Origin of the sequence: Methylibium sp. Pch-M (genome assembly GCF_004136295.1) — a bacterium.
GTDB classification, from domain to species: domain Bacteria; phylum Pseudomonadota; class Gammaproteobacteria; order Burkholderiales; family Burkholderiaceae_C; genus Methylibium; species Methylibium petroleiphilum.
In genome coordinates this window covers 502,040-611,332 of sequence record NZ_CP029606.1, presented here as the reverse complement: position 1 = coordinate 611,332, position 109,293 = coordinate 502,040, and the positions used below count along the sequence as shown (strand labels likewise).

The 109,293-nt window shown below is 69.4% G+C and carries 109 protein-coding genes and 1 tRNA gene (2 of these 110 only partly in view); 71 read left to right on the top strand and 39 right to left on the bottom strand.

Going from position 1 to position 109,293, the window contains the following annotated elements:
* The 25 genes from C1M51_RS02890 to C1M51_RS02775 all read left to right on the top strand — a co-directional run.
* On the top strand, positions 1-214 hold the final stretch of the coding sequence (locus C1M51_RS02890; RefSeq protein WP_129448140.1) for an AAA family ATPase. Its footprint begins 1,271 nt before the window's first position; 214 of the gene's 1,485 nt are visible here — the last part of the coding sequence; its start codon lies off the left edge, out of view; the stop codon is at positions 212-214.
* Positions 215-409: 195 nt separating this feature from the next.
* The gene (locus C1M51_RS02885) at positions 410-718 is read left to right on the top strand and encodes a hypothetical protein (RefSeq protein ID WP_129448139.1); all 309 of its coding nucleotides are present in this window, start codon (positions 410-412) and stop codon (positions 716-718) included.
* On the top strand, positions 715-891 hold the full coding sequence (locus C1M51_RS18965) for a hypothetical protein (RefSeq protein WP_165349633.1): 177 nt from the start codon (positions 715-717) through the stop codon (positions 889-891). Before C1M51_RS02885 ends, C1M51_RS18965 begins: the two co-directional genes overlap by 4 nt.
* Complete coding sequence (locus C1M51_RS02880; protein WP_129448138.1) at positions 888-1,337, top strand: RusA family crossover junction endodeoxyribonuclease; 450 nt, start codon at positions 888-890, stop codon at positions 1,335-1,337. The genes C1M51_RS18965 and C1M51_RS02880 overlap by 4 nt, the downstream gene beginning before the upstream one ends.
* The gene (locus C1M51_RS02875) at positions 1,334-1,564 is read left to right on the top strand and encodes a hypothetical protein (RefSeq protein ID WP_129448137.1); all 231 of its coding nucleotides are present in this window, start codon (positions 1,334-1,336) and stop codon (positions 1,562-1,564) included. The genes C1M51_RS02880 and C1M51_RS02875 overlap by 4 nt, the downstream gene beginning before the upstream one ends.
* Complete coding sequence (locus C1M51_RS02870; RefSeq protein WP_129448136.1) at positions 1,561-1,824, top strand: hypothetical protein; 264 nt, start codon at positions 1,561-1,563, stop codon at positions 1,822-1,824. The genes C1M51_RS02875 and C1M51_RS02870 overlap by 4 nt, the downstream gene beginning before the upstream one ends.
* Positions 1,824-2,276 carry a terminase small subunit protein gene (locus C1M51_RS02865; protein ID WP_129448135.1) on the top strand — a complete coding sequence of 151 codons (453 nt, stop codon included), beginning with the start codon at positions 1,824-1,826 and terminating at the stop codon, positions 2,274-2,276. Before C1M51_RS02870 ends, C1M51_RS02865 begins: the two co-directional genes overlap by 1 nt.
* The gene (locus C1M51_RS02860) at positions 2,273-3,676 is read left to right on the top strand and encodes a TerL (protein ID WP_129448134.1); all 1,404 of its coding nucleotides are present in this window, start codon (positions 2,273-2,275) and stop codon (positions 3,674-3,676) included. The genes C1M51_RS02865 and C1M51_RS02860 overlap by 4 nt, the downstream gene beginning before the upstream one ends.
* Positions 3,677-3,736: 60 nt before the next feature.
* A complete protein-coding gene (locus C1M51_RS02855) occupies positions 3,737-3,919 on the top strand; it encodes a hypothetical protein (RefSeq protein ID WP_129448133.1) in 183 nt (60 codons plus the stop codon).
* Positions 3,919-5,538: a portal protein gene (locus C1M51_RS02850; protein ID WP_129448132.1), complete on the top strand. Its 1,620-nt coding sequence runs from the start codon at positions 3,919-3,921 to the stop codon at positions 5,536-5,538. Before C1M51_RS02855 ends, C1M51_RS02850 begins: the two co-directional genes overlap by 1 nt.
* Positions 5,535-5,846: a hypothetical protein gene (locus tag C1M51_RS02845; RefSeq protein ID WP_129448131.1), complete on the top strand. Its 312-nt coding sequence runs from the start codon at positions 5,535-5,537 to the stop codon at positions 5,844-5,846. The genes C1M51_RS02850 and C1M51_RS02845 overlap by 4 nt, the downstream gene beginning before the upstream one ends.
* Positions 5,843-6,742, top strand: a complete 900-nt coding sequence (locus tag C1M51_RS19050; protein ID WP_207207789.1) for a hypothetical protein — start codon at positions 5,843-5,845, stop codon at positions 6,740-6,742. Before C1M51_RS02845 ends, C1M51_RS19050 begins: the two co-directional genes overlap by 4 nt.
* Positions 6,743-6,891: 149 nt before the next feature.
* Complete coding sequence (locus C1M51_RS02835) at positions 6,892-7,785, top strand: phage capsid protein (protein WP_129448130.1); 894 nt, start codon at positions 6,892-6,894, stop codon at positions 7,783-7,785.
* Positions 7,786-7,810: 25 nt separating this feature from the next.
* On the top strand, positions 7,811-8,329 hold the full coding sequence (locus C1M51_RS02830) for a hypothetical protein (protein WP_129448129.1): 519 nt from the start codon (positions 7,811-7,813) through the stop codon (positions 8,327-8,329).
* Between the two features lie 39 nt (positions 8,330-8,368).
* Positions 8,369-8,563, top strand: a complete 195-nt coding sequence (locus C1M51_RS02825; RefSeq protein WP_129448128.1) for a hypothetical protein — start codon at positions 8,369-8,371, stop codon at positions 8,561-8,563.
* 1 nt (position 8,564) lies between these two features.
* A complete protein-coding gene (locus tag C1M51_RS02820; RefSeq protein WP_129448127.1) occupies positions 8,565-8,927 on the top strand; it encodes a hypothetical protein in 363 nt (120 codons plus the stop codon).
* A gap of 1 nt (position 8,928) precedes the next feature.
* Positions 8,929-9,204, top strand: a complete 276-nt coding sequence (locus tag C1M51_RS02815; RefSeq protein WP_129448126.1) for a hypothetical protein — start codon at positions 8,929-8,931, stop codon at positions 9,202-9,204.
* The gene (locus tag C1M51_RS02810; protein WP_129448125.1) at positions 9,204-9,854 is read left to right on the top strand and encodes a hypothetical protein; all 651 of its coding nucleotides are present in this window, start codon (positions 9,204-9,206) and stop codon (positions 9,852-9,854) included. Before C1M51_RS02815 ends, C1M51_RS02810 begins: the two co-directional genes overlap by 1 nt.
* Position 9,855: 1 nt before the next feature.
* Positions 9,856-11,769 (top strand): heparin lyase I family protein, encoded by a 1,914-nt coding sequence (locus tag C1M51_RS02805; protein WP_129448124.1) that lies wholly within the window; start codon positions 9,856-9,858, stop codon positions 11,767-11,769.
* A gap of 62 nt (positions 11,770-11,831) precedes the next feature.
* On the top strand, positions 11,832-12,413 hold the full coding sequence (locus C1M51_RS02800) for a hypothetical protein (protein WP_129448123.1): 582 nt from the start codon (positions 11,832-11,834) through the stop codon (positions 12,411-12,413).
* Complete coding sequence (locus C1M51_RS02795) at positions 12,410-14,605, top strand: hypothetical protein (RefSeq protein ID WP_129448122.1); 2,196 nt, start codon at positions 12,410-12,412, stop codon at positions 14,603-14,605. The genes C1M51_RS02800 and C1M51_RS02795 overlap by 4 nt, the downstream gene beginning before the upstream one ends.
* The gene (locus tag C1M51_RS02790) at positions 14,602-15,018 is read left to right on the top strand and encodes a hypothetical protein (RefSeq protein WP_129448121.1); all 417 of its coding nucleotides are present in this window, start codon (positions 14,602-14,604) and stop codon (positions 15,016-15,018) included. The genes C1M51_RS02795 and C1M51_RS02790 overlap by 4 nt, the downstream gene beginning before the upstream one ends.
* The gene (locus tag C1M51_RS02785) at positions 15,018-15,524 is read left to right on the top strand and encodes a hypothetical protein (RefSeq protein ID WP_129448120.1); all 507 of its coding nucleotides are present in this window, start codon (positions 15,018-15,020) and stop codon (positions 15,522-15,524) included. Before C1M51_RS02790 ends, C1M51_RS02785 begins: the two co-directional genes overlap by 1 nt.
* Complete coding sequence (locus tag C1M51_RS02780; protein WP_129448119.1) at positions 15,524-17,746, top strand: hypothetical protein; 2,223 nt, start codon at positions 15,524-15,526, stop codon at positions 17,744-17,746. The genes C1M51_RS02785 and C1M51_RS02780 overlap by 1 nt, the downstream gene beginning before the upstream one ends.
* Entirely contained in the window at positions 17,746-19,698 is a 1,953-nt protein-coding gene (locus C1M51_RS02775) for a hypothetical protein (RefSeq protein WP_129448118.1), read from the top strand. Before C1M51_RS02780 ends, C1M51_RS02775 begins: the two co-directional genes overlap by 1 nt.
* Here C1M51_RS02775 and C1M51_RS02770 read toward each other — a convergent pair.
* Positions 19,688-19,885, bottom strand: a complete 198-nt coding sequence (locus tag C1M51_RS02770) for a hypothetical protein (RefSeq protein ID WP_129448117.1) — start codon at positions 19,883-19,885, stop codon at positions 19,688-19,690. The two genes, C1M51_RS02775 and C1M51_RS02770, sit on opposite strands and share 11 nt — an antisense overlap.
* On the opposite strand from C1M51_RS02770, the gene C1M51_RS02765 reads away from it, so the two are divergent.
* Genes C1M51_RS02765 through C1M51_RS02745 form a run of 5 tightly spaced genes read left to right on the top strand, consistent with a single transcriptional unit; the run spans position 19,886 to position 26,338 of the window.
* Positions 19,886-22,393, top strand: coding sequence for a hypothetical protein (locus tag C1M51_RS02765; protein ID WP_129448116.1), 2,508 nt, complete (start codon positions 19,886-19,888; stop codon positions 22,391-22,393).
* A 30-nt stretch (positions 22,394-22,423) separates the two neighbouring features.
* Positions 22,424-25,102 (top strand): hypothetical protein, encoded by a 2,679-nt coding sequence (locus tag C1M51_RS02760; protein ID WP_165349632.1) that lies wholly within the window; start codon positions 22,424-22,426, stop codon positions 25,100-25,102.
* On the top strand, positions 25,099-25,506 hold the full coding sequence (locus C1M51_RS02755; RefSeq protein ID WP_129448114.1) for a phage holin family protein: 408 nt from the start codon (positions 25,099-25,101) through the stop codon (positions 25,504-25,506). The genes C1M51_RS02760 and C1M51_RS02755 overlap by 4 nt, the downstream gene beginning before the upstream one ends.
* Positions 25,506-25,937: a lysozyme gene (locus C1M51_RS02750; RefSeq protein ID WP_129448113.1), complete on the top strand. Its 432-nt coding sequence runs from the start codon at positions 25,506-25,508 to the stop codon at positions 25,935-25,937. The genes C1M51_RS02755 and C1M51_RS02750 overlap by 1 nt, the downstream gene beginning before the upstream one ends.
* The gene (locus C1M51_RS02745; RefSeq protein WP_129448112.1) at positions 25,934-26,338 is read left to right on the top strand and encodes a hypothetical protein; all 405 of its coding nucleotides are present in this window, start codon (positions 25,934-25,936) and stop codon (positions 26,336-26,338) included. Before C1M51_RS02750 ends, C1M51_RS02745 begins: the two co-directional genes overlap by 4 nt.
* 132 nt (positions 26,339-26,470) lie before the next feature.
* Here C1M51_RS02745 and C1M51_RS02740 read toward each other — a convergent pair whose 3' ends face one another.
* The 7 genes from C1M51_RS02740 to C1M51_RS02710 all read right to left on the bottom strand — a co-directional run bounded on the left by C1M51_RS02740 (position 26,471) and on the right by C1M51_RS02710 (position 36,107).
* The gene (locus C1M51_RS02740) at positions 26,471-26,701 is read right to left on the bottom strand and encodes a hypothetical protein (protein WP_129448111.1); all 231 of its coding nucleotides are present in this window, start codon (positions 26,699-26,701) and stop codon (positions 26,471-26,473) included.
* 125 nt (positions 26,702-26,826) lie between these two features.
* The gene (locus C1M51_RS02735) at positions 26,827-31,131 is read right to left on the bottom strand and encodes a translocation/assembly module TamB domain-containing protein (protein WP_129448110.1); all 4,305 of its coding nucleotides are present in this window, start codon (positions 31,129-31,131) and stop codon (positions 26,827-26,829) included.
* Positions 31,131-33,077 (bottom strand): autotransporter assembly complex family protein, encoded by a 1,947-nt coding sequence (locus C1M51_RS02730; protein ID WP_129448109.1) that lies wholly within the window; start codon positions 33,075-33,077, stop codon positions 31,131-31,133. Before C1M51_RS02730 ends, C1M51_RS02735 begins: the two co-directional genes overlap by 1 nt.
* A gap of 14 nt (positions 33,078-33,091) precedes the next feature.
* A complete protein-coding gene (locus C1M51_RS02725; protein WP_129448108.1) occupies positions 33,092-34,273 on the bottom strand; it encodes a VWA domain-containing protein in 1,182 nt (393 codons plus the stop codon).
* 138 nt (positions 34,274-34,411) lie between these two features.
* Positions 34,412-35,011: a GNAT family N-acetyltransferase gene (locus C1M51_RS02720; RefSeq protein ID WP_207207788.1), complete on the bottom strand. Its 600-nt coding sequence runs from the start codon at positions 35,009-35,011 to the stop codon at positions 34,412-34,414.
* Positions 35,008-35,241: a hypothetical protein gene (locus C1M51_RS02715; RefSeq protein WP_129448107.1), complete on the bottom strand. Its 234-nt coding sequence runs from the start codon at positions 35,239-35,241 to the stop codon at positions 35,008-35,010. The genes C1M51_RS02720 and C1M51_RS02715 overlap by 4 nt, the downstream gene beginning before the upstream one ends.
* Positions 35,242-35,252: 11 nt before the next feature.
* Positions 35,253-36,107: a MoxR family ATPase gene (locus C1M51_RS02710; RefSeq protein ID WP_011828692.1), complete on the bottom strand. Its 855-nt coding sequence runs from the start codon at positions 36,105-36,107 to the stop codon at positions 35,253-35,255.
* Positions 36,108-36,190: 83 nt separating this feature from the next.
* Between C1M51_RS02710 and C1M51_RS02705 the strand changes: the two genes are divergently transcribed.
* The 3 genes from C1M51_RS02705 (at position 36,191) to C1M51_RS02695 (ending at position 39,888) form a co-directional block, all read left to right on the top strand.
* Entirely contained in the window at positions 36,191-36,853 is a 663-nt protein-coding gene (locus C1M51_RS02705) for a cytochrome c (protein WP_129448106.1), read from the top strand.
* A gap of 159 nt (positions 36,854-37,012) precedes the next feature.
* A complete protein-coding gene (locus C1M51_RS02700; protein WP_129448105.1) occupies positions 37,013-38,242 on the top strand; it encodes an HD-GYP domain-containing protein in 1,230 nt (409 codons plus the stop codon).
* Between the two features lie 59 nt (positions 38,243-38,301).
* Complete coding sequence (locus C1M51_RS02695) at positions 38,302-39,888, top strand: ABC transporter substrate-binding protein (protein WP_129448104.1); 1,587 nt, start codon at positions 38,302-38,304, stop codon at positions 39,886-39,888.
* A gap of 29 nt (positions 39,889-39,917) precedes the next feature.
* On the opposite strand, the gene C1M51_RS02690 is transcribed toward C1M51_RS02695, so the two are convergent.
* A complete protein-coding gene (locus tag C1M51_RS02690; RefSeq protein ID WP_036231019.1) occupies positions 39,918-40,349 on the bottom strand; it encodes a DUF1841 family protein in 432 nt (143 codons plus the stop codon).
* A gap of 47 nt (positions 40,350-40,396) precedes the next feature.
* A complete protein-coding gene (locus C1M51_RS02685; RefSeq protein ID WP_011828696.1) occupies positions 40,397-41,038 on the bottom strand; it encodes a trimeric intracellular cation channel family protein in 642 nt (213 codons plus the stop codon).
* A gap of 15 nt (positions 41,039-41,053) precedes the next feature.
* Between C1M51_RS02685 and C1M51_RS02680 the strand changes: the two genes are divergently transcribed.
* The 3 genes from C1M51_RS02680 to C1M51_RS02670 all read left to right on the top strand — a co-directional run bounded on the left by C1M51_RS02680 (position 41,054) and on the right by C1M51_RS02670 (position 44,320).
* The gene (locus tag C1M51_RS02680; RefSeq protein WP_129448103.1) at positions 41,054-41,821 is read left to right on the top strand and encodes a sulfite exporter TauE/SafE family protein; all 768 of its coding nucleotides are present in this window, start codon (positions 41,054-41,056) and stop codon (positions 41,819-41,821) included.
* 120 nt (positions 41,822-41,941) lie between these two features.
* A complete protein-coding gene (locus C1M51_RS02675; RefSeq protein WP_129448102.1) occupies positions 41,942-42,730 on the top strand; it encodes an enoyl-CoA hydratase/isomerase family protein in 789 nt (262 codons plus the stop codon).
* A 54-nt stretch (positions 42,731-42,784) separates the two neighbouring features.
* The gene (locus tag C1M51_RS02670) at positions 42,785-44,320 is read left to right on the top strand and encodes a malonyl-CoA synthase (RefSeq protein ID WP_129448101.1); all 1,536 of its coding nucleotides are present in this window, start codon (positions 42,785-42,787) and stop codon (positions 44,318-44,320) included.
* 9 nt (positions 44,321-44,329) lie between these two features.
* Here the strand turns inward: C1M51_RS02670 and C1M51_RS02665 are convergent, their stop codons facing one another.
* Entirely contained in the window at positions 44,330-44,770 is a 441-nt protein-coding gene (locus C1M51_RS02665; protein ID WP_129448100.1) for a TM2 domain-containing protein, read from the bottom strand.
* Positions 44,767-45,339: a GNAT family N-acetyltransferase gene (locus C1M51_RS02660; RefSeq protein ID WP_129448099.1), complete on the bottom strand. Its 573-nt coding sequence runs from the start codon at positions 45,337-45,339 to the stop codon at positions 44,767-44,769. The genes C1M51_RS02665 and C1M51_RS02660 overlap by 4 nt, the downstream gene beginning before the upstream one ends.
* 187 nt (positions 45,340-45,526) lie before the next feature.
* Between C1M51_RS02660 and rpsP the strand changes: the two genes are divergently transcribed.
* The 6 genes from rpsP (at position 45,527) to C1M51_RS02630 (ending at position 49,521) form a co-directional block, all read left to right on the top strand.
* Positions 45,527-45,787, top strand: coding sequence for a 30S ribosomal protein S16 (rpsP, locus tag C1M51_RS02655; RefSeq protein ID WP_129448098.1), 261 nt, complete (start codon positions 45,527-45,529; stop codon positions 45,785-45,787).
* A gap of 46 nt (positions 45,788-45,833) precedes the next feature.
* Positions 45,834-46,415, top strand: coding sequence for a ribosome maturation factor RimM (rimM, locus tag C1M51_RS02650; RefSeq protein ID WP_129452069.1), 582 nt, complete (start codon positions 45,834-45,836; stop codon positions 46,413-46,415).
* A 22-nt stretch (positions 46,416-46,437) separates the two neighbouring features.
* Complete coding sequence (gene trmD, locus C1M51_RS02645; protein ID WP_129448097.1) at positions 46,438-47,208, top strand: tRNA (guanosine(37)-N1)-methyltransferase TrmD; 771 nt, start codon at positions 46,438-46,440, stop codon at positions 47,206-47,208.
* 87 nt (positions 47,209-47,295) lie between these two features.
* Positions 47,296-47,649: a 50S ribosomal protein L19 gene (gene rplS / locus C1M51_RS02640; protein ID WP_011828705.1), complete on the top strand. Its 354-nt coding sequence runs from the start codon at positions 47,296-47,298 to the stop codon at positions 47,647-47,649.
* Positions 47,650-47,786: 137 nt separating this feature from the next.
* Entirely contained in the window at positions 47,787-48,470 is a 684-nt protein-coding gene (locus C1M51_RS02635; protein ID WP_129448096.1) for a CoA pyrophosphatase, read from the top strand.
* Positions 48,471-48,531: 61 nt separating this feature from the next.
* The gene (locus tag C1M51_RS02630) at positions 48,532-49,521 is read left to right on the top strand and encodes a CobD/CbiB family protein (RefSeq protein WP_129448095.1); all 990 of its coding nucleotides are present in this window, start codon (positions 48,532-48,534) and stop codon (positions 49,519-49,521) included.
* A gap of 22 nt (positions 49,522-49,543) precedes the next feature.
* On the opposite strand, the gene C1M51_RS02625 is transcribed toward C1M51_RS02630, so the two are convergent.
* Positions 49,544-50,422: an alpha/beta hydrolase gene (locus C1M51_RS02625; protein ID WP_129448094.1), complete on the bottom strand. Its 879-nt coding sequence runs from the start codon at positions 50,420-50,422 to the stop codon at positions 49,544-49,546.
* A gap of 43 nt (positions 50,423-50,465) precedes the next feature.
* The gene (gene argH / locus C1M51_RS02620; RefSeq protein ID WP_129448093.1) at positions 50,466-51,869 is read right to left on the bottom strand and encodes an argininosuccinate lyase; all 1,404 of its coding nucleotides are present in this window, start codon (positions 51,867-51,869) and stop codon (positions 50,466-50,468) included.
* A gap of 74 nt (positions 51,870-51,943) precedes the next feature.
* On the opposite strand from argH, the gene C1M51_RS02615 reads away from it, so the two are divergent.
* From C1M51_RS02615 to C1M51_RS02600, 4 genes are all read left to right on the top strand, one after another.
* The gene (locus tag C1M51_RS02615) at positions 51,944-53,083 is read left to right on the top strand and encodes a sensor histidine kinase (protein ID WP_242499951.1); all 1,140 of its coding nucleotides are present in this window, start codon (positions 51,944-51,946) and stop codon (positions 53,081-53,083) included.
* Entirely contained in the window at positions 53,080-53,850 is a 771-nt protein-coding gene (locus tag C1M51_RS02610; protein ID WP_129448092.1) for a LytTR family DNA-binding domain-containing protein, read from the top strand. Before C1M51_RS02615 ends, C1M51_RS02610 begins: the two co-directional genes overlap by 4 nt.
* Before the next feature lie 51 nt (positions 53,851-53,901).
* Complete coding sequence (locus C1M51_RS02605; protein WP_129448091.1) at positions 53,902-55,161, top strand: RsmB/NOP family class I SAM-dependent RNA methyltransferase; 1,260 nt, start codon at positions 53,902-53,904, stop codon at positions 55,159-55,161.
* A 127-nt stretch (positions 55,162-55,288) separates the two neighbouring features.
* On the top strand, positions 55,289-56,512 hold the full coding sequence (locus C1M51_RS02600) for an acyl-CoA desaturase (RefSeq protein ID WP_129448090.1): 1,224 nt from the start codon (positions 55,289-55,291) through the stop codon (positions 56,510-56,512).
* 149 nt (positions 56,513-56,661) lie between these two features.
* On the opposite strand, the gene rpmG is transcribed toward C1M51_RS02600, so the two are convergent.
* The 3 genes from rpmG to trxB all read right to left on the bottom strand — a co-directional run bounded on the left by rpmG (position 56,662) and on the right by trxB (position 58,225).
* The gene (rpmG, locus tag C1M51_RS02595; protein ID WP_011828714.1) at positions 56,662-56,829 is read right to left on the bottom strand and encodes a 50S ribosomal protein L33; all 168 of its coding nucleotides are present in this window, start codon (positions 56,827-56,829) and stop codon (positions 56,662-56,664) included.
* 16 nt (positions 56,830-56,845) lie between these two features.
* Positions 56,846-57,079 (bottom strand): 50S ribosomal protein L28, encoded by a 234-nt coding sequence (gene rpmB, locus C1M51_RS02590; protein WP_011828715.1) that lies wholly within the window; start codon positions 57,077-57,079, stop codon positions 56,846-56,848.
* A 195-nt stretch (positions 57,080-57,274) separates the two neighbouring features.
* A complete protein-coding gene (gene trxB, locus C1M51_RS02585) occupies positions 57,275-58,225 on the bottom strand; it encodes a thioredoxin-disulfide reductase (RefSeq protein WP_129448089.1) in 951 nt (316 codons plus the stop codon).
* 219 nt (positions 58,226-58,444) lie between these two features.
* Between trxB and C1M51_RS02580 the strand changes: the two genes are divergently transcribed.
* The 8 genes from C1M51_RS02580 (at position 58,445) to C1M51_RS02545 (ending at position 67,284) form a co-directional block, all read left to right on the top strand.
* Positions 58,445-59,113 (top strand): Crp/Fnr family transcriptional regulator, encoded by a 669-nt coding sequence (locus C1M51_RS02580; RefSeq protein ID WP_011828717.1) that lies wholly within the window; start codon positions 58,445-58,447, stop codon positions 59,111-59,113.
* A gap of 96 nt (positions 59,114-59,209) precedes the next feature.
* A complete protein-coding gene (locus C1M51_RS02575; protein WP_129448088.1) occupies positions 59,210-61,543 on the top strand; it encodes a DNA translocase FtsK in 2,334 nt (777 codons plus the stop codon).
* Positions 61,540-62,151 carry an outer membrane lipoprotein chaperone LolA gene (lolA, locus tag C1M51_RS02570; RefSeq protein ID WP_129448087.1) on the top strand — a complete coding sequence of 204 codons (612 nt, stop codon included), beginning with the start codon at positions 61,540-61,542 and terminating at the stop codon, positions 62,149-62,151. The genes C1M51_RS02575 and lolA overlap by 4 nt, the downstream gene beginning before the upstream one ends.
* A 45-nt stretch (positions 62,152-62,196) precedes the next feature.
* On the top strand, positions 62,197-63,528 hold the full coding sequence (locus C1M51_RS02565) for a replication-associated recombination protein A (RefSeq protein ID WP_129448086.1): 1,332 nt from the start codon (positions 62,197-62,199) through the stop codon (positions 63,526-63,528).
* A gap of 197 nt (positions 63,529-63,725) precedes the next feature.
* Complete coding sequence (locus C1M51_RS02560) at positions 63,726-64,649, top strand: branched-chain amino acid ABC transporter permease (protein ID WP_129448085.1); 924 nt, start codon at positions 63,726-63,728, stop codon at positions 64,647-64,649.
* A 16-nt stretch (positions 64,650-64,665) separates the two neighbouring features.
* Positions 64,666-65,769: a branched-chain amino acid ABC transporter permease gene (locus tag C1M51_RS02555; protein WP_129452067.1), complete on the top strand. Its 1,104-nt coding sequence runs from the start codon at positions 64,666-64,668 to the stop codon at positions 65,767-65,769.
* A gap of 10 nt (positions 65,770-65,779) precedes the next feature.
* The gene (locus tag C1M51_RS02550; protein WP_129448084.1) at positions 65,780-66,556 is read left to right on the top strand and encodes an ABC transporter ATP-binding protein; all 777 of its coding nucleotides are present in this window, start codon (positions 65,780-65,782) and stop codon (positions 66,554-66,556) included.
* 14 nt (positions 66,557-66,570) lie between these two features.
* Positions 66,571-67,284 carry an ABC transporter ATP-binding protein gene (locus C1M51_RS02545; protein WP_165349631.1) on the top strand — a complete coding sequence of 238 codons (714 nt, stop codon included), beginning with the start codon at positions 66,571-66,573 and terminating at the stop codon, positions 67,282-67,284.
* A 13-nt stretch (positions 67,285-67,297) separates the two neighbouring features.
* On the opposite strand, the gene C1M51_RS02540 is transcribed toward C1M51_RS02545, so the two are convergent.
* Complete coding sequence (locus C1M51_RS02540; protein ID WP_129448083.1) at positions 67,298-68,323, bottom strand: CDP-6-deoxy-delta-3,4-glucoseen reductase; 1,026 nt, start codon at positions 68,321-68,323, stop codon at positions 67,298-67,300.
* Positions 68,324-68,398: 75 nt separating this feature from the next.
* Between C1M51_RS02540 and C1M51_RS02535 the strand changes: the two genes are divergently transcribed.
* The gene (locus C1M51_RS02535; protein WP_129448082.1) at positions 68,399-69,307 is read left to right on the top strand and encodes an NAD-dependent epimerase/dehydratase family protein; all 909 of its coding nucleotides are present in this window, start codon (positions 68,399-68,401) and stop codon (positions 69,305-69,307) included.
* A 9-nt stretch (positions 69,308-69,316) separates the two neighbouring features.
* Here C1M51_RS02535 and C1M51_RS02530 read toward each other — a convergent pair whose 3' ends face one another.
* The 3 genes from C1M51_RS02530 to C1M51_RS02520 form a co-directional block, all read right to left on the bottom strand.
* Positions 69,317-70,354, bottom strand: a complete 1,038-nt coding sequence (locus tag C1M51_RS02530; RefSeq protein ID WP_242499950.1) for a S1C family serine protease — start codon at positions 70,352-70,354, stop codon at positions 69,317-69,319.
* 116 nt (positions 70,355-70,470) lie between these two features.
* Positions 70,471-71,061 carry a rhomboid family intramembrane serine protease gene (locus C1M51_RS02525; RefSeq protein ID WP_129448080.1) on the bottom strand — a complete coding sequence of 197 codons (591 nt, stop codon included), beginning with the start codon at positions 71,059-71,061 and terminating at the stop codon, positions 70,471-70,473.
* Between the two features lie 44 nt (positions 71,062-71,105).
* Positions 71,106-71,190 (bottom strand) — tRNA-Leu (locus C1M51_RS02520).
* Between the two features lie 72 nt (positions 71,191-71,262).
* Between C1M51_RS02520 and cysM the strand changes: the two genes are divergently transcribed.
* From cysM to C1M51_RS02505, 3 genes are read left to right on the top strand one after another with little or no spacing between them, the layout of a single operon-like run.
* Entirely contained in the window at positions 71,263-72,168 is a 906-nt protein-coding gene (gene cysM, locus C1M51_RS02515) for a cysteine synthase CysM (RefSeq protein WP_129448079.1), read from the top strand.
* A gap of 9 nt (positions 72,169-72,177) precedes the next feature.
* The gene (locus tag C1M51_RS02510; RefSeq protein WP_129448078.1) at positions 72,178-72,720 is read left to right on the top strand and encodes an NUDIX domain-containing protein; all 543 of its coding nucleotides are present in this window, start codon (positions 72,178-72,180) and stop codon (positions 72,718-72,720) included.
* A gap of 23 nt (positions 72,721-72,743) precedes the next feature.
* Positions 72,744-72,971, top strand: a complete 228-nt coding sequence (locus C1M51_RS02505) for a sulfurtransferase TusA family protein (RefSeq protein WP_011828732.1) — start codon at positions 72,744-72,746, stop codon at positions 72,969-72,971.
* Positions 72,972-73,034: 63 nt separating this feature from the next.
* Here C1M51_RS02505 and galU read toward each other — a convergent pair whose 3' ends face one another.
* Positions 73,035-73,901 (bottom strand): UTP--glucose-1-phosphate uridylyltransferase GalU, encoded by an 867-nt coding sequence (galU, locus tag C1M51_RS02500; RefSeq protein WP_011828733.1) that lies wholly within the window; start codon positions 73,899-73,901, stop codon positions 73,035-73,037.
* Positions 73,902-74,022: 121 nt separating this feature from the next.
* On the opposite strand from galU, the gene C1M51_RS02495 reads away from it, so the two are divergent.
* Complete coding sequence (locus C1M51_RS02495) at positions 74,023-75,147, top strand: D-isomer specific 2-hydroxyacid dehydrogenase family protein (RefSeq protein ID WP_129448077.1); 1,125 nt, start codon at positions 74,023-74,025, stop codon at positions 75,145-75,147.
* Here C1M51_RS02495 and C1M51_RS02490 read toward each other — a convergent pair.
* Complete coding sequence (locus C1M51_RS02490; protein WP_129448076.1) at positions 75,098-77,923, bottom strand: valine--tRNA ligase; 2,826 nt, start codon at positions 77,921-77,923, stop codon at positions 75,098-75,100. The genes C1M51_RS02495 and C1M51_RS02490 overlap by 50 nt on opposite strands.
* 102 nt (positions 77,924-78,025) lie before the next feature.
* A complete protein-coding gene (locus C1M51_RS02485; RefSeq protein WP_165349630.1) occupies positions 78,026-78,592 on the bottom strand; it encodes a PepSY domain-containing protein in 567 nt (188 codons plus the stop codon).
* Between the two features lie 198 nt (positions 78,593-78,790).
* Here C1M51_RS02485 and C1M51_RS02480 point away from each other — a divergent pair, with 198 nt between their 5' ends.
* Positions 78,791-79,453 carry a TetR/AcrR family transcriptional regulator gene (locus C1M51_RS02480; protein WP_129448074.1) on the top strand — a complete coding sequence of 221 codons (663 nt, stop codon included), beginning with the start codon at positions 78,791-78,793 and terminating at the stop codon, positions 79,451-79,453.
* Positions 79,454-79,469: 16 nt separating this feature from the next.
* Here the strand turns inward: C1M51_RS02480 and C1M51_RS02475 are convergent, their stop codons facing one another.
* Positions 79,470-80,129: a hypothetical protein gene (locus C1M51_RS02475; RefSeq protein WP_129448073.1), complete on the bottom strand. Its 660-nt coding sequence runs from the start codon at positions 80,127-80,129 to the stop codon at positions 79,470-79,472.
* A gap of 3 nt (positions 80,130-80,132) precedes the next feature.
* Positions 80,133-80,933 (bottom strand): gamma-glutamyl-gamma-aminobutyrate hydrolase family protein, encoded by an 801-nt coding sequence (locus C1M51_RS02470; RefSeq protein ID WP_011828739.1) that lies wholly within the window; start codon positions 80,931-80,933, stop codon positions 80,133-80,135.
* Between the two features lie 73 nt (positions 80,934-81,006).
* Here C1M51_RS02470 and C1M51_RS02465 point away from each other — a divergent pair, with 73 nt between their 5' ends.
* The 3 genes from C1M51_RS02465 (at position 81,007) to C1M51_RS02455 (ending at position 86,575) form a co-directional block, all read left to right on the top strand.
* Complete coding sequence (locus C1M51_RS02465; RefSeq protein ID WP_129448072.1) at positions 81,007-83,373, top strand: UvrD-helicase domain-containing protein; 2,367 nt, start codon at positions 81,007-81,009, stop codon at positions 83,371-83,373.
* Positions 83,374-83,628: 255 nt separating this feature from the next.
* The gene (locus C1M51_RS02460; RefSeq protein ID WP_129448071.1) at positions 83,629-84,129 is read left to right on the top strand and encodes a DUF1097 domain-containing protein; all 501 of its coding nucleotides are present in this window, start codon (positions 83,629-83,631) and stop codon (positions 84,127-84,129) included.
* A 184-nt stretch (positions 84,130-84,313) separates the two neighbouring features.
* A complete protein-coding gene (locus C1M51_RS02455; RefSeq protein WP_129448070.1) occupies positions 84,314-86,575 on the top strand; it encodes a PhoX family phosphatase in 2,262 nt (753 codons plus the stop codon).
* Positions 86,576-86,644: 69 nt separating this feature from the next.
* Here C1M51_RS02455 and C1M51_RS02450 read toward each other — a convergent pair whose 3' ends face one another.
* Genes C1M51_RS02450 through C1M51_RS02440 form a run of 3 tightly spaced genes read right to left on the bottom strand, consistent with a single transcriptional unit; the run spans position 86,645 to position 88,810 of the window.
* Positions 86,645-87,454 (bottom strand): BPSS1780 family membrane protein, encoded by an 810-nt coding sequence (locus tag C1M51_RS02450; RefSeq protein WP_129448069.1) that lies wholly within the window; start codon positions 87,452-87,454, stop codon positions 86,645-86,647.
* A gap of 12 nt (positions 87,455-87,466) precedes the next feature.
* Entirely contained in the window at positions 87,467-88,441 is a 975-nt protein-coding gene (locus C1M51_RS02445) for a homoserine kinase (RefSeq protein WP_129448068.1), read from the bottom strand.
* A 6-nt stretch (positions 88,442-88,447) separates the two neighbouring features.
* A complete protein-coding gene (locus C1M51_RS02440; protein ID WP_129448067.1) occupies positions 88,448-88,810 on the bottom strand; it encodes a hypothetical protein in 363 nt (120 codons plus the stop codon).
* A 77-nt stretch (positions 88,811-88,887) separates the two neighbouring features.
* On the opposite strand from C1M51_RS02440, the gene polA reads away from it, so the two are divergent.
* Together polA and C1M51_RS02430 are read left to right on the top strand one after the other, a co-directional pair.
* Positions 88,888-91,701, top strand: a complete 2,814-nt coding sequence (polA, locus tag C1M51_RS02435; protein WP_129448066.1) for a DNA polymerase I — start codon at positions 88,888-88,890, stop codon at positions 91,699-91,701.
* A 68-nt stretch (positions 91,702-91,769) separates the two neighbouring features.
* Positions 91,770-92,327 (top strand): hypothetical protein, encoded by a 558-nt coding sequence (locus C1M51_RS02430; RefSeq protein WP_129448065.1) that lies wholly within the window; start codon positions 91,770-91,772, stop codon positions 92,325-92,327.
* A gap of 36 nt (positions 92,328-92,363) precedes the next feature.
* On the opposite strand, the gene C1M51_RS02425 is transcribed toward C1M51_RS02430, so the two are convergent.
* From C1M51_RS02425 to C1M51_RS02410, 4 genes are all read right to left on the bottom strand, one after another.
* Positions 92,364-94,202 (bottom strand): hybrid sensor histidine kinase/response regulator, encoded by a 1,839-nt coding sequence (locus tag C1M51_RS02425; protein ID WP_129448064.1) that lies wholly within the window; start codon positions 94,200-94,202, stop codon positions 92,364-92,366.
* 49 nt (positions 94,203-94,251) lie between these two features.
* Positions 94,252-94,998 (bottom strand): response regulator transcription factor, encoded by a 747-nt coding sequence (locus tag C1M51_RS02420; RefSeq protein ID WP_129448063.1) that lies wholly within the window; start codon positions 94,996-94,998, stop codon positions 94,252-94,254.
* Between the two features lie 116 nt (positions 94,999-95,114).
* A complete protein-coding gene (locus C1M51_RS02415; protein WP_129448062.1) occupies positions 95,115-95,567 on the bottom strand; it encodes a MaoC family dehydratase in 453 nt (150 codons plus the stop codon).
* Between the two features lie 4 nt (positions 95,568-95,571).
* Positions 95,572-96,192 carry a ParA family protein gene (locus C1M51_RS02410; RefSeq protein WP_129448061.1) on the bottom strand — a complete coding sequence of 207 codons (621 nt, stop codon included), beginning with the start codon at positions 96,190-96,192 and terminating at the stop codon, positions 95,572-95,574.
* A gap of 228 nt (positions 96,193-96,420) precedes the next feature.
* Here C1M51_RS02410 and C1M51_RS02405 point away from each other — a divergent pair, with 228 nt between their 5' ends.
* Complete coding sequence (locus C1M51_RS02405) at positions 96,421-96,633, top strand: hypothetical protein (protein WP_129448060.1); 213 nt, start codon at positions 96,421-96,423, stop codon at positions 96,631-96,633.
* Between the two features lie 18 nt (positions 96,634-96,651).
* On the opposite strand, the gene panC is transcribed toward C1M51_RS02405, so the two are convergent.
* From panC to C1M51_RS02385, 4 genes are all read right to left on the bottom strand, one after another.
* The gene (panC, locus tag C1M51_RS02400) at positions 96,652-97,497 is read right to left on the bottom strand and encodes a pantoate--beta-alanine ligase (RefSeq protein WP_129448059.1); all 846 of its coding nucleotides are present in this window, start codon (positions 97,495-97,497) and stop codon (positions 96,652-96,654) included.
* A gap of 161 nt (positions 97,498-97,658) precedes the next feature.
* Positions 97,659-98,498, bottom strand: a complete 840-nt coding sequence (gene panB, locus C1M51_RS02395) for a 3-methyl-2-oxobutanoate hydroxymethyltransferase (RefSeq protein WP_129448058.1) — start codon at positions 98,496-98,498, stop codon at positions 97,659-97,661.
* Between the two features lie 73 nt (positions 98,499-98,571).
* Positions 98,572-99,423: a ScpA family protein gene (locus tag C1M51_RS02390; RefSeq protein ID WP_129448057.1), complete on the bottom strand. Its 852-nt coding sequence runs from the start codon at positions 99,421-99,423 to the stop codon at positions 98,572-98,574.
* 13 nt (positions 99,424-99,436) lie between these two features.
* Complete coding sequence (locus tag C1M51_RS02385; RefSeq protein ID WP_129448056.1) at positions 99,437-99,637, bottom strand: DUF3460 family protein; 201 nt, start codon at positions 99,635-99,637, stop codon at positions 99,437-99,439.
* Between the two features lie 108 nt (positions 99,638-99,745).
* Here C1M51_RS02385 and C1M51_RS02380 point away from each other — a divergent pair, with 108 nt between their 5' ends.
* Positions 99,746-101,284, top strand: a complete 1,539-nt coding sequence (locus C1M51_RS02380; protein ID WP_129448055.1) for a CYTH and CHAD domain-containing protein — start codon at positions 99,746-99,748, stop codon at positions 101,282-101,284.
* Between the two features lie 7 nt (positions 101,285-101,291).
* Here C1M51_RS02380 and C1M51_RS02375 read toward each other — a convergent pair whose 3' ends face one another.
* Both C1M51_RS02375 and metG read right to left on the bottom strand, forming a co-directional pair.
* Positions 101,292-102,950 carry a SulP family inorganic anion transporter gene (locus tag C1M51_RS02375; RefSeq protein WP_129448054.1) on the bottom strand — a complete coding sequence of 553 codons (1,659 nt, stop codon included), beginning with the start codon at positions 102,948-102,950 and terminating at the stop codon, positions 101,292-101,294.
* Positions 102,951-103,139: 189 nt separating this feature from the next.
* Complete coding sequence (gene metG / locus C1M51_RS02370; protein ID WP_129448053.1) at positions 103,140-105,245, bottom strand: methionine--tRNA ligase; 2,106 nt, start codon at positions 105,243-105,245, stop codon at positions 103,140-103,142.
* Between the two features lie 194 nt (positions 105,246-105,439).
* Here metG and C1M51_RS02365 point away from each other — a divergent pair, with 194 nt between their 5' ends.
* The 4 genes from C1M51_RS02365 to C1M51_RS02350 all read left to right on the top strand — a co-directional run.
* The gene (locus C1M51_RS02365; RefSeq protein ID WP_129448052.1) at positions 105,440-107,230 is read left to right on the top strand and encodes a PAS domain-containing sensor histidine kinase; all 1,791 of its coding nucleotides are present in this window, start codon (positions 105,440-105,442) and stop codon (positions 107,228-107,230) included.
* 72 nt (positions 107,231-107,302) lie between these two features.
* Positions 107,303-108,400: an iron-sulfur cluster carrier protein ApbC gene (apbC, locus tag C1M51_RS02360; protein ID WP_036236502.1), complete on the top strand. Its 1,098-nt coding sequence runs from the start codon at positions 107,303-107,305 to the stop codon at positions 108,398-108,400.
* 17 nt (positions 108,401-108,417) lie between these two features.
* Positions 108,418-108,918 carry a DUF3305 domain-containing protein gene (locus C1M51_RS02355; RefSeq protein ID WP_129448051.1) on the top strand — a complete coding sequence of 167 codons (501 nt, stop codon included), beginning with the start codon at positions 108,418-108,420 and terminating at the stop codon, positions 108,916-108,918.
* Positions 108,915-109,293 carry the 5' portion of a DUF3306 domain-containing protein gene (locus C1M51_RS02350; RefSeq protein ID WP_129448050.1) on the top strand. The gene runs 308 nt beyond the window's last position, so only the first 379 of its 687 coding nucleotides appear in the window; it begins with the start codon at positions 108,915-108,917; its stop codon lies off the right edge, out of view. Before C1M51_RS02355 ends, C1M51_RS02350 begins: the two co-directional genes overlap by 4 nt.

The window sequence follows — 109,293 nt, the reverse complement described above, 5'->3', positions numbered from 1 at the left end:
CGCCGGCCGGGGCGGGAACAACCAGCTGCTGCTGTCGCTGATGCAGAACGGCATGCGCGAGACGGAACTGCGATCGGCCTTCTACGGTGAGGTGGGGCTCGATACCCCCGACGCACGCCGTCAGGCGTACACACGCGCCCGCATCTGGGCCACGAAATCCGGGTTCATGGAGGTCGCGCAGGGGGTCGTCATCACGCTCAAGGGTGGCGGGTAGCGAAAACCGAGCGTGACAGAAAAACAGGCCAGCGTGACAAAACAGCGTGACAGATCGGAGCAGCGTGACAAGCGTGACAAAGGGGGGTAGGGGGGTTCTCTCCGAACGTCAGTGAGGAGAGAGAGATAGAGAGAAAAGCTCTGTGAAGCGTGACAAATCGAGCGTGACAGTCGAGCGTGACAAAAGGGGTGCAGCGTGACAGAACAGCGTGACAAAGAGGATTTGATGGGGTGGCTGGCTGCGGCTCCGCTTCGCTGCGCCGGCCCCGCCACCGCTACGCGCGCGCACGCGGTTTTGCCGAAGCGCACCCCCGGCCCCCGATCCAAGCGCGGCCGCCCGCAGAAGATCCTCGACTGGTTCGAGGCAAACCCCGGCGGCCAGCTGACGCAGCGCGAGTTCTTCGAGCTGTTCAACGTCAAGACCAAGACCTACGCGACGGAGATCCTGCGCAGTCTGGCTGCGGACGGGATCGAGCGGGTGATGGTCATCAGGAGAAAGCCGTGACCCCGCAAAACCTCCGCAACGAACGCGAAGCCAACATGGAGGGCTTCGAGGGGACGCCGCTGGAGCTGGAGAGCCTGGACGCCGAGGACCGTCGGTTCATCCGGCGCGTGGCGATCGGCATCGCGCTGGTGCTGGCTGCTGGGCTGGTGATGGTGGTGAGGGGGTGCGCATGATCACGTTCACCATTCCCGGCCAGCCGCAGGGCAAGGGCCGCCCGCGCATCGGCAAGGTCGGCCAGCACGCGCGCATGTTCACTCCGGGCAAGACGGTCGCCTACGAGGGCCTGATCGCGCACTCTGCGCAGCAGGCGATGGCTGGGCGTCCTATGTTCGATGGCCCCGTGGCCTGCAATCTGTTCATCGACTGCCAGGTGCCAGCAAGCTGGTCGCAGAAGAAGCAGCGCATGGCCCTGGCCGGCGAGATCCTGCCGACGACGAAGCCCGATGCTGACAACGTGGTCAAGGCGGTGTACGACGGATGCAATGGCGTGCTGTGGCGCGACGACGTGCAGGTCATCGAGGGCCGGCAGCGCAAGCGCTACAGCGCCACGCCATGCGTGCGGGTCGAGGTGTGGTCGCTGCTGGAGCCGGTGACGCAGGCGGTGCTGGAGGCCGCATGACCTGCCCCGACTGCACCCGCTCCGCCGCTGAGCTGTGGCACGGCTTCCGCGGCCAGTGCCCCGGCTGCGCTGCCCGCGCTGTCGCTCGCGGGCCGAACTACCGCGAGTCGCATGGCGCTGGCCGGCTGACTTCGAAGTACCGCGCCGAACTGGAGCTGCTCGGCGTCACGCACGACCAGGTCAAGGCAGCGGCGGCTGGGGATGCGTTGGGGAGGGAGATCGCTTGAGCACCCTCCAGTCCCCCGACTGGTTCGCGATCATCACGGACCTGATCTATGCCGGCGTGCCGATGAAGGAGATCGCGCGCCGGCTTGACATGGGCATGTCGGGGCAGCTGCTGCGGCACTACAGGGCGGGGGGGCAGCCGCTCTACGTGCGCGGTGAAGCGCTCATCAAGTTCTGGTCCGAGAAGATGGAGAAATCCGTGCTCGAACTGCCGCGCAAGCCATTCGTCCGCGGTCATCGCGTGGCCCGAAAGAAGCTCTGATGTCCGAGCGCAAAGTAACCCAAGCCATCTTCGACGCCATCTGCGACCAGATCGCCGACGGCTTGAGCATGCGTCAGGCGTGCGCGCTGCCCGGCATGCCGCACCGGCGCAACGTGCTGCGCGCTCTCGCACAGAACGAGCAGTGGCAGGTGCAGTACGCGATCGCCAGCAAGATGGGCCGCGAGGCGTGGGCTGACGACATCGTCGCTGTGGCCACGACACCGCGCCTGGGCAAGAAGACCAAGACCATCACCGTCGCCGGCAAGAAGGTGACCGAGACCACCGAGGGCGACATGGTCGACCGATCGCGGCTGGAGGTCGACGCCAAGAAGTGGATTCTGTCGAAGCTGGAGCCGAAGAAGTACGGCGACCGGATCGAGATGCAGGTCGACGCCAGCGTGCAGGGGACCGTCAACTACCAGGCCAACATCCCGCCACGGGGCAAGCCATGAGAACGATCGCCTACAACCCGAGCCCGACGCTCGCGGAGTTCCACGCGAGCAACAAGTTCGTGCGCGGCATCCGCGGGCCGATCGGCTCCGGCAAGTCGGTCGGCTGCTGCTGGGAGATCTGGACGCGGGCGATGGAGCAGGCGCCGTGCCAGGGCGTGCGCCGCTCGCGCTGGGTGGCGACGCGGAACACCTACGGCGAACTCACCACCACGACGCTGCAGACCTGGCTCGACTGGTTCCCGGAGGATCGCTTCGGCAAGGTCGTGCACGGCGCGCCGATCACGCACACGCTGCGCTGGCCGCATGCCGACGGGACGATGGTGGAGCTCGAGATGTGGTTCCTGGCGCTGGACCGGCCGGAGCACGTCAAGAAGCTGCTGTCCCTGGAGGTGACGGGCGGCTGGATGAACGAGGCGCGCGAACAGCCCAAAGCCATCCTCGATGCGCTGACCGGCCGGGTGGGGCGCTACCCGTCCAAGCGCGACGGCGGGGCATCGTGGTTCGGCGTCATCATGGACACCAACCCGCCGGACTCGGATCACTGGTGGTACGACCTGGCCGAGGAACAGCACCCGGCGGACTTCGAGTTCTTCTCCCAGCCTTCTGGCGATGGGCCAAATGCCGAGAACGTCGAGAACCTGCCGGAGCGCTACTACGAGCGGCTCAAGGCCGGCAAGACAGCCGAGTGGATCAAGGTCTATGTGAAGGGCGACTACGGCTATGTGACCGACGGCCGGCCGGTCTATCCGGAGTTCGTCGACAGCCTGCACGTCGCGGAGTTCGACCTCGACCCGAAGCTGCCGCTGTACGGTGGCATGGACTTCGGCCTCACGCCGGCCGGGCTGTTCGCGCAGCGGCGGCCGAACGGGCAGATCCTCATCCACTCCGAGCTGGTGACCGATGACATGGGCATCGTGCGATTCGCAGAGCTGTGGCACGTCGCGGCCCAGGCGCGGTATCCCGGCATGGAGTTCGCCCGCATCACCGGCGACCCGGCCGGCATGAGCCGCAACGACGACGAGCGCACCACCTTCGACATCCTGCGTGCGAACCGCGTGCCGGCCGTGCCTGCGAGCACGAACGACTTCACCCTGCGCCGCGAAGCCTTCGCGCTGCCGATGACGCGCCTGGTCGACGGGAAGCCACGCATCCTCGTGCACCCGCAGTGCCGGCGCCTGCGCAAGGCACTGGCTGGCGGCTACCAGTACAAGCGCGTTGCGGTCTCCGGTGCCGAACGCTTCCACGACAAGCCGGACAAGAACCTGCACAGCCACGTGGCCGAGGCCGGTCAGTACCTCGTGCTCGGGATGGGAGAGGGCCAGGCCGTCAAGCGCGCGCCGGACTTCAACGCGGCGAACAGGCAGCGCGTCGCCAACGGCGACTACAACGTGCTGGGCTGAAGCAAAAAACGCTTCCTCCCCCCAGCGGAAACATCCGCGCACCTCCACCCAGGGTGCGCCATGTCATTCAGCCGGCCGAAGGCCCCTCCCGCTCCGCCGCCCACTGTCGTCGAAGACACGCAGGCCGCCCAGCAGGACTACAACGACGTGCTGCGTCGCCGCCGTGGCCGCGCTGCCTCCATCCTCGCCGGCCAGCGCGCCGAGGCCCCGCAGACCGCGGCCAAGGCCCTGCTGGGCTCCTGATGGACATCGAGGCACTGCTGCGCCGGTTCGACCGCGCGAAGTCGCTGCGCAGCAACTGGGAAGGCATCTGGCAGGAGATCGGCGACCGGGTGCTCCCGCAGTCGGCTGACTTCAACGCGATCCGCACGAACGGGGACCGCCGCACCGAGCTGATGTTCGATGCGACGCCGGCCCTGGCGCTGCAGAAGTTCGGCGCCGCGATCGAGTCGTTCCTGACCCCGCGCAATCAGCGCTGGCACGGCCTGACGGTCTCCGACAAGAGCCTGCAGAAGAACCACCGCGTTCGGCAGTACCTGGACGACGTGACCGAAACGCTGTTCCGCGTGCGGTACTCGGCGCGCGCTGCATTCGCCGGCCAGACAAACGAGGTCTATCTCTCGCTCGGCGCGTTCGGCACCGGCGGGCTGTTCATCGACGACGACGTGCAGTCGCGTGTCATCCGCTACAAGTCGATGCACCTCGCGGGCACGCACTTCCTCGAGAACCAGCACGGGCGCATCGACACCGTGTTCCGCTGCTTCAACCGCACCCTGCGGCAAATCCAGCAGCGCTGGCCCGACAAGCTGCCGCAGAAGCTGGCCGAGCGACTCAAGACCCACCCGGAGGAGCAGGTCGAGGTCATGCACTACGTCGGGCCGCGCACCGACTATGAGCCGCGCCGCATCGGGTATCCCGGCATGCCGTGGCAGTCGTGCTACTGCATTCCGAGCGAGAAGCACGAGCTGGAGGAGGGCGGATTCCGGTCGTGGCCGTTCGCGGTGTCGCGCTACATGACCAGCGCGAACGAGGTCTATGGCCGCTCGCCGGCCTGGCTGGCGCTGTCGAACATCAAGGTGCTCAACGAGATGAAGAAGACTCATCTCAAGGCCGGGCACCGCGTGGTCGATCCGCCGTTTCTGGTGTCGGAGGACGGCGTGCTGCAGGCGTTCTCCACGGCGCCGGGCTACATGAACTACGGCGGCCTGACATCGAGCGGCGAACCGCTGGTGAAGCCGCTGGTGACCGGCGGCAAGGTGGAGCTCGGCCTCGACATGATGGAGCGCGAGCGCGAGATCATCAACGACAGCTTCCTTGTGACGCTGTTCCAGATCCTCGTCGAGACGCCGAGCATGACGGCGACCGAGGTGATGGAGCGGGCACAGGAGAAGGCTGCGCTGCTGGCCCCGGTCATCGGCCGCCAGCAATCCGAGTTCCTCGGGTCGATCATCGACCGCGAGATCGACATCTTGGCCAACGCTGGCCAGCTGCCCGAGATGCCGCCCGAGCTGATCGAGGCTCAGGGCGAGTACGCCATCGAGTACACGTCGCCGATGACGCGCGCGATGCGCGCCAGCGACGGGGTAGCCATCGTGCGCACGGTCGAAGCGCTGCTGCCGATAGCGCAGGTCAACCCCGGCGTGCTCGACGTGCTCGATATGGAAGCGGCAGCGCGCGAGCTGTGCGACATCAACGGCGTGCCCACCAACGTCGTCCGCAGCCCCGAGGACGTGCAGGCCCTCAAGGAAGGCCGCGCCGAGCAGGAGCAAGCCGCAGCCGCGCTGCAGGCCGCCCCGGTCGTCACCGCCGCAGCCGCGAACCTCGTGAAGCTGCAGGCCAACAGCGGAGTGCCCGCCCTATGAGCTGGAACGAAAGCGTCGAGCGGCTCAAGCAGCGGCTGCACCGCCGCGCGCACGCCTACCGCTCGCTGTTCCTCACGCCTGGCGCCGACATCGCGCCGGCCGCAGCGATCGTGCTGAAGGACCTGGCGCGCTACTGCTACGCCAGCAAACCCACGCTCAAGGTCTCGCCGATCACCGGCAGTTCCGACCCTCTCGCCATGGCATTCGCGGAAGGCCGCCGCGACGTTTTCAACCGCATCACGGCCCTATGTGAACTCACCGACGACCAGATCCAACGGATTGCCAACTCGAAAGGGAACGACGAATGACCGAAGCCACCACCGCACCGGCTGCTGCGCCTGCAGCCTCCGCTCCTGCAGCGCCTGCAGCCGCCCCAGTCGCGGCGCCCGCGCCCACGCCTGCCGCCGCACCGGTGGCTGCTCCTGCGCCTGCTGCGCAGTGGTTCGACAACTTCCAGAACGCCGACCTCAAGGGCTGGGTGCAGGCCGCCGGCGTGACCGGGCCCGAGTCCGCTGCAGCGAAGGCGCACAGCCTGGAGAAGATGCTCGGCGCCGACCGCGCGGGCCGCACCGTCGTGCTGCCGGCGGACATGAACGACGCCGAGGCCATGGGCGCGGTGTTCGACAAGCTCGGCCGCCCGGCCAACGCGGACGCCTACGTGCTGGATGTGCCCGAGGGCACTGACCCCGCCTTCTCGAAGGTCGCTGCCGGCTGGTTCCACAAGGCCGGGCTCTCGCAGGCGCAAGCAAAAAACATTTCCCAAGCCTGGAATGAGCATGTCGCCCAGGAAGTCCAGCGCCAAGAGGCAGCCGAGCAGACCGCGCTCCAGGAGGAGCACAAGAAGCTCGATGTCGACTGGGGCACTGGCGAGGCAGCAGCGATGCAGCGCGAGATCGCGCGCCGGGCGGCAGTGAAGCTCGGGCTCGACGAGGCGTCCATCGCAGCCCTCGAAAAGGTCGTGGGCTTCAGCAAGGTGATGAAGGCGTTCGCCAAGGTGGGCGAGCTGACGGGTGAGGCGAAGGCCATCGGGTTCGGAGAGACGACAACGTCCTTCCACATGACCCCGGAAGCCGCGATCGCACGTCGGACGCAACTGACCGCGGACAAGGAGTGGGCGAAGCGGGCCATGGTGGCGAACAGCGCCGAGTGGGCCGAGTTGACCAAGCTCAACCAAGTCATCGCGGCGAACCAGCTGAAGGGCTGATTCGGAATCCGGGCACGGGCCACCAACGGCCCTCCGGGGGAGGCAGGGGAAGACCTGACGTTCTGGCGCTCGTAAAGCGCAAGTGGGGCACCCGCAAGGGACACGCCAGGCGAGACAGCTCATCCCTTTGAACTCTCTCGGAGACCGTCATGTCCGCAAATTCCCCTGCCTTCTACAGCGTCCAGTACGCCTCGGCAGTCGAGCTGCTCGCCCAGCAGCTGCAGCCGAAAGTCGCCAGCCTGTTCACCCCGATGACTGGTGAGGGCAAGTCCGCCACGGTGGTGAACCAGATCGGTTCCGTCGAGGCCGACGAGCGCACCACGCGCTACGACGACATCACCCCCGGTGACCCGCTGCACACCCGCCCCTGGGTGTACCCGCGTCACTTCGACAAGGCGGTGTTCTTCGACACGCTCGACCAGATGCAGATGAACGCCAACCCGCAGTCGGAGTACGTGCAGGCGATCGTGGCGGCCATCCACCGCAAGATGGACGACGAGGCGATCCGCGCCTTCTTCGCCGCACGCAACGTCGGCGAGACCGGTGGTTCCAGCGAGAACTTCAACGCGAACAGCAACCGCCAGGTCGGCGTGTCGGTCGGCGGCACCACCTCGGGCCTGAACGTCGAGAAGCTGCAGACCGCGATCCGCATCTTCGAAGAAGCCGAGGTCGACCCGGAAGTCGAGCAGATCTATTGCGCGATCTCGCCGAAGCAAAAGGTCAACCTGATGAACGAGATCGAGATCACCTCGGGCGACTTCTTCAAGGCCGAGGTCATGCGCACGCGCAACGTCAACGGCTTCCTGTCGATCAACTTCGTCGTCTCCAACCGCCTGCCGGTCGATGGCTCCGGCTATCGCCGCGTCCCGTTCTGGACGCGCAAGGGCATGACCTTCTGCAGCTGGGGCGGCGGCATGAAGACCGACGTTTCGCAGCGCAAGGACAAGCGCGGCATGCCGTGGCAAGCCTACGCCGAAGGTCACTTCGGTGCGGTGCGCCGCGACAGCGACCGGGTGCTCGAAATCCTGTGCTCCGAAGCCTGATCCCCTGACCTTCTAGGAGAACACCATGGGTGTTGTTGCTCTCAAGTCCACGGCGATCACCAACGCGACCGCCACGCCCCGAGTCCTGAACTCGGCCAACATCGAACACGGCAACCTGCGCGAGTCGCAGGGCTTCGCCGTGATCACCTCCGGCGACTCGACCGGCTCGACCTACCGCCTGATGCGCATCAAGTCGAGCGATCGACTGTCGGCGCTGCGCGTCTACAGCCCCGACATCGGCACGACCACGGCCGGTGACATCGGCCTGTACCGCACCAGCGACGAAGGCGGCGCGGTGGTCGACGTGGATGCCATCTGCTCGGCCCTGTCCCTCAAGGACGGCGCGCTGAACGGCGCGGACATCACCTTCGAGGCCACCTCGGCGGTCGGCGGCATCGCCAACGCCGAGAAGCGCGTGTGGGAGTGCATCTCCGGCCTGACCAAGGACCCGCACCTCGAGTACGACGTGACGCTCACCCTGACCGGTGACGCCGACGCGACCGGGACCGCGCTGTTCCGCATGCAGTACGTGTCCGGCGAGTGATTCGCGGGGGCTTCGGCCCCTGCTCTTTAGGAGCAAGACATGGCGAATCGATTCTGGTCCGGCGAGTTCGGCGCGACGAAGGTGGACGTGGCCGAGACCGGCACGACCACCGCCGGCGCGGATGTCGAGGTGCGCATCACCTACGACGCGACGAACAACGGCAAGCAGGCCGCGTTGATGACGCTCGATGCCATCCGCCAGCGGATCATCGAGGACACCTGGCCGCCGGCCTGACATGGCACGCACGAAGGCTCCTGAGCCCGTGCAGGTGGACCTGCAGGAGGCGCGCGTGCTGCTCGGGCATGCAGCGCGAATGTTCGGCGTGTTCCAGCACGCCGGCCGCGTTTGCAACGCCCTTATCGAGGCCGAGCGCGTCGCTGCGGCGAACGTGGCGGCGGGTGAGGCGGCCGCCAAGGAACTGGCCGGCCTGCAGACCAAGCTGCAGAGCACCCGCGATGCCATCGCCGCGGCCCAGGCAGAGCAAGCCGAGAAGCTGCGCGCCTACGAGGTCGAGGAAGGCGAAGCGAAATCGCGCCTCAAGGCGCTGCGCGCGGAGGCCGACGCGGCTGTGGCAACCCTTCTCGAACAGCGAGGCTGACATGCCGCAACTTCTCTCCAACGAATCGGCAACGGGCTCGTGGGTCCAGTGGGGTGGCGGCACAGGGGTGTTCACCTGTGTCGGCACCTTCGGCGGCGCGACCATCACGCTTCAGTACAAGGGGCCGGACGGCTCCACGGCGGTCGCGATGGGCGTCGACACCACGCTGACCGCGAACGGTGGCGGGGGCTTCATCTATCCGCCTGGTCAGATTCGAGCGCTGGTGGCCGGCGGCTCGCCGAGCGCCCTGTACGCGCAAGCCGAACAGGTGAAGTGATGCGGCTCACGTTCCCGCTTGCCGGCAGCGGCGCGCCCTACGACGGCTCCTCGACCTGGGCCGCACGCGGCACGGGCTCGCGCCTCGGCGCGATGAAGACCATCACCGACATCGGCGGGCCTGCTGGCACGCTGATGCGCTGGGATGGCACGTACTGGGTCGTCATCGCACCCACGCGCGTGATCTTCGACACCGCGTCGTCGAGCGGCACGACCAGCGGCGCCGACCAGGTGATCAAGACGGGGACGCTGCCGATCGGCATCCTGCGCGCCTGCCGCCAGTTCATCATCCGCGTGACCTTCGGCAAGTCCGCCGGCTCCGAGGCGTCGTCCTTCGTGCGCTGCCGACTGGGCTCCGCCGGCACGACCGCCGACACGGTGCTGTGGGAGAACGCGCCCGGGCTCGCTTCGGCGAATCGCTCGTGGGCTGCCGAGACCACCCACATCCTCACAACGGCGACCAACGTGCGCCAGATCGGCCCGCTGAACGTGGGCGGCTGGTCGGGCGGCGGCACCTCGTTCTCCTTCCCGCAGGACAAGACCGTTCCCGATGTCGATGCAACCGCGCTGATCCTTTCGGCCGGCATCGATATGTCGGGCACCGCGGAGACGCCCCAGGTCTTCACGCTGGAACTCTGCCTGGAGCCCTGACATGGCACTCCAACAAGTCTCCGCCTTCTGCATCCTGTGGGATGACGTGGCCCTCAAGTTCGTCGGCTTCAAGCGGCTTGACGGTGCGATCACGATGTTCGGCGGGCTCGACGGGATCGACGAGTTGCCCCCTGGCGATGTCGTCACCGGGTCCGAGGTGGTGCCGGTGGTGCACGACGGCATCACGGCGCAGCAAACCATCCTCGCAATCTCCATGGCGTGGATGACGAACATCGACGCGGTCCAGCAGGCGCGGAATCTGGTGCTGGCCGGCCTCGCCGATGAGCCGCTCGACGTGAGCGACCCCGGATTGCTGGCCCTGCTGAACCTGAAAGCGGACAAGGTCAACCCCGTTCTGGTCGGTGCGACGCTGGCCCAGTCGCCTCCCGCTGACGCCGCTGGCAATGAGGTCACGACGGCCGCCTTTGTGCGCTCCAGGATCTCGGAGGCCATCGCGCTGGCGAACTCGCCGGTCAACACGGTCCTGCCTGCGGTATCGGTGTCCGGCGGCGGCGCGATCGACGTTGGCACGGTGCTGAACGGCACGAACGGTACGTGGACCGGCCAAGCCACCATCACCTTCGCCTACCAGTGGTTCCGCAACGGCGTGGCCATCAGCGGCGCGACGGCGATCGATCACACCGTGGTGGCCGACGACCAGGGCAAGCTGCTGACGCTGCGTGTGCGCGGCTCCAACGGCGTGGCCTCCGACGTACCTGCCTTCAGTGCCGGCACCCAAGTGCCCGCCGCGGCAGTCCTGTCGCTCGTGACGCAGCCGACTATGAGCGGAACGCCAGCGGTCGGCCAGACGCTGACGGTCGGCAATGGCACGTACAACCTCACGCCGACCGCCTACTCGCGCCAGTGGTACCGCGGCACCACGCTGATCGCCGGCGCCACCGGCACGACCTACGTGGTCGTGACCGCCGACCAGGGCCAGCGCCTGATCGCCAAGGTGACGGCGTCGATCGGCACGCAGTCGCTGACCTCGGACTCGGCTTTCGCCGACATCCCGGCCGCCGCACCGCCGCCCCCGCCTCCGGCTCCGCCCCCGAGCCCGATCCAGTCGCAGCACGTCAAGTGCCTGCTGAGCCCGAACCTGCCCTTCGCATCGGCGATCGGCACATGGGGCCTGGAGACCGACGGTCAGACGCCGGGCGTCAACTCGCTGAACGACACGACGGGCTACCGCCGATCGGACCTCGGCGGCACCTACGGCACGCTGCGCTTCGGCAAGGTCACGGACCCGGCCGACGGCGCGAAGAAGGCTTTCATCCTGCGCGTCGGCCGCAACGACGGCCTGACCTCCGGCACGCCGCGCTGCGAGCTGAGCATCTATCACACCTACTCGAACGGCACGCCCTACGCCGGCCGCATCGAGACCAACTTGATGATGTGGTACTTCTTCCGCGTGCGCCGCATCATGGCGTCGTTCAGCGAGAAGTTGATCCTGATGCAGCTGCACCAGCTGGGCGGCATTCCGGCCAACCCGTGGCACTCGGTCGAGCTGGGCGGCTCCAACATCCAGGCGCACCTGCGCTGGAACGCCAACCCGGTGACGGGCAACAACAACGGCTCGACCGCCTCGACGCCGTCGTCACTGCCGCTGGATACCTGGGTGACGATCGTCGGCAAGTTCAAGCACACCCAGAACACGGCCAATGGCCCGTTCTTCCAGTGGTGGCAGGACGGCGTGTCCCGCCTCGGGCCGCGCAATGACATCGTCGGCTACAACAACGCGGCCTATCCCCCGTGGATGAAAGTCGGGCTCTACCCCTGGGGCTTCGACACGAACAACGTGTGGCCCACCTCGATGCCATTCAAGGAAGTGATGTACGGCGCGATGGGCGCGATCGTCGACACCGGGAACATCTACACCGAGGCCCAGGTCCGCGCATACGCCGAGTCCAGCTGAAGCAAAAAGCGCTTCGCCCGCGCGCGGGTTCAATGCCTCGGCTCCAACATCAGAGGTAGGCCGTGGCCAGTCAGATCGAGATTTGCAACCAGGCCCTGACGAAGATCGGCTCTGCGCGGATCACGAGCCTGGCCGACACCAGCAAGCAGGCGAAGACGCTCGCGGCGATCTACGACGTGAAGCGCGACGCCGAGCTGGCCGCGCACCCGTGGTCGTTCGCCATGGCGCGCTCGTCCATCCCGGCGTCGACGACCGTTCCGGCCTTCGGCTGGACGAAGGCATTCCCGCTGCCGAACGGCTTCCTGCGCCTGGTCGAGGTCGGCGAGAACTACGTGATGTACCAGAGCGGCGGCGGCGAGCTGTTCCACCTGGAAGGCAACGCGATCCTGTGCAACGAAGGTTCGCCGCTGCGCATCCGCTACGTGCAGCGCGTCGTCAACGCCGGCCTGTACACGCCGCTGTTCGTCGAGGCGCTCGCTTGCCGGCTCGCGGCTGAAGTCGCCGAGGATATGACCCAGTCCATCTCGAAGCGCGAGGCGGCCTGGCAGGAGTGGGACCGGGCGATCAAGCTGGCCAAGCGCACGAACGCGATCGAGCTTCCGCCGCGGCCCCTTGCGGATGGCTCGTGGTGGGGCAGCCGGTGAAGGCCAGCCCGATCCAGACCAGCTTCAACGGCGGCGAACTGTCGCCGATGGTGGCCGGCCGCGTGGACGTTGCGAAGTACGGCAACGGCTGCAAGCGCCTGGTGGGGTTCATCCCGACCGTGCAGGGCCCGGCGATCTCGAGCCCCGGCATCCGCTTCGTGTCGGAGGTGGACGACAGCGCCGATCGCACGTGGCTGATGCGGTTCGAATTCTCGACCGATCAGGCCTACATGCTGGAGTTCGCCGACTCGGTGATCCGCTTCTACACGAACCGGGCCGTGCTGCTCGACGGGGGCGTGCCCTACGAGATCGCCAGCCCATGGCCAGCGGCAGACCTGACCAACGCAGACGGCACCTTCGCGCTGCGCTTCGTGCAGACCGGGGACGTGATCTACATCGTCCACCCGGACTACCCGCCCTGCAAGCTCTCGCGGCTCGCGCCGACGAACTGGACGATCGCGGCCGTCGACTTCAAGCCTCCGCCATTCGCCCCGCTGAACGACACCGCGACCACGATGTACGCCAGCGCCGCCACCGGCGCGGTGAACATCATCGCCAGCGCATCGGTCTTCACCGCCGCCATGGTCGGCCAGTACGTCTACCTCGCGGAGAAGGACGTGCGCGACAACCCGATCTGGGAGGCCGGCAAGGCGATCACCAGCGGCAACATCCGCCGCTCCGACGGCAAGAACTTCGAGGCGCTGAACAGCGGCACCACCGGAAGCATCCGCCCGACGCACAACGAGGGCGCGGTCTACGACGGCGACGGCACGGTGCGGTGGCAGTACCTCGACGCTGGCTATGGCTGGGCGAAGATCACCGGCTACACGTCGGACACCCAGGTTGCCGCAACGGTGGTCTCGCGCATCCCGAACGGCGCGGTTTCGTCCGGCCAGGCTTCGAAGCGCTGGGCGATGTCGGCCTGGGGCTCGGTCAGCGGTTACCCGACCGCTGTGACCTTCTTCCGCGAGCGGCTGGTGTTCTCGCGCGGATCGACGGTCTGGTTCAGCGTGGCCGCCGACTTCGAGAACTTCAGCTACGAGATCGACGGCGAGATCGGCTCCGATGCCGGATTCGACCGCACGATCGCCTCCGATCGCGTCAACACGATCCGCTGGCTCTCGCCCGGCAACGTGCTGCTGCTGGGCACCACCGGCGACGAGTGGGCGATTTCGGAGCAGACCACGAACGAGGCATTCGGCCCGGCCAACGCGCAGACGCGCCGGCAGAGCACCTACGGCTCCAACCTGGTCGCCCCGATCCGCATCGGCGACGTCACGCTGTTCATGCAGCGATCGGGCCGCAAGATGCGCGCGATGGCCTTCCGCTTCGAGGAAGACGGCTTCAAGAGCGACGACACCACTGTGTTCGCCGACCACATCACCGCGCCGGCCATCATCGACATGTCCTACCAGCAAGAGCCATGGTCGATCGCCTGGTGCGCGCTGAGCGACGGGGCGCTGGTCGGGCTGACCTTCAACCGCGAGCAGGATGTCGTCGCCTGGAGCCGGCGCCCGATCGAGGGCGGGGTCGTCGAGACCGTCGAGACCATCCCGGCGCCCGACGGCACGCGCGACGATCTGTGGCTGATCGCGCGCTTCACCGTCGACGGGCAGACGAAGCGCTACATCGGCTACCTCGAGAACGATGCCGACCTGACGACGGCGCAGGCCGACTGGTTCTATGTCGACTTCGGGCTGACCTATGACGGCGCGCCCGCCACGGTGTTCTCCGGCCTAGAGCACCTGGAGGGCAAGGTCGTGTGGGTGCTGGCCGATGGGGCGTCCCACCCGGATCGGACCGTCGAGGGCGGGGCGATCACGCTGCAGCTGCCGGCGTCGAAGGTGCACGTCGGCCTGCCGAACCGCGGCCTGCTGGAGACCATGCAGCTGAACGCCGGTGCCGCCGACGGCACGGCCCAAGGCAAGACCAAGCGGGTGCACTCGATGGTCGTGCGGCAGATCAACTCGCTCGGCGGCATGGTCGGCCCCTCCGAGGACGAGCTGCAGGACCTGCAGGACCGCCTGCCGTCCACGCCGATGGGTTCGCCGCCGCCGCCGTTCACTGGCGACATCAAGATCGACTGGCCCGGCACCTACGACATGAATCCGACGGTGGTCGTGGTGCGCGACAAGCCGATGCCGATCAACGTCGTGGCCCTGATGCCGCAACTCGTGACGCAAGACCGATGAGCCTCGTGATCATCCCGTTTCACGTGAACCACATCGAGCTGATGACGGTGCAGCCGGCGCAGCGCGACGAGTTGCGCGCGAGCCCGCCCGCAGCCTTCGGTGCTGCGTGGACTGCGGTCGCCGACGGGCTGCCGATCGCCGCAGCTGGCCTGGTCGACGTGTGGCCCGGCCGTGCCTACGCCTGGGCCTTGCTCGGGGACGACGTGGGCCGGTGGTTCGTCAGCGTGCACCGCGCGGTCCTGCGCGCGCTCGAACGCTCCGCGGCGCGGCGCATCGAGATGGCTGTCGACGCCGATTTCGCCGCCGGCGCGCGCTGGGCCGAGATGCTCGGCTTCGCGCGCGAGACCCCGGAACCGATGCAGGCCTACCTGCCCACCGGCCGGCCGGCCTACCTCTACGCACGGGTGCACTGATGGCCTTCGCTGCCTATATCCCCTACATCCTCGCCGCGGTCGGGACCGTCTACGCCGGGGCCGCTGCCAACGCGAACGCGAAGGCGCAGTCCCAGCAGATGAAGAACGACGCGCTCACCGCGCGCCGCGTCGCCGGTGCCCGCGAGGAGCAGCAGCGCCGCACCAACCGGCAGCGCCTGGCCGCGCAACGCGCGACCGTCGCCCAGACCGGCTTCGACCCGAACACCGGTTCCCTGGCCATGCTGCAGGTCGAGAGCGCCGGCAATGCCGAGCTCGACGCGCTGACGACCCGCTACAGCGGCGAGCTGCAGTCGCTGAGTCTCGAGAACGGCGCCGCCACGGTGCGCGCCAGCGGCCGGAACCAGCAGACCTCGGGCTTCCTGAACGCGGCCGGCGTGCTCGGCTCCGGCTACGCGCGCTACGGCATGGGCCCGCGCCTGATGCCCGAGAGCGCGCAAGCCTCGTTCCGGCAGAGCGAGTTGATCGCACAGAAGGGCGGCTACTGATGCCGAAGATCCCGATCATCCAGTCCGAGCTGTCGCCCGGCTTCCAGCGCACCGGCGGCGGCGATGTCACCCCGATCAACCTGGACGGCCTGACCCAGGGCGCCTTCCGCGCGCTGGACAGCGTCGAGCGGCGCGACGCGGAGCAGGCACGCCTCGCCGAGCAAGCTCGGCAGCTGGCCGAGCGCCAGGCCCAGGACGAGGCAAACGTCTCGGTCTCGAACACGATGAGCCTGGCGCATGCGAACTGGGCCGAACGGCTCGCCCAGCAGCAGCAGGACGCCCCGGCCGGCGCTGCGGGCTTCACGGCGTCGACCATGAAGGACTTCGACGCCTGGCGCGACGAGACCGAGAAGTCGGTGCCGGAGCGCGGCCGCAAGCTGTTCCGCCTGCAGTCGGACAGCTTCCGCACGCAGATCCATGGCCGGGCACTGTCGTTCGAGACCCAGGCCCGGCAGGCCAAGCTCGAAACCGACTGGGAGGCCGGGCTTGACGACGACCGCCGTGCGGTGTGGGCCGACCCGAGCCAGTACCAGGACGCGCTCGCGCGGCGCGCCGTCACCGCCGACAGCCTGAACCTGCCGCCCGCGGTGAAGGACAAGCTCGTGTCCAAGGCGCGCGACGCGCTGACCTACACCGCCGCGATGGGCCTGGTGCGCAACGATCCCGCGGATGTGCTCCGCCGCCTCGGCTACGGCTACGCGCCACCGGAGAGCCCGCAGCAGGATGGCGAGTGGGTGATCCCGGCCGACGTGCAGGCGGAGCGCGATGCCGAGCGCATGCGCATCCTGAAGCAGGAGCAGTCCGATCCGTCGTTCGATGACGGTACCCGTGCCGCTGTCGGCCGTGAGATCGCCCGGCTGGAAGCACAGATGGCCGCCCGGCCGCCGGCGCGGCGCCCGCCGCCGCTGAAGACGGAGCGGGTCGACTTGGCGAAGGACCCGGTGTTCAGCAACCTATCGCCGGAGCGCCTCGACACCATCACCAACCACGCCCTGACGCTGGTTCGCCAGCAGGAAGCCGGCGCGCGCGCGGCGACCGCAGCGGCGCAGGCGGAAGGCCTGAAGCTCGCTCGCGGGGTCATGTCGGCGTGGGACAACGGCTACGCGCAGGACCCTGCGATCGTGTCCGCGGCCAAGCGCGCGGTGCAGGGCACGCCGGCCGAGATCGACCTGCTGACGGCCGAAGCCCGCTTCGGGGAGGCGCAGCGCTTCCGGCTGATGAGCCCAGCGCAGCAGGCCGAGTACCTGAGCGTCACGCGCCCGCAGGCGACCACGCCCGATGCGGCGGTCCTGCACGAGAAGCTGACCGGCATCAAGGCGAGCGCTGACGCGGAGATCAAGCGCGACGCCTTCACCTACGGCGCCAAGCTCCTGAACCTGCAGCCGGCCGAGGTGGACTGGTCGAGCCCGCAGGCGGTCGCGCAGACCCTGCCGGCGCGCGTGCAACAGGCCGCGGTCATCTCCGCGAAGCTCGGAAAGGAAGTCGCCCCGATCACCGTGCAGGAAGCCGAAGCCTGGGGCACCCGGATCGAGGCGCTGCCGCCGCTGCAGCGTGCGCAGAACATCGCCGAGATGACCGAAGCGCTCGGCGCACCGGCGTCCGTGGCGCTGGCGCGCACGATCCGCGAGAAGAACGTGCCGCTGGCGCTGGCCATCGCCATGGGCTCCGACGGCACGACGTCGGGGCGCTTCGCGTCCGAGCTGGTGCTGCGCGGCCAGCAGGCGCTGAAGGACAAGACCGTGAAGGTCGAGGGCGGCGCCGAGGTGGGCTGGCGCGCCCAGATCACACGAGAGATCGGCGATGCCTACCCGAACGAGGATCAGCGCCGCGACATGATCGAGGCGGCCTATCTGGCCAACATCGGCATGGCGGCCGAGGGCGGCTTCGACCCGGCGCGCGCGGTGCGGATGATCACCGGCGGCCTGACCGAGCGCGGCGGCGCGAAGGTGCCGCTGCCGCGCGGCGTGTCCGCGGACGACTTCGACAAGCAGATTCGTTCGGCCACCTCGGCCAACGTGCTGAACCTGCCGCAGGGCGACGCCGACCAGGCGAAGCGCGCCGCGGTCTACGTGCGAGGCAACGCCGTGCCGATGGCCGACTTCCTGCAGGCGCTGCCCGACGCCCGGCTGGTCTACGTGAGCCAGGGCCGGTACTCGGTGCAGGCCGGCGGGGCGATGGTGCTGAACGCCCAGGGGCAGCGCGTGATCGTGAGGTTCCCGTAATGCTCGATGCCCTGTATCAGGAGGGCACCGACCGGGTCCTCGACGACCTGGCCCGCCGCCCAGCTCGCCCCGCGCCGGCGCCGGATTACAGCGTCTGGCGCGGTGTGCCGCGCGCACTCGGGAGCGGCGCTGCAGCCTTCGGGGCGGAGCGCGCCGGGTTCTGGGCCGACGTGGCCGGGGCCTTCGGCGAATCGCTGGCCACCACCGAGGGCAGCGCCGGCGGCATGTTCGCGCTGCAGTCGCCGCAGGAGCGCACCGAGTCGCTGCAGGCGGCCGATCGGGTCGGGCAGGGCTTCAGCAGCGACGCCGGCGACCTGTTCCGCAACGTGGCGCGCAGCTACCGGCCGGACGCGGCGACGGCGCACTGGTCGGAGCAAGTCGTGTTCGACCTCACCCGCGGCCTGCTCAAGGCCGGCACCGACGTTCTGACCTTCGGCCCGGCCGGCGCGCTGCTGTCGGCGGCGGACGAAGGATCGATGGTGGCCGATGACCTGCGGCAGGAAGGCGTCGACCTCGGCACCCGCACCGCAGTGGGCGCAGTCGGCGGCGCGGCGCTCGGAGCCGGGGCGGTGCTCCCGCTGGCCGGCACGACGGTCGCCAAGACCGCAGCGCTCTACGCACTGGGCGGGCCGGTCAGCTTCATGGCCCAGCAGCAGGCCACCCGCGCCGTTCTGCAGGCGGCCGACTACGACAAGATCGCCAGCCGGTACGACCCGCTCGACCCGGTCGGGCTGGCGGTGGCGTCGCTGATCCCGGCGCCGTTCGCGGTGTACGGCTTCCGCAGTGCTCGAGCACGCACGGCCGCGCAGCACGTCACCCCCGAGCAGGCCGATGCCGCGCGCGTGGCGCACCTGGTGCAGGAGCAGCAGACGCACAGCCTGGCCGAGCCGGCCGACCTCAAGGCGCATGCGGCCGAGGCCCGGGCGATCGAGACCGCCGAGATGCAGCTGGCGCGCGGCGAGCGCGTCGACGTGACCGACATCGTTCAGGAGCGCGCGGCGCTGGGGCGGGCCTACGACGAGGTGCGCGCCTCATCGCAGGGCGACCGCTTCGATCCGCTGGTGGAGATCAAGCCGGCCGACATCGAGGCTGTTGCGGTGTCGCGCGGGGGCTGGAAGAAGCTCGGCGACGCCGAGGTGAGGGGGGCCGGATTCGGCCTGGTCAAGTTCATCTGGCGGCACGGCGAGGAATCGGACAAGCCACCAGCGTTCCAGGTGTCGCGCGATGACGTGCTGGCCTTCCCTGAGATCATTCGCCGGTACGAGCCGGCAGAGGAAGCTTCCGGTGACCGCGGCCGCGCATGGCGGGTCGAGCGGGAGGGGCCGGATGGTGAGATGCGGACGCTGGTCTACGCCGACAGCGTGATCTCCGGGGCCGAGGGGCGCCACCTGGTGACCGTCCACGTGCAGGAGCCGGGCGCATCGGACACCAAGGTGATGTCCAAAGAAAAATCCGACTGGTCTGAGTCCCTCGGTAAGCGGTTGCAGGCTCACACCGAGGATACCGGACGGACGCTTGTTGCACGCCGTGGGTCAGAGCAGTCGGACGGTGGCATTGTATCCGAACGCCTTGGCGGGTTCGCCGACCGCATCGCCGCCGGCGTGCGTTCTGCCCGGGTCGAGGCGAAGGCGCAGGGCCTGCTGCCGGAGCGCGCCAGTGCCGCGGAACCGAGCCAGGAAGCGCCGTCAGCGCCCCCGAAGCCCGCTGCCGAGGGGACTGCAGCGCCGGCATCGCCAGGCCAGAAGGCCGAAACCGGCGCCGCGAACGCCCGGCTGGCCGAGATCGAGCGCCAGTACCCGGACTTGCAGGTGATGCTCGACGGCATGGACAAGCCGATGCGCCTGTCCGACTTCCTTGCCGCCGTGAAGGCCGAGACCGATGCGGAGTTGGCCGACGCTCCCCTGTACCAGCTGGCCGCAGAGTGCGCGCTGCTGAACGGCTTCAGCCGATGAACTCGGCCAGGGTGATGGCCCCGACCAGCAGCAGCACCGGCACCACGATGACGCCCATGGAGAGCAGGTATTCCTTCGTCGCGTGCAGGGCGTGGCGCCAGCTGCCGGACCCGGCCCAGACCATCAGCGGAATGATGGCCACCAGCGCGGCCAGCGCGGCGAAGGTCTTGAGAGAGGTGAGAAGCACATGAACCCCAAGTGCCGGCAGGCCCTGAATTCTGCCCGAGTCGCCACCGGCGGCAAGCCCCTGACGGACGCCCAGGCGCAGGCGATCGACGACCGCATGGCCGCCACGATGCGCAGACTGGCGAAGGACGACGCACAGGCGTGGACGGCGACCCCGGCCGACCAGCGTCTGCTGCTGGCCGCCCAGCGCGTGCAGGAGGACATCGCCGCCGAGGCGGCCCGCAAGCTGGAGAACGCCCAGCGCCAGGCGCTCAAGACCGCCGAGACCGAAACCCGGTTGGTCGATTCGATGGTGCGGCAGAAGGGCTGGACGCGCGCGCGGGCGCTGGTCGAGGACTACCAGCGGACCAACGCCTACATCGACGGGGTGAAGCGAGACGGCACGCGCCAGCTGATGGACCTGATCGATGCCTCGACCTCTCAGCAGGACGCGAGCCTCGGCCGTCGGGCGCTGATGGTGCTGTTCGACGCCGAGAACCCGACGATGTCGCGCGACCTGGCGCTCGAGGTGTTCGCGCAGGGCAAGGCCGGCACTGGCAACGCTGCAGCACAGAAGGGCGCGCAGGCGTGGCTCGAAGTGACGGAGGGCATGCGCCAGCGCTTCAACGCGGCCGGCGGCGATGTCGGGCGGCTGGACTATGGCTATCTGCCCCAGGCGCACGATCAACCGCGCGTGCTGGCGGCCGGCGCCGAGAAGTGGGCGGCCGATGCGCTGCCGCTGCTCGACCGCTCCCGCTACCTGCGCGAGGACGGCGCGCGCATGAGCGACGCCGAACTGCTCGACGTGCTGCGCAGCGCGCACGAGACCATCGCCACCGGCGGCGCCAACAAGGTGGCTCCGGGCGCATCGCGCGGCACCGGCGCTCGAGCTAACCGCGGCAGCGAGTCCCGGGAAATTCACTTCGAGGACGGCGAGGCCTACCTGGCCTACCTGAAGCGCTACGGCACCGGCTCGATGTACGACGCCATGATCGGGCACATCGGCGGTCTGTCCCGCGACATCGGCCTGGTGGAGCGCTACGGCCCGAACCCGGAAGCGCAGATGCGCCTGCAGTTCGACCTGTACGAGCGCGCCGACGGCGTGCGCGGTAGCCTGCTCGGGCAGATCGCCGAGAACATGGCCGGGCCCGAAGCGCAGTGGTCGGTGCTGTCCGGTGCCTCCGGCCAGGCGCAGTACGCGCGCATCGCGCAGTTCGGCCAGAACGTGCGAAACATCGAGACCACAGGGAAGCTTCAATGGGCGGTGCTGTCGAGCCTGACCGACACCGGGACCTACTTCGTGACCACCGGCTACAACAAGCTGGGGTACTGGCAGGGCCTGCGCAGCCTGGGCCGTGCCGCTTCGGCGGACACCAGAGAGTTCATGAACGCCCACGGCTTCATCGCCGAATCGATGGTGTCGGACCTGAACCGCTGGAGCGGCGAGCACATCGCGAACAACTGGTCGGGTCGCATCGCGTCGAGCACGATGAAGCTCTCGCTGATGAACGCCTGGACGGACACGCTGCGCCGGGCTTTCTCGCTGACGATGATGCAGGGCCTGGCCCGGCTGTCGAAGACCGAATGGGGAGCGCTCACCGAATACGACCGCTGGCGCATGTCGAGCAAGGGCCTCACCGAGGCGGACTGGGACCTGATGCGCCGGGCCGAAATGGCGCAGCACCGCGGCGTCGACTTCATCACCCCGGACGCGATCTATGCAACCGGCGACCCGCGCGCCGGGGAAGTGGTCGCCAAGATGATCGGCATGATCACCGACGAGTCGGAGATCGCGATCCTGAATCCTGACCTCACGACGCGCGCGATCACCTCGGGCGGCGGCGCGCAGCGCGGCACGATGGGCGGTGAGCTCGCCCGTTCCACTGCGCAGTTCAAGTCCTTCCCGATCGCGATGATCTCGCGCCACTGGCGCCGGATGATCGACACGCCGCAGGGCCTGGAGGGCGCGCCGCTGATGGCAAACCGCCTGGTCTACGCGGCCGCGATGATGACGAGCCTGACGGTCCTGGGCGCGATCGCGTTCCAGACGAAGCAGCTGGTGGCCGGCAAAGACCCGGTCGACATGACGACGCCGAAGTTCTGGACCCGCGCGGTGGCGCAGGGCGGTGGCCTCGGCTTCGTCGGCGACATGCTGCTGACCGACACGGCCGATGACCGCAGCCCCCTCGACACCTTCGGCAAGTCCTTCCTCGGCCCAGGCTTCGGCAGCGCGGCCGAGCTGTACGAGCTGACGAAGGGCAATATCGACGAGATGAACGCCGGCAAGGTGACGCACTTCGGCGCGGAAGCCTTCCGGTTCGGGCGCTCGCACGCGCCGCTCGTGAACCTGTGGTGGGGCAAGGCCGCGCTCGACCATGCGGTGCTGAACTCCGTGCAGGAGAACCTGAGCCCAGGCTATCTCGCCCGCGTCCGCAACCGGGCGCAGAAGGACTGGCGCCAGGGCTACTGGTGGGAGCCGCAGGACACGGCGCCAGATCGCGCTCCGGACCTCGGCGCCATCGCCCCGTAAGCAAAAACGCTTCCCGGCTCCGACGGGAGCATGCCGCAGTCTCTTCAGGGCCTGCGCGCAATGACCGTCGAAGCCACCACCAGTCGGGCGCAATACTCGACAAACGGCACCTCCGGCCCCTGGACGGTCCCGTTCTATTTCCTCGAGAACTCGCACCTCCGCGTCATCTACACCGACGCGGACGGCGAGGAAACGCTGCTGGCGCTGAGCGTCGACTACGACGTGATCGGCGCCGGGAACCAGAACGGCGGGATAGTCACGACGACCGACGCCTATGTCGCGGGCGGGTCCATCACCGTGCTCCGCGATGTGCCGGCCACGCAGCTCACCGACTACCGCACGGCGGACGCCTTCCCGGCGAACACTCACGAGGGCGGGCTCGACAAGAACGTGATGCTCATCCAGCAGGTGCTGGAGGTGATGAGTCGCGCGCTCGTGTTCGGCGCGGCTGAGCTGACCACGCCGATTCTCCCGTCGGTGTCGGCACGTGCGAACCGGCTGCTCGGCTTCGATGCCATCGGGCGTCCGACGGCCCTGATCCCCGAGGCCGGCGGCGCATCGGCGCTGGCGCTCGACCTGCTGAACACCACGCTGGGCTCGAAAGGCGCGGCGCTGATCGCGTTCGATCCCTCCAACAGCTACGACGATGACGCCAAGACGGTAGCCGCGGGCCTCACGCGCTACATCGACGCCGGCTACTACCTGTCGCACAACTCGGCGATCGACCAGACCGCGGCGCTGATCGAGGCGTTCGAGGCGGGTCGCGACCAGGGGCGCGATGTCGTGCTCCCGCCGTGGGAGATCCGGGTCGACGGCCAGCTGCCGCTCTACAGCGACTTGACAGTCATCGGGCGCGGTCGATCGCTGCTGAACTTCGCGAACACCGCGCTGTCGTCGACCGATGCGCTGATCTCGGGCACGGGATCGCTCGGCACGGCCGCGCTGCTGACCGTGGCAGCCACGAAGTGGACGAACCAGCTCACGGCGCCGGGCAGCAACATCGCGGTGGGCGACTGGTTCCGCGTGGTCTCGACGGTCGATGCCAACAGCGCCTCCGCTGGGGAGGATCAACTCGGCGAGCGTGCCGATGTGGTCCCCCTGGGCGAGCCGCTCCAATGCGTCGCCAGGCCGTCCGCGGACGTGATCCAGGTCCGCGGCATGCTGCGCTTCGGCTACCCGATCGGCGCGGCGGTCAAGAAGATCACGCCGCTGTCGAACGTGCTGCTGCGCGACCTCACCGTCGAGCAAGCGTCCGTCTCGAATCGTCTGGTGGAGGCGACCCTCGCCGACTGCATGCGCATCAACGGCCTGGATGTGCGCAACGCCGGCGGAGAGGTGATCTACCGCGGCTGCTTCAACGGCTCGCGCATCGACCACATCAAGAGCCACGCAGCGCCTGACACGGCGCTGGCGACCAACCGGCAGGCCGTGAAGATCACCGACGGCTCGGCCGGCGTGATCCTGGCGGACTTCGATTTCGCCAACGGCGGACAGATGGTGGACGTGACCTACACGCCGTCGCTCTCGGCCACCCTGGCGGCTCCGACCCTGGACACGCTGATCCAGCGCGGGCACATCCGCAACACGAGTTTCTCTGCGATCACAGATCACCCGACCTGCGACGGCACCGTCATCGCCGACGTGACGATGCAGCAAGTGCGCGGCGCGGTCTACGTCCGCTCCCGCAACGCCACCGTCAAGAACGTGTCGGCCTGGGGCGAGTTCGGCGCCACCAACGGCAACGGTGTGTGGCTTGGCGAAGACGGCTATTGGAACCAGGCGACCGTCGAGGGCTGCAAGATGCATGGCTTCGACATCGGCTACCTGATGGCCGGGTCGGGCGCTGACATCACCCGGCGTGACGCCAACCTGAGCCACAACCTTTCCAGCTATTGCCGGGTAGGCGAGCGCTGGGGCTCCGTCAACACGCCCGACGGCTCCGGCTGCCTGTCCCTCGGCAGCCGCCACCTGTTCCCGACCGAGGCCGGCATCGAGATCGGCGGCGATTGGGTCGGCCTGCGCGTCCGCGACTTCCTCGTGCGCGGCGGTGTGCCCACGGTCGGCGCGGTCAACTTCACCTCCTCCTCGACCAGCGTCGAGATCGAGGGCCAGGTGGCCGACATCGGCGGCAAGCCCGCGATCACGGTCTCCGCCGGGACGCCGACCGATGCGCTGATCGACATCCGCCGCTTCGGGAACGTGGCGCAGAACTCCGGGCTCACGCCCGCGATGGTGCGGGCCAAGCCGCGGCAGATCGCTCGCGTCACGTCGTTCCTCAACACCCCGCTGACCGGCACCACGTCGGAGACGAACCTGCTGACGACGTGGCTGCGCACCGCGGCCGGCGAGTTCAACGCCTGCAGCCAGCTCGTGATCAAGCTGCGCGGCACGCTGACCGGCACCGCGGGCACCAAGACTTTCCGCTGCTCGACGCCGGGCGGGGACGTGCTGAGCCAGGCGTTCGTGCTGTCGGCCTCGGCCAATGGCACGTTCGAGATCACGTTCACGATCGACGGCACCGGCGACGCGACGCAGCGCGCGTGGACGAGCTTCAGCGCTGACGGCCTGTCCGCGCAAGACCCAGGCGGGCCGACGAACCGCACCGTGGCGGTCGCGGCCGGCTTCTCTCTCAACCTGAGCTGCCAGCTCGCGAGCGCGGCCGACTCCGTGACGATGCTCGGGGCGGATGCTTTCCTGACGACGACATGACCATGCGCATCCTCATCCAGCTGATCCTGTGCGCCTATCTGATGCTCCCGATGCAGGCGAGGGCGGTCGAGATCATCGTGAAAGACCCGCTTGACTACTCGCTCAAGCAGTACGGCCTGATCCTCGGCGTCAGCCTGCTGGGGGGCATCGCGGCCTTCTACACGAAGGTCCGCAAGGGGGAGGTCGATGCCACGAGCATCACGGCCTTCATCGGCGAGATGGCGACCTCCGCGCTCGCCGGGCTCCTGACCTTCTGGTTCTGCGAGTACCTCAACCTGCAGCCGGTACTGACCGCCGCGGTGGTCGGTATGGCTGGGCACATGGGGGCGCGAGGAATCGCCTGGGCAGAGGGCGCGCTGCGTCGTCGGGCTGACCGGCTGATCGGTGGTGACTCGGGGCGGTGATGGACTGGCCGATCAACCAGGCCGGCGTCGAACTCCTGAAACAGTGGGAGGGGTGCAGGCTCACCGCCTACCAGGACATCGTGGGCGTCTGGACGATCGGCTGGGGCCGTACCACCGACGTGCAGGAAGGCGACACCTGCACGCAGGAGCAGGCCGACGAATGGCTCCGGGAGGAACTCGTCGGGTTCCGGGACGCAGTGCTCAAGGCGTGCACCAAGCCGCCTACTCCGAACGAACTCTCCGCCCTGACCGTGTTCGCCTACAACGTCGGCGTCCGGGCCATGACGCAATCCACCGCACTCCGGCGCCACAACAACGGCGACCCCGAGGGCTGCATCGAGGCCATGAAGTGGTTCAACATGGCCGGCGGACGGGTGGTCAAGGGACTGATTGCGAGGCGGCACGCTGAGGCCGTGCTGTACCAGGCGTGATCCGCTTCATCCTCAGCCTGATGCCCTGGTGGGTCTGGGCGCTGATCCTGGCCGGCCTGGGCGCCTGCGCAGGGATCGCGGTGTGGCGCACGGCGACGACGGTGGAGCGGGCGAAGTGGCAGGCCGCCACCCTCGACGCACGCGAGCAGGCTCGGCTCGAAGAGAAGGCCCGGTCCCAGCGCGCCGCCTCAGCAGCGGCCGAATTCGAGCGCTGGCGCCGCCAGCAGGACCGCAGACTCACGGAGGCCAGCAATGCCCTGTCCATCGCCCTCAGAACGCCGATCTCCTGCCCGGCCACGCTGGCGGAGGTGGTTGTTCCTGCTGCCGCTGTTGACGAGCTGCGCCGCGCCGGTGACGACGCGCCCGGACACGACGCCCCTCCCGCCGAACTTGTCCGTTGAGTGCTGGGAGGGCCCGGCGTGGCCGGATGGCGACGTGCGACTGGGTGAGATGCTTCGGATCATCGCTGCCCGTGAGGCTGCCGCGGCGGAGTGCCGGGCTCGGGTGAGGGCGATGCTGAAGGCGTGGCCGACCTAGACCCCCTGCTGCTTGATCTTCTCGCCCCGCAGGAAGCCGCTGGTGTGCATGCCAGCGATCTCCTCCTGGGTCTCCGGGAGGCTCCGCATCTCGGCCGGCCCCTCCCGAACGGCTGTCGGCCACCGGGCCAGCGCCTGCTCCTCGGTCATCATCCAGCGGGTGACGTGGGTCCGCTTCGGGTCGTAGTCGAGAGGGACGCGCCAGCGCCAGTACGGGACTGTCTTCATGGGGGCATCGTAGCGCCGGGCCGCGCCAGCTACTGGCACTGCTACTCCAAGGCCCGTTCCCCTATGAAGCCTTCCCCCTGAACTACGGTGGCGGCGGGCTGGATTGTAGGAGGCCAGCTGCGGTCTCAGTTCCAGCGGAAGATCCAGATCAGGTCGACCGCCGGGTCCTCGCCCGACTGGGCGCGCAGCGTGAAGCGCTGCGCAATGCGGTAGATCAGCTGCCAGTTGCCGGCGGTGGCGTTCAGGCCGCGCTCGTAGCCCACGTAGACCCGGTCGGAGATCTGCTTGCCGACCGTGACCACGGTGTCCTTGACGGCGCCGTCGCTCTGCCGCACCGACAGTTCGTCGAGTCGCAGCAGGCCCGCCACGTCCAGCGGGTTCTTGCCGTCGGCGCCGTCGCCGGCCAGCAGCGCGAACGCGGCGCGCTGCAGCAGCAGCACATCGCCGCCGGCCAGGCTGTCGTAGCTGCGGCCGGTGACCAGCAGCGCCAGCTTCTCGGTGCCGGGCAACTCGGGGTCCGAGAACAGCCGCACCCGCGGCGACTGCACGTTGCCGCCGACGATGACACCGACGCGGGTGTCGGTGTTGGCGCGCACCGCCTGGATGTCAAGCCGCGGATTGGCGATATCGCCCACGAAGGTGATCACGCCGCGCTCGATGGCGAGCTTCTGGCCGTAGGCCTCGTAGGTGCCCGCATCGGTGCGGATCTCGCCGTGGGCGGCCAGCCGTCCGCCCGGCGTGGTGAGACGCAGGTCGCCTTCGAGCCGGGTGTCGAGGCCGCGCCCGCGCAGCTTGAAGCGCGGGCCGAGGTTGACCGCAAGACGCAGGTCCACGGCGCGCGGTGCGCGGGGCGCCGCACCTTCGGCCGCCGCGGGGGCGTCGCCGGCGCGGCGCACGGTCACATCCTCGCCGAGCGTGGGCGCGTCGCTGCGGCTGATGTCGACCAGGCCCTCGTCGGCCCGGAATTCGCCGTCGACCTTGATCGTCTGGGCGTCCAGCGCCAGGCTGGCCTGCCCGCTGGCGACGACGCGCCGGTCGACGCGGCCGAGCACCGTGGCGCGTTCGGCCGTGAGCTGCAGCCGCGCCTGGGGTGCATCGCCCAGGCGCGCGTCGCCGCTGGCGCGCAGTTCGCCTTCCCCGGCCTTGAACCGCAGCGTGGTCAGCCGGGCGGTGTCGCCATCGAAACGGGCATCGAGTTCGCCGTCGGACAGGGCCACGCCTTCGAGTGTGTTGCGCAGCGCGAGCTGGCGGCCGGCAAGCTGCCCTGTCAGATCGGGACCGCCGAACCGCCCCCCGACGAGCAGGGTGCCGTCCATCTGCCCGCCCAGGCGCCAGCCGGCCGGCACCCAGGCCCCCCAGGCGCCCAGGTTCTCGACCTGCACCCGCAGCGCGCCCTCGACCGGCGCATCAGGGGCGGGCCACAGCAGGTCGGGCGCGGTGCGCACGGTCTGCGCGCCGACCACGCGCCCGAGTTGGGCGCCAGCGACGAGCTGGTTGAACTGCCACAGGCCGGACTCGGCCGTGAACTCGAGTCGGGCGTCCGTGAGGCCCAGCGGCTGGATGCTGCCGAACTCGTTGACCTGCAGGTCGCCGCCGGTGCGGGCGATCTCGATGTGCGCGCTGACCGTCGGATCGCTGCGCACGCGCACTTGCGCACCGACGCGCAGATCGCCGACCCATCCGAAATCGGGCTGCAGCCGCCGCAGCAGGCGCGCCACCTCGAACGGTTCGACGTCGGCCTGCAGGTCGAGTTGCGGAGGTTGCTCGTCCTGGCGCTGCCAGCGCAGCGTCTGCCAGCGCAGCACCGCTCCCAGCACGTCCACGCTGCCCGGCGTCATCTGCCAGCGCAGCAACTGTTCGCCCTGCTGCAGTTCGAACGCAAGTTCGCGTGCCACGACCAGTGGCAGCGGTGCGACCGAGGCGCGGGCCGCCGCCGCGTCGGCGCTCTCGGCGCCCGCTGCCGTCGCGGGAGGGGGCACCGACCCCGCACTTTGTGGAACGGGCAGCAGCGACAGCTCGGGCAGGCGCGCGCGCCAGAGGTTCGGCGCGCCGTTCTCTCCGGCTTGCCAGGCGCCGGTCAGTCGCGCCACCAGACTCAGCGGTGCGGGTTCGGCGGCGCCGGCCTCGCTGCCCGGGGCCTGCGGTTGCCGCAGTGTGGCGCGCAGACTGGCGCGGTGCTCGCCGAGCGTGCCGTCGGCCTGCAACGCGACGGTCGGGAGCGTCAGCGCCGGCGTCCGGATCCGGGTGGCAGTGAACTCGCCCTGCAGCGCGGCGCGCGCCAGCGCGCTGCCGACGGCCTCGCTGCCGGGCAGCGTGGCGTCCCAGCGCCCCTGGGCCGCATCGAGCCGGAGGCTGCCGAACTGCAGGCGCTCGAGTTCGAGGCTGCCGCGCGTGACGAGGCTGCCGCTGGCCGCACTGCCGAGCAGCCATGCTCCGAGCGCTCCGTCGGCACGGCTTTCGAGGCGGGCGCGACCGGTCAGCGGCCCCAGCCCCAGCGCATCGGCCAACGGCGCGAGCTGCGCCAGGGCCGGCGCGTCGAGTTGCAGCAGCAGTTGCTCGGCGTCGGCAGCCGGTGCACTGCCGCCGCGGACTGGCGCGCGCAGTTTCAGGTCGAGTTCTGCGCGGTTGTCGGCGGCGCGGGCGCTGGCGGTGGCGTCGAGCCGGCCCTTGCCGTCGGCATCGGCCTGCAGTTGCAGCGCGAGCGGCTGGCCGGCGAAGGCGCTGTCGCTCAGGTCGGCGCGCAGCGTGCCGCGCAGCGCCGCCAGCAGCGCACCCGTGTCGGCCGCCGCCGCCGGTACCTGCGCGCGCAGACTGAGCTGGCCGTTGAGCGCGTTGCGGCTGCGCCGCCAGGCAGCCGCGGGTTCTCCGGGCAGCCAGGCTGCGGGGTCGAAGTCGGCGAGCTTCAGGTCGGCCTCGGTGTCCCAGCGCTCGCCGCTGCGCTGCGCGCGCCCCTTGCCGTCGAGCCGTGCGGCGCCGGCGCGTGCGCTCAGCGTGTCGATGACGGCGAGCGTGGGCGTGGCGCTGCCACGCAACGTGAGCTGCGCGGTGCCGCGCAACGGCACGGGGGCGTTGTGGCGAGCGGGACCGAGCAACGCGCCTTCGAGCCGGGCATCGAACGCGAGACGACCGAAGACCGCTTCCGCGTTGACGGGTGCGGCGTGCTTCAGATCGACCGGCCCGCTCAGCCGCAGCGGCGGGGCGCGCTGATCCAGTCCCTGCAGCAGCACGCCGTCGAGCCGGAGCCGGGCCTGCGCGTCGGGCCCCTCGACGCGGCCGGTGGCCTCGAGCAGCCCGGCCGCGGTGCGCGCATCGGAGGCCAGCTGCACGCGGGCGCGCTCGATGTCCCACGCCGTGCCGCGGCCCCGCAGCAGCAGGTCGATCTCGCGCACCGGCGCGCGCCGCTGGTCCCAGCGGCCGGGGGCCTCGTTGCGCACCTGGGTCCGCAGCACCAGCGGCTGGTCGTCATTGAGCTGGAGCACGGCGCTGCCGGTCAGGTCGGTGGTCGGTGCCGGCGCGTCGGCGGACAGGAAGGGGGCGAGCAGCCGCGCGAGGTCGAGCTGCACGAAGCGCGCGTCGAGCTGAGAGACGGGCAGGGGATCGAAGGGCGTGACCTGGGCCCGGGCATCGAGGCGCTGGGCCTGCATCACCACCGTCGCCTGGGCGTCGAAGCGGCTCAGCGGGCCGGCCGCCTGCAGCGCCAGCGTCGCGCCGCGGGCCCAGGGCGGCACCTGCGACTCGCTGGCGTCGGCGGCGCCGTGCAGCGCAAAGCGCGCCCGCAGCGGCAGCGGCGCCGCCGCCTCGATCTCTCCGCCGCCCTCGGCCTGCAGCCCGTTCCAGCGCAGCGAAAGGGCCTCGATGCGGTGGGTGCTGCCAGCCTCGACACGCGCGCTCAGGGCCTCGATCGGCGCCGCGAGCCCCGGCAGTTGCAGGCGCTCGATGCGCAGCGTGTCGATGCGCGCGCTCAGCGGCAGCTGCAGGTCGGACGGGGCGCCCGTGCCGGGCGTCGGCCCGGGCGCAGGGGCGAGCTCGACCGCCACGCTGAGCGCGGCCAGCGTGCGGGCCTGCAGATGAACGAAGGGCGCGGCGAAGCGCCAGTCGACGAGCTCCAGCCCGCTCGATTGCAGGCCATCGATGCGGACCGTGCTGTGGCCGGCGCGGATCGACAGCCGCGCCAGCGAGAACTCGCTGGTCGGCCCGAGCAGCGCGCCGCGTGGGGCTTCGAGCATGAGCCCCGGGACATGCGTGCCGATCTGATCGAGCCACCAGCGCGTGCCGGCCTCGGTGTGCAGCGCCTGCCACGCCGAGGCGATGACCGCCGCCGCGGCCAGCGGCAGCGCGAGCACCGCACCCAGCAGCCACGGCCAGCGGCGCGCGGCGCGCGGCGCCGCAGCGGGCGCGCCCGTGCCGCGCGGGGCCGGCGTGTCGGCCATCAGAACGTGACCCCCACGCTGATGTGCAGCCGCACGGCCTCGACCTGCTGGCCGTAGGCCAGGTCGATGCGCAGCGGGCCGATCGGGCTGCGCCAGCGCACGCCGACGCCGTAGCCGACGGCCGCGTCGTATTCACCCCAGGTCAGTGCCGCGTTGCCGGCGTCGACGAACACGGCGCCGTACCAGTTTCGCCATTGCGGCGAGCTGTCCGACAGCCGGTGGGCCAGTTCGATGCTGCCGGTGGCCAGCACCGGGCCGCCGACCACCGCGCCGTCGCGCACCGGGCCGAGCGTGCGGTAGCCGTAGCCGCGTACCGAGTCGTCACCGCCGGCGCGGAACAGCAGGGAATCCGGGATGCCCAGCGTGTCACGGCGCAGCACCTGCCCGACCTCGCCGCGCAGCTGCCCGAGCCAGCCGCCGATCAACGGGCGGTACCAGACCGCCTGCAGGTAGAGGCGCCCGAACGGCCCGCGATCGCCGCCGCCGTCGTAGGCCACGCCGGCGCCGCTCTGCGCGTTCAGGATCAGGCCGCGCGTGGGGAACACGAGGTTGTTGACGTCGCGGTGCACCCATTCGTAATTGGCGAGCAGCGCGCGGTCGGTGGTCCGGGCGGTCGCCGTCTCGACCGTGGTGCGGTTGAACTCGAGGTAGTAGAGGCGGTCGATGCGCTCGGTGTCGCGCGTGCGGCCGACGCGCGCCCGCTGCGTCTGCGTCACCGCCCCGCCGGCGTCCAGGTAGTCGGCCTTCAGCCCCAGCAGGTTGCGGTAACCCTCGGGCTGCGGGTAGGTGAGCAGGTCGAACGAGGCCTCGCGTTCGTCGCGCCCCACCTTGAGTTTGGTGGTGGCCACGAGGTCGTAGCCGAACACGCGGCGGTGCGTGTGCTCCACGCCGACACGCGGGCCGGTGTTGCTCGAGAAGCCGACGCTGAACGTGGCGTTCTGCATCTTGTTCTCGCGCAGCTTCGCGTAGACGATCGCGTGGTCGGCGCCCTCCGGGCTCTGGTCGAGCTCGACCGCCACGCCCTCGTAGAGACCGGTCTTCTGCAGGGCCTCCTGGTAGTCGAGCAGCTTCTTCTCGGTGTACTCGGAGCCGATCTGGAACGGCAGCACGTTCAGCGCGGCATCCTGCGGTGTGCGCTCCAGCCCTTCGACGCGGATCTCGCCGATGCGGTAGAGCGGCCCGCTATCGACCACCAGGAACAGGCGCACCGTGTTGCTGGTGGCGTCCACCTCGGCGCTGGTGCCCGAAAAGCCGGCCGTCGCGTAGCCGCGCGTGCGCAGACTGGCCAGCAGCGCGTTCTTGGCGCCGGTCCAGGCCGCCTGGCTGAACGGCGTCCCTTCCTTCAGCGACCAGCGGGCGCTCAGCCGCTGCCAGCGGGTGCGCAGGGCGGCGTTGCCAGCATTCATCGCGTCGGCATAAGGCCCCTGGACCTCGATCTGCACCCGGCCCACCCGCACCTGCGGACCGGGATCGACGCGCACCCGCACGGTCGGCGGGCCGCCTGCCGGTGCATCGTCGCGCGTCACGTCGATGCGTGCATTGAAGTAACCCTCCGGTTCCAGCAGGCTGCGAGCCTGATCGGGGGCCGCAGCGATCAGTCGGCCGATCTCGACCACCGAGATGTCGCGCTGCTCGCGGAACCGCGCCAGGTCGAGGTGGCGTACCAGCAGGTCGCGCAGCGGGTTCGGCGCCCGCACCTCGAGGTGGTAGGCCGCGTGCCTGCCGGTCGTCAGCGTGGTGACGCCGCTGTCCAGCAACGGGGCGCGGGCGGCTGCCTCGGTGGCGTCGGCGGCGCCTTCGCCGGCCTGGTCGGCGCGCGCTTCGTCCCGGGCCGCCGCGTCGTCCTCTTCGACCTGTGCCCATGCCACCTGCACGGACAACAGGGTGGCGCTCCAGGCCACGGCGATCAGCACCGTCGCGATGGCGTGTCGCAGCCTGGCGGTCAACGGCCGCGATCCGGTCACTTGCTCAGCAGGCGCATCGCACCCTCGAGCCCCTGCAGCGTCAGCGGGAACATGCGCTGCTGCATCAGCTGCTGGATGATCGAGATGCTCTGACGGTAACCCCACACGCCCTGCGGTTCCGGGTTGATCCAGGCGTACTTGGGGAAGGCGTGGGTCAGGCGCTGCAACCATTCGGCACCGGGTTCCTCGTTGTTGTATTCGACGCTGCCGCCCGGTTGCAGGATCTCGTAGGGGCTCATCGTCGCGTCGCCGACGAAGATCAGCTTGTAGTCGCGGTTGTACTTGCGGATCACGTCCCAGGTCGAGTGCTTTTCGCTGAAACGGCGCCGGTTGTGCTTCCACATGAAGTCGTAGACGCAGTTGTGGAAGTAGTAGAACTCCAGGTGCTTGAACTCGGTCTTGGTGGCGCTGAACAGCTCTTCCACGCGGTGGATGTGCTCGTCCATCGTGCCGCCCACGTCCATCAGCAGCAGCACCTTCACCTTGTTGTGGCGCTCCGGCACCATCTTGATGTCGAGCAGGCCGGCATTGGCGGCGGTGCGGTGGATGGTGTCGTCAAGGTCGAGTTCGAGTTCGTTGCCCTCGCGAGCGAAGCGGCGCAGCCGGCGCAGCGCGACCTTGATGTTGCGCGTGCCGAGCTCCTTGGTGTCGTCGTAGTCCTGGTAGGTACGCTGGTCCCACACCTTGACCGCGCTCCTGTTCCTGCCCGCGCCGCCGATGCGGATGCCCTGCGGGTTGTAGCCCGAGTGGCCGAACGGCGACGTGCCGCCGGTGCCGATCCACTTGCTGCCGCCCTCGTGGCGCTCCTTCTGCTCCTCGAAGCGCTTCTTCAGCGTCGCCATCAGCTCGTCCCAGCCCATCTTCTCGATCGCGGCTTTCTGCTCCGGGGTGAGCTCCAGCTCCAGCGTGCGGCGCAACCAGTCGAGCGGCACCTCCTGCGTGAAGTCGGCCAGCATCTGGGCGCCCTTGAAATAGGCGGCGAAGGCGCGGTCGAACTTGTCGAAGTGGGCCTCGTCCTTGACCAGCGTGGTGCGGGCGAGGAAGTAGAACTGCTCGACCGAGGGCTGGCCGTCGCGCTCGGCCAGGCCGGCCTGCAGCCCCTCGAGCAAGGTGAGGTACTCCTTGATCGAGACGGGCAGCTTCGCGCTGCGCAGGGTGTAGAAGAAGTCGATCAGCATGGCGTCGCGGGAGAGCAGGGCGCAAGGTGCGCTGGCCGATGAACGTCGATGGTAGCCCCAGCGATTGCGGCTCGTGCGGACGCGACAGGTAACCCTGTGTCAACGGCCGGCTCGGTCATCGGCCGCCGGTTCCGGGTCTCAGCGCGGCCGCAGCAATTGCCACTCGAGGTGCGTCTTCACGGTCGGCCATTCCGCCGCGGTGATGCTGTAAACCGCCGTGTCGCGCAGCGTGCCGTTGGCGGCGCGCTGGTGAGCGCGCAGCACGCCGTCGAGCTGCGCGCCGAGCCGCTCGATCGCGCGACGGCTCTGGGTGTTGAGCCGGTGGGTGCGGAACTCGACGGCGATGCAGTCCAGCGTTTCGAAGGCATGCGTCAGCAGCAGCAGCTTGCATTCGGTGTTGAGCCCGGTGCGCTGCACGCGCTGTGCATACCAAGTGGAGCCGATCTCGACGCGGCGGTTCGCCGCGTCGATGTTCATGTAGGTGGTCATCCCGGACGGTGTGCCGTCGGCGTCCAGCACAGTGAAGGGCAGCATCGAACCCGCGGCGTGCAGCGCCAGCCGGCGCGCGATCTCCGGCCCGATGGCCTCGGGTGCCGGGATCGCGGTGTACCAGAGTCGATGCAATTCGCCTTCCGCGCTGGCGCGGGCCAGCGCATCGGCGTGCGCATGCGAGAGCGGCACCAGGCTGGCGTGGCGGCCCTCGAGCGTGACCGGTGAGGTGAGAGGCAGGGCACTCATGGACGATCCCGCGTGAAGGTTTGCGCCAGCGCGCGCGCCAGCCACTTGCCGAGCCCGCAGCCCAGCACGATGAACACCAGCCCGATCATCTGGGCGCCGCCGTAGCCGGGCGTGCCGACGAAATCGAAGCCCAGCAGCCGGCCGAGACCCCAGCCGGCCAGAGCGCCGAGCACGAAGCCCAGGGCGTCGGCCACGCCGACGAGCAGGTCGCGACGGGTGTCGTTCTGCATGCGTGTCCCGCTCAACGGTTGCGCTGCTGCATGAACACCAGCTTCTCGAACAAGCTCACGTCCTGCTCGTTCTTCAGCAGCGCGCCGAGCAGCGGCGGGATGGCGACCTTGTCGTCCTGGCTCTGCAGCGCGTCGAGCGGAATGTCCTCGGCCACCAGCAGCTTGAGCCAGTCGAGCAGTTCGCTGGTGCTAGGCTTCTTCTTGAGGCCGGGCAGGCCGCGTACGTCGTAGAAGCTCTTCAGCGCCGAGGCCAGCAGCTCTTTCTTCAGCGTGGGGAAGTGCACCTCGACGATCCTGCGCATCGTCTCGGCCTCGGGGAACTTGATGTAGTGGAAGAAGCAGCGGCGCAGGAAGGCGTCGGGCAGCTCTTTTTCATTGTTGGAGGTGATGAACACCAGCGGCCGATGTCGCGCCTTGACCATCTCGCGCGTCTCGTAGACGTGGAACTCCATGCGGTCGAGCTCGCGCAGCAGGTCGTTCGGGAACTCGATGTCGGCCTTGTCGATCTCGTCGATCAGCAGCGCCACAGGCTGCTCGGCGGTGAAGGCCTGCCACAGCACGCCCTTGACGATGTAGTTGCGGATGTCGCGCACGCGCTCGGCGCCGTCGGGCCCCGCGAGCTGGCTGTCACGCAGGCGGCTCACCGCGTCGTACTCGTACAGGCCTTGCTGCGCCTTGGTGGTGCTCTTGATGTGCCATTGCAGCAACGGCAATTTCAGCGCTGCGGCCACTTCTTCGGCCAGCATCGTCTTGCCGGTGCCGGGCTCGCCCTTGATCAGCAACGGCCGCTGCAGCGTGATGGCGGCATTGACCGCCAGCATCAGGTCGGGTGTGGCGACGTACTGGTCGGAACCTGCATATTTCATGGCGGGAAGAGTCGGCTGAGGGTGTCCAAATCAGTATAGGGGGCCCGTATACTCCGCCGCTGAACTCAACCCACCGCCGGACCATGAAGACACTGTTCCCCGCGATGATCGCGCTGCTTGCGATGACCTTTGCCGCCGCGACGCCAGCGCAAGACAAGGCCGGCGATGCCGCTGCCGGCCAGAAGAAGAACGCCATGTGCATCGGCTGCCACGGCATCGTCGGCTACCAGGCGAGCTTCCCGGAGATCTACAAGGTGCCGATGATCGCGGGGCAGAACGCGAAGTACATCGTGGCCGCGCTGACCGCCTACAAGAAGGGCGACCGCAAGCACCCGACGATGCGCAGCATCTCCGAGTCGCTGAGCGAGCAGGACATGGCCGACCTCGCCGCGTACTACGAAGCCGAAGGTGGCGCGCGCGCCGAGCTGCCGGCCGAGCCGGCGAAGGCGCCGGATCCCGCGATCGCGGAACTGCTGACCAAGGGCAGCTGTGCCGCCTGCCACGGTGCGAACTTCAGCAAGCCCATCGACGGCAGCTACCCGAAGCTGGCAGGTCAGCATGCCGACTACCTGTACGTGGCCCTGAAGGCGTACGCGACCCAGGGCAACCCGAACATCGGCCGCAGCCACGCGATCATGGGTGCCCAGGTCAAGGCGTTCAGCCATGCCGAGCTCAAGGGCCTGTCGAACTACATGGCCGCGCTGCCGACCGACCTGAAGACGGTGCCGCAGTCGAAGTTCAAGTAACCCGCCGCGCCGCCGTGCCGGCCAGGAGCCGCCCGACCGCCAGGTCCGGCGGCTTTTTCACGCGCGCCGCGCGTGCGCGGGTGCGGGGAGGCGATCCGGCTTCAGTTCGCCCGGCTGCGGTCGATAGCGCAGCATGACCACGTTCGACGGAGAAGCGGCGTGCTGAAGAGAATCACGGTGGACCAGCTGCGGCCCGGCATGTACCTGCACGAGCTGTGCGGCTCGTGGATGGAGCACCCGTTCTGGCGCTCCAAGTTCGTGCTGCGCGATCCGGCCGACATCGACAAGATCCGCGGCAGCGGGATCAGCGAGGTGTGGATCAACGTCGAGGTCGGCATGGATGTCGAGGGCGGCATCAGCGAGTCCGATGTGCGCGAGGAGATCGAGCGCGAGCTCGAGGCGGCCGCCACCGCGCCCAGCCCGTTGATCGAACTGCCGCGCTCGCGGGACGAGGAGCTGGCGCAGGCGCGCAAGGTGATCGGCCGTTCGCGTGAGGCCGTGCAATCGATGTTTGCCGAGGCCCGGCTGGGCCGCGCGATGGATGTCGAGCAGGGGCGGCGCCTGGTGGAAGAGATCGCCGGCTCGGTGATGAGCAGTCCCGGCACGCTGGTGAGCCTGGCGCGCCTGAAGACCACCGACACCTACACCTACCTGCATTCCGTGGCCGTGTGCGCCCTGATGGTGTCGCTGGGCCGCCAGCTGGGCCTGCGCGAGTCGCAGGTGCGCGAGGCGGGCCTGGCCGGGCTGATGCACGACCTGGGCAAGGCGGTGATGCCGAGCCCGGTGCTGAACAAGCCGGGACGCCTGACCGACGAGGAGTTCGCGATCATCCGCACCCATCCGGAGCGGGGCCATGCGCTGCTGCTCGAGGCCGGCAATGCGCCACCGGACGTGCTCGATGTCTGCCTGCACCACCACGAGAAGGTCGACGGCAGCGGCTATCCGCACCGGCTGGCCGGGGACCAGATCTCGCTGATCGCCAAGATGGGCGCGGTGTGCGACGTCTACGACGCCATCACCTCTAACCGCCCCTACAAGGCCGGCTGGGACCCGGGCGAGTCGCTGCGCCAGATGGCGCAGTGGAAAGGGCACTTCGACCCGCTGGTGTTCCAGGCCTTCGTCAAGACGGTCGGCATCTACCCGGTCGGTTCGCTGGTGCGGCTGCAGACCGGGCGGCTGGCGGTGGTGATCCAGCAGAACCCGGCGTCGCTGCTGACCCCCAAGGTCAAGGTGTTCTTCAGCACCAAGTCCAACCAGCGCATCCTGCCGGAGGAGATCGACCTGGGCGGGCCCTGGTGCCAGGACAAGGTGATCGCCTGCGAGCCGCCGGACAAGTGGCCGTTCAAGGACATCGACCGGCTCTGGGCCGGGGAGGCCGCCAAGCCCTGAGGGAATTGCGTGGCCTGTCTACACTGCGCGCTCCCCCGCTCGAGCGCAGAAGAACCGCCATGCCGTCCCTCCTTCGATACGCCTCGGCGATGCTGCTGGCCGCGCTGGCCACGGCCAGCTCGGCGCAGACGCTGCGCTGGGCCAGCCAGGGCGATGTCCAGACGCTGGACCCCCACTCCCAGAACGAGTCGCTGACCAACCAGATCAACGGCCAGGTCTACGAGTCGCTGGTCAACCGCGATCGGCAGCTCGCCATCGAGCCGGTGCTCGCCACCGAATGGCAGCAGACCTCGCCCACAGTGTGGCGGCTCAAGCTGCGTCCCCAGGTCCGCTTCCACGACGGCAGCCCCTTCACCGCGGACGACGTGGTGTTCTCGGTGCTGAGGGCGCGAGATCCCGCATCGGCGATCCGCGTCTACGCCAGCGCGTTGGGCGAGCCGAAGAAGCTCGACGCGCTGACGGTCGAGTTCCGGCTGGCGCAGGTGAACCCGATCTTCCTGCAGCACCTCAGCACGGTGCAGATCATGAGCCGTGCCTGGAGCGAGAAGCACGGCGCCGCGCGACCGCTGGACTTCAAGAACAAGCAGGAAGGCCATGCGTCGCTGAACACCAACGGCACCGGCCCGTTCATGCTGGTCTCGCGCCAGCCGGACGTGAAGACGGTCTTCAAGCGCAATCCGGCCTGGTGGGGCCGCTTCGCGGGCAACCTGCAGCAGGTGGTCTACACGCCCGTGAAGAGCGATGCGACGCGCTCCGCGGCGCTGATCTCGGGCGAGCTCGACTTCGTGCTCGACCCGGCCCCGCAGGACATCGCCCGGCTGCGCAACACGGCCGGCGTGCAGGTCGTCGACGGGCCGGAGAACCGCATCCTGTTCATCGGCATGGACCAGACGCGCGACAAGCTGCTGTACGGCCAGGTGCCCGGCGACCGCAATCCGTTCAAGGACGTGAGGGTGCGCAAGGCGCTCTACCAGGCCATCGACATCGAGACGATCAAGACGAAGCTGATGCGGGGCCAGGCACTGCCCACCGGCGGCATCACGCCGTCGCCGCTGGGCGCCTACAACGATGCGGCACTGGAGAAGCGTCTGCCGTTCGACCTGGCGGCGGCCCGGCAGCTGATGCAGGCCGCAGGCTATCCCGAGGGCTTCGGAGTCACGCTGGACTGCCCGAACAACCGCTACATCAACGACGAGGAGATCTGCCTCGCGCTGGCGGCCATGTGGTCGCGGCTGAAGGTGAAGGTGCAGGTCAACGCGATGCCGCGCAGCACCTACTTCGCAAAGCTCGAGAAGCTGGACTCCTCGATGTACCTGCTGGGCTGGGGCGGCTCGATCACCGATGCCGAGACGACGCTGACGCCGGTGCTGCGCAGCCGCATCCCGGGCGATTCGGGTGGCGTGGGCAGCTGGAACTTCGGCGGCGTCAAGGACGCGAAGCTCGACGAGCTGGCTGCCGCCTCCAGCAGCGAGCCCGACGCGAAGAAGCGCGAGGCGCTGGTCAAGGCGGCGCTGGCGCGCCACAACGAGCTGGTGCTGCACCTGCCGCTGCACCGCCAGATCGTGCCGTGGGCGGCGCGCAGCAACGTGACGGTGGTCCACCGCGCCGACAACTGGCTCGAGTGGTCGTGGATCAGCGTCAAGTGACGCAGCGCCGGCGGCCCCGGCCGCCGACGTCAGCGCGTCGCGCGGCGGCGCACGCAGTCGATGTAGGCTTCGCCGTCCGGCGGCAGACCGCTGCGCTGCGAGGCCCAGATCATCTCGCCCAGGCACTCCATCATCTCGTGCTGCGCCTCGTGCGCCGAGCCGCGGCGCGCCGCGAGCAATTCGAAGGCCTGCTTGATGCCGCGCGGCTGGTCGACGCCCACCTGCTCGGTGATCGACAGGTGCATCGACAGGTGCAGGAAAGGGTTGGTGCGGCCGTCCTCGACGCTGTAGCGGGCCGCCACCGCGGTATCGGCGTCGGCGAGGTCGGCGTGGTACTCGGGGTGCTGGCCGATCCAGTCGGCGGCCATCGCCTCGATCGGTGCGAGCACCTCGGCGGCCTGGTGCTTGCGCTGCACCTCGCAGAAGAAGCGGCGGACGTCGTGCTGGGAGGGCGTGAACATCGCACCATTGTCGCGCTGGCGCGGCCGGCGCCGGGGCGTGAGGGACTTCAGTCGATGCGCCAGGCCGGCAGCTGCCAGTTGCGCCACAGCACCAGTGCGCGCAGCAGCACCGTGAGCAGCGTCCCGGCGATCAGCGCGGCGGTCTCGCTGCCGTCGAGGCTGTGCACCGCCACCACGGCCCAGCCGCCGGCGAAGGCGCACACGGCGTATGGCCGGTGGTCGCTGAAGGCCGCCGGGATCTCGTTGCACACGATGTCGCGCAGCACGCCACCGAAGACCGCGGTGACGACGCCCATCAGCACCGACACCAGCGCCGGCAGCGGCGTGGCGAGCGCGATCAGCGTGCCGCTGGCGGCGAACAGCCCGAGGCCCAGCGCATCGGGCCAGACGATCGCGCGCTCGGTGGGCTGGAAGTGGCGACCCCGCATGAACAGCATCGCGATCACGGCCAGCGCCACGATGGCCCAGACGTACTGTGCATGCTGCACCCAGAAGAACGGTCGGCGGTCGAGCAGCACGTCGCGCAGCGTGCCGCCGCCGAAGGCGGTGAGGCCGGCGACCACCACGACGCCGACCGCATCGAGCCGCTTGCGCGCGGCCTCCATCAGGCCCGACAGCGCGAAGGCCAGCATCGCGGCCCACTCGGCCACGAGCAGGGCGGTCGCGAGGTTCAGCGGGTGGGCGGGCATCGGGGCGGACCGGTCATGACGGCCGACATCATCACCGATCCCGCCTTCTATGCGGTGGCCGTGCCCGCGGTGCTGCTGATGGGCGTGAGCAAGAGCGGCTTCGGGGCCGGCTTCGGCGCGCTCGCGACGCCGCTGATGGCGGTCGCGCTGCCGGTGCCGCAGGCGGCGGCCATCATGCTGCCCCTGCTCGCGGTGATGGATGCCTTCGGCCTGGCCGCGCTGTGGCGCGAAGCCGATCGTTCGCTGCTCAGGCTGATGCTGCCGGCCGGCCTGATGGGCACCGTGCTGGGCACGCTCAGCTTCGGCCTGTTGCCGACATCGACGGTGGCGGGCATCGTCGGCGCGCTGACGCTGCTGTTCCTGGCGCAGCGCCAGTTCTTCCCGCCGCGTGCCGACGCCCCGCCGCCGCCGCGCTGGTGGGGCTTCGGGCTCGGCATCGCCGCCGGCTACACCAGCTTCGTCGCGCATGCCGGCGGGCCGCCGGCGCTGGCCTACCTGATGCCCCTGAAGCTGCGCCCGCTGGTGTTCGCCGGCACGACCGCGGTGTTCTTCGCGGCGGTCAATGCGTCGAAATGGATCCCGTACGCGTGGCTCGGCCTGATCGACCTGCGCAACCTGACCACCTCGCTGCTGCTGATGCCGCTGGCGCCCATCGGCGTGTGGATCGGGGTGCGGCTGGCCCGGCGCGTCGAGCCAACGCTGTTCTACCGCCTGCTCTCGCTCGGCATGCTGCTGACCGGCGTGAAGCTGCTGTGGGACGGGCTGCGGGGCTGGGGGGCTTAGGATGCGGGCCCGGCGGTGCCTTCCGGCGCCGCGCGTCCACCCTCAGGATCTCCGCATGAAGCCTCGTTCGATCATCGTCACGGCGCACCTGGCCCCACCGCGCGCGGGCCGCGGGCGCGCATGAGCGGCAGCCTGCATTTCGCACGGGATCCGGCCGATCCCCGCGTCGGCGTCCTGACGCTGTCGAACGCGGGCAAGCTCAATGCGATCGGCGTCGCCATGTGGCGCGAGCTCGGGACGCTGGCGGCGACGCTGGATGCGCTGCAGCCGACGCTGCATGCGGTGATCGTCCGTGGCGAAGGCAGCGACTTCGCGGCCGGCGCCGATATCGCCGAGTTCCCGGCACACCGCTTCTCCACCGAGGCGCTGCGCGACTACCACGAGCGCCTGGTCGCGCCGGCACTGCACGCGCTGCTCGCGACGGACGTACCGCTCGTTGCGCAGATCGAGGGGGGCTGCATCGGCGGCGGCCTGGAGATCGCCGCCTGTTGCGACCTGCGCATTGCCCGGCGCGGCGCGCGCTTCGGCATCCCGATCGCCCATCTCGGCTTCCCGATGGCGCCCGACGAACTGGCGGTGGTGCTGAGCGCGGTGGGCCGGGCGAACGCGGCCGAACTGCTGCTGGAGGCTCGCCTGCTGGACGCCGACGAGGCGCTGCGGCGCGGCCTGGTGCAGCGCGTCGTGGACGACGTGGCGGCCGAGGCCGCCGCCACGGCCCGGCGCATCGCCGCGCTGCCGGCGTCGGTGGCGCGTGCCAACAAGCGCACGCTGCGCCAGTTGCTGAGCGGCGGGCCGACGGACGCCGAGCGCGCGCGACACTTCGGCTATGCCGACAGCGCAACGCATCTCGAAGGCGTGCAGGCTTTCCTGGATCGGCGCCGGCCGGTGTTTCCGGACGATCCGGTATGACGACGGGCGGCCACGGCGCGCCGCGATGACCCTGACGTGGAACGGAATCCGCTCATGAACAACGACAACCTGTTCGTCGCGTTGCGCGCCGGCTTCCCGGCCGATCTGGATGGCGTGGCGATCGAGGCCGACGGGGGGCTGGTCTACCGCTGGCGCGACATCGAGCGCGCCACCGCGATGATCGCCAACCTGCTGGTGTCGCTGGAACTGCCGACCGGCGCCCGCATCGCCGTGCACACCGACAAATCGGTCGAGGCGCTGCTGCTCTATCTGGCCACGCTGCGCGCCGGCTTCGTCTACCTGCCGCTCAACAATGGCTACCAGCAGGCCGAACTCGACTACTTCATCGAGAACGCCGAGCCGGACGTGGTGGTGTGCGCCACCCGCAACTTCCCCTGGATCAGCAAGCTGGCGTTCCGGCGAAGTGTGGGCCACGTGTTCACGCTGAACGACGACCGCAGCGGCACGCTGCTGGAGCGCGCCGCGCAGCAGGGCGACCGGCACGAGCCGGCGCGGGTGGGCACCGACCAAGTGGCCGCCATCCTGTACACCTCCGGGACGACCGGGCGCAGCAAGGGCGCGATGCTCAGCCACGGCAACCTGCTGAGCAACGCGCGCACGCTGCAGCGCTACTGGGACTGGCGGCCCGACGACGTGCTGGTCCATGCGCTGCCGATCTTCCATGTGCACGGCCTGTTCGTCGCCTGCCACGGCGCGCTGCTGAACGGCAGCCGGATGCTGTGGCTGAACCGCTTCGATCCCGCCGCGGTGATCGAGCGCCTGCCGCGTGCCACCGTGTTCATGGGCGTGCCGACGCTCTATGTGCGGCTACTGCAGGACCCCGCGCTGACACGCGCCACCTGTGCCCGGATGCGGCTGTGCATCTCCGGCTCGGCGCCGCTGTTGATCGAGACCTTCCGGGACTGGCAATCGCGCACCGGCCTGACGATCCTCGAGCGCTACGGCATGAGCGAGACGGCGATGCTCACCTCCAATCCGTGCCGGCCGGAAGACGGCGACCGCATCGGCGGTACCGTCGGCCGGCCGTTGCCGGGCGTGGCGCTGCGCGTCGTCGACGAGGCCGGCGCGGCCTGCCCGCCGGGCGCGGTGGGCGGGGTCGAGGTGCGGGGGCCGAACGTGTTCAAGGGCTACTGGCGCATGCCGGACAAGACGGCCGAGGAATTCACCGCCGACGGCTGGTTCAGGACCGGCGATGTCGGGCGGCTCGACGAGCGGGGCTACCTGACCATCGTCGGCCGCAGCAAGGACCTGATCATCAGCGGCGGCTACAACGTCTATCCGGCCGAGGTGGAGGGCTATCTCAACGAGCTGCCGGGCGTCGCGGAGTCGGCGGTGATCGGCGTGCCGCATCCGGATTTCGGGGAGGCGGTGGTGGCCGTCGTGGTGGCCCGGTCGGATGCCAGGGTGGACGGGGCGCAACTGGTGTCGCAACTCAAGTCGCGCATTGCCGCGTTCAAGCTGCCCAAGCAGGTGTTCGTCATGGCCGAACTGCCGCGCAACGCGATGGGCAAGGTGCAGAAGAACTTGCTGCGCCAGCAGCATGCCGGGGTGTTCGCGGGCGCCGCCTGAGGCGGCGGCTCACTGGCTGAGTTGCCGCCCGGCCTCGACCTGGGACTCGAAGTAGCGCTGCCCGCTGAAGGCGATGGTGGCGATCAGCACGGTGGCACCGACGAACACGGCCCCCACCACGCCGAACACCACCAGCCAGCCGCTCGGGCGGACAGCCGCGCCGGCGTTGTGGCGCGCGTTCCAGCGTTCGTCCGGCGTCAGGCCGTAGACGATCGCGGCCAGCATGCTGGCGGCCAGCGCCAGGCCCAGCAGCGGGATCAGCGCCCAGGCCAGGCGATCGTCCTGCCCCAGTTCGAGCATGCGCTCCACGCCGTACAGGCCCAGCAGCGTCGGCGGCACGTGCAGCCAGCCCCAGGCATCGCGCAGTCCGTGCAGGTAGAAGCGGTGGAGGCCCAGGCTGCCGGCGATGAAGGCGAGCCAGGTCGCCAGCGTCTTGGAGCGTGGGGTCATGAACGGCCTCCCACCGGGGGGCAACCCGAAGGCGGCGTGGCATCGCCATCGCCGAGCGGGCGCTGCATGATGACCACGTCGAGCCAGCGGTCGAACTTCCAGCCGGCCGCGTGCATCGTGCCCACCTCGGCGAAGCCGAGCGCGCGGTGCAGGCCGATCGACGCGGCGTTGGTGCTGTCGCCGATCACCGCGAACATCTGCCGCGCGCCCCAGGCCTCGCAGCGGGCGATCAGCTCCGCCAGCAGCGCCCGGCCCACCCCCTGGCGGTGTGCGTGCGGGGCCAGGTAGATCGAGTCCTCGAGCGCGAACCGGTAGGCCAGACGCGGGCGGAAGGGCGTCGCGTAGGCATAGCCGAGCAGGTCGCCGTGGCGTTCGGCCACCAGCCAGGGCAAGCCCTTGGCGAGCACGTCGTCGCGGCGCCGGGCCATCTCCTCGAGGCTCGGGCCCTCCAGCTCGAAGGTGCCGCTGCCATGCCGGGCATGCCAGTCATAGAGGGCGGTGAGGGCCGGCAGGTCGGCAGCGGTGCTGGGCCGCAGCAGGAGCGCAGCGGCAGGATAGGTGGCACTCATCGGCAACGAGTTTATAATGCGCGGTTTCGGTGGCGGCTTCGTTCATCTGCCGCGCAGCAATGCGCGACGATGGCCCGGGGCGTATCTACGACGCCGAGCACGGGCAGCGCGAGCTGCCGATGAACCGATTCGCCGGCCCCGCGTGTCCCGGGTGACGTGGATCCTGAACCAGACTCAAGGAAACATCATGGTCGTGATCCGACTCGCACGTGGCGGCTCCAAGAAGCGCCCCTTCTACAACATCGTCGCCGCCCCGGCCCGCAACCGTCGCGACGGCCGCTTCCTGGAGCGCGTCGGCTTCTACAACCCGGTCGCTGCCGGCGGCGAAGAGCCGCTGCGCGTGGCGTTCGACCGCATCGACCACTGGGTCAGCCACGGCGCCCAGCTGTCGCCGACCGTCGCGCGTCTGGTGAAGGACGCCAAGGCCAAGGCCGTGCCGGCGGCCTGATGCCGCTGCCGCATCGACGAACGCCTGCCGCACCGTGAGCGCCTCCGTGCTCGACGACGAGGTCGTCTGGCCCGAGGATGCCATCGAGGTCGGGCGCATTGTCGATGCCTGGGGGATCAAGGGCGGCATCAAGGTGCTACCTTTCTCCAGCGATCCCCAGGCGCTGTTCTCGTCGCGCCGCTGGTTCCTGCGGCCGCCCGAGAAGCCCCTGGGGCCGAAGGCGGCCACGCCGCCGCCGACGCTGCTGCGCATCACGAACGCCCGCGAGCAGGGTGACGTGATCGTGGCCACCGCTCAGGATGTCGCAGACCGCAACGCCGCCGAGGCCCTGCGGGGCTGCAGCGTGTTCGTGTCGCGCGCCAGCTTTCCCACTGCCGACGCCGACGAGTATTACTGGGTCGACCTGATCGGGTTGGCTGTCGTCAATCGCGAAGGGCAGGCGCTGGGCAATGTGGCCGACCTGCTGGATACGGGGGCGCACAGCGTGCTGCGCGTCACCCAGGTCGAGACGGATGCCCAGGGCCAGTTGCTGGAACGCGAGCGGCTCATTCCCTTCGTCGCGGCCTACATCGACGCGGTGAGCCTGGAGCAGCGTCGCATCACGGTCGACTGGGGTCTCGATTTCTGAGGCTGACAGGCGCCTCCTGCCCATGCGTTTCGACGTTCTGACGCTGTTCCCGGAACTGTTCGCGCCATTCCGGGCCGTCGGCGTGACACGCCGAGCCTTCGAGAGCGGCGGCATCGACCTGAAGCTCTGGCAGCCGCGTGACTTTGCCGACAATGCCTACCGCCGCGTCGATGACCGGCCCTACGGCGGCGGCCCCGGCATGGTGATGCTGGTCGAGCCGCTGGAGCGCGCCTTGGCCGCGGTGCGCGAGGATCAGGCCGCTGCAGGAGCCGCTCGCACGTCGGTCCTGCTGTTCAGCCCGGCCGGCGCGCCGCTCACGCAGAGGCGCGTCGAAGCGCTGGCGTCCGAGGCAGGCGCGGTCTTGGTGTGCGGTCGCTACGAAGGTATCGACCAGCGCTTCATCGACCGCCATGTCGACGAGGAATTGAGCCTCGGTGATTTCGTGTTGTCGGGCGGCGAACTGCCGGCCCTGGCCCTGGTCGATGCCGTGGCGCGCCTGCAGCCCGGCGTGCTGAACGACCAGACCTCGCACCAGCAAGACAGTTTCTCCGACGGCCTGCTGGACTGCCCGCACTACAGCCGCCCGGAGCATCTGGGAGATGCCGCCGCGGACGGCGTGCCGGCAACGCTGATGTCCGGCCACCATGCCGAGATCGCCCGCTGGCGGCGCGAGCGGCAGTTGGAGCTGACGGCCAGGCGCCGCCCCGATCTGATCGCCGCCGCCCGCGCCCAGGGGCGGCTGACGAAGGCGGACGAACGCTACCTGCAGTCGCTGCCGGGACTTGGCCTATAATCTGCGGCTTTTCGATCCTCTACCTGGCCATTCAGAACAGCTCCCTTCCCAGGGAACGCGGCGCGGGCATGATCACTTGGAGAACCCATGGACCTGATCCAAACCCTCGAGCAGGAAGAGATTGCTCGCCTGAACAAGACCATTCCGGCCTTCGCGCCGGGCGACACGGTGATCGTCAGCGTCAACGTCGTCGAAGGCACGCGCAAGCGCCTGCAGGCCTACGAAGGCGTGGTCATCGCCAAGCGCAACCGCGGCCTGAACAGCTCGTTCATCGTGCGCAAGATCTCCAGCGGCGAAGGCGTCGAGCGGACCTTCCAGCTCTACAGCCCGCTGATCGCGTCGATCGAAGTCAAGCGCCGTGGCGACGTGCGCCGTGCCAAGCTGTACTACCTGCGCCAGCGCAGCGGCAAGTCGGCACGCATCAAGGAGAAGCTCGCCTGACTTTCGGTCAGCTGCGAGTGCAGAGCGTTGCGAGTTTTCGACGCGACCCGGCGCAGCCGGCCGCGTCAAAAACGGCCTCACCAAGAGCCGCCCTCCGGGCGGCTTTTTCATTCCCGAACGCCTAAGCTCGCACTTCCATGCAACGCATTCCCATCATCGATCCCAGGGCCGTGCCGGTGGTCGGGCGCGATTCGCACCTGGCTGCCGTGCCGCTCGAGCGCATCCTGCCGGCGGCGCTGCGGCAGCGCTTCCTCGCGCCGCCCGCGTGGCAGGTCGAGTTCCCGGGCGATGGGCGGTTGATCGACCGCGAGCCCGCCCACGCCTCGGTGCTGGTGCCGCTCGTGGTACGCGACGACGGTCCGGCGGTGCTGCTGACGCAGCGCACCGACCATCTGACCGATCACGCCGGCCAGATCAGCTTTCCCGGCGGCCGTGCCGAGTTGGAGGACGCCGATGCGATCGCAACGGCCTTGCGCGAGACCGAGGAAGAGGTCGGCCTGCCGCGTCGGCACATCGAGGTGATCGGCACGCTGCCGACCTACACCACGGTCACCAACTTCGTCGTCACGCCGGTCGTTGCCTTGGTCGAGCCCGGCTTCACGGCAAAGCCTGATCCCTTCGAGGTGGCCGAGGTGTTCGAGGTGCCGCTCGCCTTCCTGATGGACCCTGCGCACCATCAGCGCCACCTGTTCGAAGGCCCGGGCGGCCAGAGGTCGTTCTACTCGATGCCGTGGTACCCGACCCCCGAGTCGCCGGGCTATTTCATCTGGGGCGCGACCGCCGCGATGCTGCGCAACTTCTACCGCTTCCTCAGCGCCTGACGACGCGGCGACTTGCCGTCGTCCGCGTCTTGCAAGGCGGGCGCCTCGGTATCATCGACCCATGAGTTTCTTCGCGGTCTTGCTGGCCCTCGTCATCGAGCAACTTCATCCCCTGCCACGCAGCAACGGCATCCACGACGCGATGGTGGTGTGGATCCGGTGGACCGGCCGCAACTTCGATGCCGGGCGCGATCACCATTCCTGGGTCGTCTGGATCATCACCGTGGTGCTGCCCGCGCTGCTGGTGTTCGTCGTGCATGTCGCGCTGGCGCATTTCAGCGTGCTGCTGGCGCTGGTGTGGGACGTGCTGGTGCTCTACCTCACGCTCGGTTTCCGGCAGTTCAGCCACTACTTCACCGACATTCGCGACGCGCTGGAGCGAGGCGACGAGATCGAGGCTCGTCGGCTGCTGGCCGAGTGGCGGCAGCTCGACGCCAGCGACCTGCCGCGCACCGAACTGCTGCGGCACGTGATCGAGCATTCGCTGGTGGCGGCACATCGCCACGTGTTCGGCGTGTTCTTCTGGTTCGTGCTGCTGTCCACGCTCGGGCTCGGCCCGGCGGGTGCGGTGCTGTACCGCCTGGCGGAGTTCTCGAGCCGCTACTGGGCCTTCCGCAGCCGCACGGTGGGCGTACCGATCAACGAGCGCCTGATGCAGCGATCGCAGCAGCTGTTCGCGTGGATCGACCACCTGCCGGCACGTCTCACGGCCTTCGGCTTCGCGGTGGTCGGCGATTTCGAGGCCGCGATCGAATGCTGGCGACGCGACGCCGGGCTGTGGCGCTCGCGGAACGACGGCACCATCCTGGCGGCGGCGGCCGGTGCGGTCGGCGTGCGCCTGGGCGGCAGCGCGCCGCCGCCGTTGCAGACCGACCAGTCCAAGGACTTCGCCACCGGCGCCAACCGGCAGGACACGGATGCAGTGGGCTCGACGCCTGGGCTCGCACCGGAACTCGGCCACCTTCGCAGCGTGGTGGGCCTGGTATGGCGCTCCGTGGTGCTGTGGATGCTGCTGCTGGCGTTGCTGAGCCTGGCCAACCTGATCGGCTGAGGCGTGTCGGCTGGTGGCCTCGTCAGGCCATTGGCGACTGCTTGATGAACGCTTCCACGTCGTCGAGCACCGGCGCCAGGAAGCGCAGTGGGCGTGCGAGCGCGCCCGCCAGTGTCACGTGATTCACCCGCTCGTAGAGATGCCGGCTGACTTTCGTTCCGTGTGACTCGAGGCGACGTGCGAGCTGAATAGTGTTGCGCTGCGGGTCGACCAGCGAGTCCTTCGCGGCCGCGCCGAGAAAGCTGCGGATCGCGGCGCGATCGGCATACCGGATCGGCTGAGACTCGGGTGGAACCTCGGGGTGATGGAACACCGGGCGCACGTCGGGGTTGACGATCGGGATGAAGTCGTAGGGCCCGGCCAGGCCGATCCAGCCGGCCAGCTGCCGCGGAGTGCGGTGCTCGGCAGCCAGCCAGCGCGGATCGAGCGCCAGCATCGCGGCGTTGTAGGCCCCGGCGCTGTGACCCATCACGAAGACCTGGTGCGCATCGCCACCCCATCCCCTGGCCTCGCGCAGCGTCCAGGCCAGGGCTTGAGCGCAGTCGCGCAGGAAGTCGGGGTAGCTGACCTGCGGATAGAGGCGGTAGTCGGCGACGACGGTCTGCACGCCTCGCGAGGCGAGCGCCTCGCCGACGAAGCGGTAATCGGCCCGCTCGCCCTTGTTCCAGGAGCCGCCGTAGAAGAACAGGGCGACCGGATGGCCCGCGCCGGGCGCCGCGCGGGTCGGCGTGTAGATGTCGAGACGCTGCCGCGGGTCCGCGCCGTAGGGCAGGTCGGCCTTCAGCGTGTAGGTATCCGAGTCAGCCAGAGCATTGAGTACACGCGTCGGCGCACAGGCGGTCAGGCCCAGCGCCAGGCCGGTCAGGCCGCCGGTCCGCAGCAGCGTACGTCGCGAGTTCATTCGCAGAGGTACGCGCGTCGCCAGCGCCTGGATGCGGACCGGGTCAGCTGCCGAGCCGTGCGCGATGCCGTGCGATCTGGAATCGCACCTGCGCCGGCGCGGTGCCGCCCAGCACCTGGCGCGCATCGAGCGAGCCGCGCAGCGTCAGCGCGGCATGGACGTCGTCGGTGATCGCCGGATGGAAGGCCTGCAGGGCCGGCAACGGCAGCTCGCTCAGGTCGCGGCCCTGGGCGATCGCGGTCTTGACCGCATGGGCGACCACCTCGTGGGCATCGCGGAACGGCAGGCCCTTCTTCACCAGGTAGTCGGCCAGGTCGGTTGCCGTCGCGTAGCCCTTCAGCGCGGCGCGTTCCATCGCCTCGGGCTTGACGCTGATGCCACCCACCAACTCGGCGAAGATGCGCAGCGTGTCCTTCAAGGTGTCCACCGTGTCGAACAGCGGCTCCTTGTCTTCCTGGTTGTCCTTGTTGTAGGCCAGCGGCTGGCCCTTCATCAGCGTGATCAGCGCCATCAGGTGGCCGACGACGCGGCCGGTCTTGCCGCGTGCCAGTTCGGGCACGTCGGGGTTCTTCTTCTGCGGCATGATCGACGAACCGGTGCAGAAGCGATCGGCCAGGTCGATGAAGCCGAAGCTCTGGCTCATCCACAGGATCAGCTCTTCACTCAGCCGCGACACGTGCACCATGCAGAGCGAGGCGGCGGCGGTGAACTCGATCGCGAAGTCGCGATCGCTCACCGCGTCGAGCGAGTTCTGGCACACGCCTTCGAAACCCAGCGTGCGGGCGACGCGCTCGCGGTCGAGTGGGTAGCTGGTGCCGGCGAGCGCGGCGGCGCCGAGCGGCAGCCGGTTGACGCGCCGGCGCACGTCGAGCAGGCGCTCGGCATCGCGGGCGAACATCTCTACATAGGCCAGCAGGTGGTGCCCGAAGCTCACCGGCTGGGCCACCTGCAGGTGCGTGAAGCCCGGCAGGATGACTTCGGCATTCGGCTCGGCCACGTCGACCAGCGCACGCTGCAGCGCCGTGAGCAAGGCGCCGATCGCGTCGATCTCGCCGCGCAGCCACAGGCGCACGTCGGTCGCGACCTGGTCGTTGCGCGAGCGCCCGGTGTGAAGCCGCTTGCCGGCGTCGCCGACCAACTGGGTCAGCCGCGCCTCGATATTGAGGTGGACGTCCTCGAGGTCGAGCTTCCACTCGAACGTCCCTGATTCGATCTCGGCCACGACCTGTGCCATGCCGCGGACGATGGCGGCGTGGTCCTCGGCCGTCAGGATGCCCTGTGCCGCCAGCATATCGGCATGGGCGAGCGAGCCGTCGATGTCGGCTCGCCACAGGCGCTGGTCGAAGTCGACGCTGGCGGTATAGCGCTTCACCAGCTCGCTCATTGGTTCAGAGAACAGCGCCGACCAGGCCTGGGATTTCTTGTCGAGTTGGTTGTCGTTGCTCATGGCCGGACCCGCCGGGCGGTGCTTGCTGCGGGTCGTGCAGGTTGTGGACAATCGATTGTAGGAGCCCGCCCCTCGTGATCCCCCCGACGCCTACCGCCCATCCTGCCACCCGATCCGACGGTGGCGAGATCGTCGCGGCGGTCGACACCGCCCTGTTGAGCACCGGTTTCGGGGCGCTGGGCCCCGACAGCGGCCGTGATCCCGGCCGGCCTGCGGCCGCGCCCGAGCGCTCGGCTTTCGATGTCTGCCATGTCGGCGTGGTGTTGCGTGCGCTGCTGTTCGTGCATGGCGTGCTGGCGTTGGGCACGGCGTTCAGCGTCGGCGAGATCGCGCAGTGGGGCCTGCAGTTCGCCATCGCGTCCGGGGTCGCGATGCCGGCGCTGATGTGGTGGTTGCTGACGGCCTGCCTGGCGCGGCGCTGGCTGGCGCGGCGATCGGTGGCGCTGCAATGGATGCTGGCCACGCTGTGGGGTGGCGTGTGCAGTGCCGCGGCCTGGTGGTTGTGGAGCTGGATGCAGTGGTCCAACCCCCGGGCGGTCGATGGCCTGCACGCGGCCGCCGGGGCCGCCACCGGGGCTGCGATGGCCGCCGCGTTCTTTCAATGGCTGCGACAGCGCGCGCGGCTGGAGCAGCCGGCCGCGACGCGGGCCCGGCTGGCCGAGTTGCAGTCGCGCATCCGGCCGCACTTCCTGTTCAATACGCTGAACACGGCGATCGCGCTGGTTCGCGTCGACCCGTCCCGCGCGGAAGCCGTGCTGGAGGACCTGGCAGAGCTGTTTCGGGTCGCGCTGAGCGACGCCGGCAGCCAGGCTGCGGCGACCTTGCGCGACGAGGTCGAACTGGCGCGCCGCTACTTGGCGATCGAGCAGATCCGCTTCGGCGATCGGCTGCAGGTGCGGTGGGAGATCGATCCCGCGGGCGATGCGGCCCGATTGCCGCCATTGCTGCTGCAGCCGCTGGTCGAGAACGCGGTGAAGCACGGCGTCGAGCCGGCCGCTTCCGGCGGCCTGTTGCGCGTGAGAACACGGGTGCGGCGCGGCCAGGTTGAGATCCTGGTGGCCAACAGCGTGCCCCAGCAGGCCTCGGTGCCGGGGCACGGCATCGCGCTGCGCAACGTGCACGAGCGCCTGCGCCTGATGCACGACGTGGCGGCACATTTCCAGGCCGGGCGCGACGGCGACGTGTACCGCGTGCAGATCACCGTGCCGCTATGAACATCCCCGCGGAGCCCCTGCGTGTGCTGATCGTCGACGACGAGCCGCTGGCGCGCATGCGGCTCGCGCAACTGGTGCGGGAAGTGTCCGCGGGTGGCGACCCGGCCGCCGAGGTTGCGGGCGAATTGGGCCAGGCGCAGGCGGCGCTCGATTGGCTGGCGCGGCAGGACGCCGACGTGCTGCTGCTCGATATCCAGATGCCCGGGCTCGACGGCACGGCCTTGGCCGCCCGGCTGCAGGCCCTGCCGCGTCCGCCAGCGGTCGTGTTCGTGACGGCTCACGCCGAGCATGCGCTCCGCGCCTTCGAACTGGAGGCGACCGACTACCTGACCAAGCCGGTGCGGCGCGAGCGGTTGCAGTCGGCGCTCGTTCGGGTGGCGCGACGCTCGGCAGCACGGGGGGCCGCGGCGACGGTGCTACCAGTGATCGTGGTCAGCGAGCGGGGACGGTTGGTTCGTGTGCCGGTGGCTGACGTGCTGTACCTCAAGGCGGAGCTGAAGTACGTGACGCTGCGCACTGCGACGCACACCTACGTGCTGGACGACGCGCTGAGCGAGATCGAACAGCGGCTCGGCGACAGCTTCCTGCGCGTGCACCGCAATGCGATCGTCGCCAAGGCCGCGGTCAGCGCGCTTGAGCGCCGCGCCAGCGAGGAGGAGGGCGCCGAAGGCTGGGCCGTGCGCGTCGGATCCTCCGGCGAGTGGCTCGCCGTGTCGCGGCGCCAGGTCGGTGCGGTGCGCGAGGCGTTGACGGCCAGCGGTCTGTAGCGCGACGCAAGCCGGGCGGCTGCGGCAAGGGCGCCACGGATAATCGGTGCAATGCATCCATCCGCCTTGCTCGACCTCGCCAGTGAACTGCTGCGAACCGTTCTGAAGCTCGACGCGCCGGCCGACGGCGTGGTGTCGGCCTACTTTCGCGAGCACCGCAGCCTGGGCCATCGGGAGCGTCATGCGCTGGCCGAGACCGTGTACGCGGTGCTGCGCCGGCGCCTGCTGTTCCAGCACCTAGCGCAATCCGGGCAGGGGCCGATGGAGCGGCGCCTGGTCCTGCTGGGCTGGCAGGGCGGCGACGGCATCCTGCAGGCCCACGCGTCGCCGCCGGAGCGCGAATGGTTGGCGCGAGCGCGGGCGACCGACGTCGACACCTTGCCCGAGAAACTGCGCCACAACCTGCCGGACTGGCTGGCGACGCCGCTCAAGGGCGCGCTGGGCGAGTCCGAATTCTGGGCACTGGCGGCCAGCCTCAACGCTGCTGCGCCGCTCGATCTGCGCGTGAATGCCTTGCATGCCAAGCGCGAGGACGTGGCGGCAGCCCTGGCCGAGGCCGGCATCGAGGCCAGCGCCACGCCGCATTCGCCCTGGGGGCTGCGGATCCAGGGCAAGCCGGCATTGAACAAGCTCGAACTCTTCAAGCGCGGCGACGTGGAGGTGCAGGACGAGGGCAGTCAGTTGCTCGCGCTGTTGACCGAGGCGCGGCGCGGCGAGATGGTGGTCGACTTCTGCGCAGGCGCGGGAGGCAAGACGCTGGCGCTCGGTGCGATGATGCGCAACACGGGCCGCCTCTATGCCTTCGACGTGTCCGGACATCGGCTCGATGCGCTGAAGCCGCGCTTGGCCCGCAGTGGCCTGTCCAATGTGTACCCGGTGCAGATTGCCCACGAGCGCGACGACCGCATCAAGCGCCTCGCGGGCAAGATCGATCGCGTGCTGGTCGACGCGCCCTGTTCCGGGCTGGGCACGCTGCGTCGCAACCCCGATCTGAAGTGGCGCCAGTCGCCGAAGGCTATAGAGGAACTGCGCGTCAAGCAGGCGGCGATTCTGGCCAGTGCGGCTCGGCTGCTCAAGCCGGGTGGCCGTCTGGTCTATGCCACCTGCAGCCTGTTGGCCAGCGAGAACGAGGTCATCGCCGAGGCGTTCACGGCCGCGCATCCGGACTTCGAAGCGCTGTCCGCCCGCTGGGTGCTGGAACACAGCAAGGTCAGCGATGCGGAGACGCTGGTGCAAGGAAGCTGCTTGCGTCTTTGGCCTCATCGGCACGCAACAGATGGCTTCTTTGCGGCAATTTGGCGGAAAAAATAGAGAAATGCCATTGGAACAGTCGCCGCAGAACTTGCTCCAAGGCAAACAGCCTCGGGAAAGTCCGTAGTTTCCCCGGGCCTTTCAGCAAGCCGACATTTACAATGCGGCGGCAATTCAAAGGATGGCGATGGAACTGGTTTCGACGATGTGGGATGGTGCGATCAACGGCTTGGCCCACGGGTGGCTGCATGCGACTTGGTGGCAGGTGCTGCTGTGCACTCTCGTGTTCACGCACGTCACCATCGCCGCAGTGACGATCTACTTGCACCGCTCGCAGGCCCATCGCGCGCTGGATCTCCACCCGGCCGTGGCGCATTTCTTCCGCCTCTGGCTGTGGCTGAGCACCGGCATGGTCACCAAGGAATGGGTCGCGATCCACCGCAAGCATCACGCCAAGTGCGAGACCGAAGACGACCCGCACAGCCCGCAGACGCGCGGCATCAAGAAGGTGCTGCTCGAGGGGGCGGAGCTCTACCGTGCCGAGGCCAAGAACGCCGAGACCCTCAGCAAGTTCAGTCACGGCACGCCCGACGACTGGATCGAGCGCAACCTCTACACCCGCTACAGCTGGCAGGGCGTGGGGTTGATGCTGCTGGTGAACGTGTTCCTGTTCGGCGCGGCCGGCGTGGCCGTCTGGGCCGTGCAGATGATGTGGATCCCGATCAACGCGGCCGGCATCATCAACGGCCTCGGACACTTCTGGGGCTACCGCAACTTCGAGGCTCCCGATGCCTCGACGAACGTGTCGCCCTGGGGTGTGATCATCGGCGGGGAGGAACTGCACAACAACCACCACACCTACCCGACCTCGGCGAAGTTCTCGATCAAGCCCTACGAGTTCGACATCGGCTGGGTCTATATCTCGGTGCTAGTCAAGTGCGGTCTGGCCTCGGTGCGCAAGACGGCGCCGAAGCTGGCGCTCGGCACGATCCGGCCGGTGGCCGACAGCCAGACGCTCGAGGCGATCATCGCCCACCGTTATGAGTTGATGGCGGGCTACGGCCGTGAACTGAAGGCGGCCTGTCGCGTCGAGCTGGCGCGCCTGAAGGCCGAAGGCCAGCAGCATTCGCCGAAGTGGAACCAGCTCCATCTGGCGCATCGCTGGCTGCACCGTGACGACGATCGCATCCCGCAGGCCGTGCGTCTGCAGGTGGAAACGGCCCGCGCGGAACACCCGGTGCTCGACAAGCTCGTCACGATGCGAGAAGAGCTGCGGCAGCTGTGGACGCGCACCAATGTGTCGGCCGAACAACTCGTCGCCGATCTTCAGGCGTGGTGCAAGAAGGCTGAGGAGAGCGGCATAGCCGCCCTGCAGGAGTTCGCGCTGCGGCTGCGTTCCGCGCACGCCTGACCGGCGAATCTCGGGTGGAACGAAACAAGGCGCCTGCGGGCGCCTTTTTCATGGGCGGCGTGTGGCAAACGAGGGATCGGCGGGCGACAAAAAGCCCGCCGGGCCAGGCGGCCGGGCGGGCTTCATCGCGACACCGCGAAGCAGAAGCCCTACTTCAGCTTCACTTCCTTGTAGGCGACGTGCTTGCGCGCCTTCGGGTCGAACTTCATCAGCTCCATCTTCTCGGGATGCAGCTTCTTGTTCTTGTCGGTCGTGTAGAAGTGACCGGTGCCGGCCGTCGACTCCAGCTTGATCTTTTCGCGTCCACCTTTTGCCATGATCAGCTCCCGGGGTTCAGAGTTCGCCCTTGGCACGCAGGTCGGAGACGACCTGTTCGATGCCGACCTTGTCGATGAGCCGCAGTGCCGCGTTGGTCACGCGCAGGCGCACCCAGCGGTTCTCGGTCTCGAGCCAGAAGCGGCGGTACTGCAGGTTCGGCAGGAAGCGACGCTTGGTTTTATTGTTGGCGTGGGAGACGTTGTTCCCCACCATCGGGCCTTTGCCCGTGACTTGACAGACGCGCGCCATGACGCTTCTCCGTTCGATGTGATGCAACACAGTGCGCAGAGCAGGTGAGGTGACTGGCAACCCGCCTGATACGTACCCTTCCGGGCCTGCAGCCCGCGCAGCGCGGGCCCAAGGCACCGGGCCCTGTTCGGCAAAGACTGCAATTATAGCCAGAACTCTGCCGGCCTCGACGATCCCAGGCCGTCGAGCGGACGATCAGCCCTGTTCGAGGAAGCGCTGGGCGTCCAGTGCGGCCATGCAGCCAGTGCCGGCGCTGGTGATGGCCTGGCGGTAGATGTGGTCCTGCACGTCGCCGGCTGCGAACACGCCGGGCACGCTGGTCATCGTGGCGAAGCCGTTCAGTCCGGTGCGGGTGATGATGTAGCCGTCCTTCATCTCCAGCTGGCCCTGGAAGATCTCGGTGTTCGGCCGGTGGCCGATGGCGATGAAGCAGCCCTTGAGCATCAGGTCCTGCGTCTCGCCGGTCTGGGTGTTCTTCAGGCGCACGCCGGTCACGCCGCTGCTGTCGCCGAGCACCTCGTCGAGCACGTGGAAGAGTTTGAGCTCGATCTTGCCAGCCTCGACCTTCTCCATCAGCTTGTCCACCAGGATGGCTTCGGCCTTGAACTTGTCGCGCCGGTGCACCAGCGTGACCTTGCTGGCGATGTTCGACAGGTAGAGCGCCTCCTCGACGGCCGTGTTGCCCCCGCCGATCACGCAGACCTCCTGGTCGCGGTAGAAGAAGCCGTCGCACGTGGCGCAGCCGCTGACGCCGCGGCCCATGAAGGCCTCCTCGGACGGCAGGCCCAGGTACATGGCCGAGGCACCCGTCGCCAGGATCAGCGCATCGCATGTGTAGCGGCCCGAGTCCCCGGTGAGCGTGAAGGGTCGCTTGGAGAAATCGACTGCATTGATGTGGTCGAACACGACCTGCGTCTTGAAGCGCTCGGCATGCTCCAGGAAGCGCTGCATCAGCTCCGGGCCCTGCACGCCGTGCACGTCGGCGGGCCAGTTGTCCACCTCGGTGGTGGTCATCAATTGCCCGCCCTGGGCCATGCCGGTGATCAGAACCGGCTCCAGGTTGGCGCGGGCCGCGTAGACGGCGGCCGTGTAACCGGCCGGACCGGAGCCGAGAATCAGGACGCGGGCATGCAGGGGAGTGCTCATGGCGAGGGGCTCGAAGGCAGGTGAAGACGTTGTTGGGGGGCCAAATCGGCGACGATCCGTGTTGGTAAGCGCTGACCGTCGGTTAGAGTTCGCATCGGTAAGATTTCACAGCCCGGGGCTGGCTTGCAGCGCAGGATGGAATTGTAGGTAGAGCTGCGAGCAGTCCGCGTCAAGGGGGCCAATGGCCTCGATAGTCCAACCAGACCGAAGGATGCCGCGATGGCCATGTTGTCCAACCTCGACCTGATCCGGCGCGTGCCGCTGTTCTCGCTGCTCACCGGCGAGCAGGCGCAGTCCATCGCCGAGGGCGTGGTCAAGCGTCGCTACCGCCGCGGCGAAGTGATCGTCGAGCAGGGCACCAAGTCAAACGCGTTGTACATCCTGCTGACCGGCCGAGCGCGCGTGGTCACGGCCGATGCGCGCGGCCGCGAGGTCATCCTGGCCGTGCTTCAGCCCGGCGACTACCTGGGCGAGATGAGCCTGATCGACAACGAGCCGCACTCGGCCACCGTGCGCGCCGAGGTGCAGTGCGACGTGCTGGTGCTCGGGCGCCCCGAGTTCGCGCGTTGCCTGCCAGAGAACTCCAGCCTGTCCTACGCGATCATGCGCGGCCTCGTCGCCCGCTTGCGTGCCGCGGACCGGCAGATCGAGTCGCTGGCGTTGCTCGATGTGTACGGGCGCGTCGCACGCGCGCTGCTCGACATGTCGGAAGAAGGCGCCGAGTACAAGCTGATCCGCAACAAGGTCTCGCGGCAGGATCTGGCCAAGGTGGTGGGCGCCTCGCGCGAGATGGTCAGCCGCGTGATGAAGGACCTGGAGGAGCGCGGCTTCATCCAGACGCAGGAGAACGGCTCGGTGCACATCATGGAGCGCCTCGCGCACCGTTGACGTGATGTCCCGGCGCCGGCAGAGCAGGGCGAAGTCGACTTCGCGCCCCAACAGTTCGACACGAGGCCCGCAGTCGCTTCGGCCACAATCCGCGGCATGAGTTTTCCGCTGGGTTCCCTGAGCAAGGATGCCGTGCCGCGTGACGGCGTCGCTGAGTTTTCCGCGCCACGCTGGCGCCTGCAGTTCGCCGTCGTCTTCGGAGGCGTGCTGTGGCTGCTGGCCCTGCTGGCGCTGGCAACGCACAGCGGCAACGACCCGGCCTGGTCCACCTCCGGCATGGCCGACGAGATGCACAACCGGGCCGGCGTGCTCGGCGCCTGGTTTGCCGACATTGCCTTCTTCCTGTTCGGCTACTCCGTCTGGTGGGCGCTGCTGATCGCCGGGCGCGCCTGGCTCAGCGCACTCGCCCGGCTGCTGCGGGCCGAGGACACGCCTGCGCGCAGCGATGTCGTGGCGGCCCGGCCGGCCTGGCTGTTCTGGCTCGGGCTGGTGCTGGTGCTGGCCGCCAGCTGCTCGCTCGAGTGGACCCGCCTGTACCAGTGGGAATCGCGCTTGCCGGGCGGGCATGGCGGCGGGGTGATCGGCTATGCGCTGGGGGGGCTGAGCATGAAGGCCATCGGCTTCACTGGCTCCGGCGTGTTCTGGATCGCCGCGCTCGTGCTCGGTCTTCCGCTGGCGCTGCGCTTCTCGTGGTCGGCCGTGGCCGAGCAGCTCGGCTCGGTGCTGGAAGGGCTGCGCGAGAAGCGCCAGGAGCGCATCGAGCGCGCCGAGGACATCCGCCTCGGCGAGCAGGCGATGCGCGAGCGCGAGCATGTCGTCGAGATCGAGCGCGAGCAGCTCGACGATCACGCGCCGCTGCTGATCGAGCCCACGGTGATCGAGCTGCCCAAGAGCGAGCGCGTGGCCAAGGAGAAGCAGAAGCCGCTGTTCACCGAGCTGGCCGACACCAAGCTGCCGCAGGTGGACCTGCTCGACGCGGTGCCCGGCCGCATGGAAACCATGACGCCCGAGTCGCTCGAGATGACTTCGCGGTTGATCGAGAAAAAGCTCAAGGATTTCGGTGTCGAGGTGCGCGTGGTGGCCGCGTCGCCGGGCCCGGTGATCACCCGCTACGAGATCGAGCCGGCCACCGGCGTGAAGGGCTCGCAGATCGTCAACCTGGCGAAGGATCTGGCCCGTTCGCTCAGCCTCGTGAGCATCCGCGTCGTCGAGACCATCCCCGGCAAGAACTACATGGCGCTCGAGCTGCCGAACGCCAAGCGGCAGACCATCCGGTTGTCCGAGATCCTCGGTTCGCAGGCCTACAACGACGCGAGCTCGATGCTCACCATGGGGATGGGCAAGGACATCGTCGGCGGACCGGTGGTGGCGGACCTCGCGAAGATGCCGCACGTGCTGGTGGCCGGCACAACCGGCTCGGGCAAGTCGGTCGGCATCAACGCGATGATCCTGAGCCTGCTCTACAAGGCCGAGGCGCGCGATGTGCGCCTGATCATGATCGATCCGAAGATGCTCGAGATGAGCGTCTACGAAGGGATCCCGCACCTGCTGTGCCCGGTGGTCACCGACATGAAGCAGGCCGCCAACGCGCTGAACTGGGGCGTGGGCGAGATGGAGCGCCGCTACAAGCTGATGAGCAAGCTCGGCGTGCGCAACCTCGCCGGCTACAACAAGAAGATCGACGAGGCCTCGGCCAAGGGAGAGAAGCTGCCCAACCCCTTCAGCCTCACGCCGGAGGCGCCCGAGCCCCTGGAGCGCCTGCCGCACGTCGTGATCGTGATCGACGAGCTTGCCGACCTGATGATGGTGATCGGCAAGAAGATCGAGGAGCTGATCGCCCGCCTGGCGCAGAAGGCGCGCGCCGCCGGCATCCACCTGATCCTGGCCACGCAGCGGCCCAGCGTCGATGTCATCACCGGGCTGATCAAGGCCAACATCCCGACCCGCATCGCCTTCCAGGTGAGCAGCAAGATCGATTCGCGCACCATCCTCGACCAGATGGGTGCCGAGGCGCTGCTCGGCATGGGCGACATGCTCTACATGCCCTCCGGCACGGGCCTGCCGATCCGCGTGCACGGCGCCTTCGTCAGCGACGAGGAAGTGCACCGCGTGGCCGACTACCTGCGCAGCCAGGGCCAGCCGAACTACATCGAGGGCATCCTCGAGGGGGGCACGCTCGAAGACGAGTCGGGTGCGGGCGGCGAGGGCGGCGGCACGTCGGACGGAGAGGCCGACCCGATGTACGACCAGGCCGTGAGCATCGTGCTGCAGCACAAGCGGGCCTCGATCTCGCTGGTGCAGCGCCACCTGCGCATCGGCTACAACCGTGCGGCGCGCCTGCTGGAACAAATGGAGAAATCCGGACTCGTATCCAGCATGGCCACCAACGGGAATCGCGACCTGCTCGTGCCGGTGCGGAACGCCGAATGAGGCGGGGCTGCGTCTGGCTGGCGGCGCTGTGCCTCGCCGCAGGCGCAGCGCACGCGGATGCGATCGACACGCTCAAGGGATTCGTTGCCGAGGTGAAGACAGGGCGTGCGGCCTTCACGCAGACGGTCACCTCGCCCGATGGTGCGAAGAAGAAGTCTTCGAGCGGCAGCTTCGAGTTCTCCCGGCCCAATCGATTCCGCTTTGCCTACACCAAGCCGTACGAGCAGCTGATCGTCTCGGACGGCCAGAAGGTCTGGCTGCATGATCCCGACCTGAACCAGGTCACGGTGCGGCCCGTCGGCCAGGCGCTCGGTGCCACGCCGGCCGCCCTGCTGGCCGGCGCCTCGCTGGAGAAGGATTTCGAACTCAAGGCACTGCCCGACGACGGGGGCCTGCAGTGGGCCCAGGCCCTGCCGCGCTTGAAGGAGGGGTCCTTCCAGTCGCTGAAGGTCGGGTTCCGTGGCAAGACGCTGGCCGCGGTCGAGATCGTCGATGCCTTCGGCCAGCGATCTCGGCTCGACTTCAGCCAGTTCGAGGCCGACGCGAAGCTGCCTGCCGACCGGTTCGGCTTCACGCCGCCGGCCGGCGCCGACGTCATCGCGCAGTAGCCGCGTACGCCGGGGCGCAGGTCGCCCCGCTGCGACAATCGCGGCATGGCGTCGCCCGCTTCCTTGCTTCCCTCGATCGACGCAGTCGCGTCCGACGATGCGCCGCTCGCCGAGCGCCTGAGGCCGGCCACGCTCGACGAGGTGATCGGTCAGCGGCAGCTGCTCGGCGAGGGCAAGCCGTTGCGGGCCGCGTTCGCGTCGGGCCGGCCGCATTCCATGATCCTCTGGGGGCCGCCGGGGACCGGCAAGACCACGCTGGCGCGCCTGATGGCGCACGCCTTCGACGCCCAGTTCATCGCCATCTCGGCGGTGCTCGGCGGCGTGAAGGACATCCGCGACGCGGTCGAGCAAGCCCAGGTGGCCCAAGGCATGGGCCGGCGCACCATCGTCTTCGTCGACGAGGTGCACCGTTTCAACAAGGCCCAGCAGGACGCCTTCCTGCCGCACGTCGAGTCGGGCCTGTTCACCTTCATCGGCGCCACCACCGAGAACCCCTCGTTCGAGGTCAATTCGGCACTGCTGTCGCGCGCCACGGTGCATGTGCTGCGTCCGCTCGACGACGGCGAACTGGCCGAACTGCTGGAGCGCGGCCGGGCGCTGATGGGTGGATCGCCGCTCAGCGAAGCGGCGCGCACCCGGCTGATCGCCTACGCTGATGGCGACGCTCGTCGTCTGCTCAACACCTACGAGAACATCGCGCGCATGGCCGGTGCCGTGCTCGAGATCGATGAGGCCTTTCTCGAGCAGGCGCTCGGCGAGCAGCTGCGCCGCTACGACAAGGGCGGCGACCAGTTCTACGACAGCATCTCCGCGCTGCACAAGAGCGTGCGCGGCTCCGACCCCGACGCATCGCTGTACTGGTTCGTGCGCATGATCGACGGCGGTGTCGATGCCCGCTACGTCGCGCGCCGCCTGGTGCGCATGGCCAGCGAGGACATCGGCCTGGCCGACCCGCGTGCGCTGCGGCTCACCCTCGACGCAGCCGAAACCTATGAGCGCCTCGGTTCTCCCGAAGGCGAACTGGCGCTGGCCCAGGCCGTGGTCTACCTGGCCGTGGCGCCGAAGAGCAATGCGGTCTACACCGCCTACAAGGCGGTGCGTGCCTTCGTGAAGAGCGACGGCAGCCGACCCGTGCCGATGCATCTGCGCAATGCGCCGACCGCACTGATGAAGCAGCTTGACCACGGCAAGGGATATCGCTACGCGCACGACGAGGAGGGCGGTTTCGCGGCGGGCGAACGCTACCTGCCCGACGGCGTGGATCAGCAGTTCTATGCGCCCGTGCCGCGCGGACTGGAGATCAAGATCGGAGAAAAGCTCTCCCAGCTGCGCGCCCTCAACGTCGCTGCCGACGAAAAAAAGCGCCGGAACTCCTGATCCGCGGCGTTTTGCCAGCGGGACTTCCCGCAGCGGAGCGCCCGATTTGGCTGTCTACAATGCGCCGCGTCCGATGACAGGACGATGAACAAAGCCCGCAGCTGGCGGGCTTTTTGCTAGACATCGCAACCGCGGCCTACCGGCCGCTCGGCGGTGCAGCGGTGCTGATCCACAGCGCCCTACAGGGAGACCTCACGATGGACATCTTCATCCAGCAGATCATCAACGGCCTGGTGCTCGGGAGCATGTACGCTCTCGTCGCGCTGGGCTACACGATGGTCTACGGCATCATCAACCTGATCAACTTCGCCCACGGCGAGGTGCTGATGGTGGGCGCGCTCACCAGCTGGACGGTCGTCACGGTGCTGGCCGCCGTCGGGCTTCCGGGCTGGCTGCTGCTGCTGATCTCGCTGGTGGCGGCCATCATCGTGTGCTCCGCGCTCAACTTCGCGATCGAGAAGATCGCCTACCGCCCGCTGCGCAACGCGCCGCGCCTAGCGCCGCTGATCACCGCCATGGGCATGAGCCTGCTGCTGCAGACGCTGGCGATGATCATCTGGAAGCCCAATTACAAGCCCTATCCCATCCTGCTGCCCAGCGAACCGTTCAACGTGTTCGGTGCGGTGATCAACACCACGCAGATCCTGATCCTGGTCGTCACCGCGCTCACGCTGGCCGGCCTGATGTTCCTCGTCAATAAGACCAAGCTCGGCCGCGCGATGCGCGCCACCGCCGAGAACCCGCGCGTCGCCGGCCTGATGGGCGTGCGGCCCGACACCGTGATCTCGGCCACCTTCGTCATCGGGGCGGCGCTGGCCGCGCTGGCCGGGGTGATGTATGCCGCCAACTACGGCTCGGTGCAGCACACGATGGGCTTCCTGCCCGGCCTGAAGGCGTTCACCGCGGCGGTGTTCGGCGGCATCGGCAACCTGCCGGGTGCGATGGTCGGCGGCGTGCTGCTGGGCCTGATTGAATCGATCGGCTCCGGTTACATCGGGCAGCTCACCGGCGGCGTGCTGGGCAGCCACTACCAGGACATCTTCGCCTTCATCGTGCTGATCCTCGTGCTGACGCTCAGGCCGCAGGGCCTGCTCGGCGAGCGCGTGGCGGACCGGGCCTGAGCGGGAGACGACCATGATGAAGAACAAGCTCGTCGTCTTCCTCGTCGCCGGTGCACTGCTGCTGCTGACGCCGCTGATCGCGCAGTACTTCGGCAACGCCTGGGTGCGTATCATCGACATCGCGCTGCTCTACGTGCTGCTGGCGCTGGGGCTGAACATCGTCGTCGGCTATGCCGGCCTGCTCGACCTCGGCTACATCGCCTTCTACGCTGTCGGCGCCTACCTGTTCGGCCTGCTCGCCAGCCCGCACCTGGCGGACCACTTCGCGGCGGTGCGGGCGATGTTCCCCTACGGCATGCACACGCCGCTGTGGTTCGTGATCCCGCTGGCCCTGGCGGTGGCCGGCACGGCGGGCGTGATCCTCGGTGCACCGACGCTGAAGCTGCGCGGCGACTACCTCGCGATCGTCACGCTCGGCTTCGGCGAGATCATCCGCGTGTTCCTGAACAACCTCGACGCGCCGGTCAACATCACCAACGGCCCGAAGGGCATCTCGCAGATCGACTCGATCAAGTTCTTCGGGCTCGACCTGGGGCGCACGCTGGACTTGGGCTTCATCTCGCTGCCCTCGGTCACGCTGTACTACTACCTGTTCCTCGCGATGGTCATCGTGAGCGTGATCATCTGCTACCGGCTCGAACGTTCGCGCATCGGCCGGGCCTGGATGGCGATCCGGGAGGACGAGATCGCCGCCAAGGCCATGGGCATCAACACCCGCAACATGAAGCTGCTGGCCTTCGGCATGGGCGCCAGCTTCGGCGGCGTGGCCGGTTCCATGTTCGGGGCCTTCCAGGGCTTCATCTCGCCGGAGTCGTTCTCGCTGCAGGAGTCGATCATGGTGGTAGCGATGGTCGTTCTGGGCGGCATCGGCCACATCCCCGGCGTGATCGTCGGCGCGCTGCTGCTGGCGGCGCTGCCCGAAGTGCTGCGCTACGTGGCCGGGCCGCTGCAGGAGATGAGCGGCGGGCGGCTGGACTCGGCGATCCTGCGCCAGCTGTTGATCGCGCTGGCGATGATCGCCATCATGCTGGCGCGACCGCGCGGCCTGTGGCCGTCGCCGGAGCACGGCAAGGCGGCACCGCCGCCGAACGGCGGCGTCCAACCCGTCCCCGCGAAGTGAGGAGAACGACATGACGAACACCGTTCTCCGCGTGGCCAACGTGTCCAAGCGCTTCGGCGGCCTGCAGGCCCTGAGCGACGTGGGCATCACGATCGACCGCGGGCAGGTCTATGGCCTGATCGGCCCCAACGGCGCCGGCAAGACCACGTTCTTCAACGTCATCACCGGTCTGTACACACCGGACTCCGGCGTGTTCGAACTCGAGGGCAAGGCTTACAAGCCGAGTGCGGTGCACGAGGTCGCCAAGGCCGGTATCGCCCGCACCTTCCAGAACATCCGGCTGTTCGCCGACATGACCGCGCTCGAGAACGTGATGGTCGGGCGCCACATCCGCACCAGGTCGGGGCTGATCGGCGCGGTGCTGCGCACGCCCGGCTTCAAGCATGAGGAAGCGGCCATCGCGAAGCGCGCCCAGGAACTGCTCGACTACGTGGGCATCGGCAAGTACGCCGAGTTCAAGGCGCGCACGCTGAGCTACGGCGACCAGCGTCGGCTGGAGATCGCCCGCGCGCTGGCCACCGAGCCCAAGCTGATCGCGCTCGACGAGCCGGCCGCCGGCATGAACGCGACCGAGAAGGTGGTGCTGCGCGAGCTGATCGACCGCATCCGCAAGGACGGCCGCACCATCCTGCTGATCGAGCACGACGTGAAGCTGGTGATGGGGCTGTGCGACCGCGTGACGGTGCTCGACTACGGCAAGCAGATCGCCGAGGGCGCACCGGCCGACGTGCAGCGCAACGAGAAGGTGATCGAGGCCTATCTGGGCGCCGGTCACAAGGCCCATTGAGCAAGGAGCACACGATGGCAGACACTTTGCTCAAGGTCAGCGGACTCAAGGTCGCCTATGGCGGCATCCAGGCGGTGAAGGGCGTCTCGCTCGAGGTCAGGCAGGGTGAACTGGTGAGCCTGATCGGCGCCAATGGCGCCGGCAAGACCACCACGCTGAAGGCCATCACCGGCCTGCAGCCGGTGGGCAGCGGCGAGATCGAGTTCATGGGCCGCAGCATCAAGGGCCAGGGGGCCTGGGACCTGGTGAAGCAGGGCCTGGTGATGGTGCCGGAGGGGCGCGGCACCTTCACCCGCATGACCATCACCGAGAACCTCCAGATGGGCGCGTTCACGCGCATCGACAAGGAGATCGACGCCGACCTCGAGAAAGTGTTCGGGATCTTCCCCCGCCTGCGCGAGCGCCGCAACCAATTGGCCGGCACGATGAGCGGCGGCGAGCAGCAGATGCTGGCGATGGGCCGCGCGCTGATGGCGCGCCCGAAGGTGCTGCTGATGGACGAGCCCTCGATGGGCCTGTCGCCGATCATGGTCGACAAGATCTTCGAGGTGGTCAACGACATCCACCAGCAGGGCACGACCGTGCTGCTGGTCGAGCAGAACGCCAGCCGGGCGCTGCAGCTCGCGACGCGCGGCTACGTGATGGAGTCGGGCGAGGTCACGATGAGCGGCGAGGCCAAGGCGCTGCTCAACGATCCGAAGGTGCGGGCGGCCTATCTGGGGGAGTGAGCAGCACTGCGGCTCAGTGCTTGTCGGCCTCGCTGGTGAACGAGTCGGCGTAGAACGCCTCCGCAGGGAGGCCGCACCGCGCGACGAAGTCGCGCTGGGCGGCGTCGATCATCACCGGGGCCCCGCAGGCGTAGACCTCGTGGCCGCTCAGGTCGGGCAAGTCGGCCATCACCGCCTCGTGGACGAAGCCGGTGCGGCCCATCCAGGCATCCTCCGGGCGCGGTTCCGACAGCACCGGCACGTAGCGCAGGTTCGGCAGGTCGGCGGCGGCCTGCAGCGCCCAGTCGTGCAGGTAGAGATCGGCCTGGCTGCGGCAGCCCCAGTACAGCACCGTGTCGCGCGCGATGCCCTTGGACTGCAGGTGCTCGATGATGGCCTTGATGGGCGCGAAACCTGTGCCCGAGGCGAGCAGCACGATCGGCCGGGACGATTCCTCGCGCAGGAAGAAGCTGCCAAACGGCCCTTCCATGCGCAGAATGTCTTTCTCCTTCATCGCTCCGAACACGTGGTCGGTGAACTTGCCGCCCGGCATGTGGCGCAGGTGCAGTTCCAGCCCCTCGGCGGCCCGATGCGGCGCGTTGGCCATCGAGTAGCTGCGGCGCGCGCCGTCACGCAGGATGAATTCGATGTACTGGCCAGCGTGGTACTTCAGCACGACATTGGCCGGCAACTGCAGCTTCAGGATCGCCACGTCTGGCGCAACCTTGTTCAGCGAGCCGACGCGGCAGGGCATCTTCTGTACCGCAAACTCGCCGGCGCCAGCCACGGTGCGGGCCTCGATCAGCAGGTCGGTCTGGGGGGTGGCGCAGCAGGTCAGCATCCAGCCGGCTTCTTCTTCGGCCACGCTCAATGCCTTGAGCTGGTGGGCACCGTGGATCACGCGCCCCTCCAGCAGCCGGCTCTTGCACGAGCCGCAGGCGCCGTCGCGGCAGCCATAGGGCAGGCCCACGCCGGCACGGATGGCGGCCGGCAGCACCGCTTCGTCGCGGGCCACCTCGAAGTGGCGGCCACTGGGCTGCAACGTCACCTTGAAATTCATTTCGTTATCCTCGACCACGATTCGAACCAGCCAGGATTGTGCCCGTCGCTCCCGGCAGCCCACGACGCCCCTACCATGCCCACACCCCCGCCCAGCCGTCCCGCCCGCTTCCGCAAGCCGCGCCTGCTGGTGGTCGGCTGCGGCGATGTCGGGCAGCGCGTGCTCGCGCAACTCGCCGGCCGCTACCGCGTGGTGGCGCTGACCTCGCAGCCGTCGCGCAGGCAGGCGCTGCGCGCGTTGGGCGCGCGGCCGCTGCTCGGCGACCTCGACCGGCCGGCGACGCTCGGTCGGCTCGGCGCGCTGGCCCCGCGGGTCTTGCACCTGGCGCCGCCGCCGGGCGCCGGCGAGGGCGATCCGCGCACCGCGGCGCTGCTGAGGGCGCTGGCGCGCGGCGGCGTCACGCAGCGGATCGTCTACGGCAGCACCAGCGGCGTGTACGGCGACGCCGGGGGGGCGCGCTTCGACGAGACGCGCGCCGTCGCGCCGGCCACCGCGCGGGCGCGGCGGCGCGTGGCGGCCGAGGCGCAGTTGCGCTGGCACGGTCGCGCCTGCGGCGTGCGGGTGTCGCTGCTGCGCATCCCGGGCATCTACGCGACCGACCGACCCGGCGGCGCACCGCGCGAACGGGTCGTGCGCGGCACGCCGGTGCTGTTGGCGCACGAGGACGTCTACACCAACCACATCCACGCGGACGACCTGGCACGCTGCTGTATCGCCGCGCTGCACCGGGGACGACCGCAGCGGGTGGTGCATGCGAGCGACGACACCGAGATGAAGATGGGCGACTACTTCGATCTGGTGGCCGATCTGGCCGGACTGCCGCGACCGCCACGCATCGCGCGGGCCGCCGCAGGGGCGGCGATCTCCCCGGCCGGACTGAGTTTCATGAGCGAATCCCGGCGGCTGATCAACCGCCGCCTGCACGAGGAACTGCGGGTCGCGCTGCGTTTCCCGACGGTGCGCGAGGGCCTGCGCGCGGGGTGAGCGGGCCGGTCAGATGCCCCGCGCGCGCCGCAAGGTCTGCGTGCGATCGATGCTGTGCACCGGCACCGACTGCGTCCGGCCTTCGCGCAGCACCTCGATGGTCAGGTCGCGCTCGGCGCTGCCACCGTTCCAGAGCATCTTGTAGAAGGACTCCAGGCCACCGACCGGCGCGCCATCGAGGCGGCGGATCAGGTCGCCGGGCTGCAGCCCTGCCGTCTCGGCCGGGCTGTCGCGGCTCACGCGCACCACGCGCAGGCCGTCGTCCTGCTCGACGCAGTTCACTCCCAGCCAGGCGCGCATGCTGGCGCGCGATACGCCCCGTTCGCGCAACTCCGCGAAGATCGGCGGCAGCAGGTCGACCGGCACGAACATGTTGCCGGCACGGCGGCTGCCGTCGCCGGGCGCGCTGGGCACGAGCAGCGAGCCGATGCCGATCAGCTCCCCCCGCGCGTTGAAGAGCCCTGCACCGCTGTGGTCGCGGCGGGCCGGGCTGGTGAACAGCGCGCCGTCGATGTGGTACTCCCAGTAGCCGGAGAAGCCGCGCCGCGACACCAGTTGCGCGGCGCTCAGCGCCCCGTCGTCGCCGCCGCTCACGAACAACAGCGGCTCGCCCTCCGCCACCGTGCCGGACTGGCCGATCTGCGCCGGCGCGATGCCCAGCGGCAGCACCGCCTGCACCAGGCCGAAGCCGGTCGCCAGGTCGTAGCCCACCACGCGGGCCGGCATGCGCTTGCCGCTGTCGAGCACCAGCTCGACTTCCTCCGCCTCGAGGATCAGGTAGCCGATCGTCAGCACCAGGCCATCGCTGGCGATCACGACGCCGGAGCCGGCGCGGTATTCACCCAGCGTGTCGATCGTGCTGGCGCCCTCGGTCGCCGTGCTCTGCACCCCGAGCACCGCATCGCTGGCCCGTTTCAGCGCCAGGCGCTGGCCCGTGAACTCGGCGACCTCGCCGTCACCCTGACGGTCCGGTGCGGGGTGAGCGAGGCCGACGGACAGTCCCAGAACCAGGGCGAACGAAAGGCGAAGCAGCAGGGCGGGTGACATCGCGGCCTCCACGAGGGATGGCTGCAGCATGAACCGTCACCAAGCCCGACGGGAGTCTGAGGGCTTTGCGCCAGGCAAAAAAAACCGCGAGTCGAGGCGACAACCCTGGGCCGGCGTCAGCGCCGACCGAATGGAGCCTGGCCGCGCCAGTAGCGGATCATCAGCCAGCCGCCGGCCATGCCGCCCAGGTGGGCGAAGTGCGCCACGCCACCGGTCGGGCTGATGAAGCCGAGCAGCAGTTCCAGGCCGCCGAACACCATCACGAAGGTGCGCGCCTTCATCGGGATCGGTGGGAACAGCGGCATGATGGTGCGGTTCGGGAACAGCATGCCGAAGGCCAGCAGCAGGCCGAACAGGCCGCCCGAGGCGCCAACGGTGGGATAAGGCGAGTTGAGCAGCCAGGCCACCAGCAGCTGCGCCACGGCGGCGGCGAGCACGCTGGCGCCGTAGAACTGCACGAAGCGCTTCGTGCCCCACAGGCGTTCCAGCTCCGCGCCGAACATCCACAGGCCCAGCATGTTGAAGAACAGATGGCCGATGCCGCCGTGCAGGAAGGCATAGCTCGCCATCTGCCAGGGCATGAAGCCGCCACCCAGCGGCCACAGCGCGAACAGCCGCGTGAACCACAGGCCGAGGAACTGGTCGAGGCAGAACACCGCGACGTTGATCAGGATCAGGGCCTGGGTGATCGGGGGCAAGGGAGGCATGTGGCGCGGGTGGATCGGCCGCAGCGCGGCTGCCGGTGCAGGGGTGGTGCCTCGGGTCGGACTCGAACCGACACTCATTGCTGAACGGGATTTTGAGTCCCGCGCGTCTACCGGTTTCGCCACCGAGGCACGAATGGAACGCGGCGATTCTGCCACGGGGGCTTCGGTCAGCTGCCACAATCGCCTCAGAAAGGTGCTCCGATGCCTCGTTATCTGACCGTTGAAGACACGATCGGCCGAACCCCGCTGGTTCGCCTGGTGCGCCTGCCGGGCGCCGAGAACGAGCGGCGCGGCAACGTGATCCTCGGCAAGCTCGAGGGCAACAACCCCGCGGGGTCTGTGAAGGACCGGCCGGCCATCAGCATGATCCGCCGTGCCGAGGAGCGTGGCGAGATCAGGCCGGGCGACACCCTGATCGAGGCCACCTCGGGCAACACCGGCATCGCGCTGGCGATGGCGGCGGCGATCCGAGGCTACCGCATGCTGCTGATCATGCCGGAGGACCTGTCGATCGAGCGGGCGCAGTCGATGCGTGCCTTCGGCGCGGAACTGGTGCTGACGCCCAAGGCCGGCGGCATGGAGTACGCGCGCGACCTGGCGGAGCGCCTGCAACGCGAGGGCAAGGGCCGTGTGCTCGATCAGTTCGCGAATGCCGACAACCCGCGCATCCATGTCGAGACCACTGGCCCCGAGATCTGGGACGACACCGAGGGGCAGATCACGCACTTCGTCAGCGCGATGGGGACCACCGGCACGATCACCGGCGTGTCGACCTACCTGAAGTCGAAGGACCCCGGCGTGCGCATCATCGGCGCGCAGCCGAGCGAAGGCTCGCGGATCCCCGGCATCCGCAAGTGGCCCGAGGCCTACCTGCCGAAGATCTACGAGCCCAGCCGCGTCGACGAGACCATCAACGTCAGCCAGTCCGATGCCGAGGACATGGCGCGCCGGCTGGCGCGCGAGGAGGGTCTGTTCGCCGGCATCTCGGCCGCCGGGGCGCTGTGGGCGGCGCTGGAGGTGGCCAAGACGGTCGAGAACGCGACCATCGTGTTCATCGTCTGCGACCGTGGCGACCGCTACCTGTCGACCGGGGTCTTCCCGGCCTGAGCCCCGCCGATGTCGCATGCGTTTCGCTTCTGCCCGAGCTGTGCCGCCGCGCTCGAATGGATCGTTGCGGCCGAGGATGGCGGCGATAAGTCCCGGCTGCGCTGTCCCCAGTGCGCCTGGACGCACTGGAACAACCCGACGCCGGTGCTGGCCGCGGTGCTGGAATGCGAGGATCGCGACGGACGTCTGCTGCTGGCGCGCAACGCGGCCTGGGCGGGCAGGAACTTCGGCCTGATCACCGGCTTCATGGAGGCCGGCGAGACCCCTCAGGAGGGCATCGCGCGTGAAGTGCTGGAAGAGACCGCGTTGCAGGCGAGCCAGATCGCGCTGATCGGTGTCTATGATTTTCAGCGCATGAACCAGCTCATCGTGGCCTACCACGTCAAGGCGCGCGGCGAGATCGTGCTGTCGCCGGAGCTGGTGGAGTACCGACTGTTCGAGCCGGCGGAGGTGAAGTGCTGGACCGCCGGCACCGGGTTCGCGCTGGCCGACTGGCAGCGCGCCCGCGGCATCGAGCCGCAGTGGATCGAATGGGGCCGGGCGTCGGCCTAGAATCGTCGCAACAGGGGATATCGATGGAAGTGAACAAGGAACTCGACACCCGCGGTCTGAACTGCCCGCTGCCGATCCTGAAGGCGAAGAAGGCACTGGCCGACATGAGCAGCGGCCAGACGCTGAAGGTGGTCGCCACCGACCCCGGCTCGGTGCGCGATTTCCAGGCCTTCGCCCGTCAGACCGGCAACGAACTGGTCGACCAGCAGACCGAGGGCCAGGAGTTCATCCACTGGTTGCGGCGGCGCTGAGCCAGCCCGCGCAAGAAAGCCGCCCTTGGGCGGCTTTTTCATGGGGCGGGGCTGCGCTCCGAGTCAGAGCGCCAGCGTCTTCAGGTATTCGCGCACGCTGGCACCGATCTGCGGGTGGGCCATGCCGAGCTCGATGTTGGCCTGCAGGAAGCCTTCCTTGCTGCCGCAGTCGTAGCGCTTGCCCTCGTAGGTGTAGGCGAACACCTTCTGGCGGCGCAACAGGCCGGCAATGCCGTCGGTCAGCTGGATCTCGCCCCCCACGCCGCGCGGCTGGTTGCGAATCTCGGTGAAGACGTCGGGCATCAGGATGTAGCGCCCGGCCACACCCAGCCGCGACGGGGCATCGGCCGGGGCCGGCTTCTCGACGATGCGCGAAACATCCATCATGCGGTCGTTGACCGGCGTGCCGGCCACGATGCCGTAGCGGCGGGTCTGGTCTTCCGGTACTTCCTGGACCGCGAGGATCGAGGCGCGCCATTCGTCGAACTGCTCGACCATCTGGGTCAGGATGGGCTTGTCGCCGACCATCAGGTCGTCGGCCAGCAGCACGGCGAACGGCTCGTTGCGCACCAGCCGCTCGGCACACAGCACCGCGTGACCCAGGCCCAGCATCTTGGACTGGCGCACGTAGACGCACTCCATGTCGTCGGGCTTGACTTGGCGCACCAGCTCCAGCAACTCGGCCTTGCCGGCGGCCTCGAGCTCCACCTCGAGTTCGTAGGCCATGTCGAAGTGGTCCTCGATCGGGCGCTTGCTGCGTCCGGTCACAAAAATCATCTCGCGGATGCCGGCGGCGTAAGCCTCCTCGACGGCATACTGGATCAAGGGCTTGTCAACGACCGGCAGCATTTCCTTGGGCTGTGCCTTGGTGGCCGGCAGAAAGCGGGTGCCGAGACCCGCCACGGGGAAGATCGCCTTGTTGATGAGCATGTACTTACAATCATGAGAGAAGTTCGATTCATTCTGTCATGCAGCTTCCGTCACGCGCTCCCCTGCTCAAGTGGGCTTGTGAACTTATGTCACGGTCTGGCTTGAGTCATCATCGGCCGCCATGGATCTGCTGATCGTCGAACCGATAGAAAGCGAAGTGCTGAGCTGGTTGCAGGCTCGGCACCGGGTGCGCTACGCGCCCGAACTGGCGCGCGACGCACGCGCCTTCCGCCAGACCCTGTTCAATGTGCGGGCCGCGGTGCTGCCGCCACAGTTGCGGATCGACTCCGAGGCGCTGTCGTTCGCCCCGCTGCTGCGGGCCGTGGCGCGCATCGAGCCGGGGCTGGAGAACATCGACGTCGATGCCTGCTCGCGTGCGGGCGTGGAACTGGTGCGCGGCGCCGCCGCCACGGCCCCGGCCGAGGCCGAGTTCATGATCGGTGCGCTGATCACCCTGCTGCGCCCGGGCGCCGGTGGTGGCCGGGTCACGACCGGCCGCGAACTGGCCTCGGTGACGGTCGGCCTGGTCGGGCTGGCGCCGGCGGCGCGCTCGCTGTCGGCCATGCTCAGCGGCTTCGGCACGCGGCTGGTCGGCTACGACCCGACCTTGCATGCGAGCGACATCCTCTGGGGCCGCTGGCGCATCGAGGCGATGGGGCTGCGCGAGCTGCTCGAGACCGCCGACGCCGTCTGCGTGCAGTTGCCCTACTACAGCCGCTATCAGGGGTTGTTCGGCGAGCGCTACCTGCCGCAGTGCAAGCCGGGGCAGGTGCTGGTCAGCACCTCGCATTCGGCCCTGTTCGACGAGGCGTCGCTGGCGATGGCGCTGCGCAGCGGCCGCATCGCGAGCGCCTGGCTCGATAGCGTGGAGCCCGGGCTGCTCGATCCGGGCCGGCCGCTGAACGGTGCGCCCAACCTGCACACGACCTCGCGTCTGGCCGGTTACACGCAGGAGTCCCGTGTCCGCAGCGTCTGGGCGGTCGCTCAGCGGCTCGACGAGATTCTCAGCCAGACCCCGCCGCTGGCGCGCGAACTCCGCGTGGCGGTGTCGCCGCCGCACGGCCCGGTGTCGGGCCCGGCGCCGCTGAGTGCGCAGCCTGACGATCTGCCGGTGGACGGCGCTGTCGTCGTCGACGATGACGACGACCTCGATCCGCCGCCACCTCCACCGTCGGCCAAGGCCGACGAAGCTCAGCTCAGCCCAAGCGCGAGCGCTGAGCCCGCAAGCGATCCAGCGTCGCGCTGAAATCGGCGAGGCGCTGGCGCTCCTGCGCCACCACGGTCGCTGGCGCGCGGGCCACGAAGCTCTCGTTGCCCAGCTTGGCTTCGGCCTTGACGATCTCGCCTTCGATCCGGACGATTTCCTTCGACAGCCGCTCGCGCTCGGCCTCGGCATCGACCTCCACGTGCAGCGCCAGCCGTGTCGTGCCGTGCACCGACACCGGCGCGGCCGCGGTGGCCTGCACGAACTCGGCTTCGCCGTCGATGACGCGCACCTCGCCGAGCTTGGCCAGCGCCTTCAGCAGCGGCGTGGCCTGGGCGATGAAGGCGGCATCGCCGAAGCTCAGCAGCGGCACGCGCTCGGCCGGCGACAGGTTCATTTCGGAGCGCAGGTTGCGGCAGGCGCCCACCAGGGCCTTCAGCTTCGCCACCCAGGCGTCGGCCTGGGCGTCGATGCGTTCCAGCTGCGGCTGCGGGTAGCGCGCGGTCGCCAGCGACGCGTCGCTGCCGGCCACCTTGCGCTGCGCGACCGGCGCGACCGCCTGCCACAGCTCCTCGGTGATGAAGGGCGTCAGCGGATGCAGCAGGCGCAGCACGGTTTCCAGCACGCGGATCAGCGTGCGGCGCGTCGCGCGCTTCGCGGCATCGTCGCCGACCGCGATCTGCACCTTCGCGATCTCCAGGTACCAGTCGCAGTACTCGTCCCACACGAAGCTGTACACGGCGTTGGCCACGTTGTCGAGGCGGAACTCGGCGAAGGCCTTCTCCACCGTCGCCTCGACGCGCTGCAGCTCGCTGGTGATCCATCGGTCGGCGTTCGAGAAGTCGAGGTAGCCGCCCGGCACGCACTGCTCGGCCGTGTGGTCGGCGAAGCCGCAGTCCTGGCCCTCGCAGTTCATCAGCACGAAGCGCGTCGCGTTCCAGAGCTTGTTGCAGAAGTTGCGGTAGCCCTCGCAGCGTTTGGTGTCGAAGTTGATGTTGCGGCCCAGGCTGGCGTAGCTGGCCATCGTGAAGCGCAGCGCGTCGGCGCCGTAGGCCGGCATGCCCTCGGGGAACTCCTTCTTCACGCGCGCGGCGACCTTGGGCGCGGTCTCGGGCTTGCGCAGCCCGGTGGTGCTCTTCTGCACCAGCGTGTCGAGGTCCACGCCCTGGATCAGGTCCACCGGATCGAGCACGTTCCCTTCGGACTTGCTCATCTTCTTGCCTTCGCTGTCGCGCACCATGCCGTGGATGTAGACGGTGCGGAACGGCACGGTGCCGGCGAAGTGGGTCGTCATCATGATCATCCGGGCGACCCAGAAGAAGATGATCTCGTAGCCGGTGACCAGCACGCTCGAGGGCAGGAAGAGCTCGAGCTCCTTCGTCTTCGCGGGCCAGCCGAGCGAGGAGAACGGCACCAGCGCCGACGAGTACCAGGTGTCGAGCACGTCCTCGTCGCGCGCGAGCGTGCCGTCGTAGCCGGCCGCGCGTGCCTTGGCGCGTGCCTCGTCCTCGCTGCGCGCGACGAACAGCTCGCCGCCGCTGCCGTACCAGGCCGGGATCTGGTGGCCCCACCAGAGCTGGCGCGAGATGCACCAGTCCTGGATGTTCTTCATCCACTGGTCGTAGGTGTTGACCCAGTTCTCCGGCACGAACTTCACCTCGCCGGAAGCGACCGCGTCGATCGCCTTCTGCGCGATGCTCCGGCCGTCCGGGCCCGCCTTGCTGACCGCGACGAACCACTGGTCGGTCAGCATCGGCTCGACCACCTGGCCGGTGCGCGCGCAGCGCGGCACCATCAGCTTGTGCTTCTTGACCTCGACCAGGAAGCCCTGGGCCTCGAGGTCGGCGACCACCTTCTTGCGCGCGACGAAGCGGTCCAGCCCGCGGTAGGACGCGGGCGCCTGGTCGTTGACCTGGGCGTCCAGCGTCAGGATGCCGATCACCGGCAGCCCGTGGCGCTGGCCGACCGCGTAGTCGTTGAAGTCGTGGGCCGGCGTGACCTTCACGACGCCGGTGCCGAAGGCGCGGTCGACGTAGTCGTCCGCGATCACCGGGATCGTGCGGTCGCACAGCGGCAGCGTGACCTGCTTGCCGATCAGCGCCTGGTAGCGCTCGTCCTCCGGGTGCACCATCACCGCGGTGTCGCCGAGCATGGTCTCCGGGCGCGTCGTGGCCACGACCAGCGCGCCGCTGCCGTCGGCCAGCGGGTAGCGGATGTGCCACAGGTGGCCGTCCTCCTCCTCGCTCTCGACCTCCAGGTCGGAGACGGCCGACTTCAGCACCGGGTCCCAGTTCACCAGCCGCTTGCCGCGGTAGATCAGGCCCTGCTCGTAGAGCTGCACGAAGGTGTCGGTGACGACGGTCGAGAGCTTCTCGTCCATCGTGAAGTACTCATGCCGCCAGTCGACGCTGGCGCCGAGGCGGCGCATCTGCCGCGTGATGGTCGAGCCGGAGTGCTCCTTCCAGTCCCAGATGCGCGCGACGAAGTTCTTGCGGCCCAGGTCGTGGCGGTTCTGGCCCTGCTGCTCGAGCTGGCGCTCGACGACGATCTGGGTCGCGATGCCCGCGTGGTCGGTCCCCGGCACCCACAGCGTGTTGTCGCCGCGCATGCGGTGGTAGCGGGTCAGCGCGTCCATGATGGTCTGGTTGAACGCGTGGCCCATGTGCAGCACGCCGGTCACGTTGGGCGGCGGCAACTGGATGGCGAACGAGGGCTTGCCGGCGTCGAGCGTCGGCGCGAACAGGCCGCGCTGCTCCCACACGGGGGCCCACTTGGCCTCGATCGGGTCGGGTTCGAAGGATTTCGCGAGTTCGGTCATGGCAGGCCTGAAAGGAAAACGGCGCCCATGGGGCGCCGTTTCCGCTGGGTCGAAGCCCCGATTCTACGAGGCGGGCCGCACCCGCCCCGTCCGGGGCCGGCCTCACTTCGGCAGGCGGCCGATCTCCAGCAGTTCGGGGTGCGCCTCGCGCAGCTTGCCGGTCACGGCATCGACCTCGACACGCACGTCCTCGCCGTTGTCCTGCTCGATGTCGAACTCGTAGACCGGGGTGCCATCGGCCTCGACCTCGTACTCGACGCGCTCGACCTTGCCCGGGTGCTTGGCGAGTGCGGTCTTGGTCGCGTCGGGCTCGCTGACCTTGACCTTCTCCTTGAAGCCGGGCTCGTCGGCCGACTTGAAGCGCTGCTCGCTCTCGACGATCTTGCCCGTGGCGCCGCTGCACTCCACGTCCCACAGCTTGCCGTCCTTGCCGTCGACCTCGATCTCCCAGACCGGCTTGCCGTCCTCCGGCTTCAGCACCACCTGCAGCACGGTGCCGGGGTGCTTGGCCAGCACCTTCGGAATGCATTGCTCGATGCCGACGCTGACCTTGGGGATCTTGGGCGCCGCTACCGCTGCGGCGCTCCAGAGCGTGAGAACGGAGGCGGCGATGGCGACGGGAAGAGCGCCTCGCAGTGCTTGGGGACAGCTTGTTCGGTACGGAGTCATGGTGGAACCTTCTGATGCAGGAAAGGGATGGGGCTGGAAAGCGAGACGGAGCATCGAGACCAAGCAGCGGATCGCGCTGCGTGCAACAGGATTTTCTCCCGACCTTCGCGTTTGAACGCCTGTTCGATCCCAAGCGGCACGTCGCTGCGCAACACTCCGGGCGTTGCTTGAACGTCCCGCCAAGCCTTCCTTCTCCCGATGTCCGACTGGCTCGACCCCCTGCTGACGCGTACCGACGACCCGGTCAGTGGCGGCGCCCCTGCGGGCCGGGACAAGCGCACGTTGATCGTCGAGGCCGCGCTCGACGTGCTGCTGAACGATGGCATCGGGAAGCTGTCGATGCGACGCGTGGCCCGGGAAGCCGGTGTGGCGCTCGGGTTGGCGCACTACTATTTCGCGTCCAAGGGCGAACTGATCGCGGCCTTGGTCAGCGCCAGCGCGCGCCGCCTGCACGCGGAAGACCCGCCGGAGACCGGCGACGGTGCAGGGCCGGGCACCTGGCTCGGACGAGCGGGGGGCCTCGTCACCGCGGATCGGGTCCGTCTTTCCGCCGACATCGACAGCGCTGCCTTGCGTGACCCGGTGGTGGCGGAGGCTGCCGCGCAGCGTCACCGCGACGCAGAATCCGAGATGGTGCGGCAACTGGCCGCGGTCACCGCCACGGCGGCAGTCGAACTCGGTGATCTGCCGTCGCTGAGCGCGGTACTGGCGGCGGCGCTCGACGGTCTGGCGGTGCGTGCCCTGATCGATCCGTCCTTCGATCTGCCGGCAGCGCATGCCGCCTTGCAGCACCTGCTGCAGGCCCGTCTGGCATCGCAGGGAGGTGCTGCACCGAGATGGCGGACGACCGCGACCTCCTAGCGCAGCGTGCGCCGATTCAACGGGCCGTGCACGCCTCCAGCGCCATGCCACGCAGCCGCGCCTCGCGATCCACCCACCATGCCATGCCCTGCAGGCGTTCCGGCTTGGCGCCATCGGGGATGCGGAGCGCTCGCCACTGCGTCGAGCGCCGGCCATCTGCGTCCAGCACCAGCGGACCGGCCACGCTGCGCACCAGACGCCGTTGGACCGGGCTGCCGTCGCTGCCGGCCGGGATGTGCTCGACCAGGGCCAGGTAGACCTCGGCGCCCTCGGGGAGCTTGCCACTGGCCTGCAATTGCAGGCCCAGGTAGCCGTTCCAGGCGGGGCCGCCGCCCACCGTCAATCGCACCGCCGGTCGCCGAGCGAGCGGCCAGCGAAACTCCTGCGTGCCGTCGACCGATGCAGCCGCCGCCAGCGCCTGGCGGCGCGCTGCGGCCTCGGGCAGGGCGCCCGCGGCCAGCGGTGCATCGGCCCCGGCGGCGCTCGGTTCGATCCAGTCCAGCACCCAGGTCGAGCGCGGCAGCGACCGGGCCGCGGCGCCGGTCCAGCAGGCTTCGCAGTCGGACGACATCAGGCGCTCGATCACCTCGCGCGGCGCGCTGCAGGGCGCCGCCGCCGCGGGGGCGAGGCCGGTGAGCAGTGCGGCGCCGGCGGCGCCCAGGAGGGCGTTGCGCAAGGCTCAGGCGCGCCGTCGCGCGCGCGCGGCGTCGAGGAACTCGCGCAGGATCGGCCGGCCGTCGAGCTGGTCGGGATGGAGTTGGCGCTGCGCCATGAATTCCGGATGCCACTGCATGCCGAACACATAGCTCGAGCCGCGCCAGCGCACCGCCTCGATCAGGCCGTCGGGCACCGCCACCGCCTCGATGTTCAGTTCGCGGCCGAGGTCCTTGATCGCCTGGTGGTGGATGGAGTTGATCTCGGCCCGGTGCGTGCCCGGATAGAGCCCGGCCAGCCGGCTGCCCTGCACCAGGCTGACCTCGTGGAACTGGTTGTCGTAGCGGGCGTCGTCGACGTGGGCGATGGCCGTGGGCACCTGCGTCGAGATGTCCTGGTAGAGCGTGCCGCCGAAGGCGACGTTGATCAGCTGGCAGCCGCGGCAGATGCCGATCACCGGCTTGCCGGCGGCGACGAAGGCATTGAACAGCTCGATCTCGTAGCGGTCGCGTACCCGGTCGCCGGCCCAGGCGGGCGCCAGCGGGGTCTCGCCATAGCTTTCGGGGGCCACGTCGGCACCCCCCTGCAGCACCAGGCCGTCGAGTCGCTGCGCGTAGTCGGCCAGGCTCACCTCGCTGGGCTGCAGCAACCCCTCGCGCTCGACGGGCGGGATCATCAGCGCCAGCGCGTCGGGCTGCAACACCCAGTGCGCCACCGATTGCTCCAGGTAGTGCAGGGTCCGGGTGAAGATGCCGCCGATGTCGGCCACCGGCGTGATCGGGTGATAGATGCGCGCGGAGATGCCGATGAGCAGCGCGTCGGACATGGCAGGAAGAGTGGGGAGGACGACGGGGACGAGGATACCCTTGGAGCCGAGCGCTGCTCCATAGAATCCCTGGATGGATGTGTCAGTTGAAAACGATCGTGCGTTCCCGGGCGAAGCCGCTGGCCTGCTGCGCCACCTGAACCCCGAGCAGCTCGCCGCGGTCACGCTGCCGGCGGGCAATGCACTGATCCTCGCGGGTGCCGGGTCCGGCAAGACGCGGGTGCTGACGACGCGCATCGCCTGGCTGGTGCAGACCGGCCAGGTCTCCCCGGCCGGCGTGATGGCGGTGACCTTCACCAACAAGGCCGCGAAGGAGATGCTCACGCGACTCTCCACGCTGCTGCCGGTGAACCCGCGCGGCATGTGGATCGGTACCTTCCACGGCTTGTGCAACCGCTTCCTGCGCGCGCACTGGAAGCTGGCAGGCCTGCCGCAGGGCTTCCAGATCCTCGACGCGCAGGACAGCGTCTCGGCGGTCAAGCGCATCGTCAAGGCGATGAAGCTCGACGAGGAGCGCTATATCCCCAAGCAGTGCGCGTGGTTCATCGCCGGCGCCAAGGAAGACGGACTGCGCCCGCAGCACATCGAGGTGCGCGACGAGCTCACCCGCACGCAGCAGGCCATCTACCAGGCCTACGAAGACCAGTGTCAGCGCGAGGGCGTGGTCGACTTCGCCGAGCTGATGCTGCGCACCTACGAGCTGATGCGCGACCACGCCGAGCTGCGCCAGCACTACCAGCGGCGCTTCCGCCACATCCTGGTCGACGAGTTCCAGGACACCAACCGCCTGCAGTACGCGTGGCTGAAGATGTTCGCCGGCACCGACAACAACGTGCTCGCCGTCGGCGACGACGACCAGAGCATCTATGCCTTCCGCGGCGCGCGTGTCGGCAACATGGCCGACTTCGAGCGCGAGTTCCACGTTCAGCAGGTCGTGAAGCTCGAGCGCAACTACCGCAGCTTCGGCAACATCCTCGACAGCGCCAACGCGCTGATCGCGCACAACTCGCGCCGTCTGGGCAAGAACCTGCGCACGGAGGCCGGTCCCGGCGAGCCGGTGCGCGTGTTCGAGGCCACCAGCGATTTCGCCGAGGCGCAGTGGTTCCTCGACGAGGCGCGCCAGCTGCAGCGCGACGGATCGCCGCGCAGTGAGATCGCAGTGCTCTACCGCAGCAATGCGCAGAGCCGGGTGATCGAGAGCGCGCTGTTCAACGCCGGTGTGCCCTACCGCGTCTATGGCGGCCTGCGCTTCTTCGAGCGTGCCGAAATCAAGCACGCGTTGGCCTACCTGCGGCTGATCGAAAATCCGAACGACGACACCAGCTTCCTGCGCGTCGTCAACTTCCCCACGCGCGGCATCGGCGCCCGCACGATGGAGCTGCTGCAGGACGCCGCGCGCAGCAGTGGCCGCAGCCTCTGGCAGAGCGTGGGGGCGATCGCCGGCAAGGGTGGATCGAACCTCGGCGCCTTCACCGTGCTGGTCGATGCGATGCGCGAAGCGACGCGCGGCCTCACGTTGCGCGAGATCATCGAGCACGTGGTGCAGGCCTCCGGGTTGGCCGACTTCTACCGCAACGAGAAGGAAGGCGCCGAGCGGCTGGAGAACCTGGACGAGTTGGTCAACGCCGCCGAGGCCTTCGTCACGCAGGAAGGCTTCGGCAAGGACGCCGTGGCGCTGCCGGTCGACGAACAGGCCGGCCGCATCGCCGAGGGTCTGCCGGCCGCAGTGGCCCTGGTCGACACCCAGCCCGATGTCGAGACCGGCGAGATCATGAGCCCGCTCGCGGCCTTTCTCACCCACGCCGCGCTCGAGGCCGGCGACAACCAGGCGCAGGCCGGCCAGGACGCCGTGCAGCTGATGACGGTGCACGCCGCCAAGGGCCTGGAGTTCGACCAGGTCTTCATCACCGGCCTGGAGGAAGGCCTGTTCCCGCACGAGAACGCGGCGGCCGACCTCGACGGTCTGGAAGAGGAGCGCCGGCTGATGTATGTGGCCATCACGCGCGCGCGCAAGCGGCTCTACCTGAGCTTCAGCCAGACCCGCATGCTGCACGGCCAGACCCGGTACAACCTCAAGAGCCGCTTCTTCGATGAACTGCCCGAGGCCGCGCTGAAGTGGCTGACGCCGAAGCTGCAGGGCTTCGGCTCGGGCTACGCCCGCGACTACCAGGCCGCGTGGCAGCGCGGCTCGGGGCTGGGCTCGATGGTGGGCGCGGGACGTGTCGTGCCTGCTTCGGCGCCGGCCGCCTTCGAAGCCCAGGCGCGCAGCACGCCGAACGGGCTGCGGTCCGGCCAGGGCGTGTTCCACACCAAGTTCGGCGAGGGCGTGATCGTGACGCTCGAGGGCCTTGGGGCCGATGCGCGGGCCCAGGTCAACTTCGGCCGCCATGGGATGAAGTGGCTGGCGCTGAGCGTCGCGAAGCTGACGCCGGTCGATTGAACCGCGCGGCGTCCGCGCAACACCGCGCGCCGTCCGGCGCTCCGTCATGGTGCGTTGTGATCCCCGCTGAGACAGCAGGGCACAATTTGTAAGCAAATGCTGCGCTGCTCACAAAGGTTTGTCCTTGCTTGTTCGCTGGAGGGGTGATCCGAACACTGCCGCCACCACTCGTCGTTGGCAGTCAGGGGTGGTGCGCCGGCCGTCGGCGGGCGCTTCTTCTCTCCATACCGATACCTAGACTTGAGGAGACTCACCATGCCCTTGCTCATTGCCCTGGCGATTTCGATCGGCGTTCTGGCCGTGGTCGCGACCTTCCTGTTCCTCGGCCCGCTGGCGGCCTTCGGTGTCCAGATCTGGCAGGCTTTCGTGGCCTGGGCCTGCTACTTCCACTGCGGCGGCAAACCCGCTTCGGCGCGGACCACCATCGTCTGCATGTCCTTCGGCATCGTCGTCGGGGCGCTCTCGGTCCTGCTGGCCGGGCAACTGGGCTCGCTCGGGTCGCTGGCGGCTCCGGTGGCGGTGGGCATCGGGGCGGCGGTGATCGTGCTGGCGGCCCACGTCGGCCTGCTTGCCACGATCCCGGCCTGCGTCTACGGCTTCGCCTGCGTGGCCGGGCTCATCCTGCTGAAGGGTGTGGCGCCGATCGACGCGATCGTGCCGTCCATCGTGTCGGTCGCGATCGGCGCCGGCTTCGGCTGGGCCTCCGAGGCGCTGGCCGGCATGCTGACCAAGAAGGCCGCCCCAGCCGCGGCCTGACCCCCGACGGCGCAGAGCGCCCCGGCCGTCGGCGACGGCCGGGGCGCTCTCGCGCTGCCGTTCTCGTGACAGACGCGACACCGATCTGTCACCGCGATTTCATGTCCCGTGCCTAACGTCTGCGGCTTCTCGGTGGGTCCGTCCCGGCCCACCCCGTCCCCCAGCAGTCGCAAGGAACGCAGACATGAATCAGCGAGTCAATCATCCCCTGCTCGGCATCGATGGCGATGACGAGAACAGCAACACCAGCGGCAACGCCGATTTCATGGCCGTGCTCGACGCGCGGCTGAGCCGGCGCTCGGTGCTGCGCGGCGGGGTCGGCACGGCCGCGGCGGTGGTGCTGGGCGGGTTGAGCGTCAGCGCCTGCGGTGGTGGGGACGACGACGCGCCGGTCGCGAACCCGCCGGTCGACAAGCTCAGTTTCACCGCCGTGGCGAAGAGCACCGCCGACGCCGTGAGCGTGCCGGCCGGCTACACCGCCGCGGTGATCTACGCACTCGGCGATCCGCTGACGGCGGGCACGCCAGCCTTTGCCAACGACGGCAGCGACACCGATTTCGACCAGCGCGCCGGCGACCACCATGACGGCATGGAGTACTTCGGGCTCAACACCGCCGGCACCGCGCGCGATGCGAACGGCTCCGAGCGCGGCCTGCTGGCAATGAACCACGAGGCGCTGAGCGACAACTACCTGCATGTGAACGGTAGCTCGGCGCGGCCGCGCCCCGCGTCGGAATCCGACAAGGAGATCCCGGCCCACGGCGTGTCGGTGGTCGAAGTCCGCAAGACCGGCAGCACCTGGGCCTACGTCCAGGACTCGGCCTACAACCGCCGCGTCACGCCGCTCACGCCGTTGGAGCTGTCGGGCGCGGTGCGCGGCAACGCGCTCGTGAAGACGCTGTATTCGACCGCCGGCACCGGCGCACGCGGCACCATCAACAACTGCGGCACCGGCTACACGCCCTGGGGCACGCTGCTGACCGGCGAAGAGAACTTCGAGGGCTACTTCACCCGCTCGGCCGGCGACGACGCGGCCCGCGGCGACAAGAGCGTCACCGCGCTCAACCGCTACAAGCGCAAGCAGGGTGCGGCCAGCCGCCACGGCTGGGAAACCAGCGGTGCGGACGACAAGTACCAGCGCTGGGACATCAGCAAGATCGGCGCCTCGGCCGACGGCAGCGACGACTACCGCAACGAGCTCAACACCTTCGGCTACATCGTCGAGATCGATCCCTACGACAAGGCGGCGATCATCAAGAAACGCACGACCCTGGGCCGGTTCGCGCACGAGAGCGCGGCCTTCGGCAAGGCGGTGGCCGGCAAGCCGCTGGCCGTCTACATGGGCGACGACTCGCGGGGAGAGTACATCTACAAGTTCGTATCGGCCACGAACTGGGATGCCGCCGACGCAGAGCCCTCGAACCGCATCGCCGCGGGCGACAAGTATCTCGACAGCGGCAAGCTCTATGTGGCGAAGTTCAACGACGACGGCAGCGGCGACTGGATCGAGCTGAGCTTCGACAACCTCGACGTGAAGAACTACGCCGGCTACGCCTTCGCCGACGCAGGCGACGTGGCAATCCACTCGCGCCTGGCCGGCGACGCCGTCGGCGCGACCGCGATGGACCGCCCCGAGTGGTGCGCTGTGCATCCGACGACCGGCGAGATCTACTACACGCTCACCAACAACAGCGTGCGCAAGCTCGAACCGGCGGCACCGGCGGTCGGGGCGTCGCCCGACTCGATCCAGCGCGCGCTCGACGCGGCCAACCCGCGCAGCTACAAGGACTCCTACGGCGGCGCGCCGGAAGGCTCGGCCGGCAACATCAACGGCCACATCATCCGCATGAAGGAAGAGGGCGGCGAACCCGCGGCGACCGGCTTCACCTGGGATGTCTACCTGTTCGGTGCGCAGTCCGACGCCGACACGTCCAAGATCAACCTGTCCTCGCTCACCGCGGACCAGGACTTCTCCAGCCCCGACGGCCTGTGGTTCAGTCGCTCGACCGGGCTGTGCTGGATCCAGACCGACGACGGCGCCTACACCGACGTGAGCAACTGCATGATGCTGCTCGGCGTGCCGGGCACGGTGGGCGACGGCGTGAAGACCACGCTCAGCTACACCCTGGCCGATACCTCCACGCTGAACGTCGACACCTATGTCGGCAAGAAGCCGACCGCCGACACGCTCAAGCGCTTCCTGGTCGGCCCGAAGGACTGCGAGCTGACCGGCTGCACCGAGACACCCGACGGCAAGACCGTGTTCGCCAACATCCAGCACCCGGGCGAGACGATCTCCGCCGCGACCATCGGCAACCCGGCGGGCTATGTGAGCCACTGGCCCGGCAACGCCGGCTACCAGGCGACCGTGGGCAATACCACCTCACGGCCGCGCTCGGCCACGTTGGCGATCACCAAGGACGATGGAGGCCGCGTCGGGGCCTGAGGCCCCGGGCGGCGCCCCTCCGGCGGAGGCCGGGCGGGCTTTCGAGGCCGGCGCCTGCGCCGGCCTTTTTCATGCCGTCTTCGCTTCGTCTTCGCTGTTGTCGGGGCCGCCGCTGAGGTCGAAGGCGTCGACGAAGCTGAAGTACAGCGAGGCATAGAAGACGGTCGACACCAGCATCGTGAGCGGCAGCACCGCCAGCCCCATCACCTGCTGCAGCCCCAGCAGCGCGGTGACGACCTGCAGCAGCGTCACGAACAGCATCGTCAGGCCGAACCAGGCGATCCCGTAGACAGCGAAGGCGCCGCGGCTGCGCCAGCACGCCACGATGCTGGCGAACAGCGCCTTGTTGACCGGCATGCGGCCCCAGCACACCAGGGCCGGCGCATGCCAGAAGGCGAGCGACAGCAGTGCCATCAGGCCCAGTCGCAGCAGCACGCTCCACGGCAGCAGCGGGTCCTCGAGCGCGGCAGCGGCGGTGGTCTCTTCGGTGGCGATGGCCTCGATGGCCGCTGCGAAACGGCCGCCGTCCAGCACATGCGACAGCAGCACGACGGCGATCGCCGCCGCCGCGTAGGCGGCGCCGAGCTGCAGCAGCCGGTTGCGGTTCAGCGGATCGCGCAGTGGCAGCAGCGCCAGCCGCGGCGTGGCGACGCGGCCGGCCAGCACCTCGCGGGTGGCGAGCAGGAAGGCGACGGTGGCCACCGGCATCAGCGACAGGGCCAGCACCGGCCCGACGGCCGGCAATTGCAGCAGCACGAACACGACCAATCCGAACAGCGCGAAGAGCGCAGCGAACGCCAGCGGCTGGCGGAAGAACACGGTGAAGCCGGCGCGCACCCACAGCAGGCCCTGACGGGCGCGAACAGTCTTGAGTTTCATCGGTCGGGAGGCTCAGCGGCCCGCGGGATGCCAGGGCGTCGCGATGCGCTCGCGCAGCACGCGCTCGAAGTGGGTGGGGTCGTGAGGGACCAGCATGCTGGCCTCGCGCGGAAGGTGCACGTCCCACAGCCGCGAGATCCAGAAGCGCAGCGCCGCGGCGCGCAGCAGCGCAGGCAGCAGGCGCAGTTCGTCGCCGGTGAGTGGGCGCACCTCGGCGTAGGCCGTCACGAAGGCCGTGGCCCGGTCTTCCAGCAGCCGGCCGCTGGCGAGGTCGATGCACCAGTCGTTCAGGCAGACGGCGATGTCGAACGCGAGCCGATCGACGCCGGCGAAGTAGAAGTCGAAGAAGCCGGTGAGCTGGGAGCGGCCCTCGGCGTCCTCGTCGAACATCACGTTGTCGCGGAACAGGTCGGCATGGATCGGTCCGCGCGGCAGGGCGGCGTCGGAGGCCGACGCGCTGACGCTGTGCTGGAACGCCAGCTCGTCCTCCAGCAGCGCGCGCTGTGCGGGAGCGAGGAAGGGCAGGATCTGCGGCACCGTCTCGTCCCACCACGCCAGGCCTCGCAGGTTGGGCTGGTGGTGCGGGTAGTCGCGGCCGGCCTCGTGCATGCGGGCCAGCATGGCACCGACCTGTTGGCAATGCGCCGCGCTGGGGGCCAGCACGTGGCCGCCGCGCAGGCGCTCGACGATGGCGGCCGGCTTGCCGTACAGCGCATGGAGGATTTCGCCGTCGGCATCGGATTGCGGCATCGGCACCAGGATGCCGCGCCCGGCCAGGTGCTTCATCAGGTGCAGGTAGAACGGCAGCTGCTCGAAGCTCAGCCGTTCGAACAGCGTCAGCACGTACTCGCCGCGCTCGGCGGTGAGGAAGTAGTTGGTGTTCTCGATCCCGGCCTTGATGGGCTTGAGCGCCTTCAGCGGCCCGAGGCCGACCTTGTGCGCGAGGGCCGCGGCTTCGTCGAAGCCGACTTCGGTGAAGACCGCCATGGCGGCCTAGAAACTCAGGACGCGCCAGACGCGCCGGCCGGCGCCGCCCTTCGCCGAGCTGGGGCCTTCCGCGGAGTCGCGGCCGGCATCGATCGGCAGCACCTCGTACTCGGCCTTCACCGGGCCCTTGGGCTGCACCTTGATGCTCTGCACGGCACCGCGCACGCGCAGTTCCTCGACGCGCGCGTTGTCGTCCTCGATGACGCTGCGCTTGACCGCCGGCTCGCCGCGGGTGGTGGGTTGGGTCTCCTGCACCACGCGGGCGGCTGGTGCCGACGCGGCTGCGGCCGCCTGGGCCAGGGCGAGCCCCGGGACCGCGCCGCAGGCGCAGCACAGCAGGGCGAGAGTCAGGGGGCGCTGCAGCAGCATGACGGGATTGTAGGACGCGGCCTGCGGCTTTCGGGGGGCGGGTCATGCGCCCCGGGGCAGCGGCCACAATCAGTGCCATGAGCGCTCACGACGATTCCTGCCTGTTACTGGTGGACGGTTCCAGCTACCTCTACCGCGCCTACCACGCGCTGCCCGACCTGCGCAATCCGGCCGGCGAGCCGACCGGCGCGGTGCGCGGCATGGTGGCGATGCTGAAGAAGCTGCGCGAGGAGTTCCCGTCGGCCCACGCGGCCTGCGTGTTCGATGCCAAGGGCAAGACCTTCCGCGACGACTGGTACCCGGAGTACAAGGCCAACCGGGCCTCGATGCCGGAGGACCTGGCGAAGCAGATCGCGCCGATCCACCAGGTGGTGAGGCTGCTGGGCTGGCCGGTGCTCGAGATCCCGGGCATCGAGGCCGACGACGTGATCGGCACGCTGGCGCGGGCGGCGGCGGCGCGCGGCCAGCGGGTCGTCGTCTCGACCGGCGACAAGGACCTGGCGCAGCTCGTCGACGCGCACGTGACGCTGATCAACACGATGAGCGGCGAGCGGCTCGACGTGGCCGGCGTGACAGAGAAGTTCGGCGTGCCGCCCTCCGCAATAGTCGACTACCTGACGCTGGTCGGCGATGCCGTCGACAACGTCCCGGGGGTCGAGAAAGTGGGCCCGAAGACCGCCGCCAAGTGGATCGCCGAGCACGGCTCGCTGGACGGCGTGATGGCCGCGGCCGACGCCATCAAGGGCGTGGCCGGCGAGAACCTGCGCAAGGCGCTGGACTGGCTGCCGCTGGGTCGCCGGCTGGTGACCGTGAAGACCGACTGCGATCTGTCGGAGGCACTGCCGGGCTGGAACGGCACGGCCGCCTGGGACACGCTGACCTGGCGCGAGACCGACCGCGCAGCCCTGCTGGCCTTCTACACGCACAACGATTTCCGCGCGTGGCGCAATGAGCTCGAGTCGGCCCGTGCCGCCGCCACGCCGGCCCCGCAAGTGGCAGCGGCGGAGGCCGGGCAGGGGCAGAGCGCGCTGTTCGCCGACCCGGCGGGCACCAGGCCGGCTGATGGTGGCGGCGCGCCGGCGGTCGACAAGCGCTACGAGACCGTGCTGACGCGCGAGGCCTTCGAGGCGTGGCGCGCGCGCATCGAGGCGGCCGACCTGGTGGCGCTGGACACCGAGACCGACTCGCTCGATGGCATGCGGGCACGCATCGTCGGCCTGAGCTTCAGCGTGCAGCCGCACGAGGCCTGCTACATCCCGCTGGCCCACACCTACCCGGGCGCGCCCGACCAGCTGCCGCTCGACGAGGTGCTGGCGGCGCTGAAGTCCTGGCTCGAGGACGGCTCGCGCGCCAAGCTCGGCCAGAACGTCAAGTACGACACCCATGTGTTCGCCAACCACGGCATCGCGGTGCGCGGCTACGTGCACGACACCCTGCTGCAGAGCTACGTGCTGGAGGCGCACAAGCCGCACAGCCTGGAGAGCCTGGCCAGCCGCCATCTCGACCGCAAGGGCCTGAGCTACGAGGACGTGGCCGGCAAGGGCGCGCAGCAGATCCCGTTCGCGCAGGTCGAGTTGACGCGCGCCACCGAGTATTCGGGCGAGGACAGCGACATGACGCTGGACGTGCACAGGGTCCTGTGGCCGCAGCTCGAGGCCGCGCCGCGCCTGCGCGAGGTCTACGAGCGCATCGAGATGCCGACCTCGGTGATCCTCGGCCGCATCGAGCGCCACGGCGTGCTGATCGACAGCGCGCTGCTTGCGCGCCAGAGCGCCGAGCTGGCGCAGCGCATGGTGGCACTGGAGCAGGAGGCACACACGCTGGCCGGGCAGCCATTCAACCTGGGCAGCCCCAAGCAGATCGGCGAGATCCTGTTCAACAAGCTGGGCATCCCGGCGAAGAAGAAGACCGCCAGCGGCGCGCCGAGCACCGACGAGGAGGTGCTGGCCGAGCTGGCGGCCGACTACCCACTGCCGGCCAAGCTGCTGGAGCACCGCTCGCTCGCCAAGCTCAAGGGCACCTACACGGACAAGCTGCCGCTGATGGTGAACGTGGCCACCGGTCGCGTGCACACCAACTACGCGCAGGCGGTCGCGGTGACCGGCCGACTGGCCAGCAACGACCCCAACCTGCAGAACATCCCGATCCGCACGCCCGAGGGCCGGCGCGTGCGCGAGGCCTTCGTCGCGCCGCCCGGCCACGTGATCCTGAGCGCCGACTACTCGCAGATCGAGCTGCGCATCATGGCCCACATCTCCGAGGATCCGGGCCTGCTGAAGGCCTTTGCCGAGGGCCTGGACGTGCACCGCGCCACCGCGAGCGAGGTCTTCAACGTGCCGGTGGCCGAGGTCAGCAGCGAGCAGCGGCGCTATGCCAAGGTCATCAATTTCGGCCTGATCTACGGCATGGGAGCCTTCGGCCTGGCGAGCAACCTCGGCATCGAGCAGAAGGCGGCGAAGGACTACATCGACCGCTACTTCGCGCGCTTCGCCGGCGTGAAGCGCTACATGGACGAGACCCGCGCGCGGGCCAAGGAACTGGGCTATGTGGAGACGCTGTTCGGTCGCCGCATCTACCTGCCCGAGATCAACGGCGGCAACGGTCCGCGCCGCACCGGCGCCGAGCGCCAGGCGATCAACGCGCCGATGCAGGGCACCGCGGCCGACCTGATCAAGCTCGCGATGATCGCGGTGCAGGCCGCGCTCGACGTGCAGCAGCGCGCCACGCGCATGGTGATGCAGGTGCACGACGAGCTGGTGTTCGAGGTGCCCGAGGCCGAACTCGACTGGGCCCGGACCGCCGTGCCGGAACTGATGGCCGGCGTGGCCGAGCTGAAGGTGCCACTGCTGGCCGAGGTGGGCGTGGGCGCGAACTGGGATCTCGCTCACTGAGCGTAAGCTCGGCGCCCAGACGCTGCTGCGGCGCCTGGAGACCTTGGATGAAAAAAAAGCGGCTTCGTATGGCTCGGGCCGCCCTGCTGGTCCTGTGGTTCGTCGTCACCGCCGGCGCGCCCCAGTGGCTGCGGGCGCAGGATCTGATCGGCGAGAAGCGCGTGCTGCTGCTCGGCGCGGGCGGCGAGCGCCTGGAGATCGGCCGTGTGCGCTTCGAGCCGGTGAGTGCCGACCGCTGGCGCTTCCGCTTCGTGCTCGCCGGCGAGGGGTTCACCGAGCGCTTCCTCGCGATGCGGCCGTTCCGTTGCGTGGCCGGTGCGCGCCAGCAGCTCTGCCACTTCCCCTATGGCAGCGAAGACACGGTATCGCGCGACGACCTGTTGCCGCTCGAATACGCGCTGATGTTCATCGCGACCAAGCCGGGCGCCCTGCACATCAGCGGGCGCGATGGTCTGTTCTACAAGCTGGCTTTCACCGAGCGCGGTCTGCGCGGCGAACTCCATGACGTGGATCTGGACCCGATCATCACGCCGCGCGAAGGCGGCACGCTGCGGCCCATCGGCTATCGTCAGCTCGATCGGGCCGACCCGAAGTCGCACTGGCTGCCCGCGCTGCTGATCGAGTGAGGGGGTGGCACGCCGCTGCGTGCATCGATCGGATGCTCAGCGCAGACCCAGCTTGAAGGCGATCATCGCGCGCAGCTTGTTCGGCGCCACCGGTTTGATCAGCAGGTGGAAGTCGTGGCGGTTCGACTCTTCCTCGTGGCCGGTCATGGTGCTGCCGGTCACCAGGATAGCCGGCAGCGGCTGACCGAAGGCGGCACGCAGGCTCGTCAGCGCCTCGATGCCGGTGCGCCCTTCGGGCAGGCGGTAGTCGACGATCGCCAGGTCGGGGGTCGTCACACCGGGGCTGCCGGCCCAGGCCTCGGCGGCCGAGACGGTGTCGAAGGATTCCACGCTGGCGCCCCAGCCCTTGAGTAGCACGACCAGCCCCTCCCGAACCGCTGGCTCGTCCTCGACGATGACGATGTGGCGATGCTCCAGCGTCAGTCCCAGCGCCGGCTTGCCGGTGCCCGGTTCGGAGAGCTGGCTGCGCTGGACCTTGCCGGGCGGCACCGTCAGCGTGAACACCGAGCCCTGGCCGGGCACGGACGCGAGGTGCAGCGGTGCCCCCATCAGGCGGGCCAGGCGCTGCACGATCGACAGCCCCAGTCCCAGCCCCTTGGGCTGGTGCAACCCGAGGGGCGCGTTCGCCTGCACCTGATAGAACTCGTCGAACACCCGCGGCTGTTCGGTCGGGGCGATGCCCACGCCGGTGTCCCACACCTGCAGCAGCACCTCATCGCCGCGCCGGCGGGCGCTGACCAGCACGCCACCGTCGACGGTGTAGCGGATGGCGTTGGACAGCAGATTGCGCACGATGCGATCGACCAGCACCGGGTCGCCGTAGACCACGTGGTGCGCGCCGCGGAAGCGCAGGCTCAGACCTTTCTCGAAGGCGGTCGGCTCGTACTGCAGCTTCAGGCGCTGGAACAGTTCGCGCAGCGCGAAATGCCGCGGCTGCGGCTCGACGCCGCCGGTGTCGATCTTGGTGATGTCGAGCAGCTCGCCGAACAGACCCTCCAGAGCGTCGACCGAGCTGTTGATGCTGTTGACGAGGTGGGTCACCTCCTCGTCGCCGCGGCTCTTGGCGCGCAGCGCCTCGGCGAACAGGCCCATCGCGTGCAGTGGCTGGCGCAGGTCATGGCTCGCTGCCGCGAAGAACTGGGTCTTGGCGCGGTTGGCGGTTTCCGCTGCGCGCTTGGCCTCGTCGGCGGCGGCCTTCTCGGTCTGCAGCTGCACGGCCAGCATCTCGGTGCGTACCTTGAGCTCGATGGCGCGGTCGAAGGTGCGGCGGTAGGCCCGACCCAGGATCGTCGTCATGAGGAACACGAGGCTCAGCACGCCGGCCAGCAGCAGGTTGTCGGTGCTGCCCAGCGTTGCGATGCGCAAGATGGTCGGCACGAAGCACAGCGAGATGAAGGCAAAGAACGCGCGGTGCTGCGAAGCCATCAGCGTGATCGAGCCGACGCAGAAGCTGTAGATGATCAGCAGCAGGGTGGTCTGGTGGAAGGCCCGCCCGTGCTCGTAGAACATCCAGGCCGCCAGGCCCCAGCAGGCGCCCGAGGCCATGGCGCCAGCGTTCCACAGGCGCTGCCAGTGCACGGCCTGCGACGACGCTGCGGCCCAGCCGGCATGCGCGTAGCGCCGCAGCGTGACGAGGCGCAGTACCCACACCAGCCCGAACAGCACGGACCAGGCGATCAGCTCGCGGGACGGCGCAACGGGCCAGTAGATCATCGTCAGCACCATCGCGCCGAGCAGGTTGCCCGACAGCGACACGCCGGTCTGGCTGTAGAGCGTGCGCACCACGTCGGGCAGCAGGTCGGCGCGGCTGACCGTCTTGCGCTCGGGCGGCAGGGGCAGGGGAGGCAGCGGAGGCAGCGGAGGCAGGGCGTTCATGGGTCGTGGTTCAGGTGTGCGGCCGGGCCCTCCGCCGTACGGCGCCGGATCAGCGGTTGCCGAGGCGCCAGGTGGAGGTGAGTCCGCCCGCCTGCTGGGTCATCTGGCTCACCGCCAGCACGGCCTGGGTGCGGGAGTTGACGCCGAGCGCCCGCAGTACCGCGGCGACATGGTCCTTGATGGTCTCCACCGACAGGTTCAGGTCGCGCGCGATCAGCTTGTTGGGCTTGCCCTGCAGCAGCAGCGCCAGCACGTCGGTCTGCCGCGGCGTCAGGCCCAGCGCGGCCAGCGTGGGGGTGGTCTGGTAGTCGCTCTTCGCGGCCTGCGAGCCGATGACCTTCATGTAGCCCGGCACGGTGTCGGGCTCGGCCACCGGCGCGGCACTGGCACCGCCCCCGTCGACGCCCATCGTCATCGGCGGCACGTAGATGCCGCCGGACATCACCAGCCGCAGGGCCTCGAACAGCGTGTCGTTGCTGGCGCGCTTGGGCACGAAGCCCATCGCACCCATGTCGATCGAGCGGATCACGTCGCTGGTGCGGTCGCTGGCCGACACCACGACTACCGGCAGGGCTGGGTAGGCGTTGCGCAGTTCGGCGAGCAGGTCGAAGCCGTTGGCATCGCCGAGTTGCAGGTCGAGCAGCACCAGGTCGAAATCGGCATCGGACTTGAGGGTGGCGCGGGCTGCGGCGGCGCTGCCGGCACCGACCACGGTGACGTCGTCGCCGAGACCCTGGATCACGGCCTTCAGGGCCGACAGGATGAGCGGGTGGTCATCGACCAGCAGGACCTTCATCGCTTGCCTCCGTGCGTTGGGTAGAGCCCGCAGGATGGTAGCGGAGGGGCGATGCCGGACACGCCCTCTTTCGGGTGAGACCGGCGACGCCTGCTGCAAGCCGCCGCGGGCCGGTGCTAGGTGAAGCAGCGGATCAGCGACTCGGCGATGCACACCGGCTTGGCTGCGCCGTCGCGTTCGATCACGGCCTCGATGCCAAGCTGGGCGCCGCCGTCGATCGCGTCCCAGCACTTCAGCGTGAAGCGCGCGCGCAGGCGGCTGCCCACCGGCACCGGTGCGGTGAAGCGCACGCGGTCGAGCCCGTAGTTGACGGCCATGCGCACGTCGGCGATCGCGTAGGCGCTTTCGAAGAACACCGGCAGCAGGCTCAGCGTCAGGAAGCCGTGCGCGATCGGTGCACCGAACGGCCCCTGGGCGGCGCGCTGCGGATCGACGTGGATCCACTGCCGGTCTTCGGTGGCGTCGGCAAAGCGGTCGATGCGGGCCTGGTCGACGATCAGCCAGTCGCTGTCGCCCAGCGGTTCGCCGACAAGGGCCCGCAGATCGGCAAGGTGTTCGTAGCGGCGCATGCGCTCAGTGGCCCTCGGCCCAGCGCGTGAGCGGCGTCCATTGCTCCAGGTCCTTCTCGACGCGGCTCGGCGCCACGTCCCACAGCGTCAGCCCGCGGGCTGCAAGATGGATGTAGTTCTGCGTGTCGCGCAGGTGACCAAGCAGCGGCACGCCCAGCGTGCCGAGGAAGCTGTCGAGCTGCCCGGCCGAGATGCTGCCGTCGCGCACGCGGTTGGCGATCACCGCCACGTCGACCCGCTCGCTCTTGCGGCGCGCCAGCAGCTCCGTGATGAAGTCGCGTGTCGCGTAGATGTCGAAGATGCTCGGCTGCAGCGGCACCAGCACGCGGTCGGCGATCCGCATCACCTCGTCGAGCTTCTTGCCGTGGAGGCCGGCGGGCGTGTCCAGCACGACGTGGCTGGTGCCCTTTGGCGGCTTGACCAGGTGGTCGGGCTGGAGCTCCCAGCCGGTGATCGCCGGCAGCGCGGCGGACCGCAGGCCCAGCCAGGTGCGCGCCGACTGCTGGCGATCGACGTCGCCCAGCATCACCGCGTGACCCTGCCGGGCCAGGTAGCCGGCAAGGTTGGTGGACAGCGTGGACTTGCCCACGCCGCCCTTGGGATTGGCCACCACGATCACGGGCATTGCTTGCTCCTGTGCAAAGGTCGGGTCGCTGGGAGAGTGCGCGGGCTATGTTAGCGGCAGCCTCGCACTCCCGCCCGAGTGCCCGGAACGATGGGGCGGGGGAAAGGGCCTCGGAGGCCTCTCGTCCGCGGCGGTGTAGGAGATCGGCTACGCCGGTGCGCGGGACTGTCTTCTAACGACCCGGCGGCGGCTCGGCGACGATGCGGTCACATCGCTCGAAAGCACGCCATGAGCCAAGCTGCACAGATCCTCGGCAAGGTCGAGTACCGCGAAGGCGACGGTCCGATGATCGTCATCCGGCCCGGTCCGATCGAGGTCGAGACGACCGAGATGGATGCCATGCTGAGCTGGTCCGACGAGGACACGCACGGCGCAGCCACGATGCCGATCGCGGACTTCCAACGCTATGTGGCGGCGGGCGCCATCCGGCTCCAGGGCTGAGGGCGCCGGCGCTGCGCCTCAGATTTCCAGGTTGTCGATCAGCCGGGTCGTGCCCAGACGGGCGGCGGCCAGCACCACCAGCGGCTCGGCCGTGGGGTCGGCCGGGGCCTGGAGGTCGCTGCGGCGGCGCAGCGCCACGTAGTCCGGTGCCCAGCCGCGCGACCGCAGGGTGCCCATCGCCTGCGCCTCGAGCGCCGTGGCGTCGATGCGGGCCCCGCTCTTCGCGGCCGCCAGCACCGCGGCCTGCACGGCGTGCAGCGTGGCTGCCAGTTGCGGCGCCTCGGCGCGCTCGGGCTCGCTCAGATAGGCATTGCGTGAGCTGAGTGCCAGTCCGTCGTCGGCGCGTGCGGTGTCCACCGCAACGATCTCGATCGGCAGTGCGAACTGGCGCACCATGCCGCGCAGCACCATCAGCTGTTGGTAGTCCTTCTTGCCGAACACCGCCACGCGCGGCTGCACGCACTGGAACAGCTTCATCACCACGGTACAGACGCCGGTGAAGAAGCCTGGCCGGAAGGCGCCCTCCAGCACGTCGGCCAGTTCGCCAGGCGGTTGCACCTTGTAGGTCTGCGGTTCCGGATAGAGCTCGGACTCGGTCGGCGCGAACACCAGGTTGCAGCCCACGCCCTTGAGCAGGTCGCAGTCGCGCTCCAGCGTGCGCGGGTAGTGGTCGAAGTCCTCGTGCGGGGCGAACTGCAGCCGGTTGACGAAGATGCTGGCCACCACCGGGCCGCCGTGGTCGCGCGCCTGCTTCACCAGCGCCAGGTGGCCCTCGTGAAGGCTGCCCATGGTCGGCACCAGCGCGGCCGGCCGCGTGGCGGCCAGGGCCTGGCGCAGTTCGGCGATGGTGTGGACGACGCGCATGATGCGAGGACGGTCGAAGAGGGTCCGTGGTGACTCAGTGAGATCCGGACCGCCGCAGGCACCCGCCGCAGCGAGTGGCCGCCGCGGGTCCGGCTTCGCCGGCCCGCTGGGGGCGCCCCCTGGAGGGGGAGGCGCCGCAGGCGCTTCGGGGGTGGTCCATCTCAGTAGGCGTGCAGGGTTTCGTCGGGGAAGCTGCCGTCCTTGACCGCGGCCACGTAGCGACGCACCGCGTCCTCGATCGACGTGGCGCCGTCCATGAAGTTGCGTACGAAGCGTGGCAGCCTGCCGCGCGTCACGCCCAGCATGTCGTGCAGCACCAGCACTTGGCCGGCGGTACCGGCCCCGGCACCGATGCCGATGGTCATCAGCCCCGGGTTGTCGGCCTGCACCTCGCGGGCCACCCTGGAGGGCATCAGCTCCAGCACCATCATCGCCGCGCCGGCGTCGGCCAGCGCCTTGGCGTGGCGGCGCAGTGTGGCGGCGCCGGCCTCGTCCTTGCCCTGGATGCGGTAGCCGCCGAGCGCATGCACGCTCTGCGGCGTGAGGCCCAGGTGGGCGCACACCGGCACGCCGCGCTCGACCAGGAAGTTCACCGTCTCCGGCGTCCAGCCGCCGCCCTCGAGCTTGACCATCTGCGCGCCGGCCGCCATCAGCGTGCCGGCGTTGCGCAGCGCCTGCACCGGGTTCTCCTGGTAGCTGCCGAACGGCATGTCGGCGATCAGGAAGGCCGCCTTGGTGCCGCGCGAGGTGCTGCGCGTGTGGTAGCCGATCTGCTCCATCGTGACCGACAGCGTGCTCGACTGGCCCTTGAGCACCATGCCCAGCGAATCGCCCACCAGGATGCAGTCGACGCCGGCGGTGTCCACCAGCGCGGCGAAGCTGGCGTCGTAGGCGGTGATCATGGCGATCTTCTCGCCGCGCGCGTGCATCTCGCGCAGCGTGTGCAGCGTGACGGGCTTGCGGGCACTCGGGGTGTCGGCGGGCGAGGAGTGGCTGCTCATGGTCGGGCGGCTGTCTTTCGACGCTGGGGCGGCGGATTCTGCCAGCATGCCGCCGGCCCGGCGCCCGGGGAACTCAGGACGGCTGGTAGGCGAGCCGGACGTACAGGGGCGCGAAGGCCTCGGCCTGCGTCAGCTCGATCAGGTGCTCGCGGGCCAGTTCCAGCATCGCGATGAAGGTCACCACCATCACCTGCGGGCCGCGCTGGGTCTCGAACAGGTCCTCGAACTCGACGAAACGGCGGCCCTGCAGGCGCCGCAGCACCAGGCTCATGTGCTCGCGCACCGACAGCTCCTCGCGCGTGATCTTGTGGTGCTGCACGAGCCGGGCGCGCTTGAGGATGTCGAGCCAGGCCTCGCGCAGTTCGTCGACGTTCACGTCGGGGAAGCGCGGCGTGAGCGACTGCTCGATGTGCACCTGCGCGCGCAGGAAATCGCGCCCCAGCTGCGGCAGCCGGTCCAGCTGCGCGGCCGCGGCCTTGATCTGCTCGTACTCGAGCAGGCGGCGCACCAGCTCGGCGCGCGGGTCCTCGGCTTCCTTGCCTTCCTCGCTGCGCTTGGGCGGCAGCAGCATGCGCGACTTGATCTCGATCAGCATCGCTGCCATCAGCAGGTACTCGGCGGCCAGCTCGAGGTTGCGGTCGCGGATCTGGTCCACATAGGCCAGGTACTGCCGCGTCACATCCGCCATCGGGATGTCGAGGATGTTGAAGTTCTGCTTGCGGATCAGGTAGAGCAGCAGATCCAGCGGACCCTCGAAGGTCTCGAGGAAGACCTCCAGTGCGTCGGGCGGGATGTACAGGTCGGTCGGCAGCGCGAACAGCGGCTCGCCGTACAGGCGGGCCAGGGCGATCTGGTCCACCACGTCGGTCGGGGCCGCCCCTTCGGCGACCACGCTGTCGTTGCTGCCGATCACGGTCGCGCGCACGCGCAGCTCGCGCTCAACCCTTGGTCTGGTAGACGTAGGGCTGCTGGGGCACCCGTGCGTCGCGCTGCTCGGCGGCGGCCTGGCGGTCCTGCGGGCGGTCCCACAGCAGGGCGCGGCCCTGGCGTTGCCTCTCCTCGAGTTGCGGATCGCGCTGCTTCAGCGTGGCGATGAAGTCGGTCACGTCGGAGCGATAGGGTTTCCAGAACAGCGGCATGGCAGGGCTTCAGAGTTCGGCCGCCATTTTACCGGGCGTGCCAGGCTGGCCTGGGCGGCGGGCTGTCACGCGGCGGTCACTGTCACATGGCCATGCCATATTCGCGCGATGACCGAGATCGAACTCAAGCTGCAGGTGCCGGCCTCGGCGCTGGCCGCCGTGGAGCGCGCGGTGGCCACGCCGGCCGCGGTGCGCACGCGGCTGCAGGCGGTCTATTTCGACACCCCGGACCGCCGCTTGGCGGCGGCCGGCATCGCGCTGCGGCTGCGCAAGGAAGGCCGGCGCTGGGTGCAGACGCTGAAGGCCGGGCCGGCACACGGCATGGCGCGCGGCGAGCACAACGTGCCGCTGGTCGTGCCCGCCGGCCAGGTGCCGCAGGAGGCCGATCCGGCACGCCATGCCGGCACGCCGCCGCATGCGGCGTTGAGCGCCGCGCTCGCGCCGCGCGACGGCGAGGCGCAGGCCCCGGCGCTCGTCGCGCAGTACCGCACCGACATCCGCCGTCTGCACCGGCCGCTGCGCAGCCGCCACGGCACGGTGGAGCTGGCGCTCGATCGCGGCGAGATCGTGGCCCGCGGTGCCGACGGCGATGAGCGCCGCTGGCCGGTGTGCGAGCTGGAGGTGGAGCTGCTGCGCGGTGCGCCGCAGGCGGTGGTGGAGGTGGCGCGCCGCCTCGCGCTGCGCCACGGCCTGTGGCTGGACGTGCGGACCAAGGCCGAACGCGGTGATCGCCTGGCGCGCGGGTTGTCGCCGGGCGAGCCGGTGCCGGCCGTCAAGGCCGAGCCGCCGCGGTTGCGCAAGGACATGCCGGCCCGCGACGCCTGGGATGCCGTGCTGCGCAACGTGCTGGCGCAGGCCACGCCCAACTGGAGTGAAATCGCCGCTGGCAGCCGCGCGGCCGAGCCTGTGCACCAGCTCCGGGTGGCGCTGCGGCGGCTGCGCTCGGCGCAGCGCTGTTTCGAGGGCTGGCCAGGCGTGCCGGCGGTGCCGGCCTGGGCCGACGCGGCGGCGGCGCTGTTCCGCGAGCTCGGTCGCGCGCGCGACGCCGAGGTGCTGCGTGGCGGGCTGCAGCGCGAAGTCGACGCCGCGCTGGCCGCCCTGGGCGAGGCGCCGCTGGCGCTGCCGGCCGCCGCCGACCCGCCGCGCTGGACCGATGCCGAGCGCACCTGCCACGGCGCGGTGTGGTTCGATCTGCTGGCCGAGCTGGCGCGGCCGGCCGCCCCGGTCACTCCGCCAGCCGACGAAGCAGTCTCTCCCGCGCTGCCGGCGTTGGCGGCGCAGCGCCTGCAGGCCTGGCACGCGCAGGCGCTGCGCGACGCGAAGCGCTTCGACACCCTGAGCGACGAGGCGCGCCACCGCCTGCGCAAGCGCCTGAAGCGGCTGCGCTACACCATCGAGTTCACCGCCGGCCTGTTTCAGCGCCGCGCCGTCGAACGCTACCTCGATGCCCTGCGCGAGGCGCAGGAGCACCTGGGCGAGTTCAACGACGTGTGCGTGGCGCTGGCGGCCTACCGGCCGCTGGTGGCGCAGCAGCCGCAGGCCTGGTTCGCTCTCGGCTGGCTCGCAGCGCGGCGCGAGGCGACGCTGGCCGCCTGCAGCCGGTCGCTGAAGCGCCTGCGCAAGGCGCGGCCGTTCTGGCCCGACTGAGCGGGGTTCACGCGGCCGTCGGCGCGACCGACCGCGCCAGCGCTTCGGCCAGCGTGGGCGCGATGCGCTCCTCACCGATCAGCGCCGAGAAGCCGCTGCGCTGCAGCAGCGAGCGCGGCTGCTCGTTCAGCTCGCACAGCTGCAGCCCCACGCCCTGGCGCTGCAGCGTGCGGTAGAGCTGGGTGAGGGCGTCGACACCGCTGGCGTCGATCGAGATCAGCCGTTGTGCCTCGAGCACCAGCACCCGTGTGCCGGCCGGCAGGCGCGCCGGCACCGCCTCGAGCTTGGCCACCGCGCCGAAGAACAGTGCACCGTAGAGCCGCTCGACCACCACGCCCGGCGGCGTCTCGGCCGGGGCCGGTTCGATGCGGAACAGCGTGCTCATGCGGTAGATGAAGAACGCGCAGGCCATCACCAGGCCCACCTGCACCGCCACCGACAGGTCGAAGACCACCGTCAGCAGGAAGGTGCCGACCAGGATGATGCGGTAGGGCAGGCTGAAGTGCCGCAGCCGTGCGAACTCGTGCCACTCGCCCATGTTCCAGGCCACGAACAGCAGGATGCCGGCCAGCGCCGCCAGCGGCACGTGCTCGGCCAGCGGCGCCGCCACCAGCACCACCACGAGCAGCGTGACCGCATGCACGATGCCGGCGACCGGACTGGTCGCGCCGGCCCGCACATTGGTGACCGTGCGCGCGATCGTGCCGGTGGTCGGGATGCCACCGAAGAACGGCGTCACCACGTTGGCGATGCCCTGCGCCATCAGCTCCTGGTTCGGGTCGTGCTTCGGCACGGTGCCCACGTTGTCGGCCACGCGCGCGCACAGCAGCGACTCCACCGCGCCCAGCATCGCGATCGTCAGCGTCGGGATGAACAGCTCCTTCGCGCTGCGCCAGCTGAGCTCGGGCCACACGAAGGCCGGCAGCGCCTGCGGGATGCCGCCGAAGCGCGAGCCGATGGTCTCGACCGGCAGGTGCAGCAGTGCGGTGGCCGTGGTGGCCAGCACCAGCACCACCATCGGCGCGGGCATGCGCGACGCGCTGCGCAGCGTGGTGTGCTCGACCACGGTGTGGTGCTTCTGCAGCCGCGGCCAGGCGAACAGCAGCGCGAGCGACAGCAGGCCGATCGCGAAGGCCATCGGGTTGAAGCTGTCGGCGTGCTCGAGCAGCACGCCGATCTGCGTGAAGAAGTCAGCCGGCAGCTTGGGCGTGACGAGGCCGAACAGGTCCTTGAGCTGCGACAGCGCCACCAGCACCGCGATGCCGTTGGTGAAGCCGATCACGATGGTGATCGGCACGTAGCGCACCAGGCCGCCAAGCCGGAACAGCCCGAGCGCGAACAGCATCGCGCCGGCCAGCACCGTGGCGATCAGCAGGTTGGCCAGGCCGTAGCGCTCGACGATGCCGTAGACGATGACGATGAAGGCGCCTGCCGGCCCGGCGATCTGCACACTGGAGCCCCCGAGCGCCGACACCAGGAAGCCGCCGATGATCGCGGTGAACAGGCCCTGCTCGGGCTTGACGCCGCTGGCGATCGCGAAGGCCATCGCCAGCGGCAGGGCGATCACGCCGACCGTCAGGCCGGCGCCGGCGTCGGCGGCGAAGCGGCCGCGGTCGTAGGTCTTCAGCGCATCGAGCAGGCGCGGGCGGAAGCGGTGCAGTTGCATGGGGCGGGTCCTCGGGCGTCAGGGGCGGGCGGCAGCGCGGCGGAAGGCCGGGCTGCCGGAGGACCGCAGTGGTGAAGGCGGGCGATGTGGCGGCGGCGGCGCGACGGCCCCCAGGTCCGCGTCTCGGCGCGGGGCAGGGGGCGGGCGTCGCGCGGGTCGCTCATCGAGGGTCGCGCGCGGCAGCGGGCGTCATCGCACCCGCAGGCCCGGCACGGCGCCGGGCGTCGGCTCGAGCAGGTAGAGCCCGGGGTGGGCCTTCTCGTCGCCGTGCGACGCGGCCAGCACCATGCCCTCGCTGAGACCGAACTTCATCTTGCGCGGCGCCAGGTTGGCGACCACCACCGTGAACTTGCCGATCACGTCGGCCGGCTTGAACGCCGACTGGATGCCGCTGAAGACGGTGCGGTGGCGGCCTTCGCCGATGTCGAGCGTGAGGCGCAACAGCTTCGTGCTGCCCTCGACGAGCGCGGCATCGACGATCTGCGCAAGCCGCAGGTCGATCTTGGTGAAGTCGTCGATCGTGATCGTCGGCGCCAGCGCCTCGCCGCCGGGCGGTGCGCCGCCGCCGTTGGCTCCCTCTCCCGGCACGGGAGAGGGCTGGGGTGAGGGCTCCGCCGGCGGCTCGAACAGCGCGTCGAGCAGCTTCGGGTCGACGCGCTGCATCAGGTGCTTGTATTCGCCGATCGCGTGCGCGCCCAGCAGGCGGCCGGCATCGGCGAAGCGCATTGGCTCGACGTTCAAAAACCCTTCGACCTGCGCTGCCAGCGCCGGCAACACCGGCTTCAGGTAGATCGTCAGCAGGCGGAAGGCCTCGATGCAGGTGCTGCAGACCTGCTGAAGGCGTGCGTCCTGGCCAGCCTGCTTGGCGAGTTCCCAGGGCTTGTGGGCGTCGACGTACTCGTTCACGCGATCGGCCAGCGCCATGGTCTCGCGCAGGGCCTTCGCGTACTCGCGCTCCTCGTACAGCCGCGCGATGTCGTCGCGCGCGGCCTGCAGGCCTTCGAGCAACGTGCGGCCCTCGACCGGCAGCTCGGCGGTCAGCCGGCCGTCGAAGCGCTTGGACAGGAAGCCCGCCGCGCGGCTGGCGATGTTGATGTACTTGCCCACCAGGTCGCTGTTGACCCGCGCGACGAAGTCGTCCGGGTTGAAGTCCACGTCCTCGACGCGGCCGTTCAGCTTGGCCGCGATGTAGTAGCGCAGCCACTCGGCGTTCATGCCGATCTCGAGGTAGCGCAGCGGCGAGATGCCGGTGCCGCGGCTCTTGCTCATCTTCTCGCCGCTCACGGTGATGAAGCCGTGCACGAACACGTGGTCAGGCGTGCGCCGGCCGCTGAAATGCAGCATCGCCGGCCAGAACAGCGTGTGGAAGTAGGTGATGTCCTTGCCGATGAAGTGCACCTGCTCGGTCTTCGGGTCGGCCATGAAGGCCTCGAAGTCCAGGCCCTGCTTGTCGAAGTAGTTCTTCAGCGAGGCCAGGTAGCCGATCGGGGCGTCGAGCCAGACGTAGAAGTACTTGCCCGGCGCGTCGGGGATCTCGATGCCGAAGTAGGGCGCGTCGCGCGAGATGTCCCAGTCGGCCAGGCCGCCGTGGCCCTGCTCGTCGGTGGCGAACCACTCCTTGATCTTGTTCAGCACCTCGGGCTGCAGTCGCGGCTGGCCGCTGATCGGCGCGCTGCCGTGGGTCCAGTCCTTCAGGAAGTCGAGGCAGCGCGGCGAGCTGAGCTGGAAGAAGTGGTGCTCGCTGGTCTTCATGACCGGCGTCGCGCCGGTCAGCGTGGAGTAGGGGTTCTTCAGCTCGGTGGGCGCGTAGACCGCACCGCAGACCTCGCAGGAGTCGCCGTACTGGTCCTTCGCGCCGCACTTCGGGCACTCGCCCTTGATGTAGCGGTCGGGCAGGAACATGGCCTTCACCGGATCGAAGAACTGCTCGATCTCGCGCGTGAAGATCAGGCCGTTCTTGCGCAGCGCCCGGTAGGTGTCCTGCGCGAGCTGGTGGTTCTCGGGGCCGTCGGTCGAGTGCCAGTTGTCGAAGGCGATGTGGAAGCCGTCGAGGTAGGGCTTGCGGCCGGCGGCGATGTCGGCCACGAACTGCTGCGGCGTCTTGCCGGCCTTCTCGGCGGCGATCATGATCGGCGCGCCGTGCGCGTCGTCGGCGCCGACGAAGTGCACCACGTGGCCCTGCATGCGCTGGAAGCGCACCCAGATGTCGGCCTGGATGTACTCCATGATGTGGCCGATGTGGAAATGCCCGTTGGCATAGGGCAGGGCGGTGGTGACGAACAGCTGGCGCGGCATGGGAACGGGGCCGGCGGGGGCCGGCAGGGACAATGGCCGAAGAAAAAGATTGTAGGTCTGGCCCCCGATAATCCGACCCTTGCCCGGCTGCCGCCGGCCTGTCTCTCCGGCTTCCGCTCCGCATGAACCCGCTCCTGCCGCCTCACCGCACGCTCCGTCCCACCGCCCTGCGGTTCGCCGTCGGGAGCGCCTGAATGCCACGCGGCCTGTACGTGGCGTGGCGCCTGCCGCTGGTGTTCTGCGGACTGCTGGTGCTGCTGGTCGGCCTGCTGCTGATCGGCTGGCGCGACTACGCGGCGCTGCTGCAGTCGCAGGAGCTGCGCCTGCGCAGCGAACAGGCGATCGCGGTGCTGGCCGAACTCGACCGCCTCGCGGCGCCGCCCACCGAGATGGCGCTGTGCGTGGCCGTCGGGGCGCCGGTGGCCTCGGCCCCCGAAGGCCGCCCGGACGGCAACCCCTGGAGCGAACCGCTGGCGCGCCTGCGCGGCCTGGTGGCGGACAACCCCTCGCAGGTCGGTCGCGTCGAGTCGCTGACGATGGCGCTGCGTGAATGGCAGCAGCTCTACACGCTGCCGCTGCAGCAGGCCTGCACGGCCGGGCAGCGGCTGGGTTCGGCCTATGTGCAGTCGCTGTTCCGCGTGGCCGCGCCCACCCGGACCCGCATCGCTGCCGAACTCGCCGGCCTGCGGCGCACCGAGGCGGGCCTGCAGGCTGAGCGTGCGGCCGGCGGGCAGGCCGCGCGGGAAGCGACCGACAAGCTGATCGTGCTGGTGGCGGTGGTGGCCGCGCTGCTGGGTGTGGTGGCGCTGCTCGCGGTGCGCGGCTTCGCGGCCCAGCTCGCGGCCGCAGGCCGGCGCATGGAGCGCGAGGCCAGCGAGCGCGGGCACGCCCAGGAACGCATGCTCGATGCCCAGCGCCGCCTGCGCATGGTGCTCGAGCACATCAGCGAAGCCGCAATCGCCTACGACGAGTCCGGGCGCGTGCAATGGATCAACCCGGCCGGCGAAGTGATGTTCGGGCGCTCGCGCCAGGGCATCGGCGGACAGCCGATCTCGCTGCTGATCCCGTCGCTGGCCGAAGACCTGGACTGGCCGGTCACGCAGCCCGAGGCCGAACTCGACGGGCTCACGCCGTCGCCGTGGACCGTGCGCCGCGACACCGTGGCGGGCCAGCGCGCCGGCAGCGGGGGGGTCGAGGTGCCGATGGAGATCGCCTTGGTGCAGACGCACGTGGACGGCGAGCGCATCGGCATCTGCCTGTGCCGCGATCTCAGCGAGACCGAACGTGCGGTGCGCATGACGCACGCCTTCGCCGCGATGCTGGGCGACGCGCTGCGGCAGCCGCTGGCGCAGGTGCGCGATGCGCTGGCGCTGCTGCCGATGCTGCCGCCGGGTGCGCTCGAGGCCCCGCTGCGCCAGCAGCTCACGCTGGCCTGGGGCCACAGCGAGCGCACCCTGGGACTGGTCGACGACCTGCTGGAGCTCGAACGCCTGCGGGCCGGGCCGCGCCACGCCCGCGTCGTGCCCACCGACCTGGCGTCGGAACTGCGCGCCGCGGTCCGCGCCGCCCAGGTGCGGGCGCGCCGCCAGCAGGTGCGCCTGCTGCTGGAGCCGCCGGACGGCCCGCTGCCGGTGCAGGCCGACACGCGCGACCTGGGGCGGCTGCTGTCGCGCCTGCTGACGCTGGCGACCGACGCCTCGCCGGCCGGCGGCGAGGTGCGGGTGGCGGCCTCGCGGCACGGCGACGCGGTGCGGGTGGAACTGCTCGACGACGGCCCGGCGCTGCCCGAGGGTTATGCCGAGCGGGCCTTCGACCCCTTTGCACCGCCCGAGCCGACCCAGGGCCGGCCCGGCATCGGCCTGAGCCTGGCGATCTGCCGCGAACAGGCGATGCAGCTCGATGGCCACGTCGGGCTCGCGCCGGCACCGTCCGGGCCGGGCGCGCTGTTCTGGATTTCCCTGCCCCTGCGGCCGACGGGGCCCTGAAGTCGCGCACCGGTTCGCGGGGCAGGGCTCGGCTAGACTCGGCCGCGCCTTTGCACACCACTTCATAGACCCATGACCTCGCTCCTGAACGACGCCGCCGTGCTCGCCGCGCTGAAAGCCGTCGTCGATCCGAACACCGGCCGCGACTTCGTCTCGACCCGGCAGCTCAAGAACCTGAAGCTGGAGGGCGGCGACGTCGCGTTCGACGTCGAACTCGGCTATCCCGCCAAGAGCCAGATCGCGGCGCTGCGCAAGGCGCTGATCGCCGCCGCGCGCGGCGTGCCCGGCGTCGAGAACGTTAGTGCGAATCTCGGCGTGAAGATCGTCTCGCACGCGGTGCAGCGCGGCGTGCAGTTGCTGCCTGGCGTGAAGAACATCGTCGCGGTGGCCTCGGGCAAGGGCGGCGTGGGCAAGAGCACCACCGCCGTCAACCTGGCGCTGGCGCTGGCCGCCGAGGGCGCCAGCGTGGGCGTGCTCGACGCCGACATCTACGGCCCCAGCCAGCCGATGATGCTCGGCATCGAGGGCCGCCCCGAGAGCGCCGACGGCAAGAGCATGGAGCCGCTCGAGAACTTCGGCGTGCAGGTCATGTCGATCGGTTTCCTGGTCGACGCCGACAGCCCGATGATCTGGCGCGGCCCGATGGCCACCCAGGCGCTGGAGCAGATGCTGCGCCAGACGAACTGGCGCGAGCTCGACTACCTGATCGTCGACATGCCGCCCGGCACCGGCGACATCCAGCTCACGCTGTCGCAGAAGGTGCCGCTGACCGGCGCCGTGATCGTCACCACGCCGCAGGACATCGCGCTGCTCGACGCCCGCAAGGGCCTGAAGATGTTCGAGAAGGTCGGTGTGCCCATCCTCGGCGTGGTCGAGAACATGGCGGTGCACGTGTGCTCGAACTGCGGCCACACCGAGCACATCTTCGGCGCCGACGGCGGCCAGAAGATGAGCACCGAGTACGGCGTCGACTACCTCGGCGGCCTGCCGCTCAGCATGGCGATCCGCGAGCAGGCCGATGCCGGCCGGCCCACGGTGGTGAGCGACCCGGACGGCGACATCGCCGGCATCTACAAGAGCGTGGCCCGCAAGATCGCGATCAAGATCGCCGAGAAGGCCAAGGACTACTCGTCCAAGTTCCCGACGATCAGCATCTCCAAGACCACCTGAGCGGAGGCAGCACGCGGATGGACGGAAGCGATCGCCCGGCAGCGCGACCCTCCGTGACCGTGGCGGTGGTGATCGAGCGCGAGGCCAGCCCCAACCGCTGGGAAGACTGGCGCTTCCGGCTCGTCGAGGTGCTGCGCGACGACGAGGGCGCGTTCGGCACCACGCCCCGCCTGCTGCGCGACGACGGCCGCCTGGCACGCTGGCTGCACCCCGGTTTCACCGTCGAGCTGTTCGCCGACGAATGCGAGGGCTACTACCTCAACCTCAGCTCGGGCGCGCCGGTGTGGTTCGTGAGTTGGCGCATCGCCGACGACGACCCCTCGCGCGCCTGGCCCGAGACCGTGAGCCTGTCGTACAACGAGGCCGGCCGATGGCTCGACGCGCAGGAGCGCGTCGACAACCTGCCGCTGCCGCCCGACGTGACCGCCTGGCTGCAGGCCTGGAACGACGCGCACTACCGGCCCGAACCCAAGCGCCGCAAGCGTCCGGCCTCCTTCCTGCCGCCGGAGCAGCGATGAGCGACGCTGCCGACGGCTTTCTGTCGCGCTGGTCGCGCCGCAAGGCCGCGGTGAAGGGCGGCCGGCAGCCGCCGGACGAGCCGCTGCCGGCCGCTCCCGCCGCGCTCGTCGAGGCGCCGGCCGTCGTGCCGACCTTGCCCGCCGATCCGGCGGCCGATGCGCCCGCCGAACCGCTGCCGACGCTCGACGACGTGGCGGCGCTGCGGCCCGGCGACGAGGTGTCGCGCTTCGTCGCGCGCGGCGTCGACGAGGACGTCAAGCGCGCGGCGGTGAAGAAGCTGTTCACCGACCCGCACTACAACGTGATGGACGGGCTCGACATCTACATCGACGACTACAGCCAGCCCGACCCGATCCCCATGGCCATGCTGCGCC

Excerpts from the sequence above, each read along its gene's own strand:
- panC (WP_129448059.1), bottom strand. The coding sequence starts at position 97,497 with ATGCGCGTCGTCCACACCATCGCCGAACTGCGCCAGGCCCTGGCCGCC.
- C1M51_RS02460 (WP_129448071.1), top strand. The coding sequence starts at position 83,629 with ATGCCCTTGCTCATTGCCCTGGCGATTTCGATCGGCGTTCTGGCCGTG.
- C1M51_RS02510 (WP_129448078.1), top strand. The coding sequence starts at position 72,178 with ATGTCGCATGCGTTTCGCTTCTGCCCGAGCTGTGCCGCCGCGCTCGAA.
- C1M51_RS02875 (WP_129448137.1), top strand. The coding sequence starts at position 1,334 with ATGACCTGCCCCGACTGCACCCGCTCCGCCGCTGAGCTGTGGCACGGC.
- C1M51_RS02555 (WP_129452067.1), top strand. The coding sequence starts at position 64,666 with ATGAAGAACAAGCTCGTCGTCTTCCTCGTCGCCGGTGCACTGCTGCTG.
- C1M51_RS02525 (WP_129448080.1), bottom strand. The coding sequence starts at position 71,061 with ATGCCTCCCTTGCCCCCGATCACCCAGGCCCTGATCCTGATCAACGTC.
- polA (WP_129448066.1), top strand. The coding sequence starts at position 88,888 with ATGAGCGCTCACGACGATTCCTGCCTGTTACTGGTGGACGGTTCCAGC.
- C1M51_RS19050 (WP_207207789.1), top strand. The coding sequence starts at position 5,843 with ATGACCGAAGCCACCACCGCACCGGCTGCTGCGCCTGCAGCCTCCGCT.
- C1M51_RS02635 (WP_129448096.1), top strand. The coding sequence starts at position 47,787 with ATGCAACGCATTCCCATCATCGATCCCAGGGCCGTGCCGGTGGTCGGG.
- C1M51_RS02705 (WP_129448106.1), top strand. The coding sequence starts at position 36,191 with ATGAAGACACTGTTCCCCGCGATGATCGCGCTGCTTGCGATGACCTTT.
- C1M51_RS02565 (WP_129448086.1), top strand. The coding sequence starts at position 62,197 with ATGGCGTCGCCCGCTTCCTTGCTTCCCTCGATCGACGCAGTCGCGTCC.
- C1M51_RS02775 (WP_129448118.1), top strand. The coding sequence starts at position 17,746 with ATGCTCGATGCCCTGTATCAGGAGGGCACCGACCGGGTCCTCGACGAC.
- rplS (WP_011828705.1), top strand. The coding sequence starts at position 47,296 with ATGGACCTGATCCAAACCCTCGAGCAGGAAGAGATTGCTCGCCTGAAC.
- C1M51_RS02880 (WP_129448138.1), top strand. The coding sequence starts at position 888 with ATGATCACGTTCACCATTCCCGGCCAGCCGCAGGGCAAGGGCCGCCCG.
- C1M51_RS02680 (WP_129448103.1), top strand. The coding sequence starts at position 41,054 with ATGACGGCCGACATCATCACCGATCCCGCCTTCTATGCGGTGGCCGTG.
- C1M51_RS02440 (WP_129448067.1), bottom strand. The coding sequence starts at position 88,810 with ATGCTGCTGCAGCGCCCCCTGACTCTCGCCCTGCTGTGCTGCGCCTGC.
- C1M51_RS02355 (WP_129448051.1), top strand. The coding sequence starts at position 108,418 with ATGGACGGAAGCGATCGCCCGGCAGCGCGACCCTCCGTGACCGTGGCG.
- C1M51_RS02835 (WP_129448130.1), top strand. The coding sequence starts at position 6,892 with ATGTCCGCAAATTCCCCTGCCTTCTACAGCGTCCAGTACGCCTCGGCA.
- C1M51_RS02850 (WP_129448132.1), top strand. The coding sequence starts at position 3,919 with ATGGACATCGAGGCACTGCTGCGCCGGTTCGACCGCGCGAAGTCGCTG.
- rpsP (WP_129448098.1), top strand. The coding sequence starts at position 45,527 with ATGGTCGTGATCCGACTCGCACGTGGCGGCTCCAAGAAGCGCCCCTTC.
- C1M51_RS02710 (WP_011828692.1), bottom strand. The coding sequence starts at position 36,107 with ATGAAATATGCAGGTTCCGACCAGTACGTCGCCACACCCGACCTGATG.
- C1M51_RS02765 (WP_129448116.1), top strand. The coding sequence starts at position 19,886 with ATGAACCCCAAGTGCCGGCAGGCCCTGAATTCTGCCCGAGTCGCCACC.
- C1M51_RS02365 (WP_129448052.1), top strand. The coding sequence starts at position 105,440 with ATGCCACGCGGCCTGTACGTGGCGTGGCGCCTGCCGCTGGTGTTCTGC.
- C1M51_RS02385 (WP_129448056.1), bottom strand. The coding sequence starts at position 99,637 with ATGCCGCTGTTCTGGAAACCCTATCGCTCCGACGTGACCGACTTCATC.
- C1M51_RS02445 (WP_129448068.1), bottom strand. The coding sequence starts at position 88,441 with ATGGCGGTCTTCACCGAAGTCGGCTTCGACGAAGCCGCGGCCCTCGCG.
- C1M51_RS02630 (WP_129448095.1), top strand. The coding sequence starts at position 48,532 with ATGAGTTTCTTCGCGGTCTTGCTGGCCCTCGTCATCGAGCAACTTCAT.
- cysM (WP_129448079.1), top strand. The coding sequence starts at position 71,263 with ATGCCTCGTTATCTGACCGTTGAAGACACGATCGGCCGAACCCCGCTG.
- C1M51_RS02720 (WP_207207788.1), bottom strand. The coding sequence starts at position 35,011 with ATGAGTGCCCTGCCTCTCACCTCACCGGTCACGCTCGAGGGCCGCCAC.
- C1M51_RS02815 (WP_129448126.1), top strand. The coding sequence starts at position 8,929 with ATGCCGCAACTTCTCTCCAACGAATCGGCAACGGGCTCGTGGGTCCAG.
- galU (WP_011828733.1), bottom strand. The coding sequence starts at position 73,901 with ATGCTCATCAACAAGGCGATCTTCCCCGTGGCGGGTCTCGGCACCCGC.
- C1M51_RS02735 (WP_129448110.1), bottom strand. The coding sequence starts at position 31,131 with ATGGCCGACACGCCGGCCCCGCGCGGCACGGGCGCGCCCGCTGCGGCG.
- C1M51_RS02380 (WP_129448055.1), top strand. The coding sequence starts at position 99,746 with ATGACCGAGATCGAACTCAAGCTGCAGGTGCCGGCCTCGGCGCTGGCC.
- C1M51_RS02490 (WP_129448076.1), bottom strand. The coding sequence starts at position 77,923 with ATGACCGAACTCGCGAAATCCTTCGAACCCGACCCGATCGAGGCCAAG.
- C1M51_RS02725 (WP_129448108.1), bottom strand. The coding sequence starts at position 34,273 with ATGCTGATCGACTTCTTCTACACCCTGCGCAGCGCGAAGCTGCCCGTC.
- C1M51_RS02450 (WP_129448069.1), bottom strand. The coding sequence starts at position 87,454 with ATGAAACTCAAGACTGTTCGCGCCCGTCAGGGCCTGCTGTGGGTGCGC.
- C1M51_RS02470 (WP_011828739.1), bottom strand. The coding sequence starts at position 80,933 with ATGTCCGACGCGCTGCTCATCGGCATCTCCGCGCGCATCTATCACCCG.
- trmD (WP_129448097.1), top strand. The coding sequence starts at position 46,438 with ATGCGTTTCGACGTTCTGACGCTGTTCCCGGAACTGTTCGCGCCATTC.
- C1M51_RS02750 (WP_129448113.1), top strand. The coding sequence starts at position 25,506 with ATGGACTGGCCGATCAACCAGGCCGGCGTCGAACTCCTGAAACAGTGG.
- C1M51_RS02605 (WP_129448091.1), top strand. The coding sequence starts at position 53,902 with ATGCATCCATCCGCCTTGCTCGACCTCGCCAGTGAACTGCTGCGAACC.
- C1M51_RS02660 (WP_129448099.1), bottom strand. The coding sequence starts at position 45,339 with ATGAGTGCCACCTATCCTGCCGCTGCGCTCCTGCTGCGGCCCAGCACC.
- rpmB (WP_011828715.1), bottom strand. The coding sequence starts at position 57,079 with ATGGCGCGCGTCTGTCAAGTCACGGGCAAAGGCCCGATGGTGGGGAAC.
- C1M51_RS02455 (WP_129448070.1), top strand. The coding sequence starts at position 84,314 with ATGAATCAGCGAGTCAATCATCCCCTGCTCGGCATCGATGGCGATGAC.
- C1M51_RS02485 (WP_165349630.1), bottom strand. The coding sequence starts at position 78,592 with ATGACTCCGTACCGAACAAGCTGTCCCCAAGCACTGCGAGGCGCTCTT.
- C1M51_RS02805 (WP_129448124.1), top strand. The coding sequence starts at position 9,856 with ATGGCACTCCAACAAGTCTCCGCCTTCTGCATCCTGTGGGATGACGTG.
- C1M51_RS02550 (WP_129448084.1), top strand. The coding sequence starts at position 65,780 with ATGACGAACACCGTTCTCCGCGTGGCCAACGTGTCCAAGCGCTTCGGC.
- C1M51_RS02845 (WP_129448131.1), top strand. The coding sequence starts at position 5,535 with ATGAGCTGGAACGAAAGCGTCGAGCGGCTCAAGCAGCGGCTGCACCGC.
- C1M51_RS02825 (WP_129448128.1), top strand. The coding sequence starts at position 8,369 with ATGGCGAATCGATTCTGGTCCGGCGAGTTCGGCGCGACGAAGGTGGAC.
- C1M51_RS02810 (WP_129448125.1), top strand. The coding sequence starts at position 9,204 with ATGCGGCTCACGTTCCCGCTTGCCGGCAGCGGCGCGCCCTACGACGGC.
- C1M51_RS02820 (WP_129448127.1), top strand. The coding sequence starts at position 8,565 with ATGGCACGCACGAAGGCTCCTGAGCCCGTGCAGGTGGACCTGCAGGAG.
- C1M51_RS02545 (WP_165349631.1), top strand. The coding sequence starts at position 66,571 with ATGGCAGACACTTTGCTCAAGGTCAGCGGACTCAAGGTCGCCTATGGC.
- C1M51_RS02375 (WP_129448054.1), bottom strand. The coding sequence starts at position 102,950 with ATGCAACTGCACCGCTTCCGCCCGCGCCTGCTCGATGCGCTGAAGACC.
- C1M51_RS02540 (WP_129448083.1), bottom strand. The coding sequence starts at position 68,323 with ATGAATTTCAAGGTGACGTTGCAGCCCAGTGGCCGCCACTTCGAGGTG.
- C1M51_RS02415 (WP_129448062.1), bottom strand. The coding sequence starts at position 95,567 with ATGCGCCGCTACGAACACCTTGCCGATCTGCGGGCCCTTGTCGGCGAA.
- lolA (WP_129448087.1), top strand. The coding sequence starts at position 61,540 with ATGAGGCGGGGCTGCGTCTGGCTGGCGGCGCTGTGCCTCGCCGCAGGC.
- C1M51_RS02715 (WP_129448107.1), bottom strand. The coding sequence starts at position 35,241 with ATGCAGAACGACACCCGTCGCGACCTGCTCGTCGGCGTGGCCGACGCC.
- C1M51_RS02675 (WP_129448102.1), top strand. The coding sequence starts at position 41,942 with ATGAGCGGCAGCCTGCATTTCGCACGGGATCCGGCCGATCCCCGCGTC.
- C1M51_RS02575 (WP_129448088.1), top strand. The coding sequence starts at position 59,210 with ATGAGTTTTCCGCTGGGTTCCCTGAGCAAGGATGCCGTGCCGCGTGAC.
- C1M51_RS02760 (WP_165349632.1), top strand. The coding sequence starts at position 22,424 with ATGCCGCAGTCTCTTCAGGGCCTGCGCGCAATGACCGTCGAAGCCACC.
- trxB (WP_129448089.1), bottom strand. The coding sequence starts at position 58,225 with ATGAGCACTCCCCTGCATGCCCGCGTCCTGATTCTCGGCTCCGGTCCG.
- rpmG (WP_011828714.1), bottom strand. The coding sequence starts at position 56,829 with ATGGCAAAAGGTGGACGCGAAAAGATCAAGCTGGAGTCGACGGCCGGC.
- C1M51_RS02690 (WP_036231019.1), bottom strand. The coding sequence starts at position 40,349 with ATGTTCACGCCCTCCCAGCACGACGTCCGCCGCTTCTTCTGCGAGGTG.
- C1M51_RS02405 (WP_129448060.1), top strand. The coding sequence starts at position 96,421 with ATGAGCCAAGCTGCACAGATCCTCGGCAAGGTCGAGTACCGCGAAGGC.
- C1M51_RS02685 (WP_011828696.1), bottom strand. The coding sequence starts at position 41,038 with ATGCCCGCCCACCCGCTGAACCTCGCGACCGCCCTGCTCGTGGCCGAG.
- C1M51_RS02860 (WP_129448134.1), top strand. The coding sequence starts at position 2,273 with ATGAGAACGATCGCCTACAACCCGAGCCCGACGCTCGCGGAGTTCCAC.
- C1M51_RS02410 (WP_129448061.1), bottom strand. The coding sequence starts at position 96,192 with ATGCCCGTGATCGTGGTGGCCAATCCCAAGGGCGGCGTGGGCAAGTCC.
- C1M51_RS02865 (WP_129448135.1), top strand. The coding sequence starts at position 1,824 with ATGTCCGAGCGCAAAGTAACCCAAGCCATCTTCGACGCCATCTGCGAC.
- C1M51_RS02830 (WP_129448129.1), top strand. The coding sequence starts at position 7,811 with ATGGGTGTTGTTGCTCTCAAGTCCACGGCGATCACCAACGCGACCGCC.
- C1M51_RS02505 (WP_011828732.1), top strand. The coding sequence starts at position 72,744 with ATGGAAGTGAACAAGGAACTCGACACCCGCGGTCTGAACTGCCCGCTG.
- C1M51_RS02625 (WP_129448094.1), bottom strand. The coding sequence starts at position 50,422 with ATGAACTCGCGACGTACGCTGCTGCGGACCGGCGGCCTGACCGGCCTG.
- C1M51_RS02535 (WP_129448082.1), top strand. The coding sequence starts at position 68,399 with ATGCCCACACCCCCGCCCAGCCGTCCCGCCCGCTTCCGCAAGCCGCGC.
- C1M51_RS02560 (WP_129448085.1), top strand. The coding sequence starts at position 63,726 with ATGGACATCTTCATCCAGCAGATCATCAACGGCCTGGTGCTCGGGAGC.
- metG (WP_129448053.1), bottom strand. The coding sequence starts at position 105,245 with ATGCCGCGCCAGCTGTTCGTCACCACCGCCCTGCCCTATGCCAACGGG.
- apbC (WP_036236502.1), top strand. The coding sequence starts at position 107,303 with ATGACCTCGCTCCTGAACGACGCCGCCGTGCTCGCCGCGCTGAAAGCC.
- C1M51_RS02600 (WP_129448090.1), top strand. The coding sequence starts at position 55,289 with ATGGAACTGGTTTCGACGATGTGGGATGGTGCGATCAACGGCTTGGCC.
- argH (WP_129448093.1), bottom strand. The coding sequence starts at position 51,869 with ATGAGCAACGACAACCAACTCGACAAGAAATCCCAGGCCTGGTCGGCG.
- panB (WP_129448058.1), bottom strand. The coding sequence starts at position 98,498 with ATGAGCAGCCACTCCTCGCCCGCCGACACCCCGAGTGCCCGCAAGCCC.
- C1M51_RS02420 (WP_129448063.1), bottom strand. The coding sequence starts at position 94,998 with ATGAAGGTCCTGCTGGTCGATGACCACCCGCTCATCCTGTCGGCCCTG.
- C1M51_RS02580 (WP_011828717.1), top strand. The coding sequence starts at position 58,445 with ATGGCCATGTTGTCCAACCTCGACCTGATCCGGCGCGTGCCGCTGTTC.
- C1M51_RS02425 (WP_129448064.1), bottom strand. The coding sequence starts at position 94,202 with ATGAACGCCCTGCCTCCGCTGCCTCCGCTGCCTCCCCTGCCCCTGCCG.
- C1M51_RS02665 (WP_129448100.1), bottom strand. The coding sequence starts at position 44,770 with ATGACCCCACGCTCCAAGACGCTGGCGACCTGGCTCGCCTTCATCGCC.
- C1M51_RS02740 (WP_129448111.1), bottom strand. The coding sequence starts at position 26,701 with ATGAAGACAGTCCCGTACTGGCGCTGGCGCGTCCCTCTCGACTACGAC.
- C1M51_RS02495 (WP_129448077.1), top strand. The coding sequence starts at position 74,023 with ATGGATCTGCTGATCGTCGAACCGATAGAAAGCGAAGTGCTGAGCTGG.
- C1M51_RS02465 (WP_129448072.1), top strand. The coding sequence starts at position 81,007 with ATGGATGTGTCAGTTGAAAACGATCGTGCGTTCCCGGGCGAAGCCGCT.
- C1M51_RS02480 (WP_129448074.1), top strand. The coding sequence starts at position 78,791 with ATGTCCGACTGGCTCGACCCCCTGCTGACGCGTACCGACGACCCGGTC.
- C1M51_RS02790 (WP_129448121.1), top strand. The coding sequence starts at position 14,602 with ATGAGCCTCGTGATCATCCCGTTTCACGTGAACCACATCGAGCTGATG.
- C1M51_RS02530 (WP_242499950.1), bottom strand. The coding sequence starts at position 70,354 with ATGTCACCCGCCCTGCTGCTTCGCCTTTCGTTCGCCCTGGTTCTGGGA.
- C1M51_RS02755 (WP_129448114.1), top strand. The coding sequence starts at position 25,099 with ATGACCATGCGCATCCTCATCCAGCTGATCCTGTGCGCCTATCTGATG.
- C1M51_RS02610 (WP_129448092.1), top strand. The coding sequence starts at position 53,080 with ATGAACATCCCCGCGGAGCCCCTGCGTGTGCTGATCGTCGACGACGAG.
- C1M51_RS02695 (WP_129448104.1), top strand. The coding sequence starts at position 38,302 with ATGCCGTCCCTCCTTCGATACGCCTCGGCGATGCTGCTGGCCGCGCTG.
- C1M51_RS02785 (WP_129448120.1), top strand. The coding sequence starts at position 15,018 with ATGGCCTTCGCTGCCTATATCCCCTACATCCTCGCCGCGGTCGGGACC.
- C1M51_RS02855 (WP_129448133.1), top strand. The coding sequence starts at position 3,737 with ATGTCATTCAGCCGGCCGAAGGCCCCTCCCGCTCCGCCGCCCACTGTC.
- C1M51_RS02670 (WP_129448101.1), top strand. The coding sequence starts at position 42,785 with ATGAACAACGACAACCTGTTCGTCGCGTTGCGCGCCGGCTTCCCGGCC.
- C1M51_RS02780 (WP_129448119.1), top strand. The coding sequence starts at position 15,524 with ATGCCGAAGATCCCGATCATCCAGTCCGAGCTGTCGCCCGGCTTCCAG.
- C1M51_RS02430 (WP_129448065.1), top strand. The coding sequence starts at position 91,770 with ATGGCTCGGGCCGCCCTGCTGGTCCTGTGGTTCGTCGTCACCGCCGGC.